The organism is Mesorhizobium sp. P2_C7 (assembly GCF_056404515.1).
This window is the reverse complement of sequence record NZ_JBFUDW010000002.1, coordinates 57,672-172,775: the sequence shown is the minus strand read 5'-3', so window position 1 is coordinate 172,775 and position 115,104 is coordinate 57,672. Positions and strand designations below refer to the sequence as shown.

Sequence of the window (115,104 nt, the reverse complement as noted above, 5' to 3'; positions counted from 1 at the left end):
GATCAACGTCAATGGCGGCGCCATTGCCATGGGCCATCCGCTCGGCGCCACTGGCGCGATGATTTTCGGCACGGTGCTGGACGAACTCGAGCGCCGCGATCTCAACACCGCACTGGTAACGCTGTGCATCGGTGCCGGCATGGGCACCGCAACGATTATCGAACGCGTCTGATAGGGGAGAGAAATCATGAGCTACACCAATTTCACCCTCGACATCGACGCCGACGGCATTGCGTTGGTCACCTGGGACATGCCGGGCCGCTCGATGAACGTCTTCACCGAAGAGGCGATGCTGGAACTGAACGCCATCGTCGACATGGTGGCGGGCGATGCCGCCATCAAGGGCGCGGTGATCACCTCCGGCAAGGACACCTTCTCCGGCGGCGCCGACATCACCTTGCTGCAGAAGATGCTGACCACTTTCGCCGCTGAAAAGGACAAGGATATCGAAAAGGCCACCAAGGCGCTGTTCGACCAGGCCGGCACTATGACCGGCCTGTTCCGCAAGCTTGAAACGTCGGGCAAGCCGTGGGTGTCGGCGATCAACGGCACCTGCATGGGCGGCGCCCTCGAATTGTCGCTCGCTTGCCACGGCCGTGTCGCCGCCGATAGCGACAAGGTCAGGATGGCGCTTCCCGAAGTGAAGATAGGCATCTTCCCGGGCGCCGGCGGCACCCAGCGCGTGCCGCGGCTGACCGATCAGCAACAGGCGCTGCAGATGCTGACGTCCGGCCAGCCACTGTCGCCGCAGAAGGCCAAGTCGATGGGCCTGATCCATGAGATAGCCGAACCGGCCAAGCTGGTCGACACCGCCAAGGCGATGATCAGGAACGGCCTGAAGCCGGTGGCGCCGTGGGACGAGAAGGGTTTTAAGCTGCCCGGAGGCCAGATCTATTCACCAGCCGGCTTCAATCTGTGGCCGCCGGCCATCGCGATCCTGCGCCGCGAGACCTATGGCAATTATCCAGCTGCCGCCGCGATCCTGAAATGCGTCTATGAAGGCCTGCTGGTGCCGTTCGACACGGCCCTGCGCATCGAGCAGCGCTATTTCACCGAGATCATGCAGACCCAGGAAGCGGCGGCGATGATCCGCTCGCTGTTCGTGTCGCTGCAGGAACTGAACAAGGGCGCGCGTCGCCCGGCCGGCGTACCGGAAACCAAGTTCAAGAAGATCGGCATTCTCGGCGCCGGCTTCATGGGCGCCGGTATCGCTTATGTCACCGCCAAGGCCGGCATTCCGGTGGTTCTGCTCGACCGCGACATGGAGTCGGCCGCCAAGGGCAAGGCGCATTCCGACAGCCTGGTCTCGGATCAGGTGAAGAAGGGCCGTGCCAAGCCCGAGGAGAAGGACAAACTTCTGTCGCTGATCACGCCGACGGCCGACTATGGCGACCTTGCCGGTTGCGACCTGGTGGTCGAAGCGGTGTTCGAGGATTCCGCCGTCAAGAAGAGCGCCACCGAGCAGGCGGAAGCGGTGCTTAAAGCCTCGGCCATCTTCGCCTCCAACACCTCGACCATCCCGATCTCGTCGCTGGCCAAGAACTCGGCGCGGCCGAAGAACTTCATCGGCATCCATTTCTTCTCGCCGGTCGACAGGATGATGCTGGTCGAGATCATTTTGGGCAAGAAGACCGGCGACAAGGCGCTCGCGACAGCCATCGATTTCGTCCGCGCCATCAAGAAGACGCCGATCGTCGTCAACGACACGCGCGGCTTCTATGTCAACCGCTGCGTGCTGCGTTACATGTCGGAAGCCTACAAGATGTTGATCGAAGGCGTGCCTGCACCCATGATCGAGAATGCGGCGAAAGCCGCCGGCATGCCAGTTGGCCCGCTGGCCCTGACCGACGAGACGGCCATCGACCTCGCGCAGAAAATCATGAAGCAGACCATGCGCGATCTCGGCGACGCCGCCGTCGACCAGAAGCAAATGGCGTTGATCAACACAATGGTCGACGACCATGGCCGCTTCGGCCGCAAGAATGGCAAGGGTTTTTACGACTATCCCGCCAAGCCGGCCAAGAAGAAGCTGTGGCCGGGCCTCAAGGACCTCTATCCGCAGCTTGCGGCTGAGAAGGTCGATTATGAAGAGCTGCAGCAGCGGCTGCTGGTCACCATCGCGCTGGAAGCGGCCCGGGTGATGGAAGAGGGCATCGTCACCGACCCGCGCGAGGCCGATGTCGGCTCGATCCTGGCCTTCGGCTTCGCGCCCTACACCGGCGGTGCGCTGTCCTATATCGACGGCATCGGCGCCAAGGCATTCGTCAAGATCGCCAAGAAGCTGCAGAAGAAATACGGCGCCGAATTCAAGGCACCCAAGCTGTTGCTCGATATGGCCGAGAAGGGCGAGACCTTTTATGAGCGCTTCAATCCTTACGCCGGTGACGTGAAGCAGGCAGCCTGACGCGGGCCGATCTATGTCTGGGTGCGGCGGCAGCGCTGGGCGTCCTTCGGAGACGCAAAGGACGCTTGTCGCCCTTTGGTCTGCGTATGATGGCCACGGCACGTAGCCGCGGCCGGCGCGCTTCAGCTTTCCCATGCGGTCCGTCGGTGATAAATTAGCTTTTGCTAACCTAAAGTTGGCAGAAGGACGTAATCGTCATGCGTATGATGCTGAGAGTTTCCATCCCGGCCGAGGAAGGCAACAAGGCGATCAAGAACGGCAGCATGGCCAAGTTCATCGAGCACACCTTGTCCGACCTCAACCCGGAGGCCGCCTATTTCACCGCCGACGGTGGCCGGCGAACGGCCTATCTCGTCGTGGAGGTAAAGGACAGTTCGGATATGCCCTATGTCGCCGAGCGGTTCTTCTTCGCCTTCAATGCCAGCGTCGAGATGATCCCGGTGATGAACGCTGAGGAACTCAGGAAGGGCTTGCCGAGAGCGATGGCGGCGATGGCCGGATAGGTTCATCGGCGATCATTGATGTCCGATCACTGAACCGCGCGTCGTTGTCGCGGCGGCACACAGTTTTGTTGGCAATCCGCCTGCTGCGCCCGGTGGACATGGCGGCGGTTGCGCGTTAGACAGGAAGAGGCATTTTTTCCTGTTTCGAGGAGAGCGAGCTTGCTCTCGCATGACCGTGTCTGGGCTGCCATCGATGCTCTCGCCGAGCGCTATTCGCTGTCGGCTTCGGGGCTGGCCCGGCGCGCGGGGCTCGATTCGACGGCCTTCAACAAGTCGAAACGTCTGTCGTCGGATGGTCGGCCGCGCTGGCCGTCGACCGAATCGCTTGCCAAGATCATCGAGGCAACAGGGGCTACGCTCGACGAATTCACCGGCCTGATCGAGGGCAGGGCCGCGTCAGCCCAGGAAGCACGGGTAGCCCACAAGCGCTCGGTGCCGTTGCTCGGCTTTGCCCAAGCCGGCGCCGGCGGCTTCTTCGATGATGCCGGCTTTCCGGCCGGGCAGGGCTGGGACCTGGTCGAACTGCCGGCGCAATCGACGGAGAGCTCCTATGCGCTGCAGGTGCAAGGTGATTCCATGCTGCCGCTCTACCGCGATGGCGATGTCCTCATCGTCGAGCCGGGCGCCATCACCCGCAAGGGCGATCGTGTCGTCGTCAAGACCACCGCCGGCGAAGTGATGGCCAAGGTGCTTGAGCGCCAGACCGTCAAGTCGATTGCACTGGTCTCGCTCAATCCCGATCATCCGGACCGCGACATTCCCATGCGCGATGTCGAATGGGTGGCGCGGATTGTCTGGGCAAGCCAGTAGGTCCGGCTGGTGCGGCTCCCTCATCTTGTCCTGGCGGTTCTGATGGTCCCGGCGATGGCGGCAATGGTCGTCGCTGGCGGTCGCACGCTGAAGGGAAGTGCAGGCGTAGTCACGGTGGATCAGGTCGATCCGGGCGCCGACACGATCTCACAGGAGGGCGCCGAGACCGTGCTCGCAGAGCCGGCGACATCCGCCATGACCGCTCCGCAGCCGCCAAAGCCGGCGTCACATTCGAGGGCGATCGATCCTGAAATTATCGTACCACCGGAACTGCCCGCCGAGGGGCTTGAGCGTGTCGAGCCGCGCGAGCCGTTGAGCAAGCTGGCGCTGGCGGTGCCGCCCAGGCCGAAAATGCCCGATGACTGGAACGGGACAAAGCTGTTCCAGCCGGTCGCGCAGGCCGCCGGCCTGATCGAGGCCAAGGGCTATTCGGTCGCGGTGTCGGGCATCGACATCGTCAGGCATGACGAGACCTGCACCGATGACGGCAAAGCCTGGCCGTGCGGTATCCGGGCGCGAACGGCGTTCCGCGCCTTCCTGCGCGGCCGCGCGGTGGTCTGCACCGTGCCGCCTGAGGGCGGTCGCGACCTGATCGCCGCCGAATGCCGGATCGGTAAGCAGGATGTCGGTCAATGGCTGGTCGAAAACGGCTGGGCTCGGGCCGCCAAGGGTGGGCCCTATGTCGAGGCCGGCGACAAGGCGCGCACGGCCAAGAAGGGCATTTTCGGATCGGCGCCGAACCTTTCCGGCATGCCGGCGATGCCGGCCGCACCAAGCCCTGCGCCTCAGGCGCCGAGCTCGATCCTGGAAGAGGTCGACGGCGTTCTCAAGCCAGCTGACCAGCCAGCGCCCGCTCAATGAGCGCCCGCGTCTCGGCAATGCCATAGAGCGCGGCGAACGAGCCGAAGCGCGGGCCGCGCTCCTGGCCGATCAGCACCTGGTAGATCATCTGGAAGAAGGCGCCCGACACGCCGGGGCCACCTTCCGGGCTCTGCTTGGAGTGATCCTGATAGCGTTCGATCCTACGTGCGACGTTGAGCGAAGCGTTCTGGATCGCTTCGCCGTTGGCGTCCGTCGGCAGCGCGCCAAGCGCCGTTTCGAGGGCTGCCAGCGCCGCGCGCTCGACCTCGTCGGCGGGGCGGAAGGTTTTCGTCGGCTTCACGAAATCGTCGAAATAGCGGATCGCATGGCCGACCAGCTGGTCGAGCTCGGGATGCGTCTTAGGCGTCACCCCAGCGGTATGGCGCGAAATGAAGCCCCACAGCACATCCTTGTTCTGCGCGTTGGAAGCGCTGACCAGGTTAAGCAGCAGCGAGAACGGCACCGGCATGTCGATGGCCGGCGGGTTGCCGTCATGCATATGCCAGACCGGGTTACCCAGCCGCTCCTTCCAGTCCTGCCGCGGGTAAGCCGCAAGGAAGGTGTAATACTCGTCCACTGCTCTCGGGATGACATCGAAATACAGCTTCTTGGCCTGCCGCGGCCGCTGGTACATATAGAGCCCGAGGCTCTCGGTCGGCGCATAGGTCAGCCACTCGTCGATGGTCAGCCCGTTGCCCTTCGACTTTGAGATCTTCTGGCCGTTTTCGTCGAGGAACAGTTCATAGACGAAATGCTCTGGAGCACGCCCACCCAGGATGTTGCAGATGCGGTCATAGACCACCGCATTGGTCTGGTGGTCCTTGCCGAACATTTCGAAATCGACGCCGAGCGCTGCCCAGCGCATGCCGAAATCCGGCTTCCACTGCAGCTTCACCCTGCCGCCGGTGATCGAAAGCGTGGTCTCGGTGCCTTCATCGTCGAAGGTGATGGTGCCGGCCTTGGCGTCGACATGCTTCATCGGCACGTAAAGCACGCGCCCGCTCTTTGGCGAAATTGGCAGGAACGGGCTGTAGGTGGCCTGCCGCTCGGAGCCGAGCGTCGGCAGCATCACCGCCATGATCTGGTCATAGCGTTCGGCGGCGCGCAGCAGCATCGCGTCGAAGCGGCCCGACTTGTAGTATTGCGTCGCGCTGGCGAACTCGTAGTCGAAGCCGAACGTGTCCAGGAAGCGGCAAAGCATCGCGTTGTTGTGATCGGCAAAGCTCGCATAATCGTCGCCGAACGGATTGGGCACCGACGACAGCGGCTTGTGCAAATGTGGCTCCAGCGCTGCACGATCCGGCACGTTGTCGGGGATCTTGCGCATGCCGTCCATGTCGTCGGAAAAGCACAGCAGCTTGGTCGCAACCTTATCCTGCGTCAGGACGCGGAAGGCGTGTCGCACCATCGTCGTGCGCGCCACCTCGCCGAACGTGCCGATATGCGGCAGGCCGGAGGGTCCGTACCCGGTCTCGAACAGGATTGTTTCAGGAAAGTCGGTGCCTTTGTAGCGTTCGATGATCTTCTTGGCTTCCTCGAACGGCCATGCCTTGCTTTCTGTCGCCGCCGCCAGCAGCTCGGGATTGAGATCGATGATGTTTGATCCCGCCATGTCACAGTTTCCAAATAAATCGCCGGTGTTGCCCGGAGCAGGGGTTTTCAACCGGTCTCTAGGCGTGCGTGGCCGGAGCGTCAACGCGTGCAGCGCTTTTTCCTTGCGGTGCCGATACCGCTTTCCTACCTTCGGAGCCCATTCAAGGAGTACAGAATGCCGTTGCCGACGCCGCATGAAGCGCTGATCTACCTGATGGTCATCACCTCGGCTTCCGATCGCGACATGACCGATGTCGAGCTGGCCCGGATCGGCGACGTCGTCCGTTCGTGGCCGGTGTTCGAGGATTTCAACCACGACCGGCTGGTCGGCGTCGCCCAGGCTTGCCAGAAGATGCTGAATGAAAAGGACGGCCTGGAAGTCGTTCTTGCGCGGGTTGCCGAGGCGCTGCCCGAGCGCTTGCGCGACACCGCCTATGCCGCCGCCTTCGAGGTGGCCGCCGTCGATCTCGAAATGCGCATGGAGGAAGTCCGGGTGCTGCAGCTCATCCGGCGTCAGCTTGACCTCGACACCTTGACGGTCGCCGCCATCGGTCGTGCCGCCAAGGCGAGGCTGCGCACCCTGACTTAGGGCGCTGCCTTTCGGGGCCTAGAAAAAGCTGACCGGGAAATAGCGCAGATAGAATTCGGCGAACGTACCTTTCATCGAGATCTCCTGCAGCGCGTAGTCGAACGCGGCGGCCAGTGCTGGATCGTCCGCCCTGGTGGCGATGGCCATGCCAGAACCCAGGTATTCGGGCGCCAGATAAGGTCCGCCGGCGAAGCGGCAGCAGCCGGCCGCATCCGATCCGCCCAGCCAGAAGGCCAGGCGCATGCCGTCGCCGAAGGCGGCGTCGAGCTTGCCGGCCTTGAGATCGGCATAGAGATCTTCCGGCCTGTCGAAGGGGACGATCTGAACGGTATTGAAATAGTCGCGCAACATGCGCTCATGCGCCGAGCCGGCGAGCACGCCGACACGCTTGCCGCGCAATTTGTCGAAGACCGGTTCGGTCAGATCCTTGCTCTTCTGCGTGACGAAGCGGGCCGGGAACTGCAGGTAGGAGCGTGAGAAGGCATAGGTCGAGCGCGATTCGGCCGTTGCGGCGATGCCGGCGATGATCGCTTCGCCCTCGCCTTTCTGCAGCGCGCCTTCGAGCTCTGCCCAGGGCAGGGCCTGGATCTGGCATTTGTCGACAATACCAAGCTCGGCGCAGATGGCGCGTGCCAGATCGATATGGAAACCGGACAGTTTTCCCGAGCCGTCGAGGAAATTGAAGGGCGGAAAATCCGTGGTCGTCAGGAAGCGCAGCCGGGGCAGTGCCGAAAGGTCCGGCTTTGGCAGCCGCTCCTTGGCATCCCACAGCACCGGCACCTGCGGCTCATGGGCGCGCGCGGTACCGGCGACCGACAGCGCTGCGATCAGCAGCGACGCAAGAGCCAAAGACCTCCACTGGAACGCCACGATAAGACTCCGCCGCAGTCGTGTTGGCAGGTTTTGGTACGAAAATGACAAAGGTACAATGCTTTTTGATTTCAACGCGTCAATTTCAGGATATGCTTTAGGGAGTTTGCAAATAGCAGTGGCTGCCTTGGTTGGGGGACCAAGGTGAGAACCACGACCGAAAACATGCGGTTTGCAATCCGTGGTCGGTGGTGAAGTGCAAACGAAGCACGCATCATTGGTCGCAATGCATGAGGCAACATAGGGTTGATGTTGCGATGGGTCAGTTCGATCGCACGTTGGAATTCATAGACCAACTGCAGCACGCCGGAACGGCGGCGGCAGTCTGCGAAACGTTGCTGGGTGTAACGTCGGATTTCGGGCTCACCGCACTGATGGCGGGAACCGTGCCGCAGCCGGGCACGCCAAGCGGCCAGCAAAAGCAGCATGTGCTTCTGTGCGACTGGCCTGTTGAATGGCTGGAGCGCTATGTGGCGCGCAACTATGTCGATCACGACCCGGTCGTCAGCCACATGAAACAGCTGCAGGCGCCGTTCCAGTGGCGCGAAGCCTCACAGGGCGCCCGCATCGACAAAAGCAGCGGCGAAGTGATGGGCGATGCCGGCGCGTTCAAGTTGCGCGACGGACTGGCCTTCCCGCTGATCACGCTCGACGGCCAGATTGTCATGGTGTCGCTGGGCGGCGAGGCCGTCGAATTGTCGGCGGCCGATTTCGGCCTGGTGTCGCTGGTGTCAACCTATGCGGTCGGTCGCGCCATGCAGCTCCACACGATGGCGAGCAACACCATCGATCACATCGTACTGACGCCGCGCGAACGCGAATGCCTGCAATGGGCCGCCGTCGGCAAGTCCGAGTGGGAGATATCGCAAATCCTCGGCATCTCCGAACATACCTCGGAGAAACATCTTCTTAACGCCAAAAGCAAACTTGGTGCCGTCAACCGGGTTCAGGCGGTCGCCGAAGCGATAAGGCGGGGCTACATTAGTTAGGTCGGCCGTGCCGGCCTAGCAATTCTAGCCTACGCGATCACGCAATTTTCTCATCGAAGCACGGCCGTATCTTCCTCTGAAACCAGGAGATGACGGAATGCTTTTTTCTCTCACAACCCAAGAATTGATGGAACGCCCGGACCTTTGGGAGGCGGTCCATCGCTTGCGCTACAAGATATTCGTCGAGGAGATGGGATGGGAGGACCTCAGGCGCCCCGACGGGCTCGAATGCGACCAGTTCGATCATGACGAGGCCGTCCATCAAATCGTCATCAGGGGCAGTGAAGTCGCAGGCTACCAGAGGCTTTTGCCGACGACGCGGGGACATCTGCTGACCGAGGTGCTGACCGACCTCTTTGAAGGAACGCCGCCCTCCGGACCCAACATCTACGAGTTGACCCGCTATGCGGTCGCTCCAGGTTACCGCGATGGCCGTCGCGGCGTGTCAACCGTCGGCACCGAGCTGATCGCTGGCTTCGTCGAGTGGGGACTGAAGCGCAACGTCAACCAGGTGATCATCGAGTTCGAGCCGATGTGGGTGCTGCGTGCATTGCAACTGCATTTCCTGGCGACCCCGCTGGGTTATCAGCGCACCTATGGCAACCAGCAGGTCGTAGCCACCTTGCTTACGTTCAACGAGCACACGCTCGATGTGGTGCGTTCGCGCCGCAATCATTTTGCTCCCGTGCTGACCAGGGGATACCCCGACATGCTCGGTCAAAGGCGTGCGTCGTGAAATCGGAGACAGTCATGAGCCCCCATCCGCAACCAGAACTCCGCAACCACACGCTAATTGTCACCGTATCGTCGAATGACGGCCGGCCGGTGCTGGACAGAAGAGCCTATGAAAGCCTGGCAAAGACCTTCCATGAAGCCGCCGACAATGAGGAGGTGCGCGTCGTCGTGCTGCGCGGCCTGTCAGGCTGCTTCTGTCTCGGCGGCGATTTCTCCGAATTCCTTGACGCCACCAAGCACCAGAAGCTGATCGCCGCCGTCACCGATCTGTTTCGCACGCTGGCGACGTTTCCCAAGCCGATCCTGGCCTGCGTCGATGGCGATGCCGTCGGTGTCGGCTGCACGATCCTGTTCCATTGCGACATGGTGATCGCGTCCGATCAAAGCACGTTCCGGGTGCCGTTCGTCGATTTCGGCCTGGTCCCGGATGCCGCGACCAGCATCCTGGCGCCGCAGAAACTCGGCTATGCCGGTGCTTTCCGCTTCTTCTGCCTCGGCGACACACTTCGCGCCGAGGATGCCAGGGCGCTCGGCCTCGTCGCCGAGATCGTGCCGGGCGGCAGAGTCGAGGACGCGGCCCTCGGCCGGGCGAGACAGCTTGTCAAGAAGCCGGTCGCCGCCTTGCTGCAGACGCGCGGCCTGCTCAAGGGCAACACCACCGCGCTGTGCGACCGTATCGATCAGGAGATTTCGCTTTTCCAGCAGGCGCTGCAGGACGACACCACGCTGCGGCGATTGCAGCGCATAGCCCGGCTGGTGGCTTGAACGGTCCGATCGAAAGACATCGATAACGAAAGCGCCGCGCGGCCTCTGGCTGCGCGGCGCAAAAGACGTCAGTCTTGCTTTCCCAGAAACGACGGCCCTTCGCCGATGATCTTCTTGTCTTCCTTGCCGATGATGTCGAGATCGCGCCCGTCATAGGGTAGCGACAGGAGGATGCGCCGAATGACCCCGAGCCGCGCGCGCCGCTTGTCATTGGCCCGTATGATGATCCACGGCGCGAATTCCTTGTGGGTGCGCTCGAACATGGTGTCGCGGACCTTGGTGTAGTCGTCCCACTTGGTGATGCCGGCAACGTCGATCGGCGAAAACTTCCAGCTTTTCAGCGGGCTGAAGCGGCGATCGTGAAAGCGCTCGAGCTGCGTCTCCCGCCCGATGTTCAGCCAGAATTTGAAGAAGTGGATGCCCTCATTGGCGATCATCCGTTCGAAATGCGGTGTCTCGTCGAGAAACTGCTCGTGCTGCTGCGGCGTGCAAAAACCCATCACCGGCTCGACGCCGGCGCGGTTGTACCAGGAGCGGTCGAAGGTGAGGAACTCACCCGATGTCGGGAAATGGTCGACATAGCGCTGGAAGTACCATTGCCCCTGCTCTGTCGGGGTCGGCTTGGTCAGCGCCACGTTGCGCGCGGTACGAGGGTTGAGGTATTGGCGCAGCACGAAGATCGTGCCGCCCTTGCCGGCGGCGTCGCGGCCCTCGAACAGCGCCATCACCCGTTTGCCGGTGGACTGCAGCCACGCCTGCGCCTTGACCAGCTCGATCTGCAATTTCTCGAGCGTCTCGTCATACTCCTCGCTTTTCATCTTCTTGTCGTAGGGGTAGCCGCCGGCGGTCAGCTTGTTGTCCTCGACCCAGTCGGGAAGTACGGGATTTTCAATATCGAACTCCCGCTCCTTGCCGCCGATCCTGATCTTCAGCGGACCCGAAGTTGGCGCGGCGGGAGTTTCCTTGGCTTTTTTCATCGAGACGAACCCTTTTCTGCTTCCGGACTCATGCTATTGGGAGCCACTACAGCACTTTTGATTTTGCGCATGATCCTTTCAGAAAATCGATTCCGATTTTCTGGGTCATGCGTTAGACCGGTCGCGCGGAAGTTTCCGTCGCCGGTCGAACGGGTGCGAGGCAAGGGTGCGGGCGCGCGAGCGAATGGCTGACCTGGACGCAGAGCAGAGTGGCATGGCGCAAGGCCTGGCGGTCCGGCTGTGGAGCAGCCGCTGGCTGCTGATCGCCGGCGTCGTCGCGATTCTCGGCGTGTATGCCTTGGCCGCGATATCCGGCTTTGTCGTCCTTGCGGCGCTGACGCTGCTGCTTGCAGCGGCAATGCTGCCGGTCACCGGCACGCGCCAATCGGCCGAGAGTGCCGCCGCGATCGAGGCAATCGGTTTGCAACGGCTCTCCGGCGAATATCTTGCGGCCGCCGTCGCCGACCCGCTGATCATCTTCGACCGAACCGCCACCATCGTCCACGCCAATGCCGCCGCCTTCGCCGCCTTCGGGGGGATTGCGCCCGGTCTGTCGCTGTCGCTGAAATTCCGGGCGCCGGAAATGCAGGCTCTGCTGGACGGCGTGCTGTCGGGCGATGTCGCCTCTGACGTCGTCGACTATACGGAGAAGCTGCCGGTCGAACGGGCTTACCGGGTGAGTGCCTCCTCGGTCGGCCACGGCACCGATCTCTATGTGCTGGTGTTCAAGGACCAGAGCGAAGCGCGCAGGATCGACCGCATGCGCGCCGATTTCATAGCCAATGCCAGCCACGAACTGCGCACGCCGCTCGCCTCGATCTCCGGCTTTATCGAAACGCTGCGCGGACCGGCCCGCAACGACCCGGCGGCGCGCGACCAGTTCCTGCAGATCATGCAGAGCCAGACCGGGCGCATGGCGCGCCTGATCGATGATTTGTTGTCGCTATCGCGGCTCGAGATGAAGCCCTATCTGAAGCCGGGAACCGAGGTCGACCTGCGTGAGACGGTCGATAGCGTCATCGATTCGCTCGGACCGCTGGCCAGGGAAAACAGCGTTATCGTCGAACGGGATTACGCCGACGGCCCGCTCGACGTGCCGGGGGATCGCGACGAACTCTTCCAGGTTTTCGAGAACCTCCTGGAAAACGCCTGCAAGTACGGGCAGTCGGGCGGCCGCGTGGTGGTGTCGATCGCGCGCGGCGATCCCGGCTCGGAGCCAGGCATCGACGTGACCATCAGGGACTTTGGCCCCGGCATTCCCGAGGAACACATTCCGCGCATCACCGAGCGCTTCTATCGCGTCGATGTCGAGACCAGCCGCACCCAGAAGGGAACCGGCCTCGGTCTGTCGATCGTCAAGCATATCCTGACACGCCACAATGGCCGGCTTTCGATCAAGTCCGAGTTCGGCAAGGGCGCTGCCTTCTCGGTTCATTTGCCGACGCACTGATACTGCCCTAGTTTTCCACGGGACCGTTTCTTTTTTCTGTCATCCGGCTAGCGTATCAGCGGGGATTCGAGGAAACGACTCAAAACGAGACACCCGTGGGAAGGCATTTCGCCATGCAGTCCGTGCATATCATGAGCGCCTATGATGAGGAGCTGAAATATCTGTCGAAGCGCATCGCGGCGATGGGCGGCCATGCCGAGCGTATGGTCGAACAGGCGGTTGCCGCCCTCGTCAATGCCGACCCCGGCCTCGCCCAGAAGGTCATCCGGGACGATGCAGTGCTCGATGAAGGGCAACGCGAAATCGACGACAAGGCGATCATCATCATCGCCAAGCGCCAGCCGATGGCGACGGACCTGCGCGAGATCGTCGGCGCCATCCGCATTTCCGCCGACCTCGAACGGGTCGGTGACCTCGGCAAGAACGTTGCCAAGCGGGTGGGCGCCGTCACCGACGGACGCCAGCCGACCAGCCTGTTCCGCGGCCTCGAGGCCCTGGCCAACCTGGCGCTGACCCAGCTCAAGGAAGTGCTCGACGTCTACGCATCGCGCTCGGTCGACAAGATCGGCTTCGTGCGCGACCGCGACGACCAGATCGACGCCATGTACACGTCGCTGTTCCGCGAATTGCTGACCTACATGATGGAAGATCCGCGCAACATCACGCCGTGCACGCATCTGCTGTTTTGCGCCAAGAACATCGAGCGCATCGGCGATCACGCCACCAACATCGCCGAGACCATCTACTACATCGTCACCGGCGAGCAGATGCCGGCCGAGCGGCCGAAGGGCGACAAGACCGACAAGATCAGCCTTTCCGCGACGCCTCCGGTTAATTGAACGGTCGCACTCTCGAACCATCATCCGAATTGCGCTAGACTTTCCGGGCTTTCCTGTATCCTCGTCCGTAGATTTGCTTCGGGAGGTTGTGATGGAAAATGTTCGGAACCTGACTCCGGCGCCTGCGCCGACCTCCGGCATTATCGCATGCGGCGTCTACACGGCTGGGCGTCGCATCGCCGACATTCCCATCGAGGAAGCCGGCGAATGGGCAAAAAAAACCGGTCATGTCGTCTGGATTGGCCTGCTCGAGCCCGACCGCAACCTGCTGCTTCGCGTCCAGGCGCAGTTTCACCTGCATGAGCTGGCGATCGAGGATGCCGAGCACCCGCACCAGCGGCCGAAGATCGAGCAATACGGCGACGCCTTGTTCATCGTCGCCCGCACCGCGCAGCTGATCGACGGCCGGGTCACCTTCGGCGAGACCCATTTGTTCGTCGGCAGCGGCTACATCGTCAGCGTCAGGCATGGCCCGTCCACATCCTATGCCGCCGTGCGTCAGCATTGGGAAAGCTGCCCGCATTCGCTGGCAAAGGGCGAGGATTTCGTCCTCTACGCCATTCTCGATTTCATCGTCGACAACTACATGCCCGTGCTCGAGCAGATCGAGGACGAGGTCGAACTGATCGAGGACAGGGTCCTGCTGAAGCCGATGACAGGTCCCGACATCGAACGGCTCTATATGCTGCGCCGCGATCTTTTGCGCTTGCGCAATGCGGCACTTCCGCTTGTCGAAGTCTGCCGCCGACTAACCAGTGCCGACCTGCCACAGATCCACACGGCCATGCATCCGCTGTTTCGTGACGTGACCGACCATATCCGCACCGTGCAGGAAAAGATCGACAGTCTACGCGAGGTGCTGGCGTTTGCTTTCGAGGCCAGCCTTCTGGTCGGCCAGAGCCAGGAAACGGCGATCTCCAAGAAGCTTGCTTCATGGGCCGCCATCCTGGCGGTGCCGACGGCATTCGCCGGCATTTACGGCATGAATTTCAGCGACATGCCGGAATTGAAGATGGAATATGGCTACCCGGTGGTGCTGGCCACGATCGCGCTGATCTGTTCGTTTCTCTACTGGCGCTTTCGCAAGAATGGCTGGCTGTGAAGAAGAGGGCAGTAGGGCAGTAGGACGGCATTTCGCAAGCGTAACTTTCCGCAAACCTACTGCCGTATTGCCTTACTCCCCTATTCCCTTCTCTCTTATCGACTCCGCCGCCGCTCCGATGCCGGCTGGAACGCCACGCGGGCGTGGTACTTGCAGTAGGGGCCGGTTTCGGCGGCTTCGTTGCCGCAGAAATTGAAGTCCTCCGAAAGCGGATCGCCGTTCGGCCATTTGCAGGTCCGCTCGGTCAGCTCGACGAGTTGCAGATGCCGTGAGATCGGCACCACGACATTCTCGACCGGGCGAATATAGTGGCGTGCAACAGGTTCGGCATCGAACTGCGTCTGCAATGCCGTTGCGCCGATCGATGTCGTGACATGACGGACCGTGCTTGCGGCGCGCGACACCGATTTCTGAACGGTCGATCCCTGCGCCGCCTTCTTCTGGCGTGCCGGCGTGGCGGTCGACCGCCCGCGGCCCGACAGTTTCAGCCGGTGCACCTTACCGATGACGGCATTACGGCTGACCCCCCCAAGCTGCGCAGCAATCTGGCTTGCGCTCAGACCCTCGGACCACAGTTTTCTGAGAAGTTCTACCCGCTCGTCAGTCCAGTTCATGAGACCGCTCCTGCTAAGCGTGCGGCAATCGGAATCCACTCCCGGCCCGGCAACATTTGCCGGGGCAGACACCACATATATCTGGTGATTAGGTCCGCCGCACGAAATCTAGTTATTTCTTGACTACAACTACTCTATGCGCTGACTCGGTGACAAGAGTCCCAAGTGCAACACGAATCGGTTTTTTAGGTTTTCCCCAACTTGCCCGGTCGCTCGTGAGCCGGCGTTGCGTCGGAGGGCTTGCCGCGGGGCACTACGCGACGTTTTCGTTGACTTCATGGCCGAAAAACACGATAAGCCGCACAGGCCGCCGCTTTGGCGGCTTTTTTGATTTTCCGGTACCGGAGACGCATATAATGAGCGGTTCGGCGCTTTACGAGACCTTTGCTCGCGCACCCCTGGCCTTCGACCATGGGGAAGGCACATGGCTGGTTACCGACAAGGGCGAGCGATATCTCGATTTCGCCGGCGGGATCGCCGTCAATTCGCTGGGTCACAGCCATCCGCATCTGGTCTCGGCACTGACCGAGCAAGCCGCGAAGCTTTGGCATGTCTCCAATCTCTACGAGATTCCGGGGCAAAGCCGGCTCGGCGAGCGGCTGGTGGACGCCACCTTCGCCGACAAGGTGTTCTTCACCAATTCCGGCGCCGAGGCGCTGGAATGCGCGATCAAGACGGCGCGGCGCTACCATTTCGTCAAGGGACATCCCGAACGCTTCCGCGTCATCACCTTCGAGGGGGCCTTCCACGGCCGCACGCTGGCGACCATCGCTGCGGGCGGTCAGTACAAGTACCTTGAAGGGTTTGGACCCAAGGTCGAGGGCTTCGACCAGGTCGGCTTCGATGACATCGACGCGGCCGAAAAGGCGATCACGCCGGAGACCGCGGCGATCCTGATCGAACCGGTACAGGGCGAGGGCGGCATCCGCCCGGTGCCGACGCAGTCGCTGAAGCGGCTCAGGCAGTTGTGCGAACAGCACGGCCTGCTGCTGATCTACGACGAGGTCCAGTGCGGCATCGGCCGGACCGGCAAGTTGTTCGCGCATGAATGGTCCGGCGTCACGCCCGACATCATGGCGATCGCCAAGGGCATTGGCGGCGGCTTCCCGATGGGCGCCTGCCTTGCCACCGATGAAGCGGCCATTGGCATGACGTCCGGTGTGCATGGCACCACTTTCGGCGGCAACCCGCTGGCCATGGCGGTCGGCAACGCCGTGCTCGACGTGGTGCTGGAAGACGGCTTCCTCGAAGATGTCCAGCGCAAGGCGTTGCTGATGAAGCAGGGGCTGGCGGCGGTCGCCGACGAGTTTCCCGAGGTCATCGAGGACATCAGGGGCACCGGGCTGATGCTCGGTCTCAAGTGCGCCATGCCCAACACCAAGGTGAACATGGCATTGCGCGACCAGCACCTGCTGGCGGTTCCGGCTGGCGACAACGTCATTCGCCTGTTGCCGCCGCTCACCGTCACCGATGCCGAGATCCACGACGCGCTCAGCCGCATCCGCGCCGGCGCCAAGGGCCTGGCGGAGGCGATCGCCGCCGCCGCCGCGAAGTAATCCCGGAACCATTGCTGATGTCAGTTCGCCATTTCACCGATCTTTCCGCCGTTTCCGAAGGCGATCTGCGCTTCATGCTTGATGATGCGGTGGTGCGAAAGGCTCGTCTCAAGGCCGGCGAGCGGACCAGGCCGCTCGAGGGCAAGGTGCTGGCGATGATCTTCGACAAGCCCTCGACGCGCACCCGCGTGTCCTTCGACGTCGGCATGCGCCAGCTTGGCGGCGAAACCATCATGCTGACCGGCACCGAGATGCAGCTAGGCCGCTCCGAGACCATTGCCGACACCGCCAAGGTGCTGTCGCGCTACGTCGACGCGATCATGATCCGCACCACCTCGCATGAGCGGCTGCTCGAACTGACCGAGAATGCCACCGTTCCGGTCATCAATGGACTGACCGACGACACCCATCCCTGCCAGCTGATGGCCGATATCATGACCTTCGAGGAGCATCGCGGTCCGGTTGCCGGCAGGACCATCGCCTGGACCGGCGACGGCAACAATGTGCTGCATTCGCTGCTCGAGGCCTCGGCGCGGTTCCGCTTCAACCTCAACGTCGCCGTGCCCGAAGGCAGCGAGCCGGAACAGAAGCATGTCGACTGGTCGCAGGCGCATGGTGGCAAGCTGCACTTCACCCGCTCGCCCGAGGAAGCCGTCGACCAGGCCGACTGCGTCGTCACCGATTGCTGGGTGTCGATGGGCCAGGAGCATCGCGCCCGCGGCCACAACGTGTTCTCGCCCTACCAGGTCAATGCCAAGCTGATGGCGAAGGCCAAGCCGGAGGCGCTGTTCATGCACTGCCTGCCGGCGCATCGCGGCGAGGAAGTGACCGACGAGGTCATTGACGGGCCGCATTCGGTGGTCTTTGACGAGGCCGAGAACCGGCTCCATGCCCAGAAGGCCGTGCTCGCCTGGTGTCTCGGCGCTTGATCTCTGGGGGTGTGATGCCTATCTGCGCCGCATCACGCAAATCAAGCGCGTTTCGAAGCATGCGCCCTCCAGGGCGGCATGGCCGCGCCCTGGAGCATTGTCATGTTGGAAACCTATCAAGTGACTGAACATCACCCCAAACTCGGCGAATTCGGCTACGCCGGCGACGATCACGTCGTGCCCTTCGAGGTCGGCCCGCTCGATGTGCGCGGCCGTACCGTCCAGCTCGGGCCGATGCTCGACGCCATCCTCAGCCGTCACGACTATCCGGAACCGGTCGCCCGCTTGCTGGCGGAAGCCTGCGTGCTGACTGTGCTGCTCGGCACCTCGCTGAAGTTCGAGGGCAAGTTCATCCTGCAGACCCGCACCGACGGGCCGGTCGACATGCTGGTGGCGGATTTTTCCACGCCCTCGGCACTGCGCGCCTATGCCCGCTTCGATGCAGACCGGCTGGAGGCGCTGGTCGCGGCCGGCGAAACGTCTCAGCAGACGCTGCTCGGCAGCGGCGTGCTGGCGCTGACCATCGACCAGGGTGCTCACACGCAGCGCTATCAGGGTATCGTCCAGCTCGATGGCGAAACGCTGGAAGACGCGGCCCGCACCTATTTCCGCCAGTCGGAGCAGATTCCGACCGATATCAGGCTTTCGGTAGCCAAGCTGCTGACGCCTGGCGTCGGCGGCACTCGCGAGCAGTGGCGTGCCGGTGGCATCCTGGCGCAGTTCCTGCCGCAGTCGCCCGAGCGCATGCGCGTTCCGGACCTGCCGGGCGGCGATGGCGATCCGCGTGAGGAGATCCATGATCCGGCCGACAATTCCTGGCAGGAGCTGCTGGCACTGCTCGGCACCATCGAGCCGACCGAACTGATCGACCCGACGATCGGCGCCGAGCGGCTGCTGTACAGGCTGTTTCACGAGCATGGCGTGCGCGTCTTCGGCGGCGTTCCGGTCGCCGACCAGTGCTCATGCTCGAGGGACAAGATCCGTGGCATCCTTGAGGGCTTCTCGGCGCAGGAGATCAAGGACAGCACCGAAGACGGCGGCATCCACGTCGCCTGCGAATTCTGCTCGAAGCAATATGACTTCGATCCGGCGGAATTTGCGGCGGCCCAATAGAGAACGTGCCTCACCGGCTGCTTGGCGGCCGGTGAGGCGAAGCTAATTCACCGTCCGCCGCGTCCCCGGCAGATCGAGCGAGAAGGCGGGGATGGCGATGTCGAACGTCTCGCCCCGCTTGTTGCGCATCGTGTAGCGCCCGACCATGATGCCGGACGGTGTCGAAAGCGGGCAACCGGACGTGTATTGATAGCTGTCGCCGGGATTGAGTTCGGGCTGGTCGCCGACGACGCCGGGACCGCTTACCTCCTCGACCCGTCCGGTGCCGTCGGTGATGTGCCAATAGCGCGACAACAGCTGCACGAACTCATCCGACTGGTTGTCGATCGTTATCTGATAGCCCCAGACATAGCGGTTCTCCGACGGGTCCGAACGGTCCTCCAGATAGAACGGCCTGACCTGCACTTCGATGTTGCGCGTCACGGCGCGGTACATAAGCGGCTCCAAAACAATCCAGGTCGAACTGTCCTCGCTCCGGGCGAGCGGGTCAACGTGCGCGTCTTGTCGCGCCCGGCCTGAAAGGCAGGTGCCGACAAAGAATGTCATTTAAGTGACACATGACAATGGTGGTGTGCACGAAGCGGGCGACTCGGCGCTCTGTCGAACTGTTGAAAACGGCTATCACGCGGGCCGTCTTTTCTGGAGTGGCCAGGTCTCGATGGAACTCACCCTCATAGCCGCCTCGCTTTCGGTCGCTCTCATCCTTTCAAACCTCGCCAGCATCCTGCTCGCCGCTTCGCGTCTGAAGCTCCACCGCACCATCGCGCCGCCGGCCGGCAAGCCGCTGCCGGTGTCGATTATCGTGCCATCGCGTGGCGTCGAGCCGTTCACGCAGGAGACGCTGGAGCGCGCCCTCTCGCTCGACTGGCCGCGCTATGAACTAGTCTTTTGCGTCGCCCATGCGGACGATCCGGTGGTCAAGCTGATCCGTGCCGCCATCGCCCGTTCTCCCAAGGTGCCGGCGCGGCTGCTGATCGGCGACGACCGCATCAGCGCCAATCCGAAACTCAACAATTGCGTCAAGGGTTGGGAGGCAGCGCGCCACGATTGGGTTGTCCTGGCCGATTCCAACGTGTTGATGCCGAGAGACTACGTGCAGCACCTGATGGCTGCATGGCGGCCCGACACCGGCCTTGTCTGCTCGACGCCGATAGGCTCGCGGCCCGCTGGCTTCTGGGCCGAGGTCGAATGCGCTTTCCTCAACACGCTGCAAGCGCGCTGGCAATATGCCGGCGAGGCGCTTGGCCTCGGCTTTGCCCAGGGCAAGAGCATGCTCTGGAACAAGCCGATGCTCGACGCCAGTGGCGGCATCCGTGCGCTCGCCGCCGAGATCGCCGAGGACGCTGCCGCGACCAAGCTGGTCAATGGCCTTGGCCTGCGCGTCAATCTCGTCGCCGCGCCCTTCGAGCAACCGCTCGGCCGGCGCACCTTTGACGAAATCTGGTCGCGTCAGGCCCGTTGGGCGCGCCTGCGCCGCGTCACCTTCCCATGGTTTTTCGCACCCGAAATCCTGACCGGGGCAGTGGTGCCGCTGGCACTCGCGCTGTTGGCGGCGGCAAGCGCGGGCGTCAGCCTCTGGGCAACCGCCATTGCCGTGCTGGCGGCCTTCTACCTTCCGGAATGCGCCCTGGCCTGGTCCAAAGGCTGGTACCTGTCGCCGCGCATGGTCGCGGCGATCATGATGCGCGACCTGATCCTGCCGGCGATGTGGGCGCGCGGCTGGCTGGGTGGCGCCGTCGACTGGCGCGGCAACGCGATGACCATCGGCACCAAGGCGGCCGAGTTGGAAGAGACGCCGTCCGGCGCCTGATGGCCAAAGGCCTTTTACTTGGCCGCCTTCAGCGCCTGTTCGATGTCTTCCAGAAGATCGTCGGTATCCTCCAGGCCGACCGACAGTCTGAGCGTGCCCGGCCCGATGCCGAGTTCGGCACGCGCCTCGTCGCTCAGATTCTTGTGCGTCGTCGTCGCCGGATGGGTGATCAGGCTCTTGGCATCGCCGAGATTGTTGGAGATCAGCACGATGTCGAGGGCGTTCTGCAAGGCGAAGGCTGCCTGCTTGCCGCCCTTGACGTCCAGGCAGATCAGCGTCGAGCCGCCCGACATCTGCTTCTTGACGATGGCCGCTTGCGGGTGGTCGGCGCGGCCGGGATAGATGACGCGGGCGATTTCGGGCCGCTCGGCCAGGAAATCCGCGATCCTGCTGGCGCTTTCCGTTTGCTGGCGCACGCGCACCGGCAGTGTCTCCAGCCCTTTCAGCAGCGTCCAGGCATTGAACGGCGACAGGCTGGGGCCGGTGTGGCGGAAATAGTCGTGCAGGTTCTCGTCGATCCACTTCTTATCCGACAGGATGACGCCGCCGAGACAGCGGCCCTGGCCGTCAATATGCTTGGTCGCCGAGTAGACGACGATGTGCGCACCGAGCTGCAGCGGCTTCTGCTGCAGGGGCGTGGCAAAGACATTGTCGACGATCAGCCGCGCACCGATCGAATTGGCAAGCGCGGCAACCGCGGCGATGTCGACCACTTCCAGCGTCGGGTTGGTCGGGCTTTCCAGGAAGAACAGCTTGGTGTTCGGCTTGACCGCTTTTTCCCAGTTGGCGATGTCGGTGCCGTCGACCAGCGTCGCCTCGATGCCATATTTCGGCGCCAGTGTCTCGACCACCCAGCGGCAGGAGCCGAACAGCGCGCGTGCTGCCACGATATGATCGCCGGCCCTGGCGCTGCACAACAGCGCGGCCGTCACCGCGGCCATGCCGGATGCGGTGGCGCGCGCGTCCTCGGCGCCTTCGAGCGCGCACATGCGCTTTTCGAACATGTCGACGGTCGGGTTGGCGTAGCGCGAGTAGATGAACCCCGGCTCCTCACCCTTGAAGCGGGCTTCGGCGGCCTGCGCCGTTTCGTAGACATAGCCCTGGGTCAGGTACATCGCCTCGGAGGTTTCGCCGAAACCGGAACGCAGGGTTCCGCTATGCACGAGTGTCGTTTGAGGCTTCCAGTTACGCTTCTTGGTGCTCATCGCTTTGTTCCAGACACAAAAAAACCGGCCGCGAAAGTCGCAACCGGTCCATACGGCCTTGCGGCCCGACGGTCCTTTAGCGACTTGTTTAACGTGGCTGCAAGCCGACCGGCCAAATCACCACGGGATAACGACCCTTTAGACCCGCGCCACGCTTGCGTCAATTGCCGGCTTGATTAAGAGGTTTGTACCAAGCAGGTTCCGCAGCAGTGTTCCACGGTTTTGCGGCAGGAACCTGCGAACAGAAAACCGCCTGGCCCCAAGAATCGCCTGGCCTAGGAGTGGAGCCTTGCGGCAGACAGGCATTCTTCCCGATCAGGACATTTCGGCGCTGTTCCAGTCCGGTGCGCTGAAGTCGGCGCGCGCGTTCGATGCCGATCAGATCCAGCCGGCGAGCCTGGATCTGCGGCTCGGCGACAAGGCCTGGCGGGTGCGGGCCTCGTTCCTGCCGGGCCCCAACCACAAGGTTTCGGAAAAGCTCGACCGGCTGCAGCTGCACGAGATCAATCTTGCCGAGGGCGCGGTGCTGGAGACCGGCTGCGTCTATATCGTGCCCTTGCTTGAAAGCCTGGCATTGCCGGCGGACATTTCGGCCTCGGCCAATCCGAAGAGTTCGACCGGGCGGCTCGACATCTTCACCCGCGTCATGACCGATCGCGGCCACGAGTTCGACAAGATCGCCACCGGCTATCACGGCCCACTCTATCTCGAGGTCAGCCCGCGCACCTTTCCGATCGTCGTGCGTACCGGTTCGCGTCTGTCGCAAATCCGTTTCCGCACCGGCAATGCACTGCTCTCGGAAGCCGAGCTGCATGACCTGCATCGCGCCGAGATGCTGGTCGCAACCGAGCCGCCGAACATTTCCGGCGGCGGGATCGCGCTGTCGATCGATCTCAACGGCGATCAGAATGGCCTGGTCGGCTATCGCGGCAAGCATCACACCGGTCTCGTCGATGTAGACAAGCGCGCGGCACAAGAGGTCGTCGACTTCTGGGAGCCGATCCACAAGAGCGGCGCCGGCGAACTGGTGCTCGATCCCGATGAATTCTACATCCTCGTCAGCCAGGAAGCGGTGCATGTGCCGCCGCTCTACGCCGCCGAGATGACGCCGTTCGATCCGCTGGTAGGCGAGTTCCGCGTCCACTATGCCGGCTTCTTCGATCCGGGTTTCGGCCATTCGGCGTCCGGCGGCACCGGCAGTCGCGCGGTGCTCGAAGTGCGCAGCCACGAAGTGCCGTTCATCCTCGACCATGGCCAGATCGTCGGCCGGCTGGTCTACGAGCATATGCTGAAGCGGCCGCAGGCGCTCTACGGCACCGATCTCGGCTCCAACTACCAGGCGCAAGGCCTGAAGCTGTCCAAGCATTTCCGCCCAGCGCGCTGAACCCAATTCCCGTCGGGCAATACACTTGCCTGCGCTGGCTCGTCATGCTTGGCTGGCTTTCTGGTCGCCAAGTTGGCGGCGTTCAAGGGGAACCAAGAAAATGCGGATTTCAAAATGGATCATATCGGCAGCAGGTGCTGCCGTGTTGCTGATGGCGGCCGGCTCTCTGTCGGCGCAGGCTGCTGAGAAACTGAAGATCGGCACCGAGGGTGCCTATCCGCCGTTCAACACCATCACCCCGGACGGCAAAGTCGTCGGCTTCGATATCGACATCGCCAATGCGCTGTGCGCGCAGATGAAGGTCGAGTGCGAGATCGTCACCCAGGACTGGGACGGCATCATCCCCGCCCTGCAGGCCAAGAAATTCGATGCCATCATCGCCTCGATGAGCATCACCGAGGAGCGCAAGAAGCAGGTCTCCTTCACCAACAAATACTATACGACACCGCTCGCGCTGGTGGCGCCGAAGGATACCGAACTCACCTCGACCGAACCAGCAGCGCTTGCCGGCAAGACGGTCGGCGCCCAGGCTTCGACCACGCAGGCCGACTATGCCCAGAATGTCTATGGCAAGGCTGGCGCGGAGGCGAAACTCTACCCGACCCAGGAAGAGGCGATCACCGATCTGACGAACGGCCGTCTCGATGCCGTCATCTCTGACAAATTCGTGCTGGTGGACTGGTTGAAGAAGGCAAGCGACGGCTGCTGCAAGCTGGTCGGTGACGTCAAGGGCACGGAGACCCAGGCCGGCATTGCCGTTCGCCTGGAAGACACCGCGCTGCGCGACAAGCTCAATGCGGCAATAGACGCCATCGTCGCCGACGGTACCTACAAGAAGATCCAGGCCAAGTACTTCGACTTCGATATTTATTGAGGTTGAACCCCGTCCGGGTCAGCCGCGAAAGAGATGCTCTTTCGCGGCGCCCAGACAGCCATGAAATTGGCCGACAAAGAGCAGTTCGCGTACGGCCAAGCGTTTCCTGCCCCAAAATCCTCTGGTCGGTTTCTCCTCATCGAGCGAGGCGCTTGAGCCGGACTTCAAAGGAAACAACTGCTTGTCCAGGCAACCGAGAATATGGGCCCTGGCGGAGTCGATACCGCAGGCTCTGGCATTGTCGTTCAGCCTGTCGCTGCGAAGCGCGGACGTTATACGATCCGTATTGCCCATCAGAAAGCCTACTTGTGCTTTCGAATAACCAGTTGCCAGAAGACGCTTCGTCATCGCCGAGTGGGCTTCACGGTAGGACTTGGCGCTGCACTGACCAGCGCTAAAGGCCACCGATGGCGGCTGGATCAGGAACAGGGCCAGGCCCGCGAACAAAATGACAAGCCGCATTCTGTTCATTTTCCACTCCGCTATCTCAAAGCGCCTTCACCGCCACCTTCACCGGCTGCTCGATCTCGAGTGGGTTGCGCAGCGGCAGGCCAAAATCCTTGGCCTCGATTTCGAACACATCGCCGGCCTCGGTCTTGATGCCGTCGGCGAAGGACAGCGTCGCCGTTCCGAACATATGCACATGCACGTCGCCCGGCTGGCGGAAAGCCGCATATTTGAAGTGGTGGTGTTCGAGATTGGCTATGGTGTGCGACATGTTCGCTTCGCCAGACAGGAACGGCTTTTCCCACAGCACCTCGTTGTCGCGATAGATGCGCGAGCTGCCGCGGATGTCGGAGGGCAAGTCGCCGATCAATATTTCCGGCCCGAATGAGGCGTTGCGCAGCTTGGAGTGGGCCAGGAACAGATAGTTCACGCGCTCGGTGACGTGGTCGGAAAACTCGTTCGACAGCGTGAAGCCGACACGGAACGGCGCGCCGTCGTCGCCGATGACATAGATGCCGGCCACTTCCGGCTCTTCGCCGGCGTCCTTGGCGAAAGCCGGCGACAGCAGTGCGGCGCCTGGCGCCACCGCCATCGTGCCGTTGCCCTTGTAGAACCATTCCGGCTGCACGCCGATCTGGCCTTTCGCCGGCTTGCCGCCCTCCAGCCCCATGCGGAACATTTTCATCGAATCGGTCAGTTCCTCCTCGCCGTCCGTGCTCAGCTTCTTGTGCATGGAATCGCGCGTCGCGGCCGATCCGAGATGCGTCAGTCCGGTGCCGGTCAGATGCAGGTGCGCCGGATCGGGGTGGTTGATCGGCGAGAGCAGCCGCCCCTTCTTGTAGGCGGCATCGAGATCGATTGTCTCGCCAAGCCCCTTGCGTTCGATCAGCGCGACGAGCCCGACGCCGGTGCGGGCGGCCTCCATCGCCAGCGAATAGACGCTGCGCGCGCCATTGATGATCCGGGTCTTGCCGCCGTTGCGGGCAACGACGCGGATGGTCTCGGCGTCATCGAGAATCTGGGAGATCAGCATGATGAATCCTCTCTCATTTGCCTTGGCAGGGGCTGCCGGGGCGGCAAACCTTGCCCAGCGCGGCCAGGACCTCGTCCATGCCACGGGTGAAATTCTCCATTCGGATTGCGCTCGCGAGCCTGGTCCCTCAGGGACTTCTTTTCGTGCCGCCGGGCAGCGCCGCGATGTGACCCGTATGCCTTCCTGGTTCCCTCAGCCCTTGTTCTTGTTGTAGACGTCGAACACCACCGCGCCGAGCAGCACCAGGCCTTTCACCACCTGCTGCCAGTCGACATTGACGCCCATGATCGACATGCCGTTGTTCATCACGCCCATGATGAAGCCGCCGACCACCGCTCCGATGACCTGGCCGACACCACCCATCGCCGAGGCGCCGCCAATGAACACCGCGGCGATGACGTCAAGCTCGCTGCCAAGGCCTGCCGCCGGCACTGCCTGCCCAAGGCGGGCCGCGATGATCAGGCCGCCAAGCGCCGACAGCACGCCCATATTGACGAACACCATCAGCGTCAGTCGCTCGGTCTTGATGCCCGATAGCTGTGCCGCCTTGGCATTGCCGCCCATTGCGTAGATGCGCCGGCCGATCGTCATGCGTTTGGTGACGAACACGAACAGTGCGATCAGCACGCCCATCACCATGAGAACGATCGGCAGGCCCCTGTAGCTGGCGAACTGGTAGACTAGGAACAGCGCCAGCGCGCTGGTCACCAGGGTCTTGATGACAAACAGCGTGAAAGGCTCGGCTTCGTAGCCGTGCTGCTCGCGCGTGCGCCGTGCCTTGAGCCCGAAATACGCATAGGCGAGCACGGCGACGACGCCGATCAGGATCGTCGTCATGTGCAGCGTCAGGCCGCTGCCGATTATGGTCTTGCCGGCGGCGTTCACCGTCGGCGGGATCAGCGTCAAGGGGCCGATCACGTCCGGAATGAAGCCGGAACTGAGCGCCTTGAAGCCATCTGGAAGCGGTCCCACGGAAGACCCGCCACCCAGCAGCGCCTGGCAGATGCCGCGGAAGATGAGCATTCCGGCCAGCGTCACGATGAAGCTCGGTATTCGGTGATAGGCAATCCAGTAGCCTTGGGCCGCGCCGATGCCGCCGCCGATGATGAGGCAGATGATCGATACAACCAGCGGATTGCTGAGGGGGCCAAGCGGCCAGATGACCATCATCATTGCCGCCAGCGCGCCGATGAAACCGGCGACGGAGCCGACGCTGAGGTCGATATGGCCCGAAACGATCACCAGAAGCATACCCAGCGCCATCACGATGATGAAGCTGTTCTGCTGCACCAAATTGCTCAGGTTCACCGGCTTGAAGAGCGTGCCGGACGTGGTGAACTGGAAGAACACCATGATGGCGATCAGCGCCAGGATCAGGCCGTACTCGCGCAGATTCGTGATCAGCGCCGAGACGGCCACACGCGGCCCCTGCTGCACATCTTCGGCGACGCCGCTTTTCGGCGCGGGAGCGCTTTCGGTGGTCATGATGCTTTTCCTTCTCCCCGAACGATGGCGCGCATGATCTTTTCCTGACTGGCTTCGCTCGCCGCCATTTCGCCGACGATGCGGCCTTCGTTCATGACGTAGATGCGGTCGGTGATGCCGAGCAGTTCTGGCATCTCCGACGAGATGACGATGATCGCCTTACCCTCGGAGGCGAGGCGGGCGATGATGGTGTAGATTTCATACTTGGCGCCGACGTCGATGCCGCGCGTCGGCTCGTCGAGGATCAGCACTTCCGGATTGGCGAACAGCCATTTCGACAGCACCACCTTCTGTTGATTGCCGCCCGACAGATTGCCGGTCATTTGATAGACGCTGGACGAGCGGATGTTGGTCTTGGCCTTGTAGTCATTGGCGACGGCAAGTTCGCGCAGGTCGTCGATCACGGCGTGGCGCGACACGCCGGGCAGGTTGGCCAGCGTGATGTTGTGCTTGATGTGATCGATGAGATTGAGACCGTAGGTCTTGCGGTCCTCGGTGACGTAGGCAATGCCGTGTTCCACAGCCTTGCTCACCGACGAAACATCGATCGGCTTGCCCTTGAGCAGCACGTCGCCAGTGATGCGGCGGCCATAGGAGCGGCCAAACAGGCTCATGGCGAATTCGGTGCGTCCGGCGCCCATCAGCCCGGCAATGCCGACCACCTCACCCTTGCGGACATCGATATCGATGCCCTTGATCACCTGCCGCTCGGCATGGATTGGGTGATAGACCGACCAGTTCTTCACCTGGAGCACGACCTCGCCGATCTTGGGCTCGCGCGGCGGATAACGGTCGTCGAGCGAACGGCCGACCATCGAGGTGATGATGCGGTCCTCCGAAATGTCTTTCTTGGCAAGTGTTTCGATGGTCCGTCCGTCGCGGATGATGGTGACCTTGTCGGCGACCCGGTTCACCTCGTTGAGCTTGTGCGAGATCAGGATCGAGGTGATGCCTTGCCGCTTGAATTCGAGCAGCAGGTCCAGCAGTGCCTGGCTGTCCTTTTCGGACAGGCTCGCCGTCGGCTCGTCGAGGATCAGCAGCTGCACTTCCTTGCTGAGCGCCTTGGCGATCTCGACCAGCTGCTGCTTGCCGACGCCGATATTGGTGATCAGCGTCTTGGGGTCCTCCTTGAGGCCCACCTTCTTCAGCAAGGCGCTGGTACGTGTCTCGTTGGCATTCCAGTCGATGATGCCAAATCTGGCGTGTTCGTTGCCAAGGAAAATGTTTTCGGCGATCGACAGCATCGGCACCAGTGCAAGCTCCTGGTGAATGATGACGATGCCCTTGTGCTCGCTGTCGTGAATGCCCTTGAAATGGCATTCCTCGCCACGGTAGACGATCGCGCCATCATAGGTGCCGGACGCATAGACGCCCGAGAGCACCTTCATCAGCGTCGACTTGCCGGCGCCGTTCTCGCCGACCACGGCATGAATCTCGCCTTCCTCGACGCTGAGGTTGACGTTCGACAGCGCCTTCACGCCGGGGAACGTCTTGGTGATGTCGCGCATCTCCAAAATCGTCGAGGCCATTGGGACTACCGCTCCCTGAGAGGTCGGCAAACACTGCCGGCGAGGTCGGTAACAATACCGGGCCTGCTGGTGAACGAAAAGGGGCCCTGCGTTGCGCAGGACCCCTGGATTTGAAACCGAATTACTTCAGCTCGTCGGCCTTGATGTAGCCGGAGTCGACGACCAGCGCCTGGTAGTTCGACTTGTCGACTTCATGCGGCGTCAAGAGGATCGAGGGAACGACCTTGACGTCGTTGTTGTAGGTCTTGGTGTCGAGGGCATCCGGCTTGCCACCCGACAGCACCTTGTCGACGAGCTCAACGGTCGACTTGGCCAGTTCGCGGGTGTCTTTGAACACGGTCGAGTACTGCTCGCCCGAGATGATCAGCTTGACCGAGGCGGTCTCGGCGTCCTGACCGGTCACGATCGGCCAGGGCTGAGCGTCCGTGCCGTAGCCGACAGCGCGCAGCGATGCGGTGATACCACGCGACAGGCCGTCATAGGGCGACAGAACGCCATCGACGCGGCTGCCGTCCGAGTAGTTGGCCGAAAGCAGATTGTCCATGCGGGCCTGAGCGGTGGCCGCCAGCCAGCGCAGCGTGCCGACCTTGTCCATGCCGGTCTGGCCGGACTTGATCTTGATCGAGCCGTCGTCGATCAGTGGCTGCAGGACGGAAATCGCGCCATTGTAGAAGAAAAAGGCGTTGTTGTCGTCGGGCGAGCCGCCGAACAGTTCGACGTTCCACGGCTTGGTGTTCGGGAAACGCTCCTTGAGGCCCTTGACCAGCGAATTCGCCTGGATGACGCCGACGCCGAAATTGTCGAAGGTCGTGTAGTAATCGACGTTGGCGGTCTTTTTGATCAGGCGGTCATAGGCGACGACGACGACGCCGGCGTCAGCGGCCTTCTGCAGCGCGTCCGACAGGGTGGTGCCGTCGATTGAGGCGATGATCAGCGCCTTCGGGCCCTTGGTGATTTCATTTTCCAGCTGGCTGAGCTGGTTTGGAATGTCGTCCTGCGCATATTGCAGGTCGACGGTGTAGCCCAGAGCCTCGAGCTGGGACTTGACGGCGTCTCCGTCGTTGATCCAGCGCTGCGAGGTCTTGGTGGGCATCAGCACGCCGACGAGGCCTTTGTCGGCTGCGTAGGCGGTGGCCGACATGGCCGCGATGCTGACCGCCAAGGCGGCGACTAACGTCTTGATGATTTTCACTTAACTCTCCCTGGTTGATGGACGCGGCACCCCGGGGGTCGCGGGCCGCGCAATCGTGCAGAAGCGCCAAGGCACTGCTGCCGTCATATCGATCTCCGGTATCCTCCCATGGCCCCGAGGCGCTGATTTCAATCGATACGATTTTTCTCGTCTGCGACCGTCGCGTCTCGGAACGCGCGAAGGTTGTGATCCTTTGCCATAACTGTCAAATGCGATCTTTGATGATTGCTATATCAATATTGGTATATGCTATCGAGGCGAGACGGCTGGCACGACCGCTGGCCGCCTGCGAGCAGAAGCAAGGAGAGGTTATGGCGGCGCTAAGGAATCCGAGTGCGATTTCAAATGGTTACAGAGAGATGCCGGGCGACGGCGAAACCTTGCTGCGCAGTGGCCTCAGCTTACGCCATATGCGCATGATCGTCGCGCTCGACGACCATGGCCGGGTGAGCGCGGCAGCCCAGGTTATGAACATTTCTCAGCCGGCGGCTTCGCGCATGATCAGCGAAATGGAGGCCGTGCTGGAGGTCAAGCTGTGCGAAAGGCTGCCGCGCGGCATCACCTTGACGCCTTTCGGCAAGGCATTATCCAGGCGCGCGCGCTCGATCCTCCTGGAAATGCGAGAGGTCGACCGCGAAATTTCCGAACTTAAGGCGGGCAAAGGCGGCTCGGTGTTCCTCGGCGCTGTGACGGCACCGGCAATCGAGCTGGCGGTGCCGGCGATTCGCGAAATCCGCCGCATCTATCCGCGCATCGAGATCACCATGCAGGTCGAGACCTCCAACGTGCTGGCACGCGAATTGATCGCCACGCGCCATGATTTCATCATCGCGCGCATCCCTGACGATCTCAATCCACGGCTGTTCGAGTCGCGAGTGATCGGCGTCGAGAAGGCCTGCCTGATCGTGCGCCGGGGTCATCCGCTCACCAAGGGTGAGGCGGTGCGGTTGGAGGACACCGCCGCCTACGATTGGGTTTTCCAGTCGGGCGGGTCGCCTTTGCGCCAGGCGATGGAGAGCAATTTCCTCAACCGCAACATCGCTTTGCCCGACCGTATCCTCAACACCAGCTCGCTGCTCTTGACCCTGGTCATGGTCGCACATTCCGATGCGATTGCACCGGTATCGGTCCAGGTGGCGAAATTCATCCAGAATCCCGACGGGCTGGCCGGCGCTATCGACGTCGTCCAGACCGAATTCGACATCGAGGTCAGGCCCTACAGCCTGATCACGGTGAAGAACCGTGTGCTGTCGCCGGCCGCCAAGATGCTGCACGACTTCATCCTGCGAGAGGTGGGATGACGTCTCCGCCAGGCGTCGAGTTCGGGGCTGGCGAACAGCAAGGCGGGAACATTATTTCCTGCCGATGCGTTCATATCCCTGCAAGGGACGATTTCTTCAGGAGACCGAACATGCGCAGCTTCGAAATGATCGACCTGCTTTGCGTGGTCGAGGCCTGCAAGCACGAACGATCGGTCGGGAATTTCGTGTCGATGGCTGAAGGCGTGGAAGAATTGCGGGTACTGACCGGCGATTTCGTCTCATCGGATGACGTAGTGGCAAACGCGCTTGCAACGGTTGCGCTTGCACGAGGCTGCTCGGTTGTGTTCGACGAACAGGCGGGCGCTGAAATTGTTGCTGGCGCCATGGGCTGGAGCGGGTAGAGGGAATCGAACCCTCGCGTTCAGCTTGGGAAGCTGACAAGCTACCATTACATCATACCCGCGCGATCCCTCGTTACCATGCGGGTTGGCCTTCGGGCAATCGCAAAGCGGCTTTTACACCGCAGGGTGCGGTGATGCCTATCGACCTGCGATTGCTATCTTGCCCTCGCGAGCTTGTTGCCGGCGGCAAAGCTTGGCCAGTACTTCGAGATGGCTAATGTCGCGCCGGCGGAAGAGAAGTGACCATAATCGAAATAGAGAAATTGCTTGCTGTCGGCATCGGCGTACGAACAGCCGGCGGGATCGCACAGATATGCCAGCGGATCTATGAATGTCGCCCCTTTGGCGAACGGCAGCACCCGCTTGTTGATGCCCGGATCCATGGCCGTCGGCCACGACGTATTCCCGACATGCTCCCGTCTTGCGAAGAAAGCGATTTTCTGGACGTCGGCGATGAATTCCGGCGACTGGCCGATGACATAGACCTTGACGCCCATGTCGCGAAGCCGATCGATCGTTTTTTGCAGGCCATCGAAGCCCCTGACCTGGTAGTCGGTCCATCGGCCGCTCAGTATCACCGCCTGGATGTTGGCGTCGCGGATAATCGACAGGGCCCGTTCGTTGAAAAGCGTACAGCTTGGCCGGGCATAGGAAAAATAGGTGAGGTCGGGCGGGCAGCCGGCGTAGGTGTACTGGATGACATTGGCCTGGATTTTCTGGGCGTTGGCGTCTAGTCCCGAAACATAGTGGGCGGCGAAGGAATCGCCCCACAAAAGCACGTTGGTGGCAAAGCCTTGGGTGCGGGTGCAGTCGGCGAGGTTCCAGGTGTCGATGCCGGCCCCTTCGTTGAAGCAGACGCCGTTGCGCCAGTCGCCGACCCGGATCGGCTCCGTCGAGAAGTCCGGGAACCGTTGCGGAAAACCACCGCCGAGCGCGCCGGCCAACCCGCCGACACAGAGCAGGACGATCGCCGTCGACGAAAAGGCGAAGATCGGCAATGGGGCGGTGAACGCCCGTTTCCGGCGAAACGGCTGCTCGACATACTTCCAGGAAAATGTCGCCAGGGCGAAACTGGCCACCATCATCGCGATGACCGTCGGCACGCCGATGGCCTTCAGCGAGAGATAGTGGACGAAGGAATTGATCGGCCAGTGAACGAGGTAGAGCGAATAGGAAATGAGGCCAACCCACACCAGCGGCGCGAACCGAAGGACGCGGGTCGCAAGAGGTGCCGGCCTGTCGGCGCCGGGGTGATCGTGGCCCGCATAGATGAGCAGGGCGGTTCCGATGCAGGGGAACAAGGCATTGTAACCCGGAAACGGGTCGCTCTCCGAAATCGTTAGAAAGCCGAAGGCGATCAGGGCAAAGCCGGCGAGGCCGATAAGTTCCATCGCCAACCGGCTGGCAAGCGCCGGCGGCTTCTTCAGCATCAGCATGGCGCCAAGCGCCAGTTCCCAGAAGCGCGTCGGCAAAAGGTAGAAGCCGGCTGTCGGCGCAAGCGACGTTGCCATGACCGCCACTGCAAAGCTGCCGATGGCGATCGGCAGCAGTACCGTCAGCCAGCGCTTCGAGACATATCGGTAAATCAAATAGAGCAGGATCGGCGCGAAGATATAATACTGCTCTTCGACCGAAAGCGACCATGTGTGAAGCAGTGGCCGCAGTTCGGCGTCGATGGAGAAATAGTTCGTCGTCTTCCAGAAATAGATGTTCGACCAGAAGGTCGAGGCGGCGATCACGCTCAAGCTGAATTCGTGCAGGTCCGACGGCAGCAGGATGAACCAGGCGGCAATGCTGGCGAGCAGGATGACGAAGATCAGCGCCGGCAGGATGCGCCGTGCGCGGCGCCAATAGAAGCGACCGATCGAAAACTCGCCGCGCTCGAGATCGTCGAGCAGACTGCCGCTGATCAGATAGCCCGATATGACGAAGAAGATGTCGACGCCGGTGAAGCCGCCGGGAATGGCGGAGACGCCGAAGTGGAAAAGCAGGACGGGCAGCACCGCCACGGCCCGAAGGCCGTCGATGTCGCGCCTGTAGTTCATCCGGACAGGCTCGCGCGCCGCAGCCGGAAGCTTTGGTTCTGCGAGTTCAAGACGCCGCTCATACGGCGATGTCCCGCTCGTGCAAAAAGTTCCGGCTCGTCGGTCTCACATGCCTATCCTCTGCGGCGCAATTTTGCTGCACCGCAACATGAGTGTCAAGGCATGTGCCAGTTCGAATGCCGGCGAGGCCGATCCGCGCCGGCGCGGCGGGATCAGGCGCCGGGCAGGTAGATCACCGCATGATCGTCCGAATAGGCCCGCTTCCAGCCCAGTTGGTCGAAGAAGGGAATGCGACTGTCGTCGGCTGCCAGCAGTGCCCAGCCTATCGCGTATTTCTTCAGCTGGGCTTCGAGAAGCGGCTTGCCGTTGCTGTGTCCCGTCTCGTCATCGGCTTTTGTGAAACCACCGAGGAACAGCTGGTCCGTCCGACCGTCGATATAGGTCTTGATCCCGTGGAAGATCAGCGTGCCGCCGAAATTGTAGGAATTCAGCACGTTGCCGGACAGATGATGGCTTTCGGCGAACGCCAGCGCCCCGCTGGCCGACGTCTTCGGGCTCGGCGCGACCTGATAGACGCTGCCGAACACGGCGACCGCGCCGATGACCAAAACAGCTGCCGCGCCGCAGATCGCGTAAAACCGCCTGGCGAAGAATTGTTCCAGTCCGTCGCGCTTTTCAGCCAGCCATGCGGTAGCCGAAAGCGAGGGATATTGCTGTGCGACCTCCATCGCGATCACCACCGGAACCAGGAGGAAGAACAGATACATGAAACGCAGATGGGCGAGAAAGGCATGCAAGGTGAAGACGATGAACAACGCCTTGGCCCAGCCAATTCGCAACCGTGACACCAGCAGCCCGAACAGCCCCACCAGCATCGCAACTTCCTGGACAACGAGATCCTGCGCATTGAACGGTCGCCATTCCGCGATCAGCGACACCGCCTCGTTGCCATAGGCCACGGCGAAGGTCGCCAGGATGGCCTGGACGCCATAGGGGTGGATCAGGCTGACCAGCGGACAAAGCAGACCAAATGCGATCCATTTCGCCACGAGGGCCGGTTTTGTGAGACCTGTACGCGTCAGCAGATCGAGACCGGCGAAAGCTGCTATGACGAAGCTCAAGGTAAAGGTGGCGTGCAGGTTCGCCCACAACACAACCAGCACAAGCAGCCACCAGGGTGGCGCCCGTTCTTCCCATGCCGCACGAAAGAGCATCGCCGTCCAGACGACGATGATCGGGAAAGTGAAGATATGTGGACGCCCCGTAAAGATCGGGGTGATCAGGGCCATTGCAATGAAGGCCAGCGCAATCGACAGGATCGGCTTCAGCCATCTGCTGAGAAACCACCCCATCAGGAAAACCGTCAGGGAAATCATGGCGATGATCAGCGTGACCACGCCGTTCCAGCCTCCCGCCCGGTAGGCAAGAGCCAAAAGGACCTGCCCCAGCCATTCCTTGGCGATCCATGGCTGGCCGGCAAACGTGTAGGAATAAGGGTCGACTGTCGGAAATGTCCGGCTTGCCAGGAGATCCAGTCCTACCTTTACTTGCCACCAACTGTCGGGATCCTGCAGGATGGAAGGGGCAAAGGCGGCCAGCACCGCCGCCATGATACAGGCGGTGAACAGGCAGAATATCAGTTGGATACGCTGATCGTACGTTGCCGCGCCCRCACTGGCCTGAGCGTTGTTCATGGCGCCGCCTCTAATCGCTTCCGATGACAGTTGGTTCAAGGATTTCGACTGGTCGGCATCCGCCGAGACCCACCGGCCATCGGAAGGTTCCGGTCGGCTTCATCGTCTTCGCGACCTCCGCGCCCGACAAACACGAAGTGAGCCGAACCGAGGTAGAAAACAACCGAATAGACGCAGATTCCCGCGAGGTGAACCAGGGGGCTTTCTGTGATGCCTGCTGACCGGGCGGCGATCACGACTGCCAGATTGATGCTGTAGGCGACCAGGAAGACGCCCCCATATCGCAAAAGGGTTCCTGACCGGAAGCCATCGGCGCTGGTGAAGGTCCATTGGCGGTTGAGGAAGAAGCCGAGGACAAGGCCGGCGCCAAAGCCCGTGGCATTGGCGACGATGTCGCCAAAACCCAACGCAAGTCCGGCCAGAATGACGGCGTAGCCCAGCGCCGTGTTCAACAGACCGACGACGCCAAATCGCAGCATCCTCGGATAGTCAAACGGCAGGTTTGACCGCATGCGCAAAATATTGGGCTCCGACAGGAATCTTGGTGAGGAAACGCTCGAACGGCCTCAGCCGCGCAAGCAGCCGAGGAAAGAAGATCCGGTAGATGATCCGGGTGTTGGCAAGACCAGCCTCGGCCATGCGCCTGCGCATCTCGTGCGAATTGATCAAAACCGCGTTCTCGTCGAAGGCGCAATTTCTCACCGCGTGCGTGGTCAGCGGGTTCCACGGATTGTGCTCGAAAACAAAGAAGCTGCCGCCATCGGCCAGCACCCTGCCAATCTCCGCGAGCAGTCCGACCTGGAGATCTTCGGGAATGTGGTGGAAGACGCAGGCCGCGAAAGCCAGGTCGAAGGTGCCGTCGGCAAAGGGAATTGTCTCGCCGTCGAAATGCGTGAAGGCGGCCTGGCCGGGGAAGCGCTTGCTGGCGATGTCGAGCGATTCCCGCGAAGGATCGAGCAAGGTGATCTCGCTGTCGGGAAAGGCGTTGCGCATATGGCCGAGCGAGTTGCCGACACCGGCGCCGAAGTCGAGTATCCGTCGCGGTTTCACGCCGGCCCGCCGCAGAGTCGCGGCGATGTCGTCGATCTTGTACTTGGCGAAGAAGTCCGGCGTTTCGCCGCTCAGCCTTATGCTCGCGGCATGCTGCTCCTGGTATTCCCGTGCAAACTGGTCGAACTCCGCTTCAAGCACGTGCGGCCCTCTTTGCCATCTCCTGCAGGCGGTGGACGGGCAGATCCTTGTCCTCGACTGCCTGGCTGCGCGAAACGATCTCGTTGACGAAGTAAAGCGGCCGCCGCTTTGTCTCCATGTACATGCGCCCGAGATACTCTCCGAAGATACCAAGCACCATAAGCTGGACGCTGCCAAGGATCAGCACGATCGCGGCAAGGCTGGTCCAGCCGGGCAACACGTTTCCGACCGACCATTCGACCAGGGTGTAGCCGAGCACGACCAGGCCCAGAAGCCCGAACAACATTCCAAGCAGCGAGGCGAACCGCAAGGGTGCGATGGAAAAGCTGGTCATCGCGTCGACCGCCAGAAGAACCATCTTCTTCAGGGGATAGTGGGTGGTGCCGGCAAAGCGCCGATGCCGTTCATAGGGGAAGGCCACCTGCTTCAGCCCGATCCAGCTCACCATGCCGCGAATGAACCTGTAGCGTTCGGGCATCGCGTTCAGATGGTCGAGCGCGCGGCGGCTCATCAGCCGGAAATCCCCTGAATTCGAAGCGATCTCGACATCGACCATGCGGCGCAGCAAGCGATAGAACATCGAGGCGGAGGCGAGCTTGAACCAGCTTTCCCCGTCGCGGCTCTGCCGTTGGCCGTAAACGACATCGAAGCCTTCATTCATCTTCGCCATCATCGCGCCGAGCAGTTCAGGCGGATCCTGCAGGTCGGCATCGAGAATGAGAATGCGCTGGCCGCGACAGAACTCGAGCCCCGCGCTCAACGCGATCTGGTGGCCGTAGTTGCGGGCAAGGTCGATGGCGACGACATGGTCGTCCTTTTCTGCCAATTGGAAAATGGCCTCGCGTGTACCGTCGGTCGCGCCGTCGATGACAAGCACGATCTCATAGGAGGATCCCTGTTCCAGGCATGCGGCCGTCACCCGTCGATGAAGTTCGGCCACCCCATCCAGTTCATTGTAGCATGGGACGACCACCGACAGCATGACGGCGCGTCGCGCGGTGTTTTTCTCCATCTCCACCAAATGCCTTGCTCCCGCTATTCGATTGGGAATAGCGGCAATTGGTTAGAAAACAGATAAGCCAGCGGGGTCGGTCGCGGCCATTGGCCGGCCTCTCGCCCGGCGGCCACGGTCACGACCGAACCGGCAGTTCCATGCGGATGCGCGCGCCGCGCCAGGACCCAGCCAATATCCGGATGGTGCCGTCATGCAGAAGCGCAATCTGCCGGGCAAGGTTCGACCTTGGCCGAGAGGCCGCCGGCGAAACCCTGCTCGATACCGGCGCCGAAGAGATAGCCGTGTTTCCATCCGTCGGTGCTGCTGACCTTTTCGCCCTTTGGTCAGCGCAACGCCCCCGGTTCCGAACAGTAGCGTCTGGTCGAAGCCTACGCCGGCCCTGGCCTTGGCGGCACCGCGCCACTTTTCCTTGACCTTGCCGCCCTCGACGTCGTGCTCGGCGCCGCCCAGGTAGGAGCCTTCAATCTCGGCCCCCAGGACTCCCGGGCCTACTTGCTGATTGTAGCCGGCCTGGATACCGCCGCTGAGGCCGTTTCTGCCGGCAAACGGGTTCGGCATCCTGTGAATGCCGTGCCGCCATGTACGCCGACATAGGCGCCGCTCCACTGAAAGGCGGGACGATCGTTGTAGGCAGGCGAAAAGATCGGCAGCCATTGCCGAGCCGTTCAGGCACATGGCAAGCGCACTTGCCGTCAGCAGCATCATTGCTTGGGGGGACATTGCATTACTCCAACACGCACGCGCATCCGAAGATACGCAGGTTGATCTCTTGGGAGCCTGACCATTGGGACGGTCGCGCTCCCGCTCACTTGTCTCGCCGGGAACGGTCGCGCTGGCCACGGGAACTGACGCAAGGCAGTCGTGGGTGACCGGATCTTTCGCGCAACCTCTGCCTGAAAGACGTGGATCATCTCGCAGGCGAAAATTGCACGCACATTGCGGGAAATCGAAAAATGAAGATTTTTCGCTGTATTTTCAACAAATTAGATAGGTGCTGTTTACCGATTCTTAGAAAATCGGCATGGGCTCGATCAGTATCATTCGCACTACAGTGCCGCGCTCTGTCTCGCCCAAGGCCTAGGCTATCCTGGCAAACCTGTCGGCTTGAAGCTGGGAAGCCAAGTGCGTATGTCTGGGCCGACGCCCTCGAGTCTGGGCACCTCAATCGGGAGACGGGCCTTGTCCGCATTGACGCGCTTTCTCGGCGACTCGCCGCTCAGGGTGATCCTGAAGCTGCTTGTGGTGTCGTTTCTCGTCGGCCTGGTCATGAATGCCTTCGGCTGGTCGCCGATGGACGTGTTCTATGGCATCCGGAAGTTCTTCACCGATCTCTGGAATCTCGGCTTCCACGCCATCGATCGCTTTCTCGGCTACATCTTGCTGGGTGCGGCGATCGTCGTCCCGGCCTTCATCCTGATCAGGATCGCCAGCTACCGGAAGTAGAGCATGATCCCGAAAAGTGGGAACCGGTTTTCGGACAAGATCATGCGTAAAGGATTATCTGATATAGCTTGACGCCACCTCGAACAGGATGGCGTGGCGAGCGGCGAGCGTTGCCACATCGGTTGAATAACCGCCGCCGATGACGCCGCAGACGGGAATGCCCAGCGTGCGAAAATGGCTGATCACCATGTCGTCGCGGGCGCGCAGACCGTCATCCGATAGCGACAGCCGTCCAAGCCTGTCCTCGGCATGGACGTCGACGCCGGCATTGTAGAAGACGATGTCCCAATGCGCTTGGGCCGACAGTTCCGGCAGGATGGCGGCGAGCCTTTCGACATAGGCAGCGTCACCTGTGCCGTCGGGCAGCGCGACATCGAGGTCGGAGGCGATCTTGCGCGCAGGGTAGTTGCGGTCGCCATGCATGGAAAAGCTGAACACACGTGGATCGCCCGCGAGAATGTCGGCCGTCCCGTCGCCCTGATGCACGTCGAGGTCGACGACCAGGATGTTCTGTGCGGCGCCCTCGGCAAGCAGGACCAGCGCGGCGACAGCGACATCGTTGAAGGTGCAGAAGCCGGCGCCTTGCGCGCGCCGCGCGTGATGGCTGCCGCCGGCGGTGTTGCAGGCGATGCCGTGGTGCAAGGCGAGCCGCGCCGCCAGTACCGTGCCGCCGGTGGCAAGCTGGGCGCGCAAGGAGACACGTGGGCCAACCGGAAAACCGATCTCGCGCTCGATTTTTTCAGGCACCGAGCAGTTGATGACCTGGTCGACATACTCCGCCGCATGGGCAAGTTTCAGCCATGATGCCGGCGCCGGTTCGGCGATGTTGAGCGCGCCGGGCCCGGCCAGACCGCGCGCGCGCAAGGCTTCCATCAGCAGCGGATATTTGCTCATCGGAAAGCGATGGTTGACGGCGAAGCCGGCGTCGTAGTCGGGATGGTGGACGATCTGCAGGGGCATGAACTCGGTCCGGCGGGCTCGCGCCAGGTCGGGGATTCGGTTGGCCGTCACGGGATGGGTGATTGCGCGATGCCGGCAAAATGGGGCACACCGGCTGTTCGATCAAGCCGCAATCAGCAAGGCAGCAATCCTCTGGACAAGGGTGCAATCCCAGCCGACGCCAGGTCCTTTGTCGTCACCAACCGGTCCGTGCTCGCCATCGCGGTGCCGATGACGCTCGCCTATCTGACGACACCGATGCTCGGCCTGGTCGACACGGCTGTCGTCGGCCAGTTCGGCGACGCCGCCTTGCTCGGCGGCCTGGCGGCAGGCGCACTTGTTTTCGACGTCGTCTTCACCACGTTCAATTTCCTGCGTTCGGGCACCACCGGCCTCGTCGCCCAGGCCTTCGGGCGCGGCGACGAACTGGAGGAACAGGCAGTGTTCTGGCGCGCCGTGCTGATCGCGGTTGTCGCCGGCATCGTGCTCGCCGCACTTGCGCCGCTGGTTGCCATCGCCGGGCAAAAGTTCATGGGCGCCGAACCGCGCGTTAGCGAGGCAATGGCCGTCTATATCCACATCAGGATGCTCGCAGCCCCCTTCTCGCTGATCAACTATGCCATCCTCGGCTATGTCCTGGGGCGCGGCGAGGGCGGGCTCGGGCTGATGCTGCAATTGGTGCTGAACGGCATCAACATCGCGCTCTGCTTCCTGCTTGGATTGAAGCTTGGCTGGGGCGTTGCAGGCGTCGCCTGGGCTACCGTCGCCGGGGAGTTCCTCGCCATGCTGCTCGGCCTGGCGATCGTGGTCCTCCGATTCCGGGCGGCGCCGTCCTTGCCACGCCACCGCCTGCTCGACATGGCCGCCTTCCTGCGCATGCTGTCGCTCAACCGCGACATCATGATCCGTTCGTTCTCGCTGCTGGCCGCCTTCGCACTGTTCACCCGCCAGGGTGCGCAGTTCGGCACGGTGACGCTGGCCGCCAACGCCGTCCTGATGAATTTCTTTCTCGTTGCCGGTTATTTCCTCGATGGCTTTGCCACCGCTGCCGAACAACTGGCCGGCCGTGCCGTCGGCGCGCGTGCGGCAACACCGTTCCGGCAGGCCGTGCGGCTCACCTTGTTTTGGGGGTTCGGGCTGGCGGGTGCGGCGACCCTGGTGCTGCTGCTGGCCGGCGCCAATCTGGTCGCTCTCGTGACGACGTCGGTGGAGGTCCGTTCAGTGGCCGATATCTACCTGCCATGGGCAGCGTTCACCGCGTTGAGCGGCGTGCTGGCATTCCAGATGGATGGCGTCTTCATCGGTGCGACCTGGTCGCGTGACATGCGCAACATGATGCTGCTGTCGTTCCTGGTCTTTGTAGTCGCGTTGCTCACCTTGGCGCCTGCCTTTGGCAATCATGGCCTGTGGGCGGCGCTGCACGTCTTCCTGCTCGCACGAGGCTTCAGCCTGCTGACGATTTTGCGGCTGCGACTGCGGACGGCATTCAGCTGAGCGGTTTCGACGCCCATTGATCGAGATGGCTGTCGCGCAAATCGCGAATGGATCTGAGGTGCCCCGTTTCGGCAAAGCGTGCCATCCCGGCGACGATCCGGCCCGGCAGTGCGGGGCCGGCATAGATCATGCTGGTGTAGAGCTGAACGAGATCGGCGCCGGCTCGGATCTTTTCCAGCGCCGCGTCGGTCGAATCGACGCCGCCGACGCCGATGATGGCAAGCTCTGGCCCGAGCAGTTTGCGCATCCTGGCCAGCACGCTGGTCGAGCGTTCGAACAGCGGTCTGCCGGAGAGCCCGCCGGTCTCGCGCGCGGCGTCGCCGGTGCTCAGCCCTGGCCGGGAGATGGTGGTGTTGGAGACGATGACACCGTCGATCCGCTTCTCGGTGACCTCGGCGGCGATATCTTCCAGCTCGGCCTCGAGCAGGTCCGGAGCGATCTTGAGGAAGACCGGTGGCTGCGCCGTTGCTGCGGCGCGCGCCGCCATGACGCGTGACAAAAGCTCGCCGAGCTGCTCGCGCGCCTGCATGTTGCGCAGGCCCGGCGTGTTGGGCGAGGAGACGTTGACGGTCAGATAGCTGGCGTAGGGCGCAAAGCGGTCGACGCCGTGCTCATAGTCGCCGATGCGGTCGGCACTGTCCTTGTTGGCGCCGATATTGACGCCGACGATGCCGCCGCGCCCCTTACGGGCGGTGAGGCGCTTTTCGGCGGCCGCGTGGCCTTCATTGTTGAAGCCCAGCCGGTTGATCACCGCCTCATCCGCCGTCAGCCGGAAGATCCGCGGTTTCGGGTTGCCGGCCTGCGGCAGCGGCGTGACCGTGCCGACCTCGGCAAAGCCGAAGCCGAGCCCAAGCACCGCATCAGGCACCTCGGCGTTCTTGTCATAGCCGGCCGCCATGCCGAGCGGGTTGGGGAAATCGAGGCCGCAGACCGTCACCTTCAGCCGCGCATCGCGCGTTGTCCGCGCGCCGACAGGCAGGCCGCATCGCAGCGCTGCGATCGACATGCCATGCGCGGTTTCCGGATCGAATGTGAACAGCAGTTTCTGGCCGAGCCGGTCGAGCACGCTCATTCGGCCTCCAGTGCCGGGAATTGGTGGGTACCGTCGGCGCCAAGCGGCAGCGGTCGGACCCAAAGGACAGCTTTCAGGTCCAGCACGCCATAGAGATGCGGAAACAGCGCGCCGCCYCGCGAGACCTCGTATTTCAGCGCGGCGCCCAGACGCGAGCCGTCGATGGCGACCAGCAGGAGGCCGGTCTGGGCGGCAAAATGCTTCGCCGCCGTTTCCCTGACCTGCCCTGCCGTGGAGAAATGGATGAAGCCATCGGCAGCATCGATCGGCGCGCCGGTGAAGCGGCCATTGGCTTCGGCCTCGCGCCAAGGCGCTTCCGGGGTTATCTTGTAGATAAACTGAGACATGGTTGCGCTATAGTCCGAACCAGCCACGCGGGAAAGACCACGCCAAGGGTCTTCCCCAATTCCGGCGCAAACATGCGATAAATCAGGCTTTGGCCATGGAGGACAACATGCGTCTGCAGCACATCTTGATCCCCGCCGCGCTCGTTTCGCTGGTCGCGGCTTCAGCTTATTCGGAAGAAACCGACCGCTACCGGCTGGAGAAGTCTGGTAACGGCTACGTCCGCATGGACACGCAGACCGGTGCGATGTCGATCTGCGAGGAACGCTCCGGCCAGCTCGTCTGCAAGATGGCGGCCGACGAACGCGCTGCTTTCCAGGACGAGGTCGACCGCCTTCAGACCTCGATGAAGGCGATGGACGAGCGCGTCACCAAGCTCGAGAACTCGCTCTCCGCCCGCCTCGAATCGCAATTGCCGAGCGAGGAGGATTTCAACAAGACGATGAGCTACATGGAGCGATTCCTGCGTGGTTTCATGGGCATCGTCAAGGATATGGACAAGGACAACGGCGCGCAGCTCAACTCGCAGAAGACCTGAGCGCTCGAAACAGGGAAAACGCGGCGCGCTGGCTTTGCTGCTTGAAAACAGCGCGCAGCCCCTGATAATCGTCCAACTGGTCCCGCAAAGAGCTAAAAAATCATAGGGATTCGGGGAGGGACATTTGCCGTCAGGCTATTCTTTCGTCATCGCCGACGATCACCCGCTGTTTCGCGGTGCGCTGCGCGAAGCGCTCGCCGGCATCGGCAATGTCGCGGCAATCCACGAGGCCGGTGATTTCGAGAGCGCCAAGGCGCTGGTCGTAGCCAACGAAGATGTCGATCTGGTGCTGCTCGATCTGTCGATGCCGGGCGCCAGCGGCCTTTCCGGCCTGATCTCGCTGCGCGGCATCCATCCGGCGGTGCCGCTTGTCGTGGTCTCGGCGCATGACGATCCGGCGACCATCAGGCGTGCGCTCGATCTCGGCGCTTCTGGCTTCATCTCCAAGTCGGCCAGCATGGAGGAGATCCGCGACGCCGTGCAGTCGGTGCTTGCCGGCGACATCGCCGCGCCCGTCGGCATCGATCTCGGCGTCGAGCGCGATCCCGAGATTTCCGACCTGATCAAGCGCCTGCAGGCGCTGACCCCGCAGCAGACCCGCGTGCTCGGCATGCTGGCCGAGGGCCTGCTCAACAAGCAGATCGCCTATGAACTCGGCGTCTCCGAGGCGACAATCAAGGCGCATGTGTCGGCTATCCTGCAGAAGCTCGGCGTCGATAGCCGCACCCAGGCAGTGATCCTGCTGTCCAAGATCGGCAGCGACCCGCTGCAGCCGGCCGGCTGACACGCGGGGTCTCGTCGGAATCGTCATTCGGCCGCCGATGCCAGCGGCCTGACCCTGGCCATCATCGAACGCAGCACTGCCGGTTTCAGCGGCTTGTTGATCACCGGAACCTCGAGCCCGCCCGCAGCCGTGCGCACCTCGTTGGAGCGGTCGGCGGTCACCAGTACGGCCGGCAGGGCGTCGCCATGGATCGCGCGCAGCCTGACGATGATGTCGAGGCCGGTTTCACCGTCGAGATGGTAGTCGGCAAGGACGATGTCCGGGCGATGCATCGTGGAACCCGCCAGATCCCTCGAGCCTGATATCGTGTCGACATTGCAGCCCCAGCCCTCGAGCAGGAGCCGCATGCCTTCGAGGATGCGGGCATCGTTGTCGATGCAGAGCACATGCAGGCCGGCCAGCGAAGCTGTCGCGCGGGCAGGAGCCCTGGTTTCGATCTCGCGTCGCGGCTCCTGCACGGCGGCGACCGGCAGGATGACGGAGAAGCGCGTACCCTTGCCTGGATTGGAAAAGATCCGGATCTCCAGGCGCAACACCCGGGCGATGCGGTCGACGATGGAAAGACCGAGACCGAGGCCCTCGGCTTCGCGCGCGCCTTCGTCCAGCCGGGTGAATTCGTGAAAGACGGTGTTCAGCTCGTCGCCGGCAATGCCGATGCCGGTGTCGATCACCTGGATTTCGGCCAGGTCGCCTCGTCGCCGAACGCCGACCAGCACACGGCCATGGCGCGTGTATTTGATGGCGTTGGAGACGAGATTCTGGATCAGGCGGCGCAGCAGGTTGCGGTCCGTCATCACGGTCAGCGACGACGGCATGATCGTCAGGCCGAGTTCTTTTTCGGCGGCCAGTGGCCGAAAATCATTGCCGATCTGGCGCAGCAATCCGTCGAGGTTGAAGGCGGTGTTGTCCGGCTTCATGGCGCCTGCATCGAGGCGGGAGATGTCGAGCACGGCGCCGAGAATGGTCTCGACCGATTCCAGCGAGGATTCGATGTTGACCGCTGCCTTGCCGGCAGGCCCCTTGCCGGCCTTCTCGATCAGCGACGAGCAATATAGCCGGGCAGCGTTCAGCGGCTGCAGGATGTCGTGGCCGGCGGCGGCAAGGAAGCGTGTCTTGCCGAGATTGGCCTCCTCGGCCAGCATCTGCGCCTGCGCCAGCTCTTCGTTGACGCGGGTCAGCTCGATGGTGCGGGTCTTGACGCGCTGCTCCAGCGATTCATTGGCGCGCTTCAGCGCCAGATCCTGTTCGACGCGTCCGGAAATGTCGGCATAAGTGGCGACGATGCCGCCATCCGGCATCGGGTTGGAACGCAGCTCCAGGATGCGGCCGCTGGTCTTCAACTCCATCTGCCACGGACTGACGAAGCTGGTCAGCCGGTTGAGCATGGCCACACGCTGGTCCGATGGAATGTCGCCGCGCTCGGCAAGATGGCGCAGGATGCGGTCGAGCGAGACGCCGACCTGGCCCATCTCGTCGGGCAGGTCGAACAGCGCGCGGTACTGGCGGTTCCAGCAGATCAGGCGGAAATCGCGGTCGAAAACGGTGATGCCTTGCTCCATCTGGTCGAGCGCGATCTGCAAGAGGTCGCGATTGTGCTGCAGTGCCTCGGTGGCATCGTCGAGCAGCCGGAAGGCATCCCTGGATTCGCGGTCGTGGCGCCGAAACAGCAGCGACAGGATCAGCCGTGCCGAGGAAGAGCCGACGGCGCTGGCCAGCAATTGCTCGGAAAAGCGGATGACGTCCATGCTCGCCTGCTCTTTGCCGTGCAGCGAGGCGCCATTGGTCTTTTCGAACGACTGGAAGGAGCGCTCGGTGCGCTCGACGCCGAGATAGCGCGAGATCGTGTCCTTGAGGTCGTTGACGGTGATGGCGGTGCGGAAGCGGCGCAGGCTGGGCATCGGCCCGGCTTCGCGCGGCACGAAGATCGACGCCTGGATGCGCTCCAACGGCACCGACGCGCGCGACAGGGAGCCGAGCACGAAGAACACCGCGTTGATCGACAGGCTCCACAACACGCCGTGGTTCAGCGGTTCGGCGACGGTGCCGAACAGCGCCTGCGGTCGCAGCGCCTCGAAACCGAACAGCCCGTGTGCGATGATGTCGGTGTCGGGTGCGGCAAGCGATGGAAGCAGCAGCGTGTAGCCCCAGACGAGGATACCGGCGACCATGCCGAGTGCAGCACCCCGGCCGTTGGCGCCACGCCAGATCAGTCCGCCGATCAGCGCGGGTGCGAACTGGGCGATGGCCGCGAACGACATCAGGCCGATCGACGACAGCCGCGCACTGTTGGTGCTCTCGCGGTAGTAGAGGAAGGCGATGAACAGCAGGATGAAGATCGCCCCGCGCCGCACATTGAGGATCAGCGTCGACCAGTCTTCGTTCTCGGAGGTCGAGGTCTTGAGCAGGCGGCGCACGAACAGCGGAATGACGAGGTCGTTGGAGATCATGATCGACAACGCCACGCTTTCGACGATCACCATGGCCGTTGCCGCCGATAGGCCGCCGATGAAGGCTGCCATCGCCAGCAGATCATGGCCGCTGAACAAAGGCAGCGACAGCACGTAGAGATCGCTGCTGGTCCCGGTGCCGACCAGCGACAGGCCTGCAAAGGCGATCGGCAGCACGAACAAATTGATTGCCACCAGATAGAGCGGAAACACCCATGTCGCGGTGCGCAATTCGGCCTCGCCGCGGTTCTCGACGATGGTGACGTAGAATTGCCTCGGCAGCATGATGATGGCGAAACCGCTCAGGCAAGTCAGCACCAGCCAGGTGGCAAGGGAGGTGTTGTAGCCCATCGCCTGCCGGACCTGTGCGTTCTGCGCCAACTTGTCGAACATGTCGCCAGGGCCGCCGAAAATCAGGAAGGTGACCATCAGGCCGATCGCCAGGAAAGCGGCGAGCTTGACCACGGTCTCGACCGCAACTGCCAGCACCAGCCCGTCCTGGTGTTCGGTGGCATCGGCATGGCGTGTGCCGAACAGCACCGCAAACAGCGCCAGCAGCATGGCGACGACCAGCGAGATGTCGCTGACGAACGGATCGAAGGAGGGTGGCGAACCGGTGTAGTGCTCGACCATCAGGCTGACCGAACCGGAGATCGCCTTCAACTGCAGAGCGATATAGGGCACCGCGCCGATTGTCGCGATCAGCGTCGCGATCGCCGAGACGGTGAAGCTCTTGCCATAGCGGGCGCCGAGGAAGTCGGCGATCGAGGTGATCTTCTCTGTCTTGGCCAGCCGCACGATGCGGTTGAGCAGCGGAAACCCGAACACGAACACCAGCACCGGGCCGGTATAGATGCCGAGGAATTCGAGACCGCGCTCTGAGGAGAGGCCAACCGAGCCGAAGAAGGTCCAGGACGTGCAGTAGATGGCAAGGCTGAGCGCGTAGATGAACGGCCGCGCCCGGCTCGGCCCGGATATCGCCGAGCGGCGGTCGCCCAGGCTGGCGATGGCGAACAGCAGCGTCACATAGGCGATCGCGATGATGACGATGAACAAGCCCTGCACGCCTGGAATTTCCTCCTTTGCCGCCTTTTTATCCGGCTTGTCCGAACGCAATCACAGCTTGGCGTCCGAGTCCATTGCGGCTTTGGAAGCATGGTGGCGACATTCAGACAGCAACCAAGCTGACGTCCAAGGCGCTGCCCGAGGTTCCGCCCGAGGTTCCGTCATGTAAGGAGAAACCGGTTGCTTTCCCCTTTTTGCCCATGTTGCAACCCCAGGTTTTTGTTATGTTGCCCTCAGGTCGATGCCGCAAGGACGGAACGGCAGAGCGGCCGGTCACGACAAGGAGGGTCGAATGCTGAAGGAATTCCAGGAATTCATTTCCAAGGGCAATGTGATGGACCTTGCGGTCGGCGTCATCATCGGCGCGGCCTTTGGCAAGATCGTCACTTCGCTGGTCGACGACGTCATCATGCCGATCGTCGGCGCGATCTTCGGCGGACTGGACTTCAACAACTATTTCTTTGGACTGTCCTCGGCAGTCAACGCCACCGCGCTGGCGGACGCCAAAAAGCAAGGCGCTGTTTTCGCCTATGGCAGCTTCATCACCGCGGTGCTGAATTTCCTCATCCTTGCCTTCATCATCTTCCTCATGGTCAAGGCGGTGAACAACATGCGCAAGCGGCTTGAGGCCGAGAAGCCTGCGGCACCTGCCGCGCCGCCGCCCGCCGACGTTGCGCTGCTGACCGAAATTCGCGATCTGCTCGCCAAGCGCTGACCTGTCGGACAGCTTTGCTGGACCAAAACCCCGGTCGTTTGCGGCCGGGGTTTTCTGTTTTCGCATCTGGTATGGAGCGCTGATTGACGCCCGAGATTGGAACGGACCCGCCATGACCTTGATCGACAGCTTGCGCGCGGAAGCCCGTGCCGCGCCGGAAAGCGGCATTGTCGCCGTTGTCAATTACGGCCGCCTGCGCGAGGGCATGATCCCGCTCTGGGCCGGTGAGGGCGACCTGCCGACGCCTGCTTTCATCACCGATGCCGCGTCAAGGGCGCTGGCCGGCGGCGAGACGTTCTACACCTGGCAACGAGGCATCCCCGATCTCAGGCAGGCGCTTGCCCGCTACTATGCCAGGCATTTCGGCAAGACCTTCCCCGAGGAGCAGTTCATCGTCACCGGCTCTGGCATGCATGCCATCCAGCTGGCGCTCGACGCGCTCGCCGGCGCCGGCGACGAGGTTGTCTATCTGTCGCCGGCCTGGCCGAATTTCGACGCTGCCGCCGCGATATCGGGAGCCGTTCCGGTGCGGGTCACGCTCGATCACTCCGGCAATGGCTGGTCCTGCGACGTCGAGAAGATCGCGGCGGCGATCACGCCGCGCACCAAGGCGCTGTTCATCAACACGCCATCGAACCCGACCGGCTGGACCGCCGACCACGAGACCTTGCAGGCGATCCTCGATCTCGCCCGCGCCAAAGATCTCTGGATCATCGCCGACGAGATCTATTCGCTGTTCCACTACGGCTATGGCCGTGCGCCCTCCTTCCTCGACATCGCGACGGCTGAGGATCGCATCCTGTTCGTCAACAGCTTTTCCAAGAACTGGGCGATGACCGGCTGGCGCGTTGGCTGGATCAAGACCCATCCTGCCTTGCAGCAGGTGTTCGAGAACCTGATCCAGTATTCCAACTCGGGCGTCGCCCAGTTCATGCAGCGCGGTGCGGTCGCCGCCCTTGATGAGGGGGATGGTTTCATTGCCGAACAGGTCGAGCGGGCGAGGAAGGCGCGCGACCTGGTCTGCGGCATTCTCGGTGCCACCGGCCGCGCCCGGTTCACGGTGCCGCAAGGGGCGTTCTATCTGTTCTTCACGGTCCACGGCATCACCGATTCACGCACCGCCGCTTTCGACATCGTCGACAAGGCCAATGTCGGCCTGGCGCCCGGCACGGCCTTCGGCCCCGGTGGCGAAGCCTTCCTCAGACTGTGCTTCCACCGCCGCCTCGACCAGGTCGAGGAAGCGGCGAACCGGCTGGCGAAGTGGATGAAGACTGTTTGAGAAGGCGGCGGCTTCCGATGCCTGGCTTCAGCCGCCCGACTTGGGCACCAGCAGTGGAATGATCCGGTCGCTCTTGGCGACCGAGGGGCGGCCAGCGGATCCATAGGGTATGCCCAGCGCATCCCAGGTCTCGACCAGCGCGTCCTGCAGTTCGGCGATCAGCGCGTCGGAATGGAACGGCGTCGGCGTGATACGCAGCCGCTCCGTGCCGCGCGGCACGGTCGGATAGTTGATCGGCTGGATGTAGATGCCGTGCACGCCAAGCAGGCGGTCGCTCGCCATCTTGCAGAGTTCCGGGTCGCCGACCAGCAGCGGCACGATATGCGTCGGCGACTCCATCACCGGCAGGCCGGCGGCCGAGAGGATCTGCTTGGTTCGCGTCGCCTGCCGCTGCTGCGCGTCGCGCTCGGCCTGCGAGCGCTTGAGATGGCGGATCGAGGTGGTCGCGGCGGCGGCGATCGCCGGCGGCAGTGCCGTGGTGAAGATGAAGCCCGGCGCATAGGAGCGCACGGCGTCGATGACAGCACTGGCGCCGGTGATGTAGCCGCCCAGCGTGCCGAACGCCTTGGCCAGCGTGCCTTCGATGATGTCGATGCGGTCGGCCAGCCCTTCGCGCTCGGTGATGCCGCCGCCGCGCGATCCATACATTCCGACGGCATGGACCTCGTCGATATAGGTCATGGCGTTGTGGCGCTCGGCGAGCTCGACGATCTGCCTGATCGGCGCGATGTCGCCATCCATCGAATAGACGCTTTCGAAGACGATCAGCTTGGCGCGTTCGCGGCCCGCCGCCTGCAGCAGGCTTTCCAGATGCGCGACGTCATTGTGGCGGAAGATCTTCTTTTCCGCACCCGAGCGCCGCACGCCTTCGATCATCGAAGCGTGGTTCAGCTCGTCCGAGATGATCAGGCAATTGGGCAAAAGCCGCGCGATGGTCGAGATCGAGGCTTCATTGGAGACGAAGCCGGAGGTGAAGACGAGGGCCGCCTCCTTGTCGTGCAGGTCGGCAAGCTCCAGTTCCAGCTCGACCAGCGGGTTGCTGGTACCGGAAATGTTGCGGGTGCCGCCGGCGCCGGAGCCCATCTTGCCCGCCGCATTCTGGAACGCGGCGATGACATCGGGATGCTGGCCCATGCCGAGATAGTCGTTGGAGCACCAGACGGTGATTTCCTCGGCGCGCCCATTGGAACGCCAGATGGCGCGCGGAAACTTGCCTGCAATGCGCTCGAGGTCGGCGAAGACGCGGTAGCGACGCTCGGCATGGAGCTGGTCTATCGCTTCCTCGAAGAACCGCTGATAGTTCATGTCGACTTCCCAATTTTGCGCGGGATCATAATCATTGGCCCATTGGTCGTCCACCGGGCCTTTTTGGTCAAAATGCCACGCCCCGGACCTGTTCCTAACGACCACGGATCGTGGCCTATTCCATTGATGTGGATCAATTTTGTTTCAGCATGATGCCACATGCCGATGATGCGGGTTACCAAGGGTTGTAATGGCCATGCGGCAGGCTTTCCAGTAAGGCGGTGGTTGAGACAGTTTCCGATAAATCTTGAGATGCGAGGACTGGGATGACGGTTTTGGTAACAGGCGGTGCCGGCTATATTGGCAGTCATATGGTCTGGGAGTTGCTGGATGCCGGCGAGAGCGTGGTCGTTCTCGATCGCCTCTCCACTGGCTTCGAATGGGCAGTGGCGCCGGAGGCGAAGCTGGTGGTCGGCGATGTCGCCGACAGGGAACTGGTTGGCTCGATCATCAGGGACAACAAGGTCGACGCGATCATCCATTTTGCCGGCTCCATCGTGGTCCCGGAATCGGTCGCCGATCCGCTTGGCTATTACGAGAACAACACTTGCAAGACGCGCACGCTGATCGAGACCGCGGTGCGCGAGGGCGTGCCCAATTTCATCTTCTCTTCGACCGCGGCCGTCTATGGCGGCGCCGGGCTGGAGCCGGTGCGCGAAGATGCCCGCCTGGCTCCCGAATCACCCTATGGCCTGTCCAAGCTGATGAGCGAATGGATGCTGCGCGATGCGGCGATCGCGCATGGGCTCCGCTACACCGCGCTGCGCTACTTCAACGTCGCCGGCGCCGACCCGAAGGGCCGCACCGGCCAGTCGACGCCGGGTGCCACCCATCTGATCAAGGTCGCCTGCGAAACGGCACTCGGCAAGCGCCCGTTCATGCAGGTGTTCGGCACCGATTATCCGACGCCGGACGGCACCTGCATGCGCGACTATATCCATGTCAGCGATCTGGCGGCGGCGCATCGCCTTGCCCTGCAGCGGCTGCGCGACGGGGGCACAAGCCTCGTCGCCAATTGCGGTTACAGCCATGGCTATTCGGTGCTTGAGGTCATCGACAGCGTGCGGCGTGCCTTTGGTCACGATTTCGAGGTGAAGATGGGCGCTCGCCGGCCCGGCGACGCCGCCGCGGTCGTTGCGAATTCGGATCTCGCGCGCGCGGAACTCGGCTGGACCCCGCAACGCGACGATCTCGACCAGATCGTTGCCGACGCGCTCGCCTGGGAGCGCATCCTGACCGGCAAGAACTCCGCACGGGGCTGAGCCGGGTCCTCCCCAGGGCTCGCAAGGCGCCCAGCGAAGCGCTATTGAAGGCATTCGCGGCGGGGCGCTGCGCCGCGAAGAGCTTTGGGGGATGGTATGAAAATAACGGTGCTTGGAGCCGGCGTCGTCGGCACGGCGGCCGCCTACTATCTGGCCAGCGACGGCCACGAGGTCACCGTGATCGAGCGCCATCCGGTGCCGGCGCGCGGCACCAGCCAGTCGAATGCCGGCCTGGTATCGCCGGGCGATGCCACCGCCTGGGCCTCTCCGGCGGCGCTGAAGACCTTCCTGCGCGCGCTCTATAACCATGATCTCGGCATCAAGGTGCGGTTGCGCTTCGATCCCTATTTCCTCGCCTGGAGCCTGCGCTTCCTGCGCCAGTGCACGAAAGAGCGCCTGCGCGCCAACAGCCGGGTCAAGCTGCGCTTGGCGCTCTATTCCCGCGACTGCATCAACGCCATCTCTGCCGATACCGGGATCGGCTACGACGAGCGCAAGAAGGGCATCCTCTATTTCTTTCGCTCGCAGCACAGCCTCGACACCGGCACCGACAATTACCGCTATCTGGCCGAGCATGGCCTGCCGATCGAGATCGTTGGCCGCGACCGGCTGATCGAGCTTGAACCAGGTCTTGCCGGCGTGAAGGAAAAGATTGCTGGCGGCGTCTATTCGCCGATCGACCAGACCGGTGATTCCCGGCAGTTTGTGGAAAAGCTCGCCGCCCACGCCGCCGAAAAGCTCGGCGTGAAATTTCTCTATGGCACGACGGTCGAGGGCCTCGCCATCGAGGGCGACCGGGTGGGTGCGGTGATGACCTCGGCCGGTCCGATTGCCGGCGATGCCGTGGTCATCTCGATGGGACCGGAGAGCGGCCTGCTCGGCCGCCGCTATGGCATCGACCTGCCTGTCTATCCGGTGAAGGGCTATACGGCGACGATCCCCCTGGAGGACGAGAGCAAGGGTCCGACCATGGGCGGCGCCGACGAGGACCAGCTGATCGCCTATTCCAGGCTGGGTAACCGGCTGCGGCTCGCCTCAACCGCGGAATTCACCGGGTTCGACCGCACCCACAAGCCAAGCGACATCGCCGCCATGTTCAGAACAGGCAAGGATCTCTTCCCCGGCGCCTTTGACGAGAAGAAGGCCGAACTCTGGGCGGGCCTGCGGCCGATGATGCCCAACTCCGTGCCGGTCATCGGCCAGGCGCGCTACAAGAACCTCTATCTCGACACCGGGCACGGCCATGTCGGCTGGACCATGGCTTGCGGCTCGGGGAAATTCCTTGCCGATCTCGTCGCCGGCCGCAAGCCGGAGATCGACCCACAGGGACTGGTCTACGGAGGCTAGGAATGTCGGGACCGCAAGTCGCCATCGACCTTGGCCGCATCGAGCGCAACACGCGCACGATCGTCGAGCGTTGCGCGCTGTCGGGCATCAAGGTGTTCGGCGTCACCAAGGGCACCTGCGGCATGCCGCAAGTGGCGCGCGCCATGCTGCGCGGTGGTGTCGCCGGCATCGCCGAATCGCGCTTCGAGAACATCCGCCGGCTGCGTGACAGCGGCATCAACGCGCCGATCATGCTGCTGCGCAGTCCACCGATGGCGCGTGTCGAGGAGGTGGTGCGCACCGTCGACATCAGCCTGCAGTCGGAACTGACGATCATCCGAGAGATTTCACGCATCGCCGAGCGCATGGGCCGCGTCCACGACATCATGCTGATGATCGACCTCGGCGATCTCCGCGAAGGCATCTGGCCGAGCGATCTGATCCCAACGGTCGAGCAGATCTTGCAGTTCAAGGGCGTGCGCATCGCCGGCATCGGCACCAATCTCGGCTGTTTCGGCGCCATCATGCCGACGCAGGAAAATCTCGGCCAGCTCGTCGCCCACGCCTACAAGACCGAGCGCCTGTCCGGCAAAAGCCTCGACTGGATTTCCGGCGGCGCCTCGTCATCGCTGCCGCTGCTGCTCGAAGGCAAGCTGCCGGCCGGCATCAACAATCTGCGCGTCGGCGAGGCGATCCTGCAAGGCGGCGTCGAAACCTTCCGCGATGTGCCGTGGGCTGAACTCGAACCCGACGCCTGCCGCCTGACCAGCGACATCATCGAGGTCAAGCTCAAGCCGTCACGGCCGATCGGGCAATCCGGCTACGACGCCTTCGGCAACCAGCCGGTCTTCCCCGACGAGGGCGACAGGCTGCGCGCCATCGCCAATATCGGCCGCGAGGACGTGCTGGTCGAGGGACTGACGCCGATCGCCAAGGGGGTGCGGGTGCTCGGCGCCTCCAGCGACCATCTGCTGCTGGATGTGGCCGACGCCGACCCGCCGCCGGCCGTCGGCGACCGCGTCGCCTTCCGCATGAACTATGGCGCCATGCTGCTGGCGATGACCTCGGAATATGTCGAAAAGGCCCCGATGCACGATGTCGAGGACTTTTCCGGCCGCAAGATGGTGTCGATACTGGCGGAACAGGGCGCCGCCGGTATCCTGGCTCGGGAAGGAACCGGCGCGCGGCTCGAAGCGATGAATTTCGATGTCGTCGAACTGGCCGATATCGAGCGGCCGCCATCGGGGCTGATACGGCTGGCGGCGGGTGCCGACCGTCGCATCGCGCACAAGGCGCTGACCGCAACGGCGCGCGCGACGCACTCCTTCGGCCTGATCTGGATCGATTCCATCGCCGCCCTGATGCCCGAGGACGAGGAGGGCATCGATCTGCCGGAACGCTCGGTGCTGGCCCGCGCGCTCGGCCTCGACCACAAGGCGGGCGCGCTGCAGCCACAGCTGTCGCCGGAAAATGTCGTCATCATCGGCCTGCGCCACGCCGATCCGGCGGAAGCGCGGGTGCTCAAGGATTCGCGCGTCTCGGCCTTCACCATGACCGACATCGACGCCATGGGCATGCGCGACCTGATGCACGAAGCGATCCGCATCGCCACCTCGGGCACGCAGGGTTTTCATGTCAGCTATTCGCCTGATGTCACCGAATTCGCTGGCTGGGCGGCAGGTTCCGGTGGCCTCACCTTACGGGAAACCCATCAGGCGATGGAGGCGATCGCGCTCTCCGACGGGCTGTTGTCGATGGATGTTTCGGGCCTGACCGCGGATCTGGAGCCGCGGATCGGCACCGATACGGTCAACCTCGTGATGTCGGCCTTCGGCAAGCGGATATTGTGATCAGCATTGCGCTTCGACCGCTGCCCGCCATGCACTGACATAATCAGCCCAGGCCGGATCGGTCGGCGGCCCCATTCTCTCGCCTTTACCGTGGGCCGTTACCCGGTCCGTTGCCAGCAACGCGGCGCCGATGCTGGTGCCGGTGGCGGCCTCTGACGCGACAACGGCGCGCCCCGTGCTGGCCGCCAGCATGCCGACGAAGAGCCGGTTGCGGGCAAAGGGCCCCTCGACCGTGGTCGGTCCGTCGGCGCCAATCAGGTCGAGACAGGTCGCCGTCATCAGCGCCAGATAGAAAGAGATGGCGGCAAAGCGCTGGCCTTTGCTCGCGCCGTCGGTGTTGAGCCATGTCGCGGCATGATACGGGAACGGTCCCGACCCTTGCTGGGTCGAGGGCAGCAGCAACGTCTTTTGCGCCAGCACGGCGCCGACATCATCGTCGGTCCAGATGTCCGGCTGGCCATCGGTCAGCAGGGAAAATTCGCGGCCACCCATGAAGCGCGCCGAAGGGACGGGATCGCCCAAGGCGCTGACATTGACCAGCGTATCGCGGGCCGCGTCCAGCAAGATCTGTTTGCCGCCGACCGCCATCGACACCACCCAGGTACCGGTCGAGACCACGGAGAAGGGTGGCGCGTCGGACAGGAGATGCGGCAGCAGCGAAGCATTGGAATCGTGCAGGCCGCAGAACACCGGCGTCTGCGGAGCGAGCCCGGTCCGTGCGGCGAGCGCAGGCAGGATCGGGCCGAGGCGGTCTTTGGCTGGCCGCACCGGCGCCATCAGCTCGCGCCAACCCAGGCGATCGACCAGCGACGAAAAGTCGGCTGTCCACGGGTTCCAAAGATCGGTGTGGCAGCCGAGCGAGGTCACCTCGTTGGCGGCGACGCCAGTCAGGTGCAAGGCCCAGTACTGCGGATACATCAGCATCGCGGCGGCCTTGGCAAACTCCGCCGGGAAGCTTTTCTGCTGCCAGAAGAATTGCGCGCCGAGATTGAGGCCGAGCGGCAGGCGCGGCGTGCCGGTCTCGGCGAAGGATGGGCGGATCGCATCATAGTCCGCTGCCAGCCCGTCGGGGCCGTCGAACTCATAGTCGAGCACCGGCAGCACCAGTTCGCCCGCGGCGTCGACCAGCGCGCCCGTCGCGCCATGCGTGGTGATCGAAATGGCGTCGATGCGCTGTTCGCGGTTGATGTCGGCAAGGCTGTCGAGGATGAACGTCCACAACGCCTCGACATCGTGATGAGGATAGGGCGCCTGCCGCACCGGCGCATTGGCCATGCGGCGCAGCGCGACCTCACTCAACGTCGCGAGATCGACCAGCGCCACCTTGGCATTGGTCTTGCCGATGTCGATGACGGCGATGTGGCGCATCGCGCTCATACCATGTGGAACACGGTTTCCAGCGGCACGGCTACCGGCTCGTTGTCCGGCTTGGTCTCCATGATGTCGGCCATGTGAGCCCACCAGCGCTGCATCACCGGATGCCTCGGCAGATCGTCCATGCCATGGCCGTCTCGCCGCCACAGCACGCCAAACAGGATGTTGGTCTCTTCGTCGAGGTGGATCGAATAGTCGGAAACGCCCGCCTGCTTCAGGAGAGCGACCAGCGACGGCCAGATCTCGTCGTGACGCTTCTTGTATTCGGCCTTCATGCCCGGCTTGAGCATCATCTTGAACGCGTATTTCTCAGCCATCATCGTCCTCCGCGCAGCCGCCGCCAGACGATCGGCAGCGCGATGACGATAATCAACAGCAGGCCGATGAAGATCGACATGACGATGCCGGGCACGTTGAGCAGGCCAAGCCCGAAGGTCACCAGTCCCATGATGAAGGCGGCAAGCACGACGCCCAAAATGCTGCCGGCGCCGCCCAGGATGCTGACGCCGCCAAGCACCACCATGGTGATGACTTCGAGCTCATAGCCCTGAGCGATCGACGGCCGCGTCGAGCCGAGCCGCGAGGTGATCAGCACCGAGGCGATGCCAGACATCAGCCCGGTCAGGCAAAACAGGATGAACTTGATGCGGTTGACGCGCACGCCGGAAAACTGCGCCGCGACCGGATTGTTGCCGATCGCAAAGACGCGGCGGCCGAAACTCGTCCGGTGCAGCACGAGCCAGTAGATGATAGCCGCGATGAGGAAGAGCACCAGCTCGAACGACACCACCCACCACACATAGCCCTGACCGAAGAAGGCAAAGCTTTCAGGGTAACCCTTGTAGGCCTGGTCGCCGAGGATGATGAAGGCGATACCGCGAAACAGGCTCATCGTGCCGATGGTGACGACGATCGACGGCAATCCCAGCCTTGTGACCAGCAGGCCGTTGAAGGCGCCGCAGCCGAGCCCGACGACGATGCCGATCAGCACTAGCACCGGCGTGCCGGCGCCGGCCTGCACGGCCATGCCCATCATGGTCGACGCCAGCGCGATGATGGCGGCGACCGACAGGTCGATCTCGCCGGAAATGATCAGCAGCGCCATGGCGAAGGCGATCAGACCCTTCTCGGTGAAGTTGAAGGTGAGATCCGACAGCGAATAGGGATCAAGGAAATAGGGCGAGGCGAAGCTGTTGATGGCGAAGATGGCGACGGCCACCACAACCAGCAGCGCTTCCCAGGAGAAGATCGCCGAGCTCAGCGGCTTGTCGAGCCGGTCGGGAATGTGGCGCGGGGCAGGGATTTCGGTCATGTCACCGCCTCCACTTTTCTGAGGATGATGCGGCCCTGCTGGCGTTCGCTGCGCGCGTTGAGCACGACGGCAAGGATGATGGCACTGCCCGAAATCGCCATTTGCCAGAAGGGCGAGATGTTGATGACCGGCAGCGCGTTGGAAATGATGCCGAGAAACAACGCGCCGAGCACCGCGCCGCCGACCGAGCCGATGCCGCCGGCGATCGAAATGCCGCCGATGACGCAGGCGGCTATGATGTTGAGCTCATAGCCATTGGCGACTTCGACCGAGGCGATCACGTAGCGTGATATCCAGAGGTAGCCGGAAAGGCCGCCGATCATGCCGGAGATGCAGAAGACGATGAATTTCGTCCGGCCGACATCGATGCCGGCATAGACCGATGCAGTCGGGTTGACGCCGATGGCGTAGATCGAGCGGCCGAGCGCCGTGCGCGTCATCAAGACGAAGAACAACGCGATCACCAGGATGGCGATCCACGACAGCACCGGAATACCTAGGAAGGCGGCACGCTGAAAGCCGATGAAGTCGGGGCTCATCTTGTCGGCATTGACCCAGGCGCCGCCCGACAGGACGAAAGTGGCGCCGCGATAGATGGTCAGCGTGCCCAATGTCACCACGATCGAGGGGATGTTCAGCCGCCAGACCAGCAGGCCGTTGATGGCGCCGAGCACCAGACCGACGACCAGTGCAATGACGATCAGCAGTGGGATCGGGATTGCCGGGTGCGCGGCGTCAAGCATCGCCACCACCATGCCGGTGAAGCAGAGGTTGGACGCCATCGACAGGTCGATCGACCGGGTCAGGATAACCACCATCTGGCCAAGCGCCAGGATCATCAGGATCGAGGTGTCGTTGAACACCTGGCGCAGATTGCCGGGGTCGGCGAAGGCCGGGAAGCGTGTCGAGATCAGACCGATTAGCACGATGATTGCCGCCAGCAGCCAGATTTCGCGGTATTTGAGAAAGGCTTTCATGCCGCGATCCCCGCTGCCGTCCTGACCAGCGTCTCGGCGTCCAGTTCCTTGTTGTCGTAGACCGCCGCGACGAGGCCCTCGCGCATGACGACGACGCGGTCGGACATGCCGAGGATTTCGGGCAATTCGGACGACACCATGATCACCGACAGGCCTTGCGCCACCAGCTCGGCCATGAAGCCGTGCACGGCGGCCTTGGAACCGATGTCGATGCCCTTGGTAGGCTCGTCGAGGATGATCACCTTGGGCGCGGTCGCCAGCCATTTGGCGATGACGATCTTCTGCTGGTTGCCGCCCGACAGCGTACCGACATCCTGGCTGAGCGAGGAGGCGCGCAGGTCGAGCCGCTCGGTGTATGAACGGGCGAGCGCGAACTCCTCCGACAGCCGCAGCAGGCCGGATTTGGAGGTGCGCTTGAGCGAGGGCAACGAGACGTTCTGGAAGATCGGCAGGCCGATCACCACGCCTTGCTTGCCGCGCTCCTCCGGCACGTAGACGATGCCGGCATCGATCGAATCCGCCGCCGATTTCGGCGCGATCGTCTTGCCTTCCAGGGTGATCGTGCCGCCTGTGGTGCGGGTGATGCCGGAGATCGCCTGCATCACCTCGCTGCGCCCGGCGCCGACAAGGCCATAGAAGCCGAGGATCTCGCCCCTGTGCAATTCGAAGCCGATGTCGTTGAATTCGGTCGGGTGCGACAGGCCGGAAACGGAAAGCACCGGCGCGCCGATCTCGGCCTTGCGCTGCGGAAAGATGTGGTCGACCGAACGGCCGACCATCATGCGCACGATCTGGCTCTGCCCGGCATCCTTGATCAACCCTTCACCAACCATCTCGCCATCGCGAAACACCGTGTAGCGGTCGGCGATGCGGTAGATCTCGTCGAACTTGTGGCTGATGAACAGGATCGCCTTGCCTTCGCTCTTGAGGAACTCGATGAGCAGGAAAAGCTCCTCGATCTCCTTCATCGAAAGCGCGGCCGTCGGCTCGTCCATGATGACGATCTGGGCGTCGATCGACATGGCACGGGCGACGGCGACGAGATGCTTGTTGGCGATGCCGAGGTCCTTCAGCCTTGTATCGGCGTCGATATGGCCGGCGTGCATTGTATCGAGCACTTCCCGCGCATTTTTGCGCATCGTGCGCCAGTCGATAGTGCCCAAGCGCGTGCGCGGCGCGTGGCCGAGAAAGATGTTTTCAGCCACTGTCAGGTCGTCGAACAGCACGGTTTCCTGATGGATGGCGGTGACGCCATAGCCGAAGGCGGCGTGCGCGCTGGGCAGAGTGACGGCCTGGCCGTCAATGTTGATGGTTCCCATGTCGGGCTGATAGATGCCGGTCATGATCTTGACCAGCGTCGACTTGCCGGCACCGTTTTCGCCGATCAGCGCTGTCACCTGGCCCGGATAGAGCGACAGGCTGACATCGTGCAATGCGCGTACACCGGGAAAGCTCTTGGAGACGCCGGACAGCGTCAGGCGTGGGGCTGCGTCACCCACCCCCTTGTGGGGAAGGTCGCGAACAATTTGAGCGGGGTGGGTGTTGTCTAGCATATCAAGGTCCTGGTGTGTGGAGATGTCGCCACCCCCACCCCGTCTCGCCGATTTTGCTGCGCAAAGCCGGCTCGCCGACCCTCCCCACAAGGGGGAGGGTGCAAGCGTCCGAGATCAATAGATCTTGGAGAACTTCTCGATGTTGCTCTTGTCGAACTGGAAGGGCGGAGCCATCGCAGCCGAGTTGGTGTCGTCGAGCGTGACCTTGCCGACGCGGCCGATCGACAGTGTGGCGCCGGGCTTGGCCTCTTCCTTCTTCACCGCCAGATCATGGGCGAGATAGACGGCCGAGTAGCCGAGGTCGATCGGGTTCCACAGCGCAACTGCCTGCGAGGCGCCGTTGTCGATGAACTTCTTGAACTCGGACGGCAGCGCGAGACCGGTGACGTTGACCTTGCCGATCAGGTTCTCGTCGGTCACCACCTGGGCGGCGGCAACAACGCCGACGGTGGTCGGTGCGATGATCGCCTTGAGGTTCGGGTAGGACTTCAGCAGGCCCTTGGCTTCGTCCGTGCTCTTGGCCGAATCGTCATCACCATAGACGGTGGCGACGAGTTTGATCTTGGGGAACTTCTCCGGCAGGATTTTCTTGGCCGCGTCGATCCAGGCGTTCTGGTTGGTCGCTGTCGAGGAGGCCGACAGGATGGCGACGTCGCCGCCTTCCGGCAGATAGTCGGCGGCAAGCTTGATGATGGTCTCGCCGATCAGTCCGGTGTCGGACGGGTTGAGGTGAAGCTGGCGGCCTTCCTTGGCGACGCCCGAATCCCAGGAGATGACGGTGATGCCGCGCTCCATGGCCTTCTTCAGCACCGGCACCAGCGCGTCGGCGTCATTGGCCGAAATGGCGATGGCGTTGACCTTCTGGGCGATCAGCGAATTGACCACTTCGATCTGGGCCTCGGCGGTCGCCTTGGTCGGGCCGGTGTAGATGATGTCGACACCGCCGAGTTCCTTGGCCGCCTCTTCGGCGCCCTTGTTGGCGGCATCGAAGAAGCCGTTGCCGAGCGACTTCACCACCAGCGCGATCTTGACGTTTTCCGCGTAGGCTGCATTCACGAACATGGCGGCCGAGAATGCCGCCGTCACCATCAATTTCTTCAAAAAGCTCATCAAATATCCTCCCTTGAGCGTTGCATTCCATCGCCGCTGCGGGCGTGAGTTGGTCTCAGGCCTGCAGTGAAGATTCTTCCTTGTTGGTTGCCGACTTGCGGGCGACGATCAGCGCCACCCCGGCGGTCTCGAGCATTTTCGCTTCACGATCCTCGATGCCGTCATCGGTGATGACGGTGGCGATGCGCGACAGGCCGCACAGGATCAGGCTGGAGCGTTTGCGGAATTTCGAGGAATCGACCAGCACCACCAGTTCGTCGGCCTGGTCGATCAGCTTCTGCTCCGCCTGGATCAACAGCGGGTCGCCTTCCATCAGCCCGAGCGGCCCCAGCCCCTGCGCGCCCATGAACATGCGGCGTGCGTAGAAATTGCGGGTCACGTCATTGTCGAAGGGCGACAGGATGATGTTCTGTTCGCGGTAGATTGTGCCGCCAGACAGCATGACCGTGTTCTTGGAATGCTTGAGCAGATGCTCGGCGATCGGGAACGAATTGGTGAAGATCGGCATGCGGCGGCCGGCCAGGAAGTGCACCATCTGGAAGGTGGTGGTGCCGCCATTGATGATGATCGGTTCGCCGTCCTTGCAAAGCTCGACCGCTTCGCGGGCGATCGCCCGTTTCTGCGCGGCGTTGAGGGTTTCGTTGACGGAAAAGGGCCGGCCGGCAAGGCCGATGAACTGCGGCGGCGAGATCGCCTCTGCGCCGCCACGCACACGGCGCAGGCGCTTTTGCACGTGGAGTGCAGCGATGTCGCGCCGGATCGTCGCCTCGGAGGACTCCGTCAGGTCGACCATCTCCTGCACCGTCACCACAGGCTTTTCCTGGACGGCGGACAGAATGATCCTGTGGCGCTCTTTTTCGTGCATGGTTCCTCCCTGCCCAAACATCTAGGCACCCAAACCGCGCAGTGTCAATCATTTCCAATCATATAATTTCATTGTGCAGTGCAATATGCTCGATGTTGATCGTTTGTGATTGACAAGCCGGACGCTTCCGTGGAAATTCGGACCAAATGGGCCGCACCGTTTGCGTGCCTTCGGGAGGATCATCCATGCTCGACAAGCGCACCGGCGCGCGCCTCGCCAATCTGTGGGACGAGGCCAAGGCCCAATCGATGAGTGAGCCGGAGCGGCTGGTCTATCGCTCGAACACGCTCGGTTCCGATAAACGCGTCACCAATTATGGCGGCGGCAACACTTCCTCGAAGATATGGCAGAAAGATCCGCTCACCGGCGAGGACGTCGAAGTGCTCTGGGTCAAGGGTTCGGGCGGCGACAGCGCCTCGATTAAAACAGATGGTTTCGCCACACTCTACATGGACAAGCTGCGCGCGCTGAAGGGGCTTTACCGCGGCCTCACGCATGAAGACGAGATGGTCGGCTTCCTACCGCACTGCACGTTCAATCTGAACCCACGCGCGGCCTCGATCGACACGCCGCTGCATGCCTTCGTGCCGAAACCCTATGTCGATCACATGCATCCCGACGCGATCATTGCCATCGCCGCCGCGAAGGATTCCAAGGCCCTGACCAGGGAGATCTTCGGCGACGCCATCGGCTGGCTGCCGTGGAAGCGGCCGGGCTTCGAACTCGGCCTATGGCTGGAGAAGTTCTGCCTCGAACACCCCGCCGCCAAGGGCGTCATCCTGGAAAGCCACGGCCTGTTCACCTGGGGCGACACCCCTCGGGAATGCTACGAGACGACGATCTCGGTGATCAATCAGGCGATCGAATGGTTCGAGCGCCGCTCCGAAGGCCTCGCCATCTTCGGCGGTGAAGCGGTCAAGTCGCTCGACGCCGCCGAACGCCGCGCCATCGCGGCCAAGCTGATGCCAAAAATCCGCGGCCTGATTTCGGAAAAGAGCCATAAGCTTGGCCATTTCGACGACCAGGCCGCCGTACTCGAATTCGTCAACTCCAGGGATTTGCGCCCGCTGGCAGCACTCGGCACCTCATGCCCGGACCATTTCCTGCGCACCAAGATCCGGCCGCTGGTGATCGAATTCGACCCCGCAAAGCCCGATGTCGATGCCGTGATCGCGCGCCTTGCCGACGACATCGCAGCCTATCGCGTCGGCTACCAGGCCTACTACGACAGCTGCAAGCATCCGGATTCGCCCGCCATCCGCGATCCCAACGCGGTGGTCTACCTGATGCCTGGTGTCGGCATGTTCACCTTCGCCGGCGACAAGGCGACGGCGCGCATTTCGGGCGAATTCTACGTCAACGCCATAAATGTCATGCGCGGCGCCTCGACGGTCTCGTCCTATGTCGGCCTGCCGGCACAGGAAGCCTTCGACATCGAATACTGGCTTCTCGAGGATCTGAAGCTGCAGCGCATGCCGAAGCCCAAGGCGCTCGCCGGCCAGATCGCGCTGGTCACCGGCGGCGCCGGCGGCATAGGCCGCGCGACGGCCAACCGGTTGCTCCGTGAAGGCGCCTGCGTCGTGCTGGCCGATATCGACGAGACAGCGCTTGCCAGCGCCAATGACGAACTGGCCAAGGCCTACGGCAAGGATTTCGTCCGGCCGGTGCTGATCAATGTCACCTCGGAGGATCAAGTGATCGCGGGCTTCGCCGAGACCGCGGTCGAATTCGGCGGCATCGACATTCTGGTGTCGAATGCCGGCCTGGCGTCCTCGGCGCCGATCGAGGAGACCACGCTGGCGCTGTGGAACAAGAACATGGACATCCTGTCGACGGGTTATTTCCTGGTCTCGCGGGAAGCGTTCCGGCTGTTCCGGGTGCAGAAGATCGGCGGCAACGTCGTCTTCGTCGCCTCCAAGAACGGCCTTGCCGCCTCGCCCAATGCCGCAGCGTACTGCACCGCCAAGGCCGCCGAGATCCATCTGGCGCGTTGCCTGGCGCTGGAAGGCGCGGAAGCGCAGATCAGGGTCAATGTCGTCAACCCGGACGCCGTGCTGCGCGGCTCGAAGATCTGGACCGGCGAGTGGAAGGAACAGCGCGCCGCCGCCTACAAGATGTCGACCGACGACCTGGAGGAGCATTACCGCTCGCGCTCGATGCTGAAACGCTCGGTGTTTCCCGAGGACATCGCCGAAGCCATCTATTTCTTCGCCTCCCACAAGTCGGCCAAGTCGACCGGCAACATCATCAATGTCGACGCCGGCAACGCCCAGAGTTTTACGCGATAATCGTTTGAAGTCGGTGCCGGAGCGCTTCCCTTCTCCCCGTCTCTATACGGGGAGAAGGTTCCGGCAGGCGGATGAGGGGCAGCGCCGACAGAACGCTATCTGGGAGGAAACAACAGTGTCCGAATCCATCATCTCCGCCGACCTCGTCGACAAGGACAATGCCGCGCGCAAGGCTGATCTCGAGCGTGACTACGCGTCGCTCGGCGAGCGCCTCGACCGTCGCGGCATCGCCATCGACGCCATCCGCGACAAGGTCGAGAAATTCGCCGTGGCGATCCCGTCCTGGGGCGTCGGCACCGGCGGCACCCGCTTTGCTCGTTTCCCTGGTGCCGGCGAACCGCGTGACATTTTCGACAAGATCGAGGACTGCGCCGTCATCAGGCAATTGACGCAGGCGACGCCGACGGTGTCCCTGCACATTCCGTGGGACAAGGCCGACCCGAACCGGCTGAAGCAGGCGGCCTCGCGCTTCGGCCTCGGCTTCGACGCCATGAATTCCAACACCTTCTCCGATGCGAAGGACCAGACGCTTTCCTACAAATTCGGCTCGCTGTCGCACGCCGATGCCGGCACGCGCCGGCAAGCGGTCGAGCACAATCTCGAATGCATCGAGATCGGCAAGACGCTTGGCTCCAAGGCACTGACGGTGTGGATCGGCGACGGTTCGAACTTCCCCGGCCAGGTCAATTTCGCCAAAGCCTTCGAGCGCTATCTCGACGCCATGAAAGAGGTCTATGCCGGACTGCCGGACGGCTGGAAGCTGTTCACCGAGCACAAGATGTACGAACCGGCCTTCTACTCCACCGTCGTGCAGGACTGGGGCACCAACTACATGATCGCGCGGGAACTGGGCGACAAAGCGTTCTGCCTAGTCGACCTTGGTCACCACGCGCCCAACGTCAACATCGAGATGATCGTGTCGCGGCTGATCCAGTTCAAGAAGCTCGGCGGCTTCCATTTCAACGATTCGAAATATGGCGACGACGACCTCGATGCCGGTTCGATCGATCCCTACCGGCTGTTCCTCGTCTTCAACGAACTGGTCGATGCCGAGCTTTCCAGCGCCGAAGGTTTTGACCCGGCCCATATGCTCGACCAGAGCCACAACGTCACCGACCCTATCGAAAGCCTGATGCTGTCGGCGGTCGAGGTCCAGCGCGCCTATGCGCAGGCGCTGCTGGTCGACCGCAGGGCGCTGGAAGTCTATCAGGACGGCAATGACGCGCTGATGGCGACGCAGACGCTGAAAGCCGCCTACCGCACCGATGTCGAGCCTATCCTCGCCATGGCGCGGTTGAAGACCGGTGGCGCCGTCGATCCGGTCGCCGCCTACCGGGCGGCAGGCTACCGCGCCAAGGTGGCCGCGGAACGCCCGGCGGTAGCCGGCGGCTCGGGTGGCATTGTCTGACATCTCAATTGATCCGTCTGGTCCATCACTGACGGGTGGACTCGGCGATCCCAACGGGTTCTTCTAGGCGTCCCCCCGCCCGGAGAACCGCCATGCCTCTCAACCGTCGAACACTGATCACCGCCAGTCTTTCCATCACCTTCGTCCTGGCGCCCTTGACGAACGCCTTCGCCGCGTCACCCGCGCCGGCCAAGGGCGAGCACGGCATGGTGGTGACAGCCCAGCATCTGGCGTCGGAAGTCGGTGTCGAGATCCTGAAGAAGGGCGGCAATGCGGTCGATGCGGCAGTCGCCGTCGGCTATGCGCTCGCCGTCGTCTACCCCAATGCCGGCAATATCGGCGGCGGCGGCTTCATGACCATCCGCTTCAAGGACGGCAAATCGACCTTCCTCGACTTTCGCGAACGGGCGCCGCTGGCGGCGACCAAGACCATGTATCTCGACAAGGACGGCAACCCCGTGAAGGGCGCCAGCCTCGACGGCTATCTCGCGGTCGGCGTGCCTGGTTCCGTCGCCGGCTTCGAGACGGCGCGCGAGAAATACGGCACCTTGTCCAGACAGGATCTGATGGCGCCGGCGATCAGCTATGCCAAGGATGGATTCATCCTCAATCAGGGCGACGCCGCCTCCTTTGCCGGCAGTGCCGACAGGTTGGCGAAGGATCCCGCGGCTGCCGCCATCTTCCTGAAACCCGATGGCAAGCCCTATGGCATCGGCGAGCGGCTGGTCCAGCCGGACCTTGCCGCCTCGCTCGCCGCCATTTCCGAGAAAGGCGCTGATGCCTTCTACAAAGGTGCCATTGCCGACGCCATCGTCAAGGCAAGCGGCGCCAAGGGCGGTATCCTGGCCAAGCCGGACTTCGAGCAATATGCGGTTCGCGAACTGAAGCCCGTGACCTGTACCTATCGCGGCTATGAGATCACATCGTCGCCGCCGCCAAGCTCCGGCGGCGTCATCATCTGCGAAATCCTCAACGTGCTGGAAGGTTATCCGTTGTCTTATCTCGGCGCCAGTTCCGCCGACACGGTCCATGTCATGGTCGAGGCGATGCGCTATGCCTATGTCGACCGCAATTCAGCACTCGGCGATCCCGATTTCGTCGACAACCCGGTCTCGAAACTGTTGGACAAGGCCTATGCCAAGGACATTCGCGACAAGATCGATCCGTTCCGGGCCGGCGTGTCGCAGGACCTGATGCCGAAGGGCTTTGGCGAGAGCAAGGAGACGACGCATTATTCGATCATCGACAATGACGGCAATGCGGTCGCCGTTACCTATACGCTGAATGGCTCGTTCGGCGCCGGCGTCGTCGCCGACGGCACCGGAATCCTGCTCAACAACGAGATGGACGATTTCACCCAGAAACCCGGCGTGCCTAACCTCTATGGTCTGGTTCAGGGCGAGGCCAATGCCATCCAGCCGAAGAAGACGCCGCTGTCGTCGATGAGCCCGACCGTCGTGGCCAAAGACGGCAAGCCGTTCATGGTCATCGGCAGCCCGGGCGGTTCGCGCATCATCACCATCACGTTGGAAGCCATCGTCAACGTCGTCGACCATGGCATGAACATCCAAGAGGCAATCGACGCGCCGCGCATCCACCACCAGTGGCTGCCAGACACGGTTTACATCGAGCCGTTCGGCCTGTCGCCAGACACCGAAAAACTGCTGGCCGGCATGGGCTACCGACTCGATCTCGGTGATAAGACCTGGGGCCAGGCTGCGGGCATCCTAGTCGGCGGGAAGAGCCTGGCGGAGATCGAGAAGGGCGGCGGCGCGCGCTACAATGGCGCTATCGACAGCCGTGCCGCATCGGGCGAAGCGCTCGGATATTGATGTCTTGATTCACAAGCCGGACCGTCACGAAATCAGCGTGACGGTCGACGCTATCAGCAACAACGCGGCGATGCCGACAAACAGCGCATAAATGCGCGGCCGGTCGAGCAGCAGCGCGTTTCCCGATATCCAGGCCGATGTGGCGCCGCCAAGTGCAAAAAGGAACCCATTGCGGTGCCCGAAGGTCATCGACGCGGCCATCAACCCACCAATGATCAGCGCGCCGAACACGATGATCACGGCAACCGCATATTTCTCGAAGTCGTTGCCGCTTCCCATGCTTGGACCTATCGCATTCAACGTCGGCAGATCGTCCGGGTCGAAGGGATTGGTCGACCCATATTCGTCTTGACCGGCAGGCTCACGCATTACTCGTTCTCCGTATACCGGCAACAAATCATCAAGCCTTGCCGAGCGCAACCCGATCGCACTGCCCTCGATGCGTTCGGCACGGTCTTCTACACCTTTCCGCCGCAGCGTGCCGCCGACTTTTTTGATTCGTGCCCTTGGCCGTCTTTGATCTCGGATAATCCTGGGCACACCTGCCCGAAGGCGGCCGTGGACCATCCCATAATGGAACGAATTCGTGGAGGAAAAATGATGCCGAACATGGATTGGTCATCCGGGCGGCGATTTTCGGTGGGGCGTGACGTCGCACTGTGCGTAGCGTGGCCGAATCGCCTTGCCGTCGCTCGCCGACAGCCTGATCGCTCAGGACGCGTCGCATCGCCACAGTTTCATGCGGCGCGTTTCAAGCCGCTGATGGCCTGCGCCGCGTGGTTTCGCCCTTGCTATGCCGCCCAGGATGACCAAGCGTGAAAATATCCATTGATCACCAAGGCATGCGGCCGATCGAACCTCTACCGACACCGCGATTTCTATCCGCGAGCCGGCGGCAGCTCGAAGACAGTGGCGCCGTTCTCCTGGCCGCGTTCGACATAGCCGATCAGGTGAAACCATCTTGCGACATCCGACCCCTTGAGCCAGCTGCGCGAGTGAATGGGCAGGTTGCCGGCGAGTGCCTGGATGTGCCTGATATGCCGTTTGCAGAAGCGAATGGTCGCGGCACGGAAGAAATCCTCCTGTGCGGCGAACAGCGTATTGGCAGCGTCGCTGTTCTCATGCCAGGCGATGATCGCCACGGTCTTGTCGCCCTCGACAAGCGCATGCGCACGGCCTTCTTTCAAGTTCATCATCAAATTGTCGTAAGCGATCTTGCTGTCCTTGCCGGCAGCGACGTATTCGTCCGACATCCGCTTGGACAGGCCGCGAAAGACATCCTCGAGATCCCCGAGCGTTGCAGCGCGTGCTCTCATTTCTCCTCCTGGAGCCCCAACAGGCAGTTTGCCCTAAGGTTGGGGGATCACCAAGCAAATCAAATCCGCTGGTGGACCAACGAGCGCAAAGTTGTTTCACTCGGCGATGTGCTATGACGCCACGGGCGGGCTTCCGCGTCTGCGTCAAGTGTAGAGATGCGCCGCGAAACCGCCCAAGTCAGGCGGTTTTTTTCATGTTCAGCATTTCCAGCAGGGCGAACAGTTGTCTTCACAAATCGCGCGTCAGTCTGGGATCGCCACCCGAATGAGGGGAAATGCACCCCGATCGTCAAGGGCGATGGCGCACAGGCGGAAGGCGGCTTGGCGGTTTAATACCCATGGTAGGTGATGCCGGTAACGTACCAATAGGTCAGCATGATAGCGGCGCCGATAACAACCAGCCGGAGAAAGCCCCTAGCTGGACCGGGATCCATTCTCGACTCGTAGACAAAGCCGGTTCCGCCGCACTTTGTGCAGTTCATCCTCAGTGGTCCAGCGCCCGGCATCTGGCAGTTAGGGCACACGACTTTGACTTGGTGCATAACGCGCCCCTTTAGTCCAGCGGTAGCTTGAATGCCAAGCAACGCTGCGGCGTACTTGAATTTAACGGATATTGGGAGGTAGGACATCATGTCTAAAGGTAGTAGTGGGGGGTAGAAATTTACTGATCTGTTTTCGCGTACTCTTAGCAGGCCATGGCTGGCAAATCGGTACCATATCCACCAATGCGACGATCATCGCCGTAAATTCAAAAAGCGTCGGGGAATTTCATGGGATCGGGTGCCCTCAAAGCCGTTTTGCAGCCCTCCCAGGTGCAAGAATACGTCGACAGCAAGGGGGCGAGGTTCGCTAGCGGCACCACTTTTCGACGGCAATGGCGATCGCCTTGGTGCAATCGACGAGGTCTCGCACCGAGACACGCTCATTGGGTTGATGCGCCTGCGCCGGGTCGCCCGGGCCGAAGTTGACCGTCGGCGTGTTGCCGAGGCCGGTCGGCAGGCCAATGTCGCTGTGCGCGCCGAAGCCGCTGAGCACCGGCGACAGATTGGCGTCCTTCACAGCTTCCTGGAAGACACTCACGAACGGGCTGTCGGAGGGGATTTCGGCGCAGTCGGCATCAAGAATCCATTCGACGCGGGCAGGGTGCAGACGCAGATAAGGGTCCGCCTGGCAGACATGGGCAATATGCTCTTCGATCTCGCGCTTGACGTTGCCGCCCAACCTGAATTCGTCATGCTCGCTCGGCAGGTACTGCGCGTCGATGATGATCTCGCCGCGCCCGGCCATGGAGGAGGGGTGCTCGCCGGCGTTGATCTGGGTGACGATGATCTGGTTGGGCAAATCCATCAGCGGATGGTTCTTTTTCGGGTCGAACATCCAGCGCCGGTTGAGGATGTCGATGCCGTCGAGGATTTGCCGGCACAGCTGCACGGCATCGACCGGGCCGCTCGAATACCAGGCATTCGGCGTCAGCTCGGCATGCCCACCTATGCCGTCGATGACGATCCTGCCCCACAGTATGCCGTGGCAGAGCGGCGCGATCCTGTTTGCCGTCGGCTCGGTCATGATGCCGGCGTCGGCGTGAAAGCCGCGGTCGACCATGGCAAGCGAGCCCATGCCGCCGATCTCCTCGTCGACGACAGTGGTAAAGACGATGTCTCCGGAAAGGGGGATTTGCAGCTCCCTTAGGATTTCGACCGCCATCAGCATGCAGGCGACGCCGCCCTTCATGTCGACGGTGCCACGGCCGTGCAGGAAGCCGTCTTTCAACACGGGCTGGAACGGATCGGTTGCCCAGTGTCCGGCGGCGCCCGGCGGCACGACGTCGATATGGCCGGTGAGCATGATCGAACGCCCACCGCCGGTACCCTTCAGGACGCCGCCGAGATTGGGCCGGCCGTCAAAGGTCCTGCCCTTGTTGGCGCCGGCACGTCCCTTGTATTTTTCATAAAGCGCCGGGCCGTCCGGATCCCAGAGATCGGACGTGAAGCCGAGCGCTTCGATGCGTTTTTGCAGATAGAGCTGGCAATCACGCTCACCCGGCCCGGCCTCCTTCGGATTGGATTTCACGATCGAGGGGAAGGCGACGAGATCGCTCAGCGTTTCGACGATACGATCGGCCGCTGCCTCGACGCGGGCGGCGATAGTCTCTTCCATGGAAGGCATCATGATCTCCAACGTTGGGAAAGCCGGTCGGCAAGAAGGACGAACACCAGAAGGGCGCCGACAATCCCCACTTGCCAAACCGTGTTGATGTTCAATTGCAGCAGGCCGGTCTTCAGCGTGACCAAAAGCAGCACGGCCGCGAACACGCCGCCGACGCCGCCGCGCCCGCCGGTGATGGCGATGCCGCCAAGCATCGCGGCGGTGAGCGATTCCAGTTCGAGGTTCTGGCCGATATTGGGCCTGCCGCTGCCGAGCCAGGCGAGCGAGACAAGGCCGGCGGCGCCGGCGAGCGCACCGCTCAGCGCATAGAGGATGAGGCGGACGCGATCGACCGGAATGCCGACCAGCCTGGCCGAACGTTCATTGAAGCCCATGGCGTAGATCCAACGCCCCCAGGCGGTCGACATCAGCACCAGGCCGGCGAGCGCAAAGCAGGGGATGGCGAGGGTGAGAAACGGCATGGGGATGCCTATGACGACGCCACGCCCCCACACCAGCAGCCAAGCCGGCACGCCGGATTGAGCCGCACCCCCGGTAACGGCAAGCGCTGTGCCGGAATAGACGAAGAAGGTGCCGAGCGTCGCGATGAAGGGCAGAAGCGCGAGCCGGTTGACCAGCACGCCATTGAGGGCGCCGAGCAGTGCGCCGGCCAGGACGCAAGCTAGCGGCAGCAGCACCGGCGGCAAACCCAGTTTGAGCGACAGCATGGCGATGATGGCGGAGAGCGAAACCGCGCCGCCGACCGACAGGTCGATGCCGGCGCCGCCGGCGAGGATGACCAGGCCCTGGCCAAGCCCGACCAGCGCCAGGATGGTCGAGAACTGGAGGATGGTGGTGACGGTGCCAAGGTGGAAGACCGCGGGCTTGAGCACAGCCAAGCCGACAATGACGATCAGCCAAAGCCCGCACAGAAGCGCGAGCGTAAGGGCCGGGCCTTGCAGATTGCGCAGCGTCTTCATGTGCGGGCTCGCTGGAGGCGGGTCAGCGGAAGGCGATTGGAAATGGCTTCGAAGCCAAGCACGCCGATGATGAGAACGCCGGTGACGACAGGCTGCCAGAGCGAAGGGATGCCGATCAGAAGCAGGCCGTTCTGGAGGATCCTGAGCAGCAGCACGCCAAGCACGGTGCCGATCAGGCTGCACCGGCCGCCCAGTATGCTGGTGCCGCCGAGGATGACCGCGGCAATGGCGTCAAGCGCCAGCGTGCTGCCGATGCTCATTTCGACATTGCGGTAGGTGGCGACGTAGAAGGTGGCGGCGATGCCGGTCAGGATACCGCTGACGACGAAGGTCATGAAGCGAACCTTGACCACCGGGATACCTGAGAGCCGCGCCTTCTCCTCCGAATTGCCGATCGCCAGCAGATGCAGCCCATAGGGGGTGCGCCGCAGCGCCAGCCAGACCGTGAAATAGGCTACAGCGATCACCAGGGCGGGGACAGGAATGCCGAGCACACTCGCGGCGAGCAGATCGGTAAGGGTCGAGGGCAGGCCGGAGAGCCATTGCCCGCCAAGCAGCACGAACACGGCGGTGCGGTAGATGCCGAGCAGGCCGAGCGTTCCGACAATGGCCGGAACGCGACCGAGGACGACGACGGCGGCGGTCACACAGCCGAGCAGCGCGCCGACCAACGGGCCGACGACAAGCGCCAGCAGCGGATTGCCGTCGGTGCCGAGCACGCGGCCGATGGCAATGGCCGCCAGACCCATGACGATGCCGATCGACACATCGATGCCGCCCATGGCGAGCAGCAGGGTCATGCCGAGGCCGATCAAAAGCAGTTCGGCGCTGTTGCGCAGCACGGTGACCGCATTGCCGGGGGTGGCGTAGTGCGGCGATGCGACAGCAAAGACGACGATCGCCAGCAGACAGGCGACAAGCAGAGACCACTCCCGCCCGTTCATGGAGATGACACCGTTTCCAGACTGTCGCACCGCGCTCACATCAGGGCTCAGAAGTTGAACTTGTCGACATTGTCCTTGGTGAAAACAGCTGGCGGCCCGAGCAACAAGATGCCTTTGGCGGCGTCATAGGTGGCGGGCTTCTCCAGGCCGGCAATTTTGTTTTCGGCCTCGAAAGCCTTGCCTTCGATGAGCTGCTTGCCAGCCCAGACCGTGAGATAGCCGAGCTGCTCGGGATCCCACAGCACGGTGAAGCCGAAGGCACCGCTCTTCAGGTAGGAGCGCGCGGTGTTGGGGCTGCAATAGCCGGCGCCAATGACGGAGCCGATTTTCCCGGCGGTCTCGATCGCCTGGGCGACACCCGGGCAGGTCGAGGAGGCAACGGCGATGATGGCCTTGATGTCGGGGTTGGCCGCCATCAGGTCGCCGGAAATCTGCGCGGCGCGCTCGGCCGTGCCGCCGGCGAATTGCGGGTCGAGCAGCTTCAGCTTCGGATATTTGGCGGCGGCCTGTTTCTGCATGAAGCCGATCCAGGCGTTGAGATTGGACGCCGTCGCCTCGCCGGAGACGATGCCGATTGTCGCGTCTTCGCCGACGCGCTTGACGAGTTCGTCGATGATTGTGGTGCCAAGGCCCTCATCGGTTGCCTGCGCGACATAGACGGCGCGGCCGCTGTCGGGCGCATCGCTGTCGCTGGTGAACAGCTTTATCCCTTTCGCCTTGGCGCTCTCGACTACGGGGGCGACGCTGGAGGCATCGAGCACGCTGACCGAGACCGCCTCGACGCCCTGGTCGATCAGGTTCTGCACGATCTGCAACTGGTCGACCGGATTGGTGTCGACGGGACCGGAATAGATGAAGTCGACGCCGAGATCCTTGGCGGCGCGGTTGCCGCCGGCTTCCATGGCGTTGAAATAGGGAATGCCGATCAGCTGCGGCACGAAGGCTATCCTGTGCTTGTCGGCGGCGGACGCGGCCGAGGCAATGGCGAGCGACAGTACGGAGACGGCGAGCGCTTTTTTGAACTGCGAAAGCATTGTGTTTGATCCTCTCTGGAATGACGCGCGTTTCAGTTTGTTTTTTCGAGCGCCCGCACGTCGGGATGGGCGCCCGTTATGAGCGAAACGACTTCCTCGTGGTTAGTCTCGGCGGCCAGCCGTTCGGCCACCTTGCGGCCGCGCCGGAACACCACGATGCGGTCGGCAACCTCGAAGACTTCGGAAATGTTATGGCTGATCAGCACCACGGCGCAGCCGCGCGCAGCGAGCCGCCGCGTCAGCGCTAGCACCTTGCGTGTTTCGGCGACGGCAAGGGCGGCTGTGGGCTCATCCATGATCACCAGCCTGGCGTTCAGATTAAGCGCCCGGCAGATGGCGACGGCCTGGCGCTGACCGCCCGACAGGCTGCCGACCGGAGCTTCAGGATCGGAAATATGGGCGTCGAGTTCCTGCAGGAGACCATCGACGCGCTGGCGCATTTCCTTGCGCTTGAGGAATGGGATGCCAAAAATGGAGCGTTTCAATTCTCGCCCGAGAAAGACGTTTTCGGCGATCGACAGGTTTTCTGACAGCGCCAGTTCCTGGAAGATCGTCGCGATCCCCGACGCGGCCGCGTCCTTGGGCGAGGAGAAGACGACCGGGCTGCCCTCGATGACGAGTTCGCCATCGCTCGGCGGGTGAGCGCCGGCCAGGATCTTGATGAAGGTCGACTTGCCAGCGCCATTATCGCCAAGCAGCGCCAGCACTTCGCCGGAGCGGATTTCAAGGTCGACGTCGGCAAGCGCCGTCAACGCGCCGAAGCGCTTGGCGATGTTCCTGGCGACGAGAAAGGGTGCCGTCATGGCAGTTGCTCCGGCGGTGATGGATTGGCTCAAGCAGCTTTGCTGACCCAGCGCAGCACGTTGGTCCAAAGGCGCGCATATCCCGGCCATTCGACAAAGCTGTTCGGTAGCCAGTGCGGGCCGATATCCGATGTCCACACCAGCGTGCGGCCCTCGCCATGACGCCCGGTCACGAGCAATGGATGGCCGCCCTGGTCCTGCGGCAGCCGCGCCAGGATCTCGACGTCGCCGCGATCGCGGGCGATGACCTCATTGGCGCCGAGCAGGATCGGCCATTCGCCCTTTATGCCGGCAAAGAGCGGATGATCCGCGGCGCCGATGATCTCGGGCCGAAAACCTTCGGGAATTTCGAGCCGATCGTCATAAGGGAGGCAGGTCACCGGCAGCGCCTCCTCGACCGCGGTGCGATGCCAGCCCGCCTTGCCGTCGATGCCCTGGAAGGAGAAATAGCCGCCGATCATCACCAGGCCGCCGCCGGCATGCGTCCAATCGCGCAGCAGCTTGAGCCGGTTGGGCACCGTCTTGCCATGCAGCCAGACGTCGGGATGCAACAGCAGCGAGTTGGCGCCGATGTCGGAGAGGATGATCGCCTTGTACTGCGACAGGCCTCCGATGGTGAAGGGCAGCTTTTCGACGGCCTCGTGGGCCGGCATGTAGTCAAGGTCGAATTCGCTGTCCTTCAAGGCGTTGACTAACGGCGTCGCGCCGAGATGGAAGGTGACGCTGCCGAACTGGTCGAAGCCTTTGTAATGCGTCGCCGAGCTCATCCAGCTCTCGCCGACCAGCAGGACTTTTGTTTTGGCCATGGTGACGTTCTCCAATTCTGGCTGGTCAGCCTGTTGCTTCTGGGTGGCGCGGATCCGGTAAGCCATTGATCTAGCTTGCTACCGCGTCGCTGTTGGCCGCAGCGGCGGCCTTCAGCGTGGCAAAGTCGGCAATGTATCCCTGCGCGCCCTCGACCGTCGTCGTCAGACTTGCGCCGGTCGCGGCGTAGCGGGCGGCCGTCTCCAGCGACGCGCCATGCAGCCAGAGACTGAGAAAGATGCCGGCGAAGCTGTCGCCGGCGCCGGTCGCGTCCACCCGGTTGACCGGCAGCGCCGGCACTTCGATCTGCGGTCCGCCCGTAGCCGGAAAGACAACTGCGCCGAATTCCCCCAAGGTGAGCACGACCGTCCCGCGTGGTTTGATGCGTGACAGCACTTGCCGCACCTCATCGATCATAGACGCCATGCGCGCGCCGAAGCCGTAGATCTGCCTGATCGTCACGTCATTGATGAAGGTGAGGTCGATCTGTTTGACCATCTGCGCAAAGACCTCTGGCGTGCGCGCGCTTTTGGGCAGGCCGGGCGAATGCAGGCTCACCTTCCAGCCCGCCTGGTGAAAACGAGCGATGGACGCCGTCATCGTCTCATAGTGGAAGCCCTCGATGTGCAGGCACGTCGGGCGCTGCTCGGGCTGGATATCGAGGTTGGCCGTAAGGTCGACCTCGCCCAGCTCGAACGGCTCGCTGATGATGGTGCGGCTGCCGTTGCGCTCGATGATGACGATCGCCTGTGACAGCCGGTTGTTCGGCGTGCTGCGGATGGGTAGGGCGTGGACACCCAGTTTGGAAAGCTCGCCCAATGCCCAGTCGCTCTCCGCGTCCTGGCCGACTGCAGTCGCCAATTCGACGTCGAGAGCGTAGGGCGCGCCAACGCCGGCGGCGGCGACCGCGAGATTGGCCGCGGGACCACCCAACGCCTTTTCGATGTGGCTTGCGGTTATCCGGTCGTCGCGGTGCGGCAGCACGTCGACGCGGCACAGGAAGTCGACGCTCACCCGGCCCGCGACGAGAAGTCTGGGCAAATGATCGAGATTTTTTAGCCGCTGCGGTGCGCGGCCGGGAAGGGAGCGCGCAAACGAACTTGGACGGTACATCAAGGCCGCTACCGCCTTTTCGATACGGCCTCGCGTGCCTTCCTTGAGAGCCGCAGTTCCGTTGATGAAGTTCGAGACCGTGCCGATGGAGACACCGGCGGTTCGTGCGACATCCGCTATTGTGGGGCGCTTGCGTTGCAACAACCTGGCTCCTATTGAAGCGTTTCAAACGCTAGCAACGGAATCGCGCAAGCTCAACGAAACCATTTTCTAAAGAATTGATGAACGTCATCTCAAATTGGAATATCGATCCGGCAATCGTCTCAATTCTGAAGTGGATCTTTCCAATATTGAAGGATTTTCAATCCAGCGAACAGCGAGCATCTAGCGGGCGGATGACGGAACAGCGAAAGTAGCCCCATCACTGGTCAGCCCACATCGGCGCGTTAGGAGCGCGCTCGGATGCGCTTACCGTGCGCGAAGCCGGATTCAGCGAGACGGCGACCAAGGCGGTGGAACGCGCGCGAAGGACGAGGCGGTGGGCTGGCCGAGAAAGAGCTTGCCGGGAAGGACTGGCTGCCGATACCGTTGAAGGCCTATCTTCGAACCGAGCACGGTGACCGCGCGGTGGACCTGATGGCGGCGCTGAAAGGCGCGATCGATCCGCAAGGCCTGATGAATCCGGGGAAGATCTTCTAGCATCCGCCCGACTTGGCCAAGGATAGAACGAGAAACTGCGTGTACGTTCCGATCCCCTTCGAGACCGACCTTTCAGTCAAGCCCGAGGGTCAAGGCCTTCTTCGACGCGACCACGAACACGGTCAGCTACGTGGTCGGGGATCCCAACTCGAAGTCTTGCGCTGTCATCGATTCCGTTCTGGACATCGACTACGCGGCCGTCCGGGTCGCTTAGCACTCGGCCGACAGGATTATCGAGCAAGTCAGGCTGTGATGCGCTAAGTATGTGCGTTACCGAGCACCGCCCGGAGCCCTGAGTCGTTCTGGCGGAGACGTTCCTCTATCCATTGCGCCGTGCGGTCGTAGGCGTCCGAAAACAACTCGGAATGCCGACTCCAATCCATGAAGCTGATCGTGCTCGAAACCTGCGGACAGACCAAGACATCCTCGTCGCCGACGGCAATGTCCGGCGGCCCGTGTGTCAGCATACTCGCGGCAATAACCTGAAGCATGCTCGGAACCTGCGGCAAGCGGGCACGGCCGAAAGGGTTCAGCAGGGCGACCGCCAGTTCCGATCTTCCGGGGATGCGGTCATAGTCGATGGGGTATTTTTGCGGTCCACTGGACCCAAAGCTCACGATGACATTGGGGCCGGTCTTGAGTTCCCTCATCTGTTCCAGCGGCAAATTGTTCATGATGGCGCCGTCTACAAGCATATCGCCGTCAGCCGTAAAGAACGGCGGCAGGACACCCGGGATCGAGCCGGATGCCCGAACGGCTTGCCAGAGTTTTCCACGACGGTGGACATAGGGCTGACGGCTGCTCAGATTGGTCGAAAGTGCAAAGAACGGAAGCCAAAGATCTTCGATCAGAACGTCGCCGTATTCCGCCCGAAGGGCTCGATCGAAGGTTTTGTGATCTAGAAGCGCGAAACGCGGCAAGGTGGGGCGCCGAAACGCCCGACTCTTGACAAATATGTTGTGCGTGCCGCGGTCGATCTGCTCCGCGTCCAATCCTCTTGCGAAGCCGGCCATCATCGCCGCTCCGGAACTCGTCCCGCCGAGATAGTCGAAGCGCCCGCCCGCCTGGAAGAAGGCCTTGTAGACGCCCAGATGGGCGCTGCCCAGGGACCCACCCCCCGCCGCCACGAAGCCACGTGCCTTGCAGGAAATAAATCGAACCAGGCGCTGGATATCAGCCCCGTCCTCCAGCGCAACATGATGATGCTGGCCGACATAGGGACGCTCATCGAGCCACGCAGAGGTGCCGGAGACCGCAGCCGAGCGATTGTCGTGAATTAGGACAAGCCGACCGGTCGCTGGTGGATGGACCGATAGCGCCAATTCCTCGGACGCGTTCAAGCGAGGCGAGGAGGACGCGTTCGCCAGCAACAGGACGGTATCGGCCTGGCGAATGCAGACTCGTGTCCATTCATTAGGTTCTTCATCGGCGACGTAGACAACGAATTCAGCTTGCGCCTCCAGTTCGTTCAACCAGTTAAGGACCGGCTGGCCGTCGATCGGGCGACCTGCGAACTTCGCGTGGACGTCAAGCCGGGAAACGAACTGAGCGCGCGTGACCGCGCCGAACTCTTGCTGTAGGTGCCCGATGAAAACCGGTGAGATGCGACTTCCGCCGGCTGCAATGATGGCAAGCGTTCGGATCTTGGCAGGTTTCTGGGGACGTGACAAAATCGGAGATTGCGTGGCGAACCGGCGCGCCAGAAATATTGTGACCGCCTCTCTCAGGTTCGGCAAAGCCTCTGCCGCCTTTTCGAAATGATTACGACTGATTTCAAGGACGATCGAATCGCGCGCTGCAAGGACAGTGGCCGTACGGGGCAGCCCTGCAAAGAAACCAATTTCACCGACTAGTTCGCCCTGTGCGATCTCGGCAACCGAGCCAATCGGATCTCCTTTGTGTACCGTAAAGCGACCGGACAGCACGACGAAGAACCTGTCCGATGGATCGCCCTCGCGAACCAAGACCTCACCGCGCCTCAGGACCCGACGGTCGGATTCGGCAGCCAAAGCCTCGAGCGCCAGCAACGACGCCCGATCGAACATCAATGTCGCCGACAATAATCTCGCGGCGAGAGAATCGACGGAGGACATTTGAGCCATCCCGGGGACACGTTCGCTCCGGTGATTGTATCCTGTACCGCTCGTGTTTGCAGCGTCGCAAGGCTCGATCCGAGCCGAACCGCAACGTTGCCGGCTGGAGTCCGTCTATGGATCAAAATTCTGATGTGCCAACCTTATGCCAAGCATTGGTTCCCTGTGGCGTCTGCGAGGCGCTCGATCCGCGGCAACTGGTGGGATTCGCCATGCCATCTCGAAGGCGCGCCGTCGCTGCGGACGTTCAAGCGAAGGGCGAGACCCCGAACGGCCAGCCGTGCAGCCACAGCCCGAACATTGCGAAAGCCACCAAGCCGATGCCCACAGCAATCAGGTGGCTAAGCGGTCGCACGACCGCGGGTGCCGGATCCCCGCTGGCAGGTGCGGGCGGCCGCGCCATTGAGGACGCAGGAGCGTGAGCCGCGCTCGCCGTCGAGATCCGCGCCCGCATTTATCTTCTACCGAATGGCAGCTTGCGCCTCATGTCGGTCATAGAGGCAAATATTGGTGGTGCGGGAAAACGGACCTTACCGTCGATCCTGTGGAAGTTCGAGGGTGCGCCACCCACGATGACAGTCAGAAGAGAGTAAGCGGAGGCTCTTCGGGTTCAGACTGCGTAAAGGCCAAGAACTCGGGGTGCGGAACTCGTTGACGGACCAGTTCCCTGGCCGGCCTATCGGCCGCAGATAGTGGGGATATGCCAGCGCTTCCGAGCATCTGCTTCCCGGAAGCCGGCGGGCTGCTTTCGACGAATTGCGTTGAACAACTCTCGAAGTGGACCTTGGCAACCATCGGTCCGCGACTGTCTCCTTCCAGATCGGGTCGGGCGCGCGGTGTCACGCAACAGGTTGCTTGGCGGTTCGAACATCAGCCCCGTATTTCTTCAGCGTGCGCCTTCACCAGATCGGCCATGCTGTCGAATCGGAAATCCACCACCGGCACCTCGCCTGGGTTCATCGTGGCGCCGAAGCCCTGATCCGCATGCCGGCGATGGATCCAGCACGATGTCAGGCCGAAGCGGTTGGCGGGAACGTGATCGTGGAACATGCTTTCCGCAGTGTGTAGGATCTCTCGCTTCTCTATCCCGATTGTACCGAGCTTTTCGAGCATATAGTCGAAGTTCCGGTCGGAAGGCTTATAGGAGCCGATATCTTCCGCCGTATAGATCGCGTCGAAGTCCACGCCGAGCTTCTTGTTGCTGAACGAGAAGCTTTTGTTGTCGACGTTGGAGAGGATGATCAGCTTGTAGTGCTTTTTGAGGTACTGCAAGGCTTCAGCGGTGTCGGCAAAAGCCGGCCAATCCTTCACGCTTTCGCCATACGCCACGCATTCCTCAGGAGTGACGATGACACTCCACTCCTCCGCAAGTCGCTTGTAAACGATTGCCAGAAGATCGCGGTAGCGTTTCCCCGGCGTCCATTTCTGCTGGCTGGATTCGTGCCGGGCGTGCGCCTCCAGAATGTCGTTCCGATTCAACGTGCGGGCGGCCCGTTCGGTCAGCGGCCTCAGCCCGTCGACCATGCCGGATTCCCAATCGATCAGGGTGCCGTAGCAGTCGAAGGTCAGGGCTTTGAAATCTGTGAGCTTCATGGGTTTGCCTCCTTTGATGTGCGTGGGTGAAGCGACGCCGGCGTGGATCGCGATCAATCGTGAGGTCGATTTCGCCTCGGGGATTAGCCGATCTGCTGCTGGCGGAGCTGAAAGTACTTCGCCGCTGCGCTGCCCGACGAGGTGAACCAGACACCGAACAGTGTCACCGCAAGGCCAGCCAGCATCGCCTTCGAAAGCGGCTCGCCGAACATCGACCAGCCCCAGAGCATCGTCACCGGTGGGCTGAGATAGATCACGCTGCTGACCTGTGAGGCGGTGTAGAGGCGCAGGCTTACATAATACGTGCTGTAGCAGAAGAAGGTCGAAAACAGCACCAGCCAAGCGATGCCGAATCCAAACCGGGCATCGAGGGGCGGCATCAGCCCGCCATTCCATTCGGCGCAAGCGGCGAAAAGGATTGCTGCCGTCAGGCATTGAATGCACAGGCTCTGATGGATGGGCATATTGATCGTCCCCATCCGCTTCTGCACCAGGGTTGCCAGCGCCAGAACCATCATGGAAGCGACCGTCAACAGATATGCCCAGGCCGGGGCCGTCCCGAGGCTCAGGCTGTCCAGCGAGACGATGAGAACGCCCGTCGCTCCGAGGGCCGTTCCGATCCATTGTCTCCCGGTCAGTCGGTGTCCCAGCACCGGCTGTGACAAGGCCGCGATGGCGAGCGGGACAAGATCGGAAATCAGCGCGACAAGGCCGGTCGGCACGCGCTGGCCGATGGCAAGCGCGAATCCGCCGAGATAGAGGAACATCATCGCCACGCCGAAGACCATCTGCTGGACCAGGGCACGGGCGCTTATGCGCGCTCCGATCAGGAGAGCAAATGGCGAGAGGATCAATCCGGACATCAGTGTCCGCCAGAACAGCACCAGCATGACATCGGCATTCCCGCTGGCGTAGCGGATGCCGACGAAGCCGGAACTCCAGCTTATGACCAGCGCCGTCGCCATCATTGGCCACACGAGGCGATGGGCTTTGGCGTGCAGGAGCGTCATGGCATCTCTTTGGTCAGGCGCCCGTGACCCGGAAGCGGATCACGGCCAATTTTGGCGCGGACTATTGACGACACGCACGCGCTTTTGCACATGACAAATTTCGATATGATCATGAAGTGGTCCGAAAACCGGCATATCGACTTGCCTTAAGGACTATCAGAGGATCAGAGATTGGCGCGTCTCTTTAGTTTCGAGCGAGTATTGTCATGGCTGGAGTGATGACCCGCCGCCTGGATGTCGACGCCTTGCGCGCGCTCGTCGCGATCGAGAAGCACGGCGGCGTGACGCGCGCGGCCGAGATTCTCGGCCTGTCGCAGTCGGCCGTCAGCCACAAGATCAGGAGGCTTGAAACGAGTCTCGACTGCGAAATCCTCACCCGGAAAGCAAATGCGCCGATGTTCACCACGGCCGGACAGGATCTGCTTGGCTATGCGCGGCGCATTCTGGGCATCCATGACGAGGCGGTCGAAAAGCACTTTGCAAGGCAAGATCGCGCTGGGAATGACCGAGGATACGACGTGCACGGACCTTTCGCGCATTCTCGGCCGCTTTCGCCGGCTCTACCCGGAGGTGAGCGTCCGCACGCAGGTGCGCATGAGCCTCGTGTTGCAGGAGCAGCTCAGCCAGGGAGCCCTTGATGCCGCCATCATCCAGGTCTTCCAGCACGAGGTCCGCCCCGCCGATATCCTCCTGTTCCGCGAGACGCTGCATTGGGTGAAATCGCGAGACCTGGTGCTGTCGAACGGGAAGCCAGTCCCATTTTTATCCTTCGATGAAAACTGTTTTTATCGGCGCTGGGGCATGGACGTCGGGCAGGACGAGGATACGGTGTTCGAGACCGTGTTCGAATGCTCCAGCGCAGCCGGAATCATTGCAGGCGTTACCGCGGGGCTCGGAGTCGCGATCTTGAGTCAGCGGTACCTGCAGCCCGATATGGAGATAGTCGACAACCAGTTCCCAAAGGCTCCAGACCTGGCTTATGTAATCAGGCGCGCGCGCAATCCCAGGAACCCCGCGCTAGAGACTCTGGTCAGGGAGATCGAGGCTGAGGTAAAGCGTTATGGGACGCTTCAAATCGCCGTCTGAGGGCGCCGCGCTGCGAAAGCTGGCACGTCAATCCTTCGGCTGTTCGCCGGCAGTTCGTCCATAGCTGGCCGTTTCTCCCGCTCTTCCAATAAGATTACGCGGCAGTCCGCCGCCCTGAAAGCAAGGGCCGCTCTGGCGCAAAGCCCGGGGGTATAACGCTGGATGTAAAGGTCGGCCTTTCGCGAAAAACATCCCGAAAGCGGACGTTCCGTTTTCGGCCCCACCTCGGTTAGGCGGATAGGCAAAGTCGAGCAGCCATTTGACCTTGGCAATCGTCCGGTCGGCACGCCCCTCCTTCTTCAGCTTGTTAACGTATTCGTCCGCGATTGACCGAAAGGAGTCTTTTACCGAACCGGCCTTGCGCAAACTGCGTCCCTGCCCGGGGTCGATGCCAGCCAGCAGGAGACGTTTAGCATCATCGCGCGCCTCACGTGCCTCGGCCAGGGAGATAAGGGGATAGCTGCCCAACGCCAAAAGTTTCTGTTTGCCGTCAAAGCGGTAGGCGAGCCGCCAAAGGCGAGATCCTGTGGGCTGCACCCATAGCTGGAGCCCGCCACCGTTAGACAGTTTCACGAGTTTGAGACCGGGGCGAGCGTTTCGGCAATTCACGTCGGAAAGGGCGATTCGACACATCTCCTTTGGCTGTTTCGATACCAAAAAGATGCCGAATACCAACGGAAATACCATCCCCGCGCCCCGTTGGACCAAATACGCTGAAAGCCGTCGAAATGCGTCCAAGTGCGCCATGCGCGCCGAAAAAATCAACGATTTCAATGGTTTGTATAGATGGAAGCGTGGAAGCTTCGGCAAGGGGGCGTATGGGGAGAGGAGGGGATGGTGCCCAGAGGCGGATTCGAACCACCGACACGCGGATTTTCAGTCCGCTGCTCTACCAACTGAGCTATCTGGGCCTGTTCCGGCAAACGAAATCTCATACACCGGATCTCATGAAGCGCCATGGGCGCCCCTTGAAAGCGCGTGGGTTATAGCACGGGAATCCGGCCTGTCCAGCGCCCAGATGGCGATTTCAGACAGGAAATTAGACGCCGTGCAATGGCCCGGTTCCGATGCCGTGGTGATGGCCGGAACGGCGTGCCGCGCGGTCCTATTTCGGTCGGCGGCGCCCTTGTCCGCGTTTGCCGTCGCGGGCACGCAACGGCGCGACCCGTCTTTTAGCCGACGATCAAGATGCGCCAATGCATTCGCGGCGCCGGGCAAGCACCGCCTGGTCGCCGGGTTCTATCTGGCGCCGGACACCCCTCTGCGAAAATCGGAGGGCGACATGCCGGCCAGCTTGCGGAACGATTTGTTGAAGGCGCTGAGCGAGCCGAAGCCCGAATCCATGGCGACACGCAGCACATTGGCGTCCTGGTGCATCAACAGCGCCTGCGCGTAGCTCAGCCGCAGAAGGTTGACATACTCGTTGAGCGTCATGCCCGTCGATTTTTTGAACAGGCTCATGGCGTATTTCGGGTGGATGTCGGCTGCGGCCGCGATGTTCACGCAATCGATGTCGTAGAGGAAGTTCTCGGCGATGAAATCGCACATGCGTCCGACGTTGCGCGACGACTGCTGGTCGAAGGCGCTGCCGGTTTCCTGGCCGATCGGGCTTGCGGATACGAGCCGGTAGGGCTCGAACCGCACCCGCTCCAGCCGCAGCAGCAATTCGTTGACGGCGTGTTCCGCCTTGGCCTGGTCGCCGGACCGGGCGTAGCGGTTCCAGCGCTCGAAATTATGGTTGTCGGAGGGGTCGGTGGCACTCGTCACCAGTGTGGCACCCGTCATCAGCCGGTGCCGGATGTCCGTGGGCAGGTGCAGCCGGAAGAAATGCACCAGCGGCAGATGCGCTCCGGCATAGACGGCGTCGTCGGACAAATCGTCCATCTGGTGCGGCAGCCCGCCCCAGAACAGGCACATCTCGCCGGCCGACAGCGAAATCTCGTGGTCGTTCATGCGGTAATGGACGCTGCCGCGCACGATGAAATTCACTTCGACCTGGGCATGCCAATGCGGTTTGAGCATCACCAGAGGACTGGTGTGAAACATTTGCAGCAGCAGCGGCAGGCCTTCCACGCTGCTGGCGCCAGGCTGATAAAACGGCCGTTCCGACATCTTACTTTCCGCCAATTTCATATTCCCTTTGACGGCGACAGGCCCTGCCCACTGCATAGTCTAGCCACGCTCACAGTGAGAGAGCAAATGGAATGGGAGGATTTCAATGCGCATCACAATGACCTGCGCCGCGCTCGCGCTCGCCCTGGGCTCTGCCCCGGCCTTTGCGCAATCCGGCGAAATCACGATCTGGAGCTGGAATGTCGCGGCTTCATCGCTGAAGGCGACCGTTGCCGGCTTCAACAAGCAATTTCCCGACGTCAAGGTGACGGTCCAGGATCTCGGCAACCAGCCGACCTACGACAAGTCGATCGCCGGCTGCGCCGCCGGCGGCGTCGGCCTGCCTGATATCGTCACCATCGAGAACGGCGAGGCCGAGAATTACTGGAGTCAGTTCCCCGACTGCTTCGTCGACCTGCATACGCTGGGCTACACCGCCGAGGACCAGAAGAAATTCCCCGACTTCAAGCGCACCGAGCTCGAAGTCGGCGACAAGGCCTATGCGATGCCGTGGGATTCCGGTCCGGTGGCAGCTTTCTACCGCCGTGACTTCTACGAAAAGGCCGGCGTCGATCCGGCGTCGATCAAGACCTGGGACGATTTCATCGCCGCCGGCAAGAAGATCCAGGCCGCCAACCCGGGCGTCTCGATGACCAATGCGGATTTCAACGGCGACAGCGAATTTTTCCGCATGATTTCCAACGAACAGGGCTGCGCCTATTTCGCCGAGGACGGCCAGTCGATCACGATCAACCAGCCCAAATGCGTCGATGCCATGACCAAGGTCAAGGAGATGAAGGACGCCGGCATCGTCTCTTCGGCCGACTGGGGCACCAAGATCACCAACAACACCGCCGGCACCGTCGCTACCCAGGTCTATGGCGGCTGGTATGAAGGCACCATTCGCACCGAATCGGCCGGCGAGAACGGCAAATGGGGCGTCTACCTGATGCCGAGCCTCACCGCCGACGGCCCGCGCGCCGCCAATCTCGGCGGCTCCTCGCTGGCCATCACCTCGGCATCCAAGAACAAGGAGGCCGCCTACGCCTATCTGAAATACACGCTCGGAACCAATGAAGGCCAGATCACCATGCTGAAGGACTTCGGCCTGGTGCCCTCGCTGGTGTCGGCGCTCGATGACCCCTATGTCGCGCAAGGCCTGCCCTACTGGGGCGGCCAGGCGGTGTGGAAGGACATCCTCGGCACCTTGCCCAAGGTTGTTCCGAGCCGCGGCACGCAATTCCAGAGCGACGCCGAAATCATCGTCCGCGCCGTGCAGACAAAATATCTGGCCGGCGGCTACCCCGACGCCAAGGCAGCGCTCGACGATGCCGCAAGCCAGATCGCCGCGGCGACCGGATTGCCCGTCAAATCTTGATCTGGACCGAGACGGTCCCGGGCGGCATTGATGCTGTCCGGGGCCGAACGCGCCACGTGTTTCAGCACGGGCGCGCAACCCCCTTGAACGCGGAAAGGAGGCTACAATGCGCTATCAGAATGCCACGGCGTATCGCTTCCTCGCGCCGTATCTGCTGATCTTTGCAATCTTCTGGGTGTGGCCGATCATCGATTCGTTCATGATCTCCTTCCAGGCGACACGCACCGTGCCATGGCGGTTCGCGCCCACCTTCAACTGGGGCCGGTTGATCGGCGACCCCGCCTTCTTCAACGCACTGAAGAACACGCTGCTCATCCTCGTCATCCAGGTGCCGGTGATGATCACGCTGGCATTGGTGATGGCGGTGCTGTTGAACTCGCCGCTGCTCAAGGCGCGCGGCCTGTATCGCTTCGCCTTCTTCGCCCCGGTCGTGGTCGGCGAAGTTGCCTACTCGGCGGTCTTCCGGCTGATGTTCAACCTCAATTTCGGCATCATCAACAAGCTCTTGAACAGCGTCGGCCTGCCCAGCGTCGACTGGTTTTCCAACGTCACGCCGGCGATGGCGCTTATCATGATCGCGGTCACCTGGCGCTGGGCCGGCTACAACGCCATCATCCTGCTCGCCGGCATGCAGTCCATTCCCGAAGATGTCTACGAGGCGGCGACGCTCGACCGGGTCAGCAAGCTCAAGCAGTTCTTCTTTATCACTTTGCCGCTCTTGAAGCCGGTCATCGTGTTCTGCCTTGTGCTGTCGATCATCGGCACCATGCAGCTGTTCACTGAGCCCTTCCTGATCACCGAGCGCGGCGGACCCGGCGGCGGCACCGAGACGCTTGGCCTGTTGCTTTACCGCCAGGGTTTTCGGTCGCTCAACTTCGGCTACGCGTCGGCCGTCGCCTACACCATGGCCGGGCTGGCGATCGCGATCACGCTGGTGCAACTGTGGCTGACGAGGGAACCGAAATGAGTTCCCTCTCCTCCGCAAGGCTGGGACGCAGCATCGCGCTGCATCTGTTCCTGACGCCGCTGGCGCTGATCTGGCTGTTTCCGCTGTGGATGATGGTGGTGTTCTCGACCATGCCGGACAACGGCATCTTCAGCCCCGGCATCGAGCTTTTGCCGCATGGCAATTTCATGGACAATTTCAACAATCTGCAGCGTGACACCGACTTCGTCGGCGCTATCGGCATTTCGGTCTCCGTGGCGGTGACCTACACGTTCCTGTCGGTGCTGCTGACGTCGATGGCCGGCTGGGCGCTGGCCCGCTACAGGTTCGTCGGCAAGGGCGTGGTTGTCGCCATCATCCTCGGCACCATCACGCTGCCCTATGCGGTGGTGCTGATCCCGCAATTCATCATGGTGGCGCGCGATTTCAAGCTTGCCAACACCTGGGTGGCGCTGATCGTGCCGCCGCTGTTCAATTCGCTCGGTGTGCTGTTCATGCGGCAGAGCTTCTCGATGATGCCGGACGACCTTTTCGATGCGGCGCGCGTCGAGGGGGTGAAGGAATGGCGCATCTTCCTCTTCGTCGCACTGCCCCTGGCGCGGCCGATGCTGGCGGCGCTCGCCATCATCCTGTTCCTCGCCTCCTGGAACAACTATTTGTGGCCGCTCCTGATCAACAGCCAGCCCGGTTCGATGACGGCGCCGGTGGCGCTCGGCACGCTGATCGGCCTCACCAAGGTGTCGTGGGGCGGCATCATGGCGGGCGCGGTGATGCTGACGGTGCCGATGCTTGTCGTCTTCGTGCTGCTGCAGCGCCATTTCATCGCCGGCATCGCCGCCGGCGCGATCAAGTAAGGGACAGCATGGCGACAGTCACGCTCAACAATGTCATCAAGCGCTTTGGCGTCTTCGAGGTCGTCCATGGCGCCAACATCGACGTCAAGGACGGCGAGTTCGTCGTCTTCGTCGGCCCCTCCGGCTGTGGAAAATCGACGCTGCTCAGGATGATCGCCGGGCTCGAGGACATCAGCGGCGGCGAGATCGCCATCGGCGGCAAGCTCGTCAACGATGTCGAGCCGGCCGACCGCGGCATCGCCATGGTCTTCCAGTCCTACGCGCTCTATCCGCACATGAGCGTCGAACAGAATCTGAGTTTTGGGCTCAGGATGACCGGCAATCCGAAGGCCGACACCGACCGGCGCGTCAAGCGAGCCGCCGAAATCCTGCGCATAAATGAATTGATGAACCGGCGTCCCAAGCAATTGTCGGGCGGCCAGCGCCAGCGCGTTGCCATTGGCCGCGCCATCGTGCGCGAACCGCAGGTGTTCCTGTTCGACGAGCCGCTTTCCAATCTCGACGCCGAATTGCGTGTCCAGATGCGGGTCGAGATATCGCGCCTGCACAAGGAACTCGGCACCACCATGATCTATGTCACGCACGACCAGACCGAGGCGATGACACTCGCCGACAGGATCGTCGTGATGCGCGCCGGCCATATCGAGCAGATCGGCCGGCCGCTCGATCTTTATGACAATCCCGACAATCAGTTCGTGGCGGGTTTTGTCGGCTCGCCGAAGATGAACTTCATCAGCGGCCGCATTGTCGGGCACGATGTACATGGTGTCGTGGTCGAACTGGCGGGTCAGGAGAAGACCCGTATCGCGCAACCGCTGACGGGTGCCGCACCCGAAGCAGGGAGCAAGGTCATGGTCGGCGTGCGTCCCGAACATTTTGGCAGCGCCGGAGAGGGCGACACCGACCTTGTGGTGCGCATCGACGTGGTCGAGCACCTGGGCGGCACAAGTTTTCTCTATGCCAGAACGGCGAACGGTGACGACGTGGTGATCCAGCGCGACGCGGCAAACGTTCCCGATGCGTCCGAGATCACGGTTTCCATCCGCAAATCCTACCTGTTCGATGAAAAGGGGCTGCGGCTGCGCTGACGGCCGCCGGTTCCAGCCTTCAAGGAGAATGACAATGACTTCAACAACGCCCATTCGCTGGGGCATTCTCGGCCCGGGCAGCATCGCCCAGGCCTTTGCCGGTGGCGCGGCCGCTTCGCGCACCGGCAAGCTCGTTGCCATCGGCGCGCGCAATCCCGCCAAGCCGGGCCTCGCCGAAAGTTTTCCCGGCGCCCGCATCGTTGATGGCTACGATTCCTTGCTCGCCGATCCCGACATCGACGCCATTTACATCTCGATACCGCATCCCGGCCACGCGCAATGGGCGATCAGGGCGGCGGAAGCTGGCAAACACGTGCTTTGCGAAAAGCCGCTTGCGCTGACCGCCTTCGAGGCCGACGCCATGATCCATGCCGCGCGCAAGGCCGGCACCTTTCTCGGCGAAGCCTTCATGTACCGGCTGCACCCGCAGACGCTGAAGCTGGTGGAACTGATCAGATCGGGCGTCATCGGCGATATCAGGATGATCAAGTCGAGTTTCGGCTTTGCCATGCCGGGCTTCATGCCGGAGCATCGGCTCTATGCCAACGATCTTGCCGGTGGCGGCATCCTTGATGTCGGCGGCTATCCGGTCTCGATGGCGCGGCTGATTGCCGGGGCGGCGGCGGGCCTCCCCTTCGCCGAGCCGGACAAGGTGGTTGGTACGGCCCACCTTGGCCAGTCCGGTGTCGACGAATGGGCTTCGGCGGTGCTGCATTTCCCAGGCGGCATCATCGCCGAAGTTTCCTGCAGCGTCTCGCTCAACCAGGACAATGTGCTCAGAATCTTCGGCACCAGGGGTCGCATCGAGGTGCCGGACTTCTGGTTCGCCGGCGGCGACCGCAACGTCGGCCTGGGCCAGATCGACGTGATCGGATCCGACGGCGCGCGCGAGACCATCAGCGTCGACGAAAAGCGCCATGTCTATTCTTTCGAGGTCGACGCCGCCGGTGAGTCCATCCTCGCCGGGCGGCAGGAATTCGCATGGCCGGGCATGGACTGGGCCGACAGTCTCGGCACCTTGCGCGTCCTCGACAGATGGCGGGCGGCGGCGGGCCTGGAATACGGGATCGAGAAGGCCCCACAGCGCACCAACACCATCTCCGGCCGGCCTTTACGCTCCGGCGGAACGGCGATCGCCAAGCGCACCATTCCGGGCCTGTCGAAGCCGGCGTCCGTGGTGGCGCTCGGCTTCGAGGATTTCCGCACCTTTTCTTCCGGGTCGATCCTGCTCGATGCCTTTTTCGAGGCCGGCGGCAATCTCTTCGACACCGGCTATGTCTACGGCGGCGGTTACACCGAGGCGCTGCTTGGCGAGTGGCTGAAAAGCCGCTGCGTGCGCGCGCAATCGGTGGTCATCGCCAAGGGCGCGCATTCGCCGCTCTGCTATCCCGATGTGATCGGCAAGCAGCTTGACCAGTCACTCGACCGCCTGCAAACCGACCATGTCGATGTCTATTTCATGCATCGCGACAATCCCGATGTGCCCGTAGGTGAATTCGTCGATGCGATGGATCGTGAGGTGAATGCCGGCCGCATCCGCGGCCCGTTCGGCGGCTCGAACTGGACGATGGAACGCATGGACGAGGCTATTGCCTATGCCGAGCGGACCGGCAAACAGAAGCCCGGCGCATTGTCCAACAACTTCTCGCTGGCCGAAATGCTGGAGCCGATCTGGGCCGGCTGCGTGACCTCCTCGACCGATGCGTGGAAGACCTGGCTGGCCGCCCGGCAGATGCCGAACTTCGCCTGGTCGAGCCAGGGGCGCGGCTTCTTCACCGACCGCGCCGGGCGCGACAGGCACGACAATGAGGAACTGGTGCGGGTCTGGTACTCGGAGCGGAATTTCGGCCGCCGCGACCGGGCGATCGAACTTGCCGCGCGGCTGGGCAAGAGCCCGATCCATGTTGCGCTGGCCTATGTGCTCAATCAGCCCTTCCCATCCATTCCGCTGATCGGGCCACGCACCCTGGGCGAGTTGGACGACAGCCTGCGCGCACTCGACATCACGCTTTCGCCGGCCGATCTCGAGTGGCTGGATGGCGGCAGGCTCCACGCTGCCTGATGCATGTCGCCCAGAAGTGCGCAGCGGTTTTGGTCGACATGCATGAAACCACGATCCCAAGGCGGCGTCAGGTCTCGTCGTCCGGCACGCTGGCGCCGCGTCTGGCCGGGGTTCTCATGCTGGCGTACATGCCGGTGGTACGGAATTGGCTGGGCGTGATCCCGTAGCAGCGGCGGAAGACCTTCGAAAAATAATTCGCGTCGTCGAAGCCGCACAGGATGGCGACTTCCTTCACCGGCAGGAAGTCCACCTTGGTCAGCAGCTTCGCCGCGCGTTGCAGGCGCTGCTGTAGCACGAACTCGGCGGGCGGCAGGCCTTCGCTCTCGGCGAAACAGCGTGAGAAATGGGCCCGGCTGAGGCCACTGATCTGGACCAGGTCCGCCACCTGCAGCGGCTTGTCGAGATTGGCACTGATGTGATCGATGACCGGCTGCATGGCACTCTGTTTTTCGGCAAAGGCGTGTGAGCCGAAGACATCGTCATAGAGCGCCATCGCGGCTTCGTAGGCGACGGCGGAAGCAGCACCCGGCGATGCGGCGCCCTTGATGAGGCGCAGGCTGCAATCGGCAAGATGGTCGATCGTCGCCGGCTGCAACCGAAACACCGGACCCGAGGTGCCGAGTATGGATTTGTGGATGCGCAGCGCCTCATCGCCGTTCATCGAAATCCAGAAATATTCCCAACGCTCATCCTTGGCCAGCCAGTAGCGGTGGTTGTGCGGCACCAGCACCAGCAATGTGTCGTTCTTCTGCAGGCGGTAGTTGCGGTTCTCATAGCGCAGCCGGCCTGTCCCGCTGATCGTGTGCTGGAGCACGGTGAACGGTGTCTGGCCGCGCTTGCGGCCGTCCCAGTCGTAGATCTCGTCCTCGCGCACTTCATAGCCCGTGCTCGTCGGCATGGCGTGCAGGCGCTGGCGGCCGCGGGGCAGCGAGATCGTGCGCATGGACTGTCCGTTGGCTATCAAATCCTGCAGCACAAAATTACCCTTCAAAGCACAATCCTTCTCTGGTCGCGCTCGTGAATAAGCGCATAATCCCCTTCGAAAAGCGAGAGAGATCCGCAGTCGAGGAGCGGACAGGGAGGTTGGCATGGCCGGATTCCGGCGTGTCCTGCACACATGTCATGGCATGTGGCGGAACCTTTCCTTGTCGTTCCTTGCCTGCCATTCGAACGAAATGAGGTCCGGCAGATGAGTTTCAAAATCGCTATCATTGGTGCCGGCAGCGTTGGATTCACCAAGAAGCTGTTCACCGACATCCTGTGCGTGCCCGAATTCACAGACATCGAATTCGCGCTGACCGACGTCAGCGCGCACAATCTTGAGATGATCAAGGCGATCCTCGACAGGATTGTCGAGGCAAACAGACTGCCGACCAAGGTGACGGCGACCACCGACCGCCGCAAGGCAATCGAAGGCGCACGCTATGTCATCAGCTGCGTGCGGGTCGGCGGCCTCGAAGCCTATGCCGACGATATCAGGATTCCCCTGAAATACGGCATCGACCAATGCGTCGGCGACACGATCTGCGCCGGTGGCATTCTCTATGGCCAGCGCAACATTCCGGTGATCCTGGATTTCTGCAAGGACATACGCGAGGTTGCCGAGACGAACGCCAAATTCCTGAACTACGCCAACCCGATGGCGATGAACACCTGGGCTGCGATCGAGTACGGCAAGGTCGACACCGTCGGGCTCTGCCACGGTGTCCAGCACGGCGCCGAGCAGATCGCCGAGGTGCTGGGCGCGAAGTCCAGACAGGAGCTCGACTATGTCTGCTCCGGCATCAACCACCAGACTTGGTTCATCGATCTGCGCCTCAACGGCCGCGAGATCGGCAAGGACGAACTGGTCGCCGCCTTCGAGGCGCATCCGGTCTATTCCAGGCAGGAGAAGCTGCGCATAGATGTCTTGAAGCGCTTCGGTGTCTATTCGACCGAAAGCAACGGCCATCTTTCCGAGTATCTGCCCTGGTACCGCAAACGCCCCGACGAGATCACGCGCTGGATCGATATGTCCGACTGGATCCACGGCGAGACGGGCGGCTATCTCCGCTACTCGACCGAAACCCGCAACTGGTTCGAAACGGAGTACCCGCAGTTCCTCGAAGCGGCATCACAGCCGATCGATCCCAAAAAACGCTCCAACGAGCATGCCAGTCACATCCTGGAGGCGCTGGAGACCAACCGCGTCTATCGCGGCCACTTCAACGTCAAGAACAATGGCGTGATCACCAACCTGCCGCAGGACGCCATCATCGAGTCGCCCGGTTTCGTCGACCGCTTCGGCATCAACATGGCCGCCGGCATCACCTTGCCGGAAGCCTGTGCGGCCACCTGCATCTCCTCGATCAACGTCCAGCGCATGTCGGTCCATGCCGCTATAGCCGGCGACATCGATCTGCTCAAGCTCGCCGTATTGCATGACCCGCTGGTCGGCGCGGTTTCAACCCCGGAGGAGGTCTGGCAGATGGTCGACGAAATGGTCGTCGCCCAGGCAGCCTGGCTGCCGCAATATGCCCACGCGGTTCCGGCCGCCAGGGCGCGGCTGTCGACATCCGAGGTCAAGACCCGCGAATGGGCCGGCGCGGCGCGGCGCAGCGTGCGCTCGATCGAGGAATTGCGCGCCGAAAAAGCCGCGCTGAAACAAGCCGGCTGAAATTTCATGCGGTGATGGTGGATCTACGGGAGGGGGATCCACTGCCACGAAGTCGTTTGGATTCGAGGAGAAGCGGAGCAGGTATAAAAGCTCCGGAACAAACAAGAGGGAGAGAGACCGTGAGGAATTTACGCAATATCAGTCTTGCCGCCGGACTGGCGCTGAGCGTCTCGGTTCCGGCACTCAACGCTTTCGCTTCAGAGCCGACAGTCCCGCCGGTGCCGGCGACTTTTCCCGCCGAGGGCAAGATCAAGTACGTCGCGCGTGACTCCATCCTGGAGTTCAAAGCCCTGCCGGAATATCATGAGCCGGATTGGGTGACCGAAAAATACGTCAAGACCGGCAAGCTGCCGCCGGTGAAGGACAGGCTGCCCAAGGAGCCGCTGGTCTTCAAGACGGCCAACATGCCTGACGGCGTGGGCGTCTATGGCGATACGATGCGCCATGTCATCGGCGGCCGGCCGGAAGGCTGGAACTATGGTGCCGGCCAGACGCAAGGCTGGGGCGGCATCGATATTGGCCTTTCCGAATGTCTGACGCGCACGGCGCCACTGTTCCAGGTCGAAGCCAAGGACACCGAGCCGCTGCCGAACCTTGCCAAAAGCTGGGATTGGTCGAAGGACGGGCACAAGCTGACCATGCATCTGATCGAGGGCGCCAAATGGTCTGATGGCGTGGCCTTCAACGCCGACGACGTCATGTTCTATTGGGATGACGAGGTGGTCGACCCGAACGTCTCGCCGCTCAATGGCGCGACGCCGGAAACCTTCGGCGTCGGCACGACGCTGAAGAAGATCGACGACTACACTGTCGAGTGGACCTTCAAGGAAGCCTTCCCGAAACAGTACCTCTACGCCATGGCCTATGGCACCTTCTGCCCCGGCCCCGCGCACATATTGAAGCCGCAGCATCCGAAATATTCGAAGAACACCTACGACCAGTTCAAGAACGCCTTTCCGCCGGAATATATGAACATGCCGGTGATGGGCGCCTGGGTGCCGGTCGACTACCGGCCGGACGACATCATCGTCATGCGCCGCAACCCCTACTATTGGAAGGTCGACGAAAAGGGCAACCAGTTGCCCTATCTCAACGAACTGCAGTACAAGCTGTCGACCTGGGCCGACCGCGACGTCCAGGCGGTCGCTGGCTCGGGCGACTTCTCCAACCTCGAGCAGCCGGAAAACTTTGTCGCCTCGTTGAAGCGCGCCGCTGAAGCCAACGCGCCGGCACGGCTCGCCTTTGGTCCACGCCTCATCGGCTACAATCTGCGCCTGAACTATTCCGCCAATGGCTGGGGCAACCCGGACGAGCGCAGCCAGGCAGTCCGTGAGCTGAACCGCAATGAGGACTTCCGCAAGGCCGTCACCATGGCACTCGACCGCAAGGCACTGGGCGACTCCCTGGTCAAGGGGCCGTTCACCGCCATCTATCCCGGCGGCTTCTCCTCGGGCACAAGCTTCTATGACCGCAAGTCCACCGTCTACTATCCATTCGACCTCGCGGGCGCCAAGGCCGAACTCGCCAAGGCCGGCCTCAAGGACACGGACGGCGACGGTTTCGTGAACTTCCCGGCGGGCACTGCCGGCGGTAAGAACGTCGAGATCGTGATGCTCGTCAACAACGACTACGGCACCGACAAAAGCCTTGCCGAAGGTGTCGTCGCGCAAATGGAAAAGCTGGGCTTGAGGGTCGTGCTGAACGGCCTCAACGGTACCCAGCGCGACGCCTCGCAGTATTCCGGCCGTTTCGACTGGTTGATCCGGCGCAACGACCAGGAACTGACCTCGGTTGTGCAGAACACCGAACAGCTTGCGCCTGTCGGCCCCAAAACCAGCTGGAATCACCGTGCGCCGGAAAGCGGCGAGGTCGACCTGATGCCTTTCGAAAAAGACCTCGTCGACATCGTCAACAAGTTCGTCGCGTCAGAGGACAACGACAAGCGCGCCAGCCTGATGAAACAGTTCCAGAAGATCTCGACCGAACACGTCTACAATATTGGCCTGACGGAATATCCCGGCGCGCTGATCGTCAACAAGCGCTTCTCGAACATTCCGCAGGGCACGCCGATCTTCATGTTCAACTGGGCCGAGGATTCGATCGTCCGAGAACGCGTCTTCGTCGCGGCCGACAAGCAGGCGAAATACGAATTGTTCCCGCAGGAGCTCCCGGGCAAGCCCGGAGACAAGGGTCCGATGTAAGTTTACCTCCCCTGACCAAGAGAGACCCGGCCGCGCCGCTGGCGCGGCCGGGGCAAACCAACCTCCGAACGACCCTCAATGGGAGCGTCCGGCGAAATGAGGAAGCCGACCGTCCATGCTGCGATTCCTGCTTATGCGCATAGCGTCGGCAATACCGGTCCTCGCAATCTTGAGCCTCGTCACCTTCGCCATCATCCAGGCGCCACCTGGTGACTATGCCGACTACATCCGTTCGCAGCTGATCAACCAGGGCGGCGCGTCCTTCGCCGAGGCCGATGCGCAGGCCCAGGCCTACCGCGTCGAACACGGCCTCGATAAGCCGCTGCCCGTCCAGTATCTCAACTGGATCGGCGGAATCATTACTCGCGGCGATTTCGGCTACAGCCTCTACTACAACAAGCCGGTGGCCGATGTCGTCGGCGAGCGCCTGCCGAGAACGCTGCTCCTGGCGCTGGTCTGCCATCTGCTCGCGTCGGTGCTGGGCATCACGTTCGGCATATGGGCGGCGACAAGGCAATACACGTGGATCGACTCGACGCTCTCGGCCATCGCCTTCCTCGGCATGACCGTGCCGCGCTTCCTGATGGCGCTGATCATCGTCTATCTCCTCGTCTTCCAGTTCAACCTGTCGGAGATCGGCTCATTCTTCTCGCCGCAATATGGCGGCGCGCCATGGTCTTGGGCGAAGTTCGTCGACCTGGTCAAGCATGTCTGGCCGGTGGTGGCGATCGCCACTTTCGGCGGCCTCGCCTACAATATGCGCGTCATGCGCGGCAATCTGCTGGATACGCTTAACGCGCAATATGTCGAGACGGCGAGAGCCAAGGGCCTGACCGGTAGCGCCGTCGTCATGCGGCACGCCGTGCCCAATGCGCTGCATCCACTCGTCATGTATCAGGGTGTGGTGTTGCCCTACATGCTCACCGGCGAGATCGAGACGGCGATTATCTTCGCGCTGCCGACCGTCGGCCCGGCGATCGTCGGTTCGATGGCGGTCGGTGATGTCTATGTCACGGCCACCTTCATGATGGTGCTGTCGGCGACACTGATCGTCGGCAACATCATCGCCGACATGCTGCTCGTCCTGCTGGACCCGCGCATCCGCCAATACGGAGAGAGCTAGATGCTGGCCCGCGATCCATCACCTCCACCGCTGCCGGCGGAAGGACCCATCGTCGCCAAACCGGCGCGCGGCAATGAGAGCTATATCGCGCTCGTCTGGCGTCGGTTGAAGCGCTCCTGGACCGGCATGGCCGGGCTTTGGCTCGTCGTTCTGTTGCTGGTGATGGCCGTGTTCGCCGAATTCCTGGCGCCGATGGACCCGAAGGCGACCGATGTCGGCTTCGCTCCGCCGCAAGTGCCCTCCTTCCACGACAAAGACGGCAATTTCGTCGCGCGGCCACGGGTCTATGCGCTGGCCGATTCGGCCGACCTCGATCCGGTCACCTTCCAGCCCGTCGTCGGCCCCGACTACGACCATCCGAGACTGCTTGGCTTCTTTGTCGAAGGCGCGCCCTACAAGCTCTTCGGGCTGGTCCCGGCGGACCGGCATTTCTTCGCCTCGATGGACGGCCAGCCGGTGCATTTCCTCGGTACCGACAAGTTCGGCCGCGATATCCTGTCGCGCGCCATACATGGTTCGCGCGTCTCGCTGATGATCGCGCTGACGGTCGTCTTCATCATAACCGTCATCGGCACCACCGTCGGCATGGTTTCCGGCTATTTCGGCGGCCGGTTCGATATCTGGATGCAGCGCTTCGTCGAACTGGTGCTCGCCTTCCCGCAGCTGCCGCTCTATCTTGCGCTGACGACGCTGATCCCCGTCACCGCGCCGACCAATGTCTTCCTCGCCTTTGTCATCGTCGTCATGTCGGCGCTGGGCTGGGCGCAGATGTCGCGCGAGGTGCGCGGTAAGACGTTGGCGCTGGCCCGCATCGAGTATGTGCGCGCCGCAATGGCGGTCGGCGCCACCGACCGGCGCATCATCCTGCAGCACATCTTGCCCAATGTGATGAGCCACGTGATTGTCGCCGTCACCTTGGCGATCCCGACGGTGGTGCTGCTCGAATGCTTCCTCGGGTTCCTCGGCTTTGCGGTCAAGCCTCCGCTGATCTCGTGGGGCCTGATGCTGCAGGACACCGCGACCTATTCCGTCATCGGCACCTATCCCTGGATCCTGTCGCCGGTCGGTTTCGTGCTCGTCACCGTTTTTGCCTTCAACGCGCTGGGCGACGGCCTGCGCGATGCCGTCGATCCGTATTGAGGTGGCTGGGATGACCGTCGCACTCGCCGAATCCTTCGCCCCCACCGTTCGTCATGACCATGACGGGCGCCAGGACCAGCCCATCATCGACGCCCGCAACATCGAGGTCGCCTTCAAGGTCGAGCACGGCGTTGTCGAAGCGGTCAAGGACATCTCGTTCCAGCTCTATCGCGGCGAGACGATCGCCATCGTCGGCGAATCCGGTTCCGGCAAGTCGGTGACGGCGCGCGCCGTCATGGGGCTGCTGTCGCGCCGGGCCACCGTGTCGCCGAAATCGAGCATCTGTTACGATGGCCAGGACATCCTGAAATTCCCCGAGAGCGAGCGGCGCAAGCTGCGCGGCAACCGCATCTCGATGATCTTCCAGGAGCCGATGAGCTCGCTCAACCCGATCTATACGGTCGGCAGCCAGATCGTCGAGGCGATCCGGGTGCACCGCAAGGTGAGCCGCAGGCAGGCCTGGGCACGGGCGCTCGAACTCTTGCGGCATGTCCAGATCCCCGAGCCGGAGGCGCGGCTCAAACAGTATCCGCACCAGCTTTCGGGCGGTCAGCGGCAGCGCGTAATGATCGCCATGGCGCTGGCCAACGATCCTGACGTGTTGATTGCCGATGAGCCGACCACCGCGCTCGACGTCACCGTCCAGGCGCAAATCCTGAACCTGATCCGCAATCTGCAAAAAGAACTGCGGATGGCGGTGATCCTGATCACCCACGATCTCACCGTGGTGCGCAAATTCTCCGACTATGTCTACGTCATGCAGCATGGCGCGATGTGCGAGCACAACGTCACCGAACGGCTGTTTGCGGACCCACAGCATCCCTACACGCAGCGGCTGCTCGCCGCGGAGCCGCGTGGGCGTCCGCAACCGCTTCCCGAGGGCAGCGGCGCCATCCTCGAAGCGAATGATGTGCGCGTCTGCTTCATGCTGCGTCACGGCAGTTTCCTGAGGCCGGACTGGCGTGAGCTGGTCGCCGTCGACGATCTCGGCCTCAAGCTTTGCCGCCATGAGACGCTGGGGCTTGTCGGCGAATCCGGTTCCGGCAAGACCACATTCGGCCAGGCGCTGCTGAGATTGATCGACACCAAGCGCGGCGAAATCCGTTTCGACGGCCAACCGATCCAGGGCCTGTCACGCAACGAGATGCGGCCACTGCGCGCGCGCATGCAGATCGTTTTCCAGGATCCTTTCTTTTCGCTCAATCCGCGCATGACGATCGGCCAGATCATCGAGGAAGGGCTGGTCGTCAACAGCATAGGCGCGACACGGGCCGAGCGGGTCGACCGGGTGCGCGAGGCGCTGGTCAGTGCCGGCATGCCGGGGGATATCCTTTCGCGTTTCCCGCACGAATTCTCGGGCGGTCAGCGCCAGCGCGTCGCCATCGCCCGCGCCATCGCGCTCGAGCCCGAATTCATCCTGCTCGACGAGCCCACCTCGGCGCTGGACCTCTCCGTCCAGGCGCAGATCATCGACCTCTTGCGCAAGCTGCAGGACGAGCGGGGCTTGAGCTACCTGTTCATCTCGCACGACCTCAAGGTGGTGCGCGCGCTGTGCCACCGCGTCATCGTCATGCAGCACGGCAAGATCGTCGAACAGGGCCCCGTCGACGAGGTCCTCACCAATCCCAAGACCGCCTACACCGAACGGCTCGTCAGGGCCGCTTTCGATGTGGCTTGAACATATGCCGGAGGTTAGCGTGGCAAGAAATCCCAAGATCACATTCATCGGCGCCGGCTCGACGGTGTTCATGAAGAACATTGTCGGCGACGTGCTGCAGCGGCCGTCGCTTTCGGGCGCCACGATCGCGCTGATGGACATCAATCCGCAGCGGCTCGAAGAGAGCGCCATCGTCGTCAACAAGCTGATCGCGACGCTCGGGGTCAAGGCGAAGGCCGAGACGCATTCCGACCAGCGCAAGGCGCTGGCGGGCGCCGACTTCGTCGTCGTCGCCTTCCAGATCGGCGGCTATGAGCCCTGCACGGTCACCGACTTCGAAGTGCCGAAGAAATACGGCCTGCGCCAGACGATCGCCGACACGCTCGGCGTCGGCGGCATCATGCGCGGATTGAGGACCGTGCCGCATCTGTGGAAGATCTGCGAGGACATGCTCGCCGTCTGCCCGCAGGCGATCATGCTGCAATACGTCAACCCGATGGCGATCAACACCTGGGCGATATCAGAGAAATATCCTGAGATCAGGCAGGTCGGCCTCTGCCATTCGGTGCAGGGCACGGCAATGGAGCTGGCGCACGATCTCGACCTTCCCTACGAAGAGATCCGCTATCGCTCGGCCGGCATCAACCACATGGCCTTTTACCTGAAATTCGAGCATCGCCAGCCCGACGGTTCCTACCGCGACCTCTATCCCGATCTCGTGCGCGCCTATCGCGAAGGCCGCGCGCCCAAGCCCGGCTGGAATCCGCGCTGCCCCAACAAGGTGCGCTACGAGATGCTGACGCGGCTAGGCTATTTCGTCACCGAAAGCTCGGAGCATTTCGCCGAATACACGCCCTATTTCATCAAGGAAGGCCGCCCCGATTTGATCGAGAAATACGGCATTCCGCTCGACGAATATCCCAAACGCTGCATCGAGCAGATCGAGCGCTGGAAAGACCAGGCGCAGGCCTACCGGTCAGCCCAGCGGATCGAGGTTGAGGAGTCGAAGGAGTATGCCTCCTCGATCATGAACTCGGTGTGGACGGGCGAACCCTCGGTGATCTACGGCAATGTCCGCAACAATGGCTGCATCACCTCGCTGCCCCGCGATTGCGCCGCCGAAGTGCCGTGCCTGGTCGACGCCTCCGGCATCCAGCCGACTTACATCGGTGACCTGCCGCCGCAATTGACGGCGCTGATCCGCACCAACATCAACGTGCAGGAATTGACGGTGCGGGCGCTGATGAGCGAGAACCGCGAGCACATCTACCATGCTGCGATGATGGATCCGCACACCGCAGCCGAGCTCGATCTCGACCAGATCTGGTCACTGGTCGATGATCTCCTCGCCGCCCACGGCGACTGGCTGCCGGCCTGGGCGCGTGTGGGGCACAAGACCGAGGCGGCTTGATGGGCCGCTCCCGGCAGTCTGGCCTCACTTAGGCTCGTCGGCGTCCGTTTCTTCCTCGTCGTCGCGGGCGGAGATGACATAGGCGCCCTTCAGCCAGCGGTTGAGGTCGATGTCCTTGCAGCGCGTCGAGCAGAACGGATAGGTCTCGCGCGCCGAGGGCTTGCCGCATTCGGGGCAGGGGCGCTTCGGCCGCAGCGGCGTGACCTTGTCGTCCAGGCTCACAGCCGGGCTCCCACTTGCCACCCGCGATGCACCTTGAAGCCTTCGCCGGCAAGCAGCGCCACTGTCTCGTAGAGAGGCAGGCCGACGATGTTGGTGTAGGAACCGACCAGCTTGACGACGAAGGCGCCGGCGAGACCCTGGACGGCATAGCCGCCGGCCTTGCCGCGCCATTCACCGGAGGCCACGTAGGCGTCGATTTCCTCGCGCGGCAGCCGCTTGAAGCGCACCCGCGTCTCGACCAGTCGCTGGCGCAATTTGCCGCCCGGCGTGATCAGGCAGATGCCGGAATAGACCCGGTGCGAACGGCCCGACAGCAGCCCGAGGCAATTGGCGGCGTCGTCGAGGGTTTCAGCCTTGGGCAGGATGCGCCGCCCGACGGCGACCACCGTATCGGCGGCCAGCACGAAGCCAGGCGCATAGTCGGCCTCGGCCGTCAGCGAGGCGAACGCCTTCTCGGCCTTTTCCTTCGACAGCCGCTTGGCCAGAGAGCGCGGATGCTCGGCGCGCAGCGGCGTCTCGTCGACATCGGCCGGCAGCACGCGGTCCGGCTCGATGCCGGCCTGCTGCAAGAGCTCGATCCGGCGCGGCGAACCCGAGGCAAGCACCAGCTTCTGCAAAATGCTCATCGCGGACCAGTCGCGCTTTGCTTACTTGAAACGATAGGTGATGCGGCCCTTGGTCAGGTCGTATGGCGTCATCTCGACCAGAACCTTGTCGCCGGTCAGCACGCGGATGCGGTTCTTGCGCATGCGGCCGGCTGTATGGGCGATGATCTCGTGTTCGTTTTCGAGTTTCACCCTGAACATCGCGTTGGGCAACAATTCCGTCACGACACCCGGAAACTCGAGGACTTCTTCCTTCGGCATTCGATACCTTTGCTTGGATGGTAGTTCCAGCGCCCTGGCCGGAATTTCGGCGGAACCTATATGATAAACGCCCGCTTGTGAACACGCTTAATCCGTCTCGTTTTTTGCTTCTGGAAGCAAAAAACGCCGACCTATGCGCGCTTTCAGCCGCTCGCGTACGTCGCGATAGCTGGCCATGATCTGCTCGCGCGTGCCGGCGGCGTCGGTCGGGTCCGGCGTCGGCCAGTATTCGACCTCTACGGCGAGCGAGCGGGTGAGTTCGAGTGCGGCATGGTGCGCTTCTGGCGCCAGCGTGACGATGAGGTCGAAATAGTCGTCTTCGAGATCGTCCATCGTCCTTGGGTGACGCTCGCCCAGCGACATCCCTTCCTCGGCCAGCACCGCATCGACGAACGGATCGCGCTCGCCGGCGCGAACGCCGGCCGAGGCGACGAAGACAGTGGCCGGCAGCGCCCGCCGCGCCAGCTGTTCGGCCATTGGCGAGCGCACGGCGTTCATGCCGCACAGGAACAGGATCGAGCGGGGCAGGGCAGCCAGGGCTAGCCCCGCCAGTGCAGCACGCAGACCAGCGTGAACAGCCGGCGCGCCGTATCGAAATCGATGTCGATCTTGCCGGCCAGCCGGTCCATCAGCGTTTGCGAGCCCTCATTGTGCAGGCCGCGGCGGCCCATGTCGATTGCCTCGATATGGCTCGGCGTCGAGGAGCGGATGGCGTCGTAATAGCTTTCGCAGATCATGTAGTAATCCTTGACGATGCGCCTGAGCGGCGTCAGCGACAGGATGTGGGTGACGACGGCATCCCCGTCCTCGCGCGCTACGGCAAAGACCAGGCGTTGCTCGGCCAGTGACAGTTTTAGCCGGTATGGCCCGGGGCCGCTGTCATTGACGGGTTGAAAACTGTTCTCCTCGATCAGGTCGAAGATCGCCACCGCACGCTCATGCTCGACATCGGGCGTCGAACGGCCGATCGATTCATCGAGTTCGACATCGATCAGCCTGGCGCGGGTTTGATCGGAGTCCGACATGACGGCCTACATGTTCAGCCGTATGGCGACGGAGCGGCCGTGCGCATCGAGGCCTTCCGCCTTGGCGAGCGCAATCGCCGCCGGCGCCAGAATCCGCAGCTGCTCCGGTCCAAGCTTCAGGATCGAGGTGCGCTTGACGAAGTCGAGCACGGATAAGCCAGACGAGAAGCGCGCCGAGCGTGCCGTGGGCAGCACGTGGTTGGAGCCACCGACATAGTCGCCGATGGCCTCCGGCGTGTGGCGGCCGAGAAACACGGCACCGGCATTGCGCATCCGCGCGAGAAACCCTTCGGCATCGTCGATGGCAAGTTCGACATGTTCTGCGGCGATGCGGTCGACCAGCGGCAGCGCGGCGTCGATCGTGACGACCTCGACCACCGCGCCGAAATCGCGCCAGCTCGCCGCTGCCGTCTCGGCGCGCGGCAGGCTCTGCAATTGGCGTTCCACGGCCCGTTCGACGGCACGACCGAAGGCCGGATCGTCGGTGACCAGGATCGACTGCGCCGACGCATCGTGCTCGGCCTGGGCCAGCAGGTCGGCGGCGATCCAGTCCGGATCGTTGCTGCCGTCGGCCACGACAAGCACTTCCGAGGGCCCGGCGATCATGTCGATGCCGACGGTGCCGAACACCTGGCGCTTGGCCGCCGCCACATAGGCATTGCCGGGTCCGACGATCTTGGCCACCGGCTTGATCGTTTCGGTGCCGTAGGCGAGCGCGGCAATCGCCTGGGCGCCGCCGACACGATAAATTTCCGACACGCCAGCGATATCAGCCGCCACCAGCACCATCGGATTGATGATGCCGCCGGGCGCGGGCACGACCATGACGATGCGTTCGACGCCCGCCACCCCAGCCGGTATGGCGTTCATCAGCACCGAGCTTGGATAGCTCGCGGTGCCGCCCGGCACATAGAGCCCGACCGCCTCGATCGCCGTCCAGCGCGAGCCGAGCTCGACGCCGGCGGCATCCGTATAGCGATCATCCCTGGGCCGCTGCCGCTCATGATGCGAGCGGATACGGTCGCGCGCGAATTCCAGCGCCTCGATCGTCTTAGGGTCGGCGGTCTGGTAAGCCCGGGCAATGTCGTCCTTTGATACGGCAATGCCGAGACTTCCGAGGTCGGCGTGGTCGAATTTCCTGGTGTAGTCGATCAGCGCCGCGTCGCCCTCGGCGCGCACGCGCGCGATGATGTCGCGCACCGCGGCATCGACATCGGCCGACACCTCTCGCTTGGTCAAAAGGAAGGCGGCGAAACGCTGCTCGAAATCGGCATCGGACTGACGAAGCGTGATGGCCATCGGACGCTCAAGCCTTGTGGACGGGACGCGAGGTGGCTTCCCACGCGCCGCCGATGTCGGCAAGGCGGGCCTCGATGCACTCGACATCGAGCATGATGGTACCGCCGCCCGAAAAGATCAGCTCGACGATACCGGCCGGCTTGCTGATCTCGATGAAACTGACCGCCAGCAGCGACAGGACCTCGGCCGGCTTGTCTCGAGCAATGCCATTGGTCTTGGCGCCGAGCACGCGGTCGAAATGCAGCACGGCCTGCCGCCGCTCATTGTGCTGGCGAAACAGGCTGGATTTGGCCTCCCAGACAAAGCGGTTCATGGTCAGCACGAAACGCTTTGCCGAAGGCAGAAACTCGAGGTCCGAGACCTTCATCACGGCATCCTGGACATGGGCCGAAACGATGCTCAGATCCTGGTCGTCGAGTGCGATAAGCTTAAGGGCGGTCATGCGGATTTCGCACCTGAAGGTTGATTGTTCAGCCTTCTGTTAGAGCATGATCCCGAAAAGTGGAAACCGGTTTTCGCAAAAGATCATGCTCAGACAGGAATCTGGAGGCTCATCTCGACCTTAATCGAGATGAACCAGGCTCCAGGAGGGTCCTTCCCGTCCGCGCAACCGCGCCGCGAGGCCTGGCGATTGGCTACGCCGAAATCCGCTCGATCACCGCGCCGCAATTGGAAAGCTTTTCCTCGAGCCGCTCGAAGCCGCGGTCGAGATGGTAGACACGGTTGACCGTGGTCTCGCCTTCGGCTGCCAGGCCGGCGATGACCAGCGACACGGAGGCGCGAAGATCGGTCGCCATGACCGGCGCGCCCTTCAACTTCGGCACGCCGTCGACGATCGCCGTCTGGCCCGAAAGCGTGATGTGGGCGCCGAGCCGAGCCAGTTCCTGCACATGCATGAAGCGGTTTTCGAAGATCGTCTCGGTGATGCGCGACTTGCCCTTGGCCATGGTCATCAGGCCCATGAACTGCGCCTGCAGATCGGTCGGGAAGGCCGGGAAGGGCGCCGTCGTCACATCGACCGGCGAGATGCCGGCGCCGTTGCGTCTGACGCGAATGCCGGAATTGGTCGGCGTGATCTCGGCGCCGGTCTGCGAAATCACGTCGAGCGCGGTCTGCAGCAGTTCGGGTCGCGCGCCTTCGAGCACGACGTCGCCGCCGGTCATGGCTACGGCCATGGCATAGGTGCCGGTCTCGATGCGATCGGGAATGACGCGCACGCGGGCGCCCGACAGCGATTCGACGCCATCGATGGTGATGGTTGGCGTGCCGGCGCCGGAAATCTTCGCGCCCATGGCATTGAGGCACTCGGCGAGGTTGACGATCTCGGGCTCGCAGGCGGCGTTTTCAAGCACCGTCTCGCCCTTGGCCAGCGACGCCGCCATCATCAGGACGTGGGTGGCGCCGACCGAGACCTTAGGGAAGACGTAGCGGTTGCCGACGAGGCGACCATTCCGGGTCTTGGCGATGACGTAGCCGGTGTCGACGTCGATATCGGCGCCCAGCACCTGCAGGCCTTCGAGGAAAAGATCGACTGGGCGCGTGCCGATGGCGCAACCGCCCGGCAGCGACACCTTGGCCTCGCCCATGCGCGCCAGCAGCGGGCCGATCACCCAGAACGACGCCCGCATCTTCGACACGAGCTCATAAGGGGCCGTGGTGTCGACGATGTTGCGGGCCGAGAAATTGATGGTGCGCGAATAGCCCTCATTCTGCTTCTCGCGGCGGCCATTGACCGAATAGTCGACGCCGTGATTGCCGAGGATGCGGATCAACTGCTCGACATCGGCCAGATGCGGCACGTTTTCCAGCGTCAGCGTGTCGTCGGTCAGGAGCGAGGCGATCATCAGGGGCAGCGCCGCGTTCTTGGCGCCCGAGATCGGAATGCTTCCGGCAAGCTTGTTGCCGCCGACAATTCTGATGCGATCCATGGAAGAACGTCCCTCTCGGCCAAAAAAGCCGGTTCAATCGGTTGAGTATCGGCCCCTCTAGACCATTGGCCGGCCTGGTTCAAGAAATAGGATTTCGTCCACCCCGGGCCAAGAGTGGCCGATTTGAGTTAATCTTTTTGCATTTCCTTCGCCGAGCCGAGCCCGTCCGGTCGTTGGTCGGCTTCGCCGGTGCGGCGCGAGCGCGACTGCGCCTTGCGCTTCTGCAGATTGGCACGCAATTGCTCCGCGAGCCTGTCCTTGCGGTTCGTACCGCCCTTTTTCAGTGGAATTGTCTTGTCGTTCATAATCTCGCCCCGGCTGGCGACCAGCCAGCCCGCTATTCAGGGATAGCCAACATTGTGGCGCCGCCATGTCATCAAAAGCGATCCGGCAAAGGCTTTCGCAGAAGCGTTGCACTTGGCCTTGCGCTTGCCGGTTCGATATGGCAGAAGCCCCGCCATCGGCGGCTGCGGTAGCTCAGTGGTAGAGCACTCCCTTGGTAAGGGAGAGGTCGAGAGTTCAATCCTCTCTCGCAGCACCAGTCCATCCCGTTGAAATCGCTGAAGCCATTGGCGCGCTACGCGTTCCGTCCATTCTGACGTTACAAATGACGTCACAAGACGGAAATCGAGACCGCCGCTGTCCACCAGGCTTGTGATCCCCAAGGACCTTCGGCCCTTTATGGAGTGCAGGACAGGGGCTACGAACACGCCTTGGGCCTGGCTACAGGACGGCTCACAAGGCACTGCCAGGCGCTGTCGCTGCTCATCATCATGATCGCGTTGTTGCGCAGTTCCGGCATGGGATCGCTGGACCGCTGAATGATGCTGACCCGGTTAGCGACGGTGAGTTCTCGGCGCTCCGACGGGAGCGACCAAGCGCCTGAGAAAGTCCCTCCCGGCATCGGCTATCAGCGCACATGCGCGGATCGTCGCGGTCCGAAGGTCGAACGAGCGGACCATTGATTCTCGGCCAGCCCGCTGCTTCTCAAGATAGCGCGCGAGTGCAATTTCGTGGCGTTGCGGCGCAACCGCATTCCACAGCCGCGGGTTCTGCTCGGCATCATCATGCCAGATGGGCCACTCGTTCGGGTGCAGCATAGCATCCTTCTCCTGAGACAAGGGTTGCCTCGTCCGGGCAATCTCGTCCGCCGCCCGTGAGAAATGCGTTGGAACCAGCGTGATGAACTCGTGAAAAGCGTCACGCCGGCAAAATCGCGATTGAAATAGGGGCAGGTAGGGGAAATGATCGCCGGTGGGAGCTATGGCTGTGGCGGATTCGATGACGCACCCTCATCTCTGTCTGCTCGGTGGTTTCGATTTTGCCAGCGATGCAGCGACGGTTCCGCTCCTCGGCCGCAAGGCGCGTGCCATGATAGCTTACCTGGCCCTCCAGTCCGGACGCTCGCAATCGCGCGAGAAACTCGCTTCCCTTTTGTGGGGCTGCAACAGCGAGTCCCAGGCCCGGACGAACCTGCGGCAGGCCTTGTCTGCCGTCAGGAAGGCCACTCACGCATCAGGGGGCGGGAGGTTCCTCACCGAGGGCGACACCATCAGCCTCAATCTCGACGATCTCGATTTCGATGTCGCGCGGTTCGAGGCGCTGGCTGCTGGCTCCGCCCCCGAGCAGCTCGAGCAGGCGCTTGCTGTCTATCGTGGCGACCTCCTCGATGGCTTCGATCTCAAGGAGGAGCCGTTCGAAGACTGGCTGAGGTTCGAGCGCGAGCGATTGAGGGCAATCTCCATAGCTGTGCTGGAGAAGCTCGTCGCACACCATTCCGCGACAAGCGATCTTGCATCATGCGTGCGGGCGGCTACGCGCTTGCTGGCTTTTGAACCCCTACGGGAAGATATTCACCGCGCCTTGATGCGGACCTATGCAGCCCAGGGTCGCGTCAACCTCGCCCTGAAGCAATATGAGCGCTGCCGCGATGCCCTGCAGCGACAACTCGACTTGCGGCCCGAGCCCGAAACCCGAAAGCTGTATGATGACCTTCGGGCGCGCCGCATCACACTGCGATCCCAAGCCGATAGGCGCCCGGACTCAGGTCAGACCATCAGCCCGCCGACGCACTACGTCAAATCGGCGGGGATCAACATCGCTTATCAGGTGACCGGCGACGGGCCGATCGACCTGATCTATGTACCCGGATGGGTCTCCAACCTCGACCTTTCCTGGTCGTCGCCGCGCCTGGCGCACGTGCTCCAGCGCCTCGGCAGCTTCTGCCGCCTGATCCGCATGGATAAGCGCGGCACGGGGCTGTCCGACCGCAATGTCGGTCTGCCGACGATGGAAGAGCGGATGGAGGACGTGCGGGCAGTGCTGGATGCGGTCGGCTCGAAGCGCACGGTTTTGTTCGGCAGTTCTGAGGGCGGCCCCATGTGCATGCTGTTCGCGGCGACCTATCCCGAGCGCACGGCGGCGCTCGTGCTCAACGGAGCCTATGCCAGCGGCAGATGGTCGAAGGATTACCCCTGGGCGAGAACAAGCGAGGAGGTGGAACAAGATCTAACAGTCGTCGAGAGAGAGTGGGGAGAGCCGGCGGACATGAGCAACGCCGCGCCCAGCCTGATGAACGACAGTTTCGAGAGAGAATGGTTCGCCGCCTACCTCAGGAATTCAGCCTCTCCCGCCGACGCGATAGCGCTCTGGCGCTGGGGAACCGAAATCGACGTTCGCGACATTCTGCCGGCCATTCACGTTCCGACGCTCATCGCTCAGACGACGGGCGACCGCTGGGTAAAGCGGGAAGAAGGACGCTACCTGGCAACGCATATCGAAGGTGCCCGATACATCGAGCTTGCCGGCCGGGACCACGTGATCTGGGGGGAGAATTCCGATCGCCTCGTGGACGAGATCCAGGCTTTTGTCACCGGCGCTTTGCCGGCGGTGCCGGGCAAGCGGCTCCTGGTGTCGGTGCTGTCCGTAGAGATAGAAGGCCCTTCCTCTGGTGCGGGCACGGATCTGATTGAGCGACACGCCGAAGAGATCCGTAGCGAACTGCTCGGTGCCGAAGGCAGGCGGATCAGACGCACGGCAAGCGGATTTGTCGCCGTGTTCCAAGGCCCGACGCGATCGATCCAGTGCGCGATCGCGATTCGTCAACGCCTGAAGCAATCCGGTCTCGATGTCCGCTCGGCAGTCCATACCGGCGAATGCGAGGAGCGCGGCGATGACTTCACCGGGATGGCGATCGAGCTGTCATCGCGGCTGCTCGATCATGCGCGGCCAGGCGAGATCATTGCCTCGCGGACCGTTCGTGATCTTGTGGTCGGCTCCGGCCTGATGTTTGAAGAGCGCGGCGATACGGAACTTGCCGGGCTTCCCGGGAGCTTGCAGCTTTTCTCCGTCGGTGGGCCAGCCTGACGGCGATGATCCTTGACGCAAGTGGTTCGCGCACCTGACTCGTGGTATCGTCGTTGCGGGAGACGGCGGACGCGCCGTGAGTGCCCGCCCGCTCCCACAATGGGAGGAAAAAATGGCTTACTACGTATTGCTGTCAAATTTCACAGATCAAGGTATCAGGAGCATAAAGGATACCCAGAAGCGTGCCGAAGCCTTCAAGGCGATGGCCAGCAAGAACGGCATCAAGGTTCACACCCTGTTGTGGACACTTGGCCAGCATGATGTCGTGGCGATTGCCGAAGCCGACGACGACATTGCTGCGACCGCACTAGCCTTATCGATCGCATCGCTAGGCAACATCAGAACCCAGACATTGAGGGCGTTCGACGCCGCGGATATGGCCAAGATAATGGCAAAGATGGCCTGACCGCCACTCTGCCGTAAACGGGCGATCGAAGCCCGCTGGCGAGGGGAACGGCGGCCTCGCTCATATCCTTGAAGCGAAAACCCTGGGACGAGGCCAGGGTTTTTTATGAGTGCGGTTCAACTCGATATTTTGGTCAACAACCGTAGCCAGCCGCATAGCGGCTACCTTGAAGCCATTGCCGTTCGGATTGCGGGTCGTACTTGAAGCTGCGAAGATTGGGCGTTCGCTTAGCGATGTACTGGAAGACATCTTATGCCAGTTGTTCGGGTGGAGCGGCGGCTCGCTGCGATCATGGCCGCCGACATAGTGGCCTATTCACGCCTGATCGAAGCAGATGAGGCCCGTACACTCGCGTCGATCAGGACCCTTCGCTCCCAAGTGGTAGACCCGCTGATCGCAGACCACAGGGGCCGTGTTGCCAAACTAATGGGCGACGGCGCAATCGTTGAGTTTGGCTCCGTTGTTGAGGCCGTGGCCTGTGCCGTCGCAATGCAGGAAGGGACGGCGGAGCATCAGCGGGAGGTCCCGCCCGAGAGCCGCATAGTGTTCCGCATCGGCATCAACGTCGGTGACGTTGTCGTGGAGGACGGCGACCTGCTCGGGGATGGCGTCAACATCGCGGCACGGCTTGAGGCACTGGCGGAGCCTGGGGGCATTTGCATTGCCGATGCGGCGCAGAAGCAGCTGGCCGGCAAGACTGACTTCGCCTTTGAAGACACCGGCGAGCGCAAGCTGAAGAACATCGCGCAGCCGGTCCGCGTTTGGTGCTGGTCCAAGGGATCGGCACCGCCTGCCGCCGGTGCGCCGCTATCCTTGCCCGACAGACCCTCAATCGCAGTGCTTCCGTTCGACAATCTGAGCGGGCAGCCGGAGGAGACCTACTTCAGCGACGGCATCACCGAAGACATCGTCACCGGGCTGACGCACTTCCGCTCGCTGTTCGTGATTGCCCGCAACTCCTCCTTCGCCTTTCGCGGCAAGTCGATCGACCTTGCCGAGATCGGCCGGCGGCTTGGGGTGTCCTATCTTCTCGAAGGCAGCGTGCGGCGCGCCGGAGCGCGCGTGCGGATCACTGCGCAGCTCATCGAGGCGGCGACCGGCGCGCATCTTTGGGCCGAACGCTATGACCGCGGCCTCGACGACGTCTTCACGGTGCAGGACGAAGTTGCGCAGACCATTGTCTCGACGCTGGTTGGGCGAATTGAAGATGCGAGACTTCAGCAATCGCTCCGGAAGCCGACAACCAGCCTTGCCGCCTACGACTGCTTGCTGCGGGGCATGGCCCACTTTCGGAGTGACACGGATGCCAATCGGCAAGCGCTTGAGATGTTCGAGAAGGCGGTGGCCCTCGACGCGCGGTATGCCGTGGCGCATTCGTATCGTGCATTCGTGAAGGTGGCACAGAACGGGCACGCCGCCGCACCGACCGAGGTGCTGGACGCGGCGTTCAACGAGGCAAAGCACGCGATCGCACTCGACCCTCTGGAGAGCCGCTGCCACCGCATACTGTCGACCATCTGTCTCTACCGTCGTGAATACGACATGGCCGAGCAACATCTCCGCCGGGCATTCGACCTCAATCCCAATGATGCAGACGGACTGATCATGAAGGGCCGCTTGCTGGCCTTTCGTGGCAGGCCGGAAGAAGCACTGGTTTGCTTGGAAGCTGCTGGTCGCCTGAACCCACTACACTTTCGCTGGTACGATGTTCACTTCGGCATCGCCCTTTATTCGCTTCGGCGCTTTGCAGAGGCCGCTCAGGCGTTCAAAAAAATGCCCCTGCCAAGCTCGTGGTCGAGTGCACGGCTGGCGGCCTGCTACGCCCAGCTCGAACGGACCGAAGCGGCACAGGCAGCAGTGGCGGAGGTCCTGCGCTTGCAGCCTGATTTCTCTACCGCTGAATACATGCGCGAGAGCGTCCTCCTTGAACACGCCGAAGACCGGGAGCTTCTCCGTGAAGGGCTCATCAAGGCCGGATTGCCGGCGTGACGGGCGGTGAAGTAGCCGAGGACCCGTCGTGATCGCTTGCCGTCGCACTCGAACCCCGTCGGCTGGCCTTGTATTCAAGTAAATGCTAATAGACATCGGGCCCGGCAGATGCCGTTCCAGCTTCGCTCGGCCCATGGCGGCAGCTGATGTCGAGGGGGACGCATGCGGATCGCAATGATCGGGGCGGGCGGCATCGGCGGCTATCTCGGCGCAAGGCTCGCAGAGGCGGGGGGCGACGTCAGCTTCATCGCTCGCGGTGCCCACTTGCAGGCAATGCGCCGGGACGGCCTGCGAATTCAAAGCGATATCGGCAACGTCTTTCTCCCCAATGTGTCCGCGAGCGACGCGCCGGCCGACATCGGTCCCGTCGATCTCGTGATTTTCGCGGTGAAACTCTACGACAGCGAGAAGGCCGCCGCCGCGCTCGGACCGCTCATCGGCAGGAATACGCGTGTCGTGACGTTGCAGAACGGCATCGACAGCGTCGAGATTCTAGGCCGCCATGTTCCCGGCGACCAGGTGATTGGCGGCGCCACCTACTTGTCCGCATTCATCAAACAGCCGGGAGAAGTCGTCCACGCTGGCGGGCTGCGTCACATCCTGGTCGGCGGGCACCGCGAGCCTCTCATCAAGGACCTTCAGGCGCTCTGCGATCGTGCTGTTGGGCTTGAGCTGAAGCCGGTTGCCGACATCGACAATGTGCTGTGGGAGAAGTTTGTGACACTCGCGGCCTTTTCCGGAGGGACGTCTCTCATGCGCTCTGGGATCGGTCGGATCCTCGACGACCCCGAGGCTCGTATCTTCATCGAGCAACTGCGCGACGAGGGGATGGTGGTCGCGGCCGCGGCCGGTCATCCCATGGCCGAGGGGTTCGAAGGGCGCGTTGTGACCAGATGGACCGCATTCCCACCGCACGTAAAATCGTCGATGGCCAACGACCTCGAAAGGGGCAAGCCAATCGAGGTCGCCTGGCTGTCCGGGCGCATGCACGAATTGGGCATTAGGTTCGGTGTTGCGACCCCCGGCCACACGGCGGTCTTCCGCGCCCTGCATCTCTACGCAGCGGGTGCAGCTCCGTAGTGGCGCCCCGTCAACGTTCCTTGGGAGGATATCATGGCCAGTTCGTCGAGCGAGAGCATGCCGGTGGCGACAGTTAACGAGGCTTCCGGCTCCCAGGACATGTTCAACAAGGAGCTGGAGACGTACCGCAGGATCGTGGCCACAAACCTCATGTTCCACCGCGAGGTCTACGGGCTCCTGCGCGATCTGCTCGTTGAGCATGCACCAGGGTCGTTTCGATTCCTCGACGTGGCGTGCGGCGATGCCGCTGCCTCCGCCGCGATGCTGAAGACGTCCGCGATCGGCGGCTATGTCGGCATCGACCTGTCGGAAGCGTCGCTAGCGCTTGCCGCTCGCGCGCTCGAAGGGCTCCCATGCCCGGTCGAGCTGCGCTGCGGCGACTTCGCGCAAGCGATGGCGAACTGGTCGGAACCCGTCGACGTAATCTGGATCGGCATGTCGCTGCACCATCTAGCGACCGAGGGCAAGGCGAAGCTGATGCGGCACGCCCGCAGGGCCTTGGGCGGCGTGGGCCAGTTCGTCATCTGGGAGCCGGCCCTGTTCCAGGGAGAAGATCGCGCCGCCTGGCTCGCCCGCTTCTCGTTGCTGCGAGACAAATGGTCGACCGTTTCCGACGAGGAATTCGCTTCCATGGAACGGCATATGCTTCTGGCCGATTTCCCTGAAACCGCCGAGACTTGGCTCGGCATGGGGCGGGATGCCGGGTTTCGCCGCGCCGAGGAGATTTTCATGATGCCGAACAGAATGGGCAGGGTATTCCGATACTGGAACTAGCCAGCGCATCGGGGCGACCATGTCATCAGATATGAAACCGGGTGAGATCCCGCCGGGCGACGCTCCAGTTCCCGCGGCCGTCGTGCTGGTCGGTCGCTCGGGTCGCCTGCGC

The 115,104-nt window shown here is 62.5% G+C and carries 101 protein-coding genes, 3 tRNA genes, 3 pseudogenes and 1 riboswitch (2 of these 108 running past the window's edge); of the genes and pseudogenes, 52 read left to right on the top strand and 55 right to left on the bottom strand.

Annotated elements, in window-relative coordinates:
• The 5 genes from AC1D2G_RS05835 to AC1D2G_RS05815 form a co-directional block, all read left to right on the top strand.
• Window positions 1–172, top strand: partial view of an acetyl-CoA C-acetyltransferase gene (locus AC1D2G_RS05835; RefSeq protein WP_457151612.1) — the final stretch only. The gene continues 1,037 nt to the left of window position 1, outside the view; 172 of the gene's 1,209 nt are visible here — the last part of the coding sequence; its start codon lies beyond the left edge, outside the window; the stop codon is at window positions 170–172.
• 15 nt (window positions 173–187) lie between these two features.
• Window positions 188–2,404: a 3-hydroxyacyl-CoA dehydrogenase NAD-binding domain-containing protein gene (locus AC1D2G_RS05830; RefSeq protein WP_477412630.1), complete on the top strand. Its 2,217-nt coding sequence runs from the start codon at window positions 188–190 to the stop codon at window positions 2,402–2,404.
• Window positions 2,405–2,601: 197 nt separating this feature from the next.
• Window positions 2,602–2,907, top strand: coding sequence for a DUF3303 family protein (locus AC1D2G_RS05825; protein WP_095082325.1), 306 nt, complete (start codon window positions 2,602–2,604; stop codon window positions 2,905–2,907).
• Between the two features lie 159 nt (window positions 2,908–3,066).
• The gene (locus tag AC1D2G_RS05820; RefSeq protein ID WP_477412628.1) at window positions 3,067–3,717 is read left to right on the top strand and encodes a S24 family peptidase; all 651 of its coding nucleotides are present in this window, start codon (window positions 3,067–3,069) and stop codon (window positions 3,715–3,717) included.
• 9 nt (window positions 3,718–3,726) lie between these two features.
• Window positions 3,727–4,578, top strand: coding sequence for a thermonuclease family protein (locus tag AC1D2G_RS05815; protein WP_477412626.1), 852 nt, complete (start codon window positions 3,727–3,729; stop codon window positions 4,576–4,578).
• Here AC1D2G_RS05815 and AC1D2G_RS05810 read toward each other — a convergent pair.
• Window positions 4,544–6,190: a lysine--tRNA ligase gene (locus tag AC1D2G_RS05810; protein ID WP_477412624.1), complete on the bottom strand. Its 1,647-nt coding sequence runs from the start codon at window positions 6,188–6,190 to the stop codon at window positions 4,544–4,546. The genes AC1D2G_RS05815 and AC1D2G_RS05810 overlap by 35 nt on opposite strands.
• 156 nt (window positions 6,191–6,346) lie before the next feature.
• On the opposite strand from AC1D2G_RS05810, the gene AC1D2G_RS05805 reads away from it, so the two are divergent.
• Window positions 6,347–6,760, top strand: a complete 414-nt coding sequence (locus AC1D2G_RS05805) for a tellurite resistance TerB family protein (RefSeq protein ID WP_477412622.1) — start codon at window positions 6,347–6,349, stop codon at window positions 6,758–6,760.
• 18 nt (window positions 6,761–6,778) lie between these two features.
• Here the strand turns inward: AC1D2G_RS05805 and AC1D2G_RS05800 are convergent, their stop codons facing one another.
• Entirely contained in the window at window positions 6,779–7,630 is an 852-nt protein-coding gene (locus AC1D2G_RS05800; protein ID WP_477412620.1) for a transporter substrate-binding domain-containing protein, read from the bottom strand.
• A 257-nt stretch (window positions 7,631–7,887) separates the two neighbouring features.
• Between AC1D2G_RS05800 and AC1D2G_RS05795 the strand changes: the two genes are divergently transcribed.
• The 3 genes from AC1D2G_RS05795 (at window position 7,888) to AC1D2G_RS05785 (ending at window position 10,119) form a co-directional block, all read left to right on the top strand.
• On the top strand, window positions 7,888–8,619 hold the full coding sequence (locus tag AC1D2G_RS05795; protein ID WP_095082317.1) for a helix-turn-helix transcriptional regulator: 732 nt from the start codon (window positions 7,888–7,890) through the stop codon (window positions 8,617–8,619).
• Window positions 8,620–8,716: 97 nt separating this feature from the next.
• Entirely contained in the window at window positions 8,717–9,355 is a 639-nt protein-coding gene (locus AC1D2G_RS05790; protein ID WP_095082315.1) for an acyl-homoserine-lactone synthase, read from the top strand.
• 14 nt (window positions 9,356–9,369) lie between these two features.
• A complete protein-coding gene (locus tag AC1D2G_RS05785) occupies window positions 9,370–10,119 on the top strand; it encodes an enoyl-CoA hydratase-related protein (protein WP_477412618.1) in 750 nt (249 codons plus the stop codon).
• Window positions 10,120–10,187: 68 nt separating this feature from the next.
• Here AC1D2G_RS05785 and ppk2 read toward each other — a convergent pair whose 3' ends face one another.
• Window positions 10,188–11,096, bottom strand: coding sequence for a polyphosphate kinase 2 (ppk2, locus tag AC1D2G_RS05780; protein ID WP_477305141.1), 909 nt, complete (start codon window positions 11,094–11,096; stop codon window positions 10,188–10,190).
• A 184-nt stretch (window positions 11,097–11,280) separates the two neighbouring features.
• On the opposite strand from ppk2, the gene AC1D2G_RS05775 reads away from it, so the two are divergent.
• The 3 genes from AC1D2G_RS05775 (at window position 11,281) to AC1D2G_RS05765 (ending at window position 14,487) form a co-directional block, all read left to right on the top strand.
• The gene (locus tag AC1D2G_RS05775; protein ID WP_477225366.1) at window positions 11,281–12,546 is read left to right on the top strand and encodes a sensor histidine kinase; all 1,266 of its coding nucleotides are present in this window, start codon (window positions 11,281–11,283) and stop codon (window positions 12,544–12,546) included.
• Window positions 12,547–12,659: 113 nt separating this feature from the next.
• Window positions 12,660–13,385 carry a phosphate signaling complex protein PhoU gene (phoU, locus tag AC1D2G_RS05770; protein ID WP_477225367.1) on the top strand — a complete coding sequence of 242 codons (726 nt, stop codon included), beginning with the start codon at window positions 12,660–12,662 and terminating at the stop codon, window positions 13,383–13,385.
• A gap of 91 nt (window positions 13,386–13,476) precedes the next feature.
• A complete protein-coding gene (locus tag AC1D2G_RS05765) occupies window positions 13,477–14,487 on the top strand; it encodes a magnesium and cobalt transport protein CorA (protein WP_095082303.1) in 1,011 nt (336 codons plus the stop codon).
• A gap of 95 nt (window positions 14,488–14,582) precedes the next feature.
• On the opposite strand, the gene AC1D2G_RS05760 is transcribed toward AC1D2G_RS05765, so the two are convergent.
• Window positions 14,583–15,101, bottom strand: a complete 519-nt coding sequence (locus AC1D2G_RS05760; RefSeq protein WP_457152058.1) for a GcrA family cell cycle regulator — start codon at window positions 15,099–15,101, stop codon at window positions 14,583–14,585.
• A 356-nt stretch (window positions 15,102–15,457) separates the two neighbouring features.
• Here AC1D2G_RS05760 and AC1D2G_RS05755 point away from each other — a divergent pair, with 356 nt between their 5' ends.
• The 3 genes from AC1D2G_RS05755 (at window position 15,458) to AC1D2G_RS05745 (ending at window position 18,699) form a co-directional block, all read left to right on the top strand.
• Window positions 15,458–16,657: an acetylornithine transaminase gene (locus AC1D2G_RS05755; RefSeq protein WP_477412616.1), complete on the top strand. Its 1,200-nt coding sequence runs from the start codon at window positions 15,458–15,460 to the stop codon at window positions 16,655–16,657.
• A 17-nt stretch (window positions 16,658–16,674) separates the two neighbouring features.
• Window positions 16,675–17,586 (top strand): ornithine carbamoyltransferase, encoded by a 912-nt coding sequence (gene argF, locus AC1D2G_RS05750; RefSeq protein WP_477412614.1) that lies wholly within the window; start codon window positions 16,675–16,677, stop codon window positions 17,584–17,586.
• Window positions 17,587–17,664: 78 nt separating this feature from the next.
• Window positions 17,665–18,699: an Hsp33 family molecular chaperone gene (locus tag AC1D2G_RS05745; RefSeq protein WP_477412612.1), complete on the top strand. Its 1,035-nt coding sequence runs from the start codon at window positions 17,665–17,667 to the stop codon at window positions 18,697–18,699.
• A gap of 42 nt (window positions 18,700–18,741) precedes the next feature.
• Here the strand turns inward: AC1D2G_RS05745 and apaG are convergent, their stop codons facing one another.
• Window positions 18,742–19,134, bottom strand: a complete 393-nt coding sequence (apaG, locus tag AC1D2G_RS05740; RefSeq protein WP_013897267.1) for a Co2+/Mg2+ efflux protein ApaG — start codon at window positions 19,132–19,134, stop codon at window positions 18,742–18,744.
• Window positions 19,135–19,357: 223 nt separating this feature from the next.
• Here apaG and AC1D2G_RS05735 point away from each other — a divergent pair, with 223 nt between their 5' ends.
• Window positions 19,358–20,509, top strand: a complete 1,152-nt coding sequence (locus AC1D2G_RS05735) for a ceramide glucosyltransferase (RefSeq protein ID WP_477412610.1) — start codon at window positions 19,358–19,360, stop codon at window positions 20,507–20,509.
• A gap of 14 nt (window positions 20,510–20,523) precedes the next feature.
• On the opposite strand, the gene AC1D2G_RS05730 is transcribed toward AC1D2G_RS05735, so the two are convergent.
• Entirely contained in the window at window positions 20,524–21,714 is a 1,191-nt protein-coding gene (locus AC1D2G_RS05730) for an O-succinylhomoserine sulfhydrylase (protein WP_477412608.1), read from the bottom strand.
• A gap of 56 nt (window positions 21,715–21,770) precedes the next feature.
• A riboswitch (SAM riboswitch) is annotated at window positions 21,771–21,848 on the bottom strand.
• Between the two features lie 155 nt (window positions 21,849–22,003).
• On the opposite strand from AC1D2G_RS05730, the gene AC1D2G_RS05725 reads away from it, so the two are divergent.
• Both AC1D2G_RS05725 and AC1D2G_RS05720 read left to right on the top strand, forming a co-directional pair.
• Window positions 22,004–23,098, top strand: coding sequence for a 2'-deoxycytidine 5'-triphosphate deaminase (locus AC1D2G_RS05725; protein WP_477412606.1), 1,095 nt, complete (start codon window positions 22,004–22,006; stop codon window positions 23,096–23,098).
• A 100-nt stretch (window positions 23,099–23,198) separates the two neighbouring features.
• Window positions 23,199–23,972 carry an ABC transporter substrate-binding protein gene (locus tag AC1D2G_RS05720; RefSeq protein WP_095084265.1) on the top strand — a complete coding sequence of 258 codons (774 nt, stop codon included), beginning with the start codon at window positions 23,199–23,201 and terminating at the stop codon, window positions 23,970–23,972.
• 18 nt (window positions 23,973–23,990) lie between these two features.
• Here the strand turns inward: AC1D2G_RS05720 and AC1D2G_RS05715 are convergent, their stop codons facing one another.
• The 5 genes from AC1D2G_RS05715 to chvE all read right to left on the bottom strand — a co-directional run bounded on the left by AC1D2G_RS05715 (window position 23,991) and on the right by chvE (window position 29,658).
• Window positions 23,991–24,443: a hypothetical protein gene (locus AC1D2G_RS05715; RefSeq protein WP_477412604.1), complete on the bottom strand. Its 453-nt coding sequence runs from the start codon at window positions 24,441–24,443 to the stop codon at window positions 23,991–23,993.
• Window positions 24,444–24,459: 16 nt separating this feature from the next.
• Window positions 24,460–25,452: an AraD1 family protein gene (gene araD1, locus AC1D2G_RS05710; protein ID WP_477412602.1), complete on the bottom strand. Its 993-nt coding sequence runs from the start codon at window positions 25,450–25,452 to the stop codon at window positions 24,460–24,462.
• 192 nt (window positions 25,453–25,644) lie between these two features.
• Complete coding sequence (gene mmsB, locus AC1D2G_RS05705) at window positions 25,645–26,937, bottom strand: multiple monosaccharide ABC transporter permease (protein ID WP_095082262.1); 1,293 nt, start codon at window positions 26,935–26,937, stop codon at window positions 25,645–25,647.
• Window positions 26,934–28,466 (bottom strand): multiple monosaccharide ABC transporter ATP-binding protein, encoded by a 1,533-nt coding sequence (gene mmsA / locus AC1D2G_RS05700; protein ID WP_477225370.1) that lies wholly within the window; start codon window positions 28,464–28,466, stop codon window positions 26,934–26,936. The genes mmsB and mmsA overlap by 4 nt, the downstream gene beginning before the upstream one ends.
• 121 nt (window positions 28,467–28,587) lie before the next feature.
• Entirely contained in the window at window positions 28,588–29,658 is a 1,071-nt protein-coding gene (gene chvE / locus AC1D2G_RS05695) for a multiple monosaccharide ABC transporter substrate-binding protein (protein ID WP_184877702.1), read from the bottom strand.
• Between the two features lie 311 nt (window positions 29,659–29,969).
• Between chvE and AC1D2G_RS05690 the strand changes: the two genes are divergently transcribed.
• Entirely contained in the window at window positions 29,970–30,959 is a 990-nt protein-coding gene (locus AC1D2G_RS05690) for a LysR family transcriptional regulator (RefSeq protein ID WP_477305157.1), read from the top strand.
• Window positions 30,960–31,069: 110 nt separating this feature from the next.
• Entirely contained in the window at window positions 31,070–31,321 is a 252-nt protein-coding gene (locus AC1D2G_RS05685) for a hypothetical protein (protein ID WP_477305159.1), read from the top strand.
• Here the strand turns inward: AC1D2G_RS05685 and AC1D2G_RS05680 are convergent.
• From AC1D2G_RS05680 to AC1D2G_RS05650, 7 genes and pseudogenes are all read right to left on the bottom strand, one after another.
• Window positions 31,310–31,383: transfer RNA gene (locus tag AC1D2G_RS05680), tRNA-Gly, on the bottom strand. The two genes, AC1D2G_RS05685 and AC1D2G_RS05680, sit on opposite strands and share 12 nt — an antisense overlap.
• 93 nt (window positions 31,384–31,476) lie before the next feature.
• Window positions 31,477–33,366 carry an acyltransferase family protein gene (locus AC1D2G_RS05675; RefSeq protein ID WP_477412600.1) on the bottom strand — a complete coding sequence of 630 codons (1,890 nt, stop codon included), beginning with the start codon at window positions 33,364–33,366 and terminating at the stop codon, window positions 31,477–31,479.
• A 212-nt stretch (window positions 33,367–33,578) separates the two neighbouring features.
• Entirely contained in the window at window positions 33,579–35,060 is a 1,482-nt protein-coding gene (locus tag AC1D2G_RS05670; protein WP_477412598.1) for a hypothetical protein, read from the bottom strand.
• 35 nt (window positions 35,061–35,095) lie between these two features.
• A complete protein-coding gene (locus tag AC1D2G_RS05665; RefSeq protein WP_477412597.1) occupies window positions 35,096–35,539 on the bottom strand; it encodes a GtrA family protein in 444 nt (147 codons plus the stop codon).
• Between the two features lie 10 nt (window positions 35,540–35,549).
• A complete protein-coding gene (locus tag AC1D2G_RS05660) occupies window positions 35,550–36,251 on the bottom strand; it encodes a class I SAM-dependent methyltransferase (protein ID WP_477412595.1) in 702 nt (233 codons plus the stop codon).
• A complete protein-coding gene (locus AC1D2G_RS05655; RefSeq protein ID WP_457153268.1) occupies window positions 36,244–37,263 on the bottom strand; it encodes a glycosyltransferase family 2 protein in 1,020 nt (339 codons plus the stop codon). Before AC1D2G_RS05655 ends, AC1D2G_RS05660 begins: the two co-directional genes overlap by 8 nt.
• 221 nt (window positions 37,264–37,484) lie before the next feature.
• Window positions 37,485–37,941 (bottom strand): annotated as a pseudogene (locus tag AC1D2G_RS05650) (outer membrane protein); the annotation flags it as partial.
• Window positions 37,942–38,445: 504 nt separating this feature from the next.
• Between AC1D2G_RS05650 and AC1D2G_RS05645 the strand changes: the two are divergent.
• Window positions 38,446–38,709 (top strand): DUF6460 domain-containing protein, encoded by a 264-nt coding sequence (locus AC1D2G_RS05645; protein ID WP_457153262.1) that lies wholly within the window; start codon window positions 38,446–38,448, stop codon window positions 38,707–38,709.
• Between the two features lie 54 nt (window positions 38,710–38,763).
• On the opposite strand, the gene AC1D2G_RS05640 is transcribed toward AC1D2G_RS05645, so the two are convergent.
• Window positions 38,764–39,669, bottom strand: coding sequence for a histone deacetylase family protein (locus tag AC1D2G_RS05640; RefSeq protein ID WP_477412593.1), 906 nt, complete (start codon window positions 39,667–39,669; stop codon window positions 38,764–38,766).
• Between the two features lie 132 nt (window positions 39,670–39,801).
• Between AC1D2G_RS05640 and AC1D2G_RS05635 the strand changes: the two genes are divergently transcribed.
• Entirely contained in the window at window positions 39,802–41,142 is a 1,341-nt protein-coding gene (locus AC1D2G_RS05635; RefSeq protein WP_477413050.1) for an MATE family efflux transporter, read from the top strand.
• Here the strand turns inward: AC1D2G_RS05635 and AC1D2G_RS05630 are convergent.
• Together AC1D2G_RS05630 and AC1D2G_RS05625 are read right to left on the bottom strand one after the other, a co-directional pair.
• Window positions 41,135–42,214 (bottom strand): quinone-dependent dihydroorotate dehydrogenase, encoded by a 1,080-nt coding sequence (locus tag AC1D2G_RS05630; protein WP_477412591.1) that lies wholly within the window; start codon window positions 42,212–42,214, stop codon window positions 41,135–41,137. The genes AC1D2G_RS05635 and AC1D2G_RS05630 overlap by 8 nt on opposite strands.
• Entirely contained in the window at window positions 42,211–42,561 is a 351-nt protein-coding gene (locus AC1D2G_RS05625; RefSeq protein WP_477412589.1) for a DUF952 domain-containing protein, read from the bottom strand. Before AC1D2G_RS05625 ends, AC1D2G_RS05630 begins: the two co-directional genes overlap by 4 nt.
• 107 nt (window positions 42,562–42,668) lie before the next feature.
• Here AC1D2G_RS05625 and AC1D2G_RS05620 point away from each other — a divergent pair, with 107 nt between their 5' ends.
• Both AC1D2G_RS05620 and AC1D2G_RS05615 read left to right on the top strand, forming a co-directional pair.
• Complete coding sequence (locus AC1D2G_RS05620) at window positions 42,669–43,097, top strand: hypothetical protein (protein ID WP_477225382.1); 429 nt, start codon at window positions 42,669–42,671, stop codon at window positions 43,095–43,097.
• A 124-nt stretch (window positions 43,098–43,221) separates the two neighbouring features.
• Window positions 43,222–43,881 (top strand): response regulator transcription factor, encoded by a 660-nt coding sequence (locus AC1D2G_RS05615; RefSeq protein ID WP_095082229.1) that lies wholly within the window; start codon window positions 43,222–43,224, stop codon window positions 43,879–43,881.
• 23 nt (window positions 43,882–43,904) lie between these two features.
• Here AC1D2G_RS05615 and AC1D2G_RS05610 read toward each other — a convergent pair whose 3' ends face one another.
• Window positions 43,905–47,393 (bottom strand): PAS domain-containing hybrid sensor histidine kinase/response regulator, encoded by a 3,489-nt coding sequence (locus tag AC1D2G_RS05610; RefSeq protein WP_477398957.1) that lies wholly within the window; start codon window positions 47,391–47,393, stop codon window positions 43,905–43,907.
• 292 nt (window positions 47,394–47,685) lie between these two features.
• Here AC1D2G_RS05610 and mscL point away from each other — a divergent pair, with 292 nt between their 5' ends.
• Complete coding sequence (mscL, locus tag AC1D2G_RS05605) at window positions 47,686–48,108, top strand: large conductance mechanosensitive channel protein MscL (protein WP_095084257.1); 423 nt, start codon at window positions 47,686–47,688, stop codon at window positions 48,106–48,108.
• 112 nt (window positions 48,109–48,220) lie between these two features.
• Window positions 48,221–49,387: a pyridoxal phosphate-dependent aminotransferase gene (locus AC1D2G_RS05600; RefSeq protein ID WP_477412587.1), complete on the top strand. Its 1,167-nt coding sequence runs from the start codon at window positions 48,221–48,223 to the stop codon at window positions 49,385–49,387.
• Window positions 49,388–49,414: 27 nt separating this feature from the next.
• Here AC1D2G_RS05600 and hemA read toward each other — a convergent pair whose 3' ends face one another.
• Window positions 49,415–50,692, bottom strand: a complete 1,278-nt coding sequence (gene hemA, locus AC1D2G_RS05595) for a 5-aminolevulinate synthase (protein WP_477412585.1) — start codon at window positions 50,690–50,692, stop codon at window positions 49,415–49,417.
• Window positions 50,693–50,958: 266 nt separating this feature from the next.
• On the opposite strand from hemA, the gene galE reads away from it, so the two are divergent.
• From galE to AC1D2G_RS05580, 3 genes are all read left to right on the top strand, one after another.
• Complete coding sequence (galE, locus tag AC1D2G_RS05590; protein ID WP_477305181.1) at window positions 50,959–51,954, top strand: UDP-glucose 4-epimerase GalE; 996 nt, start codon at window positions 50,959–50,961, stop codon at window positions 51,952–51,954.
• A 96-nt stretch (window positions 51,955–52,050) separates the two neighbouring features.
• Window positions 52,051–53,301 (top strand): D-amino acid dehydrogenase, encoded by a 1,251-nt coding sequence (locus tag AC1D2G_RS05585; RefSeq protein ID WP_477412583.1) that lies wholly within the window; start codon window positions 52,051–52,053, stop codon window positions 53,299–53,301.
• Window positions 53,302–53,303: 2 nt separating this feature from the next.
• Window positions 53,304–55,130 (top strand): alanine racemase, encoded by a 1,827-nt coding sequence (locus AC1D2G_RS05580; protein ID WP_477412581.1) that lies wholly within the window; start codon window positions 53,304–53,306, stop codon window positions 55,128–55,130.
• Here AC1D2G_RS05580 and AC1D2G_RS05575 read toward each other — a convergent pair whose 3' ends face one another.
• From AC1D2G_RS05575 to AC1D2G_RS05545, 7 genes are all read right to left on the bottom strand, one after another.
• The gene (locus AC1D2G_RS05575) at window positions 55,131–56,507 is read right to left on the bottom strand and encodes an FGGY-family carbohydrate kinase (protein ID WP_477412579.1); all 1,377 of its coding nucleotides are present in this window, start codon (window positions 56,505–56,507) and stop codon (window positions 55,131–55,133) included.
• Window positions 56,504–56,821, bottom strand: a complete 318-nt coding sequence (rhaM, locus tag AC1D2G_RS05570; RefSeq protein ID WP_477412577.1) for an L-rhamnose mutarotase — start codon at window positions 56,819–56,821, stop codon at window positions 56,504–56,506. Before rhaM ends, AC1D2G_RS05575 begins: the two co-directional genes overlap by 4 nt.
• Window positions 56,821–57,816, bottom strand: coding sequence for an ABC transporter permease (locus AC1D2G_RS05565; protein WP_477412575.1), 996 nt, complete (start codon window positions 57,814–57,816; stop codon window positions 56,821–56,823). Before AC1D2G_RS05565 ends, rhaM begins: the two co-directional genes overlap by 1 nt.
• Window positions 57,813–58,793 (bottom strand): ABC transporter permease, encoded by a 981-nt coding sequence (locus AC1D2G_RS05560; protein WP_477412573.1) that lies wholly within the window; start codon window positions 58,791–58,793, stop codon window positions 57,813–57,815. The genes AC1D2G_RS05565 and AC1D2G_RS05560 overlap by 4 nt, the downstream gene beginning before the upstream one ends.
• Window positions 58,790–60,346, bottom strand: coding sequence for a sugar ABC transporter ATP-binding protein (locus AC1D2G_RS05555; RefSeq protein WP_477412571.1), 1,557 nt, complete (start codon window positions 60,344–60,346; stop codon window positions 58,790–58,792). Before AC1D2G_RS05555 ends, AC1D2G_RS05560 begins: the two co-directional genes overlap by 4 nt.
• Before the next feature lie 114 nt (window positions 60,347–60,460).
• Window positions 60,461–61,456, bottom strand: a complete 996-nt coding sequence (rhaS, locus tag AC1D2G_RS05550) for a rhamnose ABC transporter substrate-binding protein (RefSeq protein ID WP_457150999.1) — start codon at window positions 61,454–61,456, stop codon at window positions 60,461–60,463.
• Between the two features lie 55 nt (window positions 61,457–61,511).
• Window positions 61,512–62,321, bottom strand: coding sequence for a DeoR/GlpR family DNA-binding transcription regulator (locus AC1D2G_RS05545; RefSeq protein WP_477412569.1), 810 nt, complete (start codon window positions 62,319–62,321; stop codon window positions 61,512–61,514).
• Window positions 62,322–62,506: 185 nt separating this feature from the next.
• On the opposite strand from AC1D2G_RS05545, the gene AC1D2G_RS05540 reads away from it, so the two are divergent.
• The 3 genes from AC1D2G_RS05540 (at window position 62,507) to ggt (ending at window position 67,849) form a co-directional block, all read left to right on the top strand.
• Window positions 62,507–64,609: a bifunctional rhamnulose-1-phosphate aldolase/short-chain dehydrogenase gene (locus AC1D2G_RS05540; protein ID WP_477412567.1), complete on the top strand. Its 2,103-nt coding sequence runs from the start codon at window positions 62,507–62,509 to the stop codon at window positions 64,607–64,609.
• A 115-nt stretch (window positions 64,610–64,724) separates the two neighbouring features.
• Entirely contained in the window at window positions 64,725–66,017 is a 1,293-nt protein-coding gene (gene rhaI, locus AC1D2G_RS05535; protein WP_477412565.1) for an L-rhamnose catabolism isomerase, read from the top strand.
• Window positions 66,018–66,109: 92 nt separating this feature from the next.
• Complete coding sequence (ggt, locus tag AC1D2G_RS05530; protein ID WP_477412563.1) at window positions 66,110–67,849, top strand: gamma-glutamyltransferase; 1,740 nt, start codon at window positions 66,110–66,112, stop codon at window positions 67,847–67,849.
• A 24-nt stretch (window positions 67,850–67,873) separates the two neighbouring features.
• Here ggt and AC1D2G_RS05525 read toward each other — a convergent pair whose 3' ends face one another.
• From AC1D2G_RS05525 to AC1D2G_RS05485, 9 genes are all read right to left on the bottom strand, one after another.
• Window positions 67,874–68,128 (bottom strand): hypothetical protein, encoded by a 255-nt coding sequence (locus AC1D2G_RS05525; protein ID WP_206073701.1) that lies wholly within the window; start codon window positions 68,126–68,128, stop codon window positions 67,874–67,876.
• A gap of 599 nt (window positions 68,129–68,727) precedes the next feature.
• A complete protein-coding gene (locus tag AC1D2G_RS05520; RefSeq protein ID WP_477412561.1) occupies window positions 68,728–69,165 on the bottom strand; it encodes a hypothetical protein in 438 nt (145 codons plus the stop codon).
• Between the two features lie 849 nt (window positions 69,166–70,014).
• Entirely contained in the window at window positions 70,015–71,331 is a 1,317-nt protein-coding gene (locus AC1D2G_RS05515; protein ID WP_477225394.1) for a M20 family metallopeptidase, read from the bottom strand.
• Window positions 71,331–72,290 (bottom strand): ABC transporter permease, encoded by a 960-nt coding sequence (locus AC1D2G_RS05510; RefSeq protein WP_477412559.1) that lies wholly within the window; start codon window positions 72,288–72,290, stop codon window positions 71,331–71,333. The genes AC1D2G_RS05515 and AC1D2G_RS05510 overlap by 1 nt, the downstream gene beginning before the upstream one ends.
• Entirely contained in the window at window positions 72,287–73,234 is a 948-nt protein-coding gene (locus AC1D2G_RS05505; RefSeq protein ID WP_477412557.1) for an ABC transporter permease, read from the bottom strand. The genes AC1D2G_RS05510 and AC1D2G_RS05505 overlap by 4 nt, the downstream gene beginning before the upstream one ends.
• A gap of 47 nt (window positions 73,235–73,281) precedes the next feature.
• On the bottom strand, window positions 73,282–74,268 hold the full coding sequence (locus AC1D2G_RS05500) for an autoinducer 2 ABC transporter substrate-binding protein (RefSeq protein WP_477398984.1): 987 nt from the start codon (window positions 74,266–74,268) through the stop codon (window positions 73,282–73,284).
• 32 nt (window positions 74,269–74,300) lie between these two features.
• A complete protein-coding gene (locus AC1D2G_RS05495; protein ID WP_477412555.1) occupies window positions 74,301–75,071 on the bottom strand; it encodes an ATP-binding cassette domain-containing protein in 771 nt (256 codons plus the stop codon).
• Between the two features lie 29 nt (window positions 75,072–75,100).
• On the bottom strand, window positions 75,101–75,877 hold the full coding sequence (locus AC1D2G_RS05490) for a glutamine amidotransferase (RefSeq protein WP_477412553.1): 777 nt from the start codon (window positions 75,875–75,877) through the stop codon (window positions 75,101–75,103).
• Window positions 75,878–75,947: 70 nt separating this feature from the next.
• The gene (locus AC1D2G_RS05485) at window positions 75,948–77,129 is read right to left on the bottom strand and encodes a carbohydrate kinase family protein (protein ID WP_477412551.1); all 1,182 of its coding nucleotides are present in this window, start codon (window positions 77,127–77,129) and stop codon (window positions 75,948–75,950) included.
• A gap of 261 nt (window positions 77,130–77,390) precedes the next feature.
• Between AC1D2G_RS05485 and AC1D2G_RS05480 the strand changes: the two genes are divergently transcribed.
• Window positions 77,391–77,627 carry an FAD-linked oxidase C-terminal domain-containing protein gene (locus AC1D2G_RS05480; RefSeq protein ID WP_477412549.1) on the top strand — a complete coding sequence of 79 codons (237 nt, stop codon included), beginning with the start codon at window positions 77,391–77,393 and terminating at the stop codon, window positions 77,625–77,627.
• A 257-nt stretch (window positions 77,628–77,884) separates the two neighbouring features.
• Here AC1D2G_RS05480 and AC1D2G_RS05475 read toward each other — a convergent pair whose 3' ends face one another.
• From AC1D2G_RS05475 to AC1D2G_RS05465, 3 genes are all read right to left on the bottom strand, one after another.
• Entirely contained in the window at window positions 77,885–79,720 is a 1,836-nt protein-coding gene (locus tag AC1D2G_RS05475) for a patatin-like phospholipase family protein (protein WP_477412547.1), read from the bottom strand.
• Between the two features lie 870 nt (window positions 79,721–80,590).
• A complete protein-coding gene (locus tag AC1D2G_RS05470) occupies window positions 80,591–81,313 on the bottom strand; it encodes a haloacid dehalogenase type II (RefSeq protein ID WP_477412545.1) in 723 nt (240 codons plus the stop codon).
• An 83-nt stretch (window positions 81,314–81,396) separates the two neighbouring features.
• A complete protein-coding gene (locus AC1D2G_RS05465) occupies window positions 81,397–82,323 on the bottom strand; it encodes a DMT family transporter (RefSeq protein WP_477412543.1) in 927 nt (308 codons plus the stop codon).
• A 206-nt stretch (window positions 82,324–82,529) separates the two neighbouring features.
• Here AC1D2G_RS05465 and AC1D2G_RS05460 point away from each other — a divergent pair.
• Window positions 82,530–83,409 (top strand): annotated as a pseudogene (locus tag AC1D2G_RS05460) (LysR family transcriptional regulator).
• Between the two features lie 234 nt (window positions 83,410–83,643).
• On the opposite strand, the pseudogene AC1D2G_RS05455 reads toward AC1D2G_RS05460, so the two are convergent.
• From AC1D2G_RS05455 to AC1D2G_RS05445, 3 genes and pseudogenes are all read right to left on the bottom strand, one after another.
• Window positions 83,644–84,033, bottom strand: a pseudogene (locus AC1D2G_RS05455) (Arm DNA-binding domain-containing protein); the annotation flags it as partial.
• A gap of 211 nt (window positions 84,034–84,244) precedes the next feature.
• Window positions 84,245–84,320 (bottom strand) — tRNA-Phe (locus AC1D2G_RS05450).
• Between the two features lie 328 nt (window positions 84,321–84,648).
• Window positions 84,649–85,542 (bottom strand): helix-turn-helix domain-containing protein, encoded by an 894-nt coding sequence (locus AC1D2G_RS05445; protein ID WP_477412541.1) that lies wholly within the window; start codon window positions 85,540–85,542, stop codon window positions 84,649–84,651.
• Window positions 85,543–85,627: 85 nt separating this feature from the next.
• On the opposite strand from AC1D2G_RS05445, the gene AC1D2G_RS05440 reads away from it, so the two are divergent.
• The 5 genes from AC1D2G_RS05440 (at window position 85,628) to AC1D2G_RS05420 (ending at window position 91,849) form a co-directional block, all read left to right on the top strand.
• A complete protein-coding gene (locus AC1D2G_RS05440) occupies window positions 85,628–86,899 on the top strand; it encodes an extracellular solute-binding protein (protein WP_477412539.1) in 1,272 nt (423 codons plus the stop codon).
• Window positions 86,900–87,005: 106 nt separating this feature from the next.
• Window positions 87,006–87,866, top strand: a complete 861-nt coding sequence (locus AC1D2G_RS05435) for a carbohydrate ABC transporter permease (protein ID WP_184872124.1) — start codon at window positions 87,006–87,008, stop codon at window positions 87,864–87,866.
• On the top strand, window positions 87,863–88,699 hold the full coding sequence (locus AC1D2G_RS05430) for a carbohydrate ABC transporter permease (RefSeq protein WP_095088662.1): 837 nt from the start codon (window positions 87,863–87,865) through the stop codon (window positions 88,697–88,699). The genes AC1D2G_RS05435 and AC1D2G_RS05430 overlap by 4 nt, the downstream gene beginning before the upstream one ends.
• An 8-nt stretch (window positions 88,700–88,707) precedes the next feature.
• A complete protein-coding gene (locus AC1D2G_RS05425) occupies window positions 88,708–89,787 on the top strand; it encodes an ABC transporter ATP-binding protein (RefSeq protein ID WP_477412537.1) in 1,080 nt (359 codons plus the stop codon).
• 34 nt (window positions 89,788–89,821) lie between these two features.
• A complete protein-coding gene (locus tag AC1D2G_RS05420; RefSeq protein WP_477412535.1) occupies window positions 89,822–91,849 on the top strand; it encodes an aldo/keto reductase in 2,028 nt (675 codons plus the stop codon).
• A 67-nt stretch (window positions 91,850–91,916) separates the two neighbouring features.
• Here the strand turns inward: AC1D2G_RS05420 and AC1D2G_RS05415 are convergent, their stop codons facing one another.
• Window positions 91,917–92,939, bottom strand: coding sequence for an AraC family ligand binding domain-containing protein (locus AC1D2G_RS05415; protein ID WP_477412533.1), 1,023 nt, complete (start codon window positions 92,937–92,939; stop codon window positions 91,917–91,919).
• Between the two features lie 99 nt (window positions 92,940–93,038).
• Between AC1D2G_RS05415 and melA (AC1D2G_RS05410) the strand changes: the two genes are divergently transcribed.
• The 6 genes from melA (AC1D2G_RS05410) (at window position 93,039) to melA (AC1D2G_RS05385) (ending at window position 102,037) form a co-directional block, all read left to right on the top strand.
• Entirely contained in the window at window positions 93,039–94,505 is a 1,467-nt protein-coding gene (melA, locus tag AC1D2G_RS05410; protein WP_095088881.1) for an alpha-glucosidase/alpha-galactosidase, read from the top strand.
• Between the two features lie 119 nt (window positions 94,506–94,624).
• Entirely contained in the window at window positions 94,625–96,706 is a 2,082-nt protein-coding gene (locus AC1D2G_RS05405) for an ABC transporter substrate-binding protein (RefSeq protein WP_477412531.1), read from the top strand.
• A gap of 115 nt (window positions 96,707–96,821) precedes the next feature.
• Window positions 96,822–97,829, top strand: coding sequence for an ABC transporter permease (locus tag AC1D2G_RS05400; RefSeq protein WP_095088651.1), 1,008 nt, complete (start codon window positions 96,822–96,824; stop codon window positions 97,827–97,829).
• Window positions 97,830–98,969: an ABC transporter permease gene (locus AC1D2G_RS05395; protein ID WP_477412529.1), complete on the top strand. Its 1,140-nt coding sequence runs from the start codon at window positions 97,830–97,832 to the stop codon at window positions 98,967–98,969.
• A gap of 10 nt (window positions 98,970–98,979) precedes the next feature.
• Window positions 98,980–100,647 (top strand): ABC transporter ATP-binding protein, encoded by a 1,668-nt coding sequence (locus AC1D2G_RS05390; protein WP_477412527.1) that lies wholly within the window; start codon window positions 98,980–98,982, stop codon window positions 100,645–100,647.
• Window positions 100,648–100,666: 19 nt separating this feature from the next.
• Window positions 100,667–102,037, top strand: coding sequence for an alpha-galactosidase (gene melA, locus AC1D2G_RS05385; RefSeq protein WP_477412525.1), 1,371 nt, complete (start codon window positions 100,667–100,669; stop codon window positions 102,035–102,037).
• A gap of 24 nt (window positions 102,038–102,061) precedes the next feature.
• Here the strand turns inward: melA (AC1D2G_RS05385) and yacG are convergent, their stop codons facing one another.
• From yacG to AC1D2G_RS05340, 9 genes are all read right to left on the bottom strand, one after another.
• On the bottom strand, window positions 102,062–102,259 hold the full coding sequence (gene yacG / locus AC1D2G_RS05380; RefSeq protein WP_095088647.1) for a DNA gyrase inhibitor YacG: 198 nt from the start codon (window positions 102,257–102,259) through the stop codon (window positions 102,062–102,064).
• Window positions 102,256–102,885: a Maf-like protein gene (locus AC1D2G_RS05375; RefSeq protein WP_095088645.1), complete on the bottom strand. Its 630-nt coding sequence runs from the start codon at window positions 102,883–102,885 to the stop codon at window positions 102,256–102,258. Before AC1D2G_RS05375 ends, yacG begins: the two co-directional genes overlap by 4 nt.
• A 21-nt stretch (window positions 102,886–102,906) precedes the next feature.
• The gene (gene infA / locus AC1D2G_RS05370; RefSeq protein WP_006200926.1) at window positions 102,907–103,125 is read right to left on the bottom strand and encodes a translation initiation factor IF-1; all 219 of its coding nucleotides are present in this window, start codon (window positions 103,123–103,125) and stop codon (window positions 102,907–102,909) included.
• A gap of 87 nt (window positions 103,126–103,212) precedes the next feature.
• Window positions 103,213–103,677 carry an arsenate-mycothiol transferase ArsC gene (locus AC1D2G_RS05365; RefSeq protein WP_477413048.1) on the bottom strand — a complete coding sequence of 155 codons (465 nt, stop codon included), beginning with the start codon at window positions 103,675–103,677 and terminating at the stop codon, window positions 103,213–103,215.
• On the bottom strand, window positions 103,665–104,150 hold the full coding sequence (locus tag AC1D2G_RS05360) for a UPF0262 family protein (protein WP_095088641.1): 486 nt from the start codon (window positions 104,148–104,150) through the stop codon (window positions 103,665–103,667). The genes AC1D2G_RS05365 and AC1D2G_RS05360 overlap by 13 nt, the downstream gene beginning before the upstream one ends.
• A gap of 6 nt (window positions 104,151–104,156) precedes the next feature.
• Window positions 104,157–105,449: a histidinol dehydrogenase gene (gene hisD, locus AC1D2G_RS05355; protein ID WP_477412523.1), complete on the bottom strand. Its 1,293-nt coding sequence runs from the start codon at window positions 105,447–105,449 to the stop codon at window positions 104,157–104,159.
• A gap of 7 nt (window positions 105,450–105,456) precedes the next feature.
• A complete protein-coding gene (locus tag AC1D2G_RS05350; RefSeq protein ID WP_457151819.1) occupies window positions 105,457–105,891 on the bottom strand; it encodes a DUF2948 family protein in 435 nt (144 codons plus the stop codon).
• A gap of 193 nt (window positions 105,892–106,084) precedes the next feature.
• Window positions 106,085–107,377, bottom strand: a complete 1,293-nt coding sequence (murA, locus tag AC1D2G_RS05345; RefSeq protein ID WP_477225412.1) for a UDP-N-acetylglucosamine 1-carboxyvinyltransferase — start codon at window positions 107,375–107,377, stop codon at window positions 106,085–106,087.
• A gap of 128 nt (window positions 107,378–107,505) precedes the next feature.
• A complete protein-coding gene (locus AC1D2G_RS05340; RefSeq protein ID WP_477412521.1) occupies window positions 107,506–107,682 on the bottom strand; it encodes a hypothetical protein in 177 nt (58 codons plus the stop codon).
• 161 nt (window positions 107,683–107,843) lie between these two features.
• Here AC1D2G_RS05340 and AC1D2G_RS05335 point away from each other — a divergent pair.
• The 7 genes from AC1D2G_RS05335 to AC1D2G_RS05305 form a co-directional block, all read left to right on the top strand.
• Window positions 107,844–107,918, top strand: a tRNA-Thr gene (locus tag AC1D2G_RS05335).
• Window positions 107,919–108,640: 722 nt separating this feature from the next.
• The gene (locus AC1D2G_RS05330) at window positions 108,641–110,743 is read left to right on the top strand and encodes an alpha/beta fold hydrolase (protein WP_477412519.1); all 2,103 of its coding nucleotides are present in this window, start codon (window positions 108,641–108,643) and stop codon (window positions 110,741–110,743) included.
• Between the two features lie 112 nt (window positions 110,744–110,855).
• Window positions 110,856–111,149: a GYD domain-containing protein gene (locus AC1D2G_RS05325; protein WP_095088629.1), complete on the top strand. Its 294-nt coding sequence runs from the start codon at window positions 110,856–110,858 to the stop codon at window positions 111,147–111,149.
• Between the two features lie 252 nt (window positions 111,150–111,401).
• The gene (locus AC1D2G_RS05320) at window positions 111,402–113,138 is read left to right on the top strand and encodes an adenylate/guanylate cyclase domain-containing protein (protein ID WP_477412517.1); all 1,737 of its coding nucleotides are present in this window, start codon (window positions 111,402–111,404) and stop codon (window positions 113,136–113,138) included.
• Between the two features lie 162 nt (window positions 113,139–113,300).
• Window positions 113,301–114,218 carry a ketopantoate reductase family protein gene (locus tag AC1D2G_RS05315; protein ID WP_477412515.1) on the top strand — a complete coding sequence of 306 codons (918 nt, stop codon included), beginning with the start codon at window positions 113,301–113,303 and terminating at the stop codon, window positions 114,216–114,218.
• A 33-nt stretch (window positions 114,219–114,251) separates the two neighbouring features.
• Window positions 114,252–114,992 (top strand): class I SAM-dependent methyltransferase, encoded by a 741-nt coding sequence (locus AC1D2G_RS05310; protein ID WP_477412513.1) that lies wholly within the window; start codon window positions 114,252–114,254, stop codon window positions 114,990–114,992.
• Window positions 114,993–115,011: 19 nt separating this feature from the next.
• Window positions 115,012–115,104, top strand: the start of a protein-coding gene (locus tag AC1D2G_RS05305; protein WP_477412511.1) for a GNAT family N-acetyltransferase. It continues 612 nt past the right edge of the window; only the first 93 of its 705 coding nucleotides appear in the window; the start codon lies at window positions 115,012–115,014; its stop codon lies off the right edge, out of view.

Bases quoted from the DNA above. Each gene is read 5' to 3' on its own strand.
- AC1D2G_RS05340 (WP_477412521.1), bottom strand. From the start codon at position 107,682: ATGAACGACAAGACAATTCCACTGAAAAAGGGCGGTACGAACCGCAAG.
- phoU (WP_477225367.1), top strand. From the start codon at position 12,660: ATGCAGTCCGTGCATATCATGAGCGCCTATGATGAGGAGCTGAAATAT.
- AC1D2G_RS05350 (WP_457151819.1), bottom strand. From the start codon at position 105,891: ATGACCGCCCTTAAGCTTATCGCACTCGACGACCAGGATCTGAGCATC.
- AC1D2G_RS05810 (WP_477412624.1), bottom strand. From the start codon at position 6,190: ATGGCGGGATCAAACATCATCGATCTCAATCCCGAGCTGCTGGCGGCG.
- AC1D2G_RS05720 (WP_095084265.1), top strand. From the start codon at position 23,199: ATGCGGATTTCAAAATGGATCATATCGGCAGCAGGTGCTGCCGTGTTG.
- murA (WP_477225412.1), bottom strand. From the start codon at position 107,377: ATGGATCGCATCAGAATTGTCGGCGGCAACAAGCTTGCCGGAAGCATT.
- AC1D2G_RS05555 (WP_477412571.1), bottom strand. From the start codon at position 60,346: ATGCTAGACAACACCCACCCCGCTCAAATTGTTCGCGACCTTCCCCAC.
- AC1D2G_RS05830 (WP_477412630.1), top strand. From the start codon at position 188: ATGAGCTACACCAATTTCACCCTCGACATCGACGCCGACGGCATTGCG.
- AC1D2G_RS05655 (WP_457153268.1), bottom strand. From the start codon at position 37,263: ATGGAGAAAAACACCGCGCGACGCGCCGTCATGCTGTCGGTGGTCGTC.
- apaG (WP_013897267.1), bottom strand. From the start codon at position 19,134: ATGTACCGCGCCGTGACGCGCAACATCGAAGTGCAGGTCAGGCCGTTC.
- AC1D2G_RS05825 (WP_095082325.1), top strand. From the start codon at position 2,602: ATGCGTATGATGCTGAGAGTTTCCATCCCGGCCGAGGAAGGCAACAAG.
- AC1D2G_RS05430 (WP_095088662.1), top strand. From the start codon at position 87,863: ATGAGTTCCCTCTCCTCCGCAAGGCTGGGACGCAGCATCGCGCTGCAT.
- AC1D2G_RS05420 (WP_477412535.1), top strand. From the start codon at position 89,822: ATGACTTCAACAACGCCCATTCGCTGGGGCATTCTCGGCCCGGGCAGC.
- AC1D2G_RS05600 (WP_477412587.1), top strand. From the start codon at position 48,221: ATGACCTTGATCGACAGCTTGCGCGCGGAAGCCCGTGCCGCGCCGGAA.
- rhaS (WP_457150999.1), bottom strand. From the start codon at position 61,456: ATGAGCTTTTTGAAGAAATTGATGGTGACGGCGGCATTCTCGGCCGCC.
- AC1D2G_RS05510 (WP_477412559.1), bottom strand. From the start codon at position 72,290: ATGAAGACGCTGCGCAATCTGCAAGGCCCGGCCCTTACGCTCGCGCTT.
- AC1D2G_RS05500 (WP_477398984.1), bottom strand. From the start codon at position 74,268: ATGCTTTCGCAGTTCAAAAAAGCGCTCGCCGTCTCCGTACTGTCGCTC.
- AC1D2G_RS05545 (WP_477412569.1), bottom strand. From the start codon at position 62,321: ATGCACGAAAAAGAGCGCCACAGGATCATTCTGTCCGCCGTCCAGGAA.
- AC1D2G_RS05560 (WP_477412573.1), bottom strand. From the start codon at position 58,793: ATGAAAGCCTTTCTCAAATACCGCGAAATCTGGCTGCTGGCGGCAATC.
- AC1D2G_RS05785 (WP_477412618.1), top strand. From the start codon at position 9,370: ATGAGCCCCCATCCGCAACCAGAACTCCGCAACCACACGCTAATTGTC.
- AC1D2G_RS05640 (WP_477412593.1), bottom strand. From the start codon at position 39,669: ATGCCCCTGCAGATCGTCCACCATCCCGACTACGACGCCGGCTTCGCC.
- AC1D2G_RS05330 (WP_477412519.1), top strand. From the start codon at position 108,641: ATGGCTGTGGCGGATTCGATGACGCACCCTCATCTCTGTCTGCTCGGT.
- AC1D2G_RS05630 (WP_477412591.1), bottom strand. From the start codon at position 42,214: ATGAGCGTGCTCGACCGGCTCGGCCAGAAACTGCTGTTCACATTCGAT.
- AC1D2G_RS05745 (WP_477412612.1), top strand. From the start codon at position 17,665: ATGGCCGCGCCCTGGAGCATTGTCATGTTGGAAACCTATCAAGTGACT.
- argF (WP_477412614.1), top strand. From the start codon at position 16,675: ATGTCAGTTCGCCATTTCACCGATCTTTCCGCCGTTTCCGAAGGCGAT.
- mscL (WP_095084257.1), top strand. From the start codon at position 47,686: ATGCTGAAGGAATTCCAGGAATTCATTTCCAAGGGCAATGTGATGGAC.
- mmsB (WP_095082262.1), bottom strand. From the start codon at position 26,937: ATGACCACCGAAAGCGCTCCCGCGCCGAAAAGCGGCGTCGCCGAAGAT.
- AC1D2G_RS05715 (WP_477412604.1), bottom strand. From the start codon at position 24,443: ATGAACAGAATGCGGCTTGTCATTTTGTTCGCGGGCCTGGCCCTGTTC.
- AC1D2G_RS05575 (WP_477412579.1), bottom strand. From the start codon at position 56,507: ATGAGCGCGATGCGCCACATCGCCGTCATCGACATCGGCAAGACCAAT.
- AC1D2G_RS05415 (WP_477412533.1), bottom strand. From the start codon at position 92,939: ATGCCAACCTCCCTGTCCGCTCCTCGACTGCGGATCTCTCTCGCTTTT.
- AC1D2G_RS05515 (WP_477225394.1), bottom strand. From the start codon at position 71,331: ATGCCTTCCATGGAAGAGACTATCGCCGCCCGCGTCGAGGCAGCGGCC.
- AC1D2G_RS05580 (WP_477412581.1), top strand. From the start codon at position 53,304: ATGTCGGGACCGCAAGTCGCCATCGACCTTGGCCGCATCGAGCGCAAC.
- AC1D2G_RS05795 (WP_095082317.1), top strand. From the start codon at position 7,888: ATGGGTCAGTTCGATCGCACGTTGGAATTCATAGACCAACTGCAGCAC.
- AC1D2G_RS05540 (WP_477412567.1), top strand. From the start codon at position 62,507: ATGCTCGACAAGCGCACCGGCGCGCGCCTCGCCAATCTGTGGGACGAG.
- AC1D2G_RS05400 (WP_095088651.1), top strand. From the start codon at position 96,822: ATGCTGCGATTCCTGCTTATGCGCATAGCGTCGGCAATACCGGTCCTC.
- AC1D2G_RS05475 (WP_477412547.1), bottom strand. From the start codon at position 79,720: ATGTCCTCCGTCGATTCTCTCGCCGCGAGATTATTGTCGGCGACATTG.
- AC1D2G_RS05585 (WP_477412583.1), top strand. From the start codon at position 52,051: ATGAAAATAACGGTGCTTGGAGCCGGCGTCGTCGGCACGGCGGCCGCC.
- AC1D2G_RS05525 (WP_206073701.1), bottom strand. From the start codon at position 68,128: ATGGGAAGCGGCAACGACTTCGAGAAATATGCGGTTGCCGTGATCATC.
- AC1D2G_RS05690 (WP_477305157.1), top strand. From the start codon at position 29,970: ATGGCGGCGCTAAGGAATCCGAGTGCGATTTCAAATGGTTACAGAGAG.
- AC1D2G_RS05470 (WP_477412545.1), bottom strand. From the start codon at position 81,313: ATGAAGCTCACAGATTTCAAAGCCCTGACCTTCGACTGCTACGGCACC.
- AC1D2G_RS05310 (WP_477412513.1), top strand. From the start codon at position 114,252: ATGGCCAGTTCGTCGAGCGAGAGCATGCCGGTGGCGACAGTTAACGAG.
- AC1D2G_RS05480 (WP_477412549.1), top strand. From the start codon at position 77,391: ATGCGCTTACCGTGCGCGAAGCCGGATTCAGCGAGACGGCGACCAAGG.
- AC1D2G_RS05620 (WP_477225382.1), top strand. From the start codon at position 42,669: ATGCGTCTGCAGCACATCTTGATCCCCGCCGCGCTCGTTTCGCTGGTC.
- araD1 (WP_477412602.1), bottom strand. From the start codon at position 25,452: ATGCTGATCTCCCAGATTCTCGATGACGCCGAGACCATCCGCGTCGTT.
- AC1D2G_RS05435 (WP_184872124.1), top strand. From the start codon at position 87,006: ATGCGCTATCAGAATGCCACGGCGTATCGCTTCCTCGCGCCGTATCTG.
- AC1D2G_RS05665 (WP_477412597.1), bottom strand. From the start codon at position 35,539: ATGCTGCGATTTGGCGTCGTCGGTCTGTTGAACACGGCGCTGGGCTAC.
- AC1D2G_RS05760 (WP_457152058.1), bottom strand. From the start codon at position 15,101: ATGAACTGGACTGACGAGCGGGTAGAACTTCTCAGAAAACTGTGGTCC.
- AC1D2G_RS05565 (WP_477412575.1), bottom strand. From the start codon at position 57,816: ATGACCGAAATCCCTGCCCCGCGCCACATTCCCGACCGGCTCGACAAG.
- galE (WP_477305181.1), top strand. From the start codon at position 50,959: ATGACGGTTTTGGTAACAGGCGGTGCCGGCTATATTGGCAGTCATATG.
- AC1D2G_RS05675 (WP_477412600.1), bottom strand. From the start codon at position 33,366: ATGAACTACAGGCGCGACATCGACGGCCTTCGGGCCGTGGCGGTGCTG.
- AC1D2G_RS05495 (WP_477412555.1), bottom strand. From the start codon at position 75,071: ATGACGGCACCCTTTCTCGTCGCCAGGAACATCGCCAAGCGCTTCGGC.
- AC1D2G_RS05775 (WP_477225366.1), top strand. From the start codon at position 11,281: ATGGCTGACCTGGACGCAGAGCAGAGTGGCATGGCGCAAGGCCTGGCG.
- AC1D2G_RS05395 (WP_477412529.1), top strand. From the start codon at position 97,830: ATGCTGGCCCGCGATCCATCACCTCCACCGCTGCCGGCGGAAGGACCC.
- AC1D2G_RS05685 (WP_477305159.1), top strand. From the start codon at position 31,070: ATGCGCAGCTTCGAAATGATCGACCTGCTTTGCGTGGTCGAGGCCTGC.
- AC1D2G_RS05360 (WP_095088641.1), bottom strand. From the start codon at position 104,150: ATGTCGGACTCCGATCAAACCCGCGCCAGGCTGATCGATGTCGAACTC.
- AC1D2G_RS05325 (WP_095088629.1), top strand. From the start codon at position 110,856: ATGGCTTACTACGTATTGCTGTCAAATTTCACAGATCAAGGTATCAGG.
- ppk2 (WP_477305141.1), bottom strand. From the start codon at position 11,096: ATGAAAAAAGCCAAGGAAACTCCCGCCGCGCCAACTTCGGGTCCGCTG.
- hisD (WP_477412523.1), bottom strand. From the start codon at position 105,449: ATGGCCATCACGCTTCGTCAGTCCGATGCCGATTTCGAGCAGCGTTTC.
- AC1D2G_RS05320 (WP_477412517.1), top strand. From the start codon at position 111,402: ATGCCAGTTGTTCGGGTGGAGCGGCGGCTCGCTGCGATCATGGCCGCC.
- AC1D2G_RS05465 (WP_477412543.1), bottom strand. From the start codon at position 82,323: ATGACGCTCCTGCACGCCAAAGCCCATCGCCTCGTGTGGCCAATGATG.
- AC1D2G_RS05505 (WP_477412557.1), bottom strand. From the start codon at position 73,234: ATGAACGGGCGGGAGTGGTCTCTGCTTGTCGCCTGTCTGCTGGCGATC.
- AC1D2G_RS05440 (WP_477412539.1), top strand. From the start codon at position 85,628: ATGCGCATCACAATGACCTGCGCCGCGCTCGCGCTCGCCCTGGGCTCT.
- AC1D2G_RS05755 (WP_477412616.1), top strand. From the start codon at position 15,458: ATGAGCGGTTCGGCGCTTTACGAGACCTTTGCTCGCGCACCCCTGGCC.
- AC1D2G_RS05315 (WP_477412515.1), top strand. From the start codon at position 113,301: ATGCGGATCGCAATGATCGGGGCGGGCGGCATCGGCGGCTATCTCGGC.
- AC1D2G_RS05790 (WP_095082315.1), top strand. From the start codon at position 8,717: ATGCTTTTTTCTCTCACAACCCAAGAATTGATGGAACGCCCGGACCTT.
- melA (WP_095088881.1), top strand. From the start codon at position 93,039: ATGAGTTTCAAAATCGCTATCATTGGTGCCGGCAGCGTTGGATTCACC.
- AC1D2G_RS05390 (WP_477412527.1), top strand. From the start codon at position 98,980: ATGACCGTCGCACTCGCCGAATCCTTCGCCCCCACCGTTCGTCATGAC.
- AC1D2G_RS05520 (WP_477412561.1), bottom strand. From the start codon at position 69,165: ATGAGAGCACGCGCTGCAACGCTCGGGGATCTCGAGGATGTCTTTCGC.
- AC1D2G_RS05445 (WP_477412541.1), bottom strand. From the start codon at position 85,542: ATGAAATTGGCGGAAAGTAAGATGTCGGAACGGCCGTTTTATCAGCCT.
- AC1D2G_RS05765 (WP_095082303.1), top strand. From the start codon at position 13,477: ATGGAAAATGTTCGGAACCTGACTCCGGCGCCTGCGCCGACCTCCGGC.
- AC1D2G_RS05375 (WP_095088645.1), bottom strand. From the start codon at position 102,885: ATGAGCATTTTGCAGAAGCTGGTGCTTGCCTCGGGTTCGCCGCGCCGG.
- ggt (WP_477412563.1), top strand. From the start codon at position 66,110: ATGCCTCTCAACCGTCGAACACTGATCACCGCCAGTCTTTCCATCACC.
- mmsA (WP_477225370.1), bottom strand. From the start codon at position 28,466: ATGGCCTCGACGATTTTGGAGATGCGCGACATCACCAAGACGTTCCCC.
- rhaM (WP_477412577.1), bottom strand. From the start codon at position 56,821: ATGGCTGAGAAATACGCGTTCAAGATGATGCTCAAGCCGGGCATGAAG.
- hemA (WP_477412585.1), bottom strand. From the start codon at position 50,692: ATGAACTATCAGCGGTTCTTCGAGGAAGCGATAGACCAGCTCCATGCC.
- AC1D2G_RS05730 (WP_477412608.1), bottom strand. From the start codon at position 21,714: ATGAGCACCAAGAAGCGTAACTGGAAGCCTCAAACGACACTCGTGCAT.
- infA (WP_006200926.1), bottom strand. From the start codon at position 103,125: ATGCCGAAGGAAGAAGTCCTCGAGTTTCCGGGTGTCGTGACGGAATTG.
- AC1D2G_RS05425 (WP_477412537.1), top strand. From the start codon at position 88,708: ATGGCGACAGTCACGCTCAACAATGTCATCAAGCGCTTTGGCGTCTTC.
- AC1D2G_RS05805 (WP_477412622.1), top strand. From the start codon at position 6,347: ATGCCGTTGCCGACGCCGCATGAAGCGCTGATCTACCTGATGGTCATC.
- AC1D2G_RS05735 (WP_477412610.1), top strand. From the start codon at position 19,358: ATGGAACTCACCCTCATAGCCGCCTCGCTTTCGGTCGCTCTCATCCTT.
- AC1D2G_RS05490 (WP_477412553.1), bottom strand. From the start codon at position 75,877: ATGGCCAAAACAAAAGTCCTGCTGGTCGGCGAGAGCTGGATGAGCTCG.